Genomic DNA, 114,683 nt, shown 5'->3' with positions numbered 1-114,683 from the left:
TGGAGCGTTCATGAACCGGCTTTCCCGGTTCCTTCGGGCGTCACCGATGAGGCCACGGTGTTGAGGTCCGAAATTTCCGGCTGCTCATCTGCAGCAAGGTGCTGCAGGGCGGTGACCAGTTCATTCAGGCGGCTTCGGTTAAGGGTATAGATGGACTTGGTTCCCTGTGCCTTCCATTCGATAATTCCCGCCGTCTTCAGCATTTCCAGATGCTGGGAAACGGTCGATTGGGCGATCGGCATGCAGCAGCAGAAATCCCCGGCGCAGCAATAGTCCTGGGTGGAAAGCTTGCGGATGATCTCGATCCGTGAGGGATGGGAAAGAGCCTTGAATCCCTCCGCCATCACATGTTGCGGGTCTGCCCGCCGGCAATTTTTGGGGCGCGCCATGCCATCATCGAATGTTGTTGCGATTGACCTCTTTTAATCGGTTTTTACCGATATAGTCAAACGATATCTGCCAGCAGCGCCGGTGCAGCCGTGACGCCGGTGCAGCCGTGACGGCTGTCTATCCCGAGCTGGAACTGCCGGTTCCGGCGGTTTCCTCATTGCCTGGAACCTCAAACACCTGCCCGGGAAAAATCAGGTCAGGATTGCGGATCTGGTCGCTGTTGGCTTCGAAAATGAGCGTATAGCGCTTGCCTTCACCCAGCATCCGCCGGGAAATGTGCCACAGATTGTCGCCGCGGCGAATGATGACCGATCGCCCGGTGGTAATGACCGGTTGCGCTTCTGCCTGCGCCACTTCAGCCTGTTCTGCTTCAACGGCGGTTTCGGTTTCCGGGGCGGTATCCGCCTGAGTGATCGCTTCCGTTTCCTGTACCCCATCAGAAGCTGCGGCCTCTGCAGCAGCGGTCGATGGCGTCTCTGCCTGTGGGATATCGCTTTCAGCTGCCTGCGGCTCTTGCACGGGCACCTCGGCGACCTGCCGGGGCTCTTCCGGCTCATGATCGACGAAAACCTGGGCTCGGGAGGCGACGTCTTTTCCACCCCTTCCGATCATGTCGGCGCGAAGCTGGTGCCTGCCCGGCTCGAGGCTTTGTGCCAGTTCAATCAAAAAGGCCCCCTGGGGCGCCACCTTGGCCTCACCCTTGAATTCATCATCCAGATAGATGCGCACCGTCGCGCCGGGTTCTCCCCTGCCGGCGACGAACAGACGATCCTTTTCAACATCGACCGCCTGAACCATGACCGGCACGGAGGGTTCAGCGGCAGCAACCGCCGGTTCGATTTCTTCTTCGGCAGGAGCCTCGGCCACTTCTTCTTCAACCGGCGCTTCCGGCTCAGCGGCGGCTTCAGCCACCGGCTCTGCCGGCTGACTGCTGCCAGGGCCCTGGAGAATGCGGGATGCGGCCCCGTCGCGGGAGACCATGGCAAGCACCTGGCCAGCCTCATCGCCCTGCTCGGGTATGGATACGATGCCGGTTTCTGCTGAAAGCACCGGCTCACCTTCCTTGGGAACGGCGCGGATTACCAGTTCGTGGTCGCCCGGCGGCAGCGGATCATCGAACACAATGGCAAAGTCGCCGGAAGCCCCGGCCTTGCCTTTGCCCACCACATCGCTGCCGGAGAGAATTTCAACTGCACTGTCTGCAATCGCAGAACCCGCAACCACCACGGAACCGTCGGGTTCGACCCGCAGAATGTCAAAACGCGGCGTGCCCGGCGGGTCCTCGGCCACCACTGTTTCCTCAGCCTGCCCACCATCCTCGGGCAGGGCCGCCAGTTGTTGCGGCTCGCTTTGGCCTGTGGCCGGTGCCTTTGATGATTCGCCACTTTCGGGTACGGCTTCCGATTCGACGGCGGGCGGAGAAGACAAAAGAGAAGAGATCAACGGTTCGCCGGCATCATTCTTGATCAGCGTACCGGCACCGACTGCTGCGCCCGCACTTACCGTAAGCGCTGCGGCAATGCCCGATTTTCCCGTGGTCAAGAGCGATGCAAGACCCGATTTTCCGAATAATGTGAACGCCATTGCCTACCCTGCCTCCTGCAGCGGGACGCATCCCGCCCTGCGGTAATTCCGGTTCATCACCCTGATATATCTGATTGGCGGAACAAAATCACCATTCACCTAAGGTCAGGCGTTTCAATTCTGCGCCAGCAGGGCTACAGCAGGATTGCAACCAACGGATCGCACCATGGCCGAAATCTCCTCCATTTGTGTTTATTGCGGCTCCCAGCCAGGCAATCATCCCGCCTTTCGGGAAGCAGCGCGAATTCTCGGCAGAACCATGGCGGAGCGGGATATCTGCCTTGTCTATGGCGGTGGCGGAATGGGCATCATGGGTGAAATCTCCCGCTCGGTGATCGAGCATGGCGGGAAGGTAACCGGTGTCATCCCCGAATTCCTGATCTCCAAGGAACGCGGCACCATGGGATGTGATGATGACGATGGCGAACTGGGCGAAGTGGTTGTTACCCGCGACATGCACGAGCGCAAAACCAGGATGTTCGAACTGTCGCAGGCCTTTGTGGCACTGCCGGGCGGGATCGGAACGCTGGAGGAAGTGGTCGAGATGCTGACGTGGGCGCAGCTTGGCAGGCACGACTATCCGGTGGTCTTTGCCAATATCGAGGGGTTCTGGGATCCGCTGATCGACCTCCTGTCGCACATGGCCGAAGCTGGCTTCATTCACACCAGCCAGCGGCTGAAGCCGATGGTGGTGCGCGATCCGGCAAACATCGTTGAGGAAATTCTCAACGCGTGAGGCAACTTATCTAAGCCGGCTTGCGAAAGGCCGACCAGGTGTAAATCGCCAGCGCCGCCCAGATCATGACAAAGGCTACGGCCTGCCAGAAGGAGAACGGTTCGCGGAAGACAAACAGTCCGATGAGGAAGATCATCGTCGGCGCGATATATTGCATCAAGCCGATGGTTGAAAGCCGCAGGCCCTTGGCACCGAACGCATAGAGAATGAGCGGAATGGCGGTTACCGGCCCGCAACCGATCAGCAGAGCGGTATAGTCCGTGCCTTCGAAAAACGCCCCCTGTCCTGAAACCTCGCGCCAGGCGATAAAGGCGAAGGCAAAGGGCGCCAGCAACATGACCTCGACCAGAAAGCCCTGGGTCGGGCCGACATCAACGGTCTTGCGCAGAAAGCCATAGGTGGCGAACGTGAAAGCAAGCACCAGGCTGATCCACGGAAAGACACCGCCGCGCAGGGTAAGTAGAACGACGGCAAGGGTTGCAATTGCCAGCGCAAGACGCTGTGCCCGGGTGAACCGCTCACCCAGGAAAACCGCTCCCATGGCAACCGTGATGAGCGGATTGATGTAATAGCCAAGCGCGGTTTCTAGCGTCCGCTCAACCGAAATCGCCCATACATAGATGGTCCAGTTGGTTGAAATGATCGTTGCGGTAAGGAAAAGGATGCCGAGCCGCTTTGGACTTTTCAGGGTTGGCAGGATGTCGCCGGTACGCCCCATCCACCAAAGAATCGCGCCTGCCACTGGCAGGGACCAGAGCGCGCGGTGTGCCATCACCTGGAAGGCATCGATATCCTCCAGCAGCTTCATGTAAAGCGGCAGGAACCCCCACAGCAGATAGGCTGTCAGCGCATAGAAAAAACCGGCCCTGGTGTCGCCGGACACAGGCTTGACGGTCTTGGGTTCGGCTTCCGCCACACGCATGGAAGGACTTTCGGAACTGGGGTCAGGAGGCCGATTTCATCAGCTTGTAATTGATCGAATCGGTCAGCGCCTGGAATGAGGCGTCGATGATGTTATCGGAAACGCCGATGGTCGACCAGCGCTCGCCGCTGTCGTCGGTCGATTCGATCAGCACCCGGGTGACGGCTTCCGTGCCGCCATTGAGGATGCGCACCTTGTAGTCCACCAGTTCAAGGTCCTCGATCTGGCTTTGATATTTTCCAAGGTCCTTGCGCAAAGCCTGGTCGAGGGCGTTGACGGGGCCATGGCCCTCGGCGACCGAGAGGAACATTTTTCCATCCACTTCGACCTTCACCACGGCCTCGGAAACCGTGACCACATCGCCCCGCGCATTGAAGCGGCGCTCAACCTGGGTGCGGAAGGACTCGACCCGGAAAAACTGCGGCACCGTTCCCAGATGGCGGCGCGCCAGCAGTTCAAAGCTGGCTTCGGCCGCCTCGTAGGCAAATCCCTTCGCCTCGCGCTCCTTGACGATGGAAATCAGCGAATCCAGCGCCGGGTTGTCTTTTTCGACCTCGATGTCCTTGCGCTGCAACTCTGCAATGAAATTCGACTTGCCACCCTGATCGGAGACCATCAGGCGGCGGCGGTTGCCGACGCTTTCAGGGCCGACATGTTCATAGGTGTCGGGCGCCTTGAGGATGGCGGAGGCGTGAATGCCGGCCTTGGTGGCAAAGGCCGACGAGCCGACATAAGGCGCCTGATGATAGGGCGCCTGATTGATGAGTTCGTCGAACTTGTGGGAAATCCTCGTCAGCTGTTCAAGCTGGCGGGGGCCGATGGCCGTTTCGAACCGATCGGCATAAACGGGCTTGAGCGCCAGCGTCGGGATGATGGTGGTCAGGTTGGCATTGCCGCAGCGCTCGCCGACCCCGTTCAGCGTTCCCTGGATCTGGCGGACACCAGCTTCGACCGCGGCGAGTGAATTTGCCACCGCCTGGCCGGTATCGTCATGGGCATGAATGCCGAGATTGTCCCCAGGGATGCCAGCCTCGATCACCTGTTCGACAATTTGCGTCACTTCCGCCGGCTGGGCGCCGCCATTGGTATCGCACAGCACGATCCATCTTGCGCCCGCGTCATAAGCGGCCCTTGCACAGGAGAGCGCGTAAGCGGGATTGGCCTTGTAGCCGTCGAAGAAGTGCTCACAGTCGATCATCGCCTCACGACCGGCAGCCACGGCCGCCTCTACCGAGCCGGAAATCGTCTCGAGGTTTTCTTCATTGCTGCAACCAAGGGCGACCTTGACGTGATAGTCCCAGCTTTTTGCAACGAAGCAGATGGCGTCGCAATCGGCGGCAAGAAGACCGGCAAGACCGGGATCGTTGGAGACTGATACGCCATGGCGTTTGGTCATGCCGAACCCGACAAAGGCCGCATTCCTTGTACGCTTTTTTGAAAAGAACTCCGTGTCGGTCGGATTGGCACCGGGATAACCGCCCTCAACGTAGTCAAGGCCCAGTTCGTCCAGCATTGCGGCGATGTCGATCTTGTCGGCGACGGAGAAATCAAGGCCCGGCGTCTGCTGGCCGTCGCGCAAGGTGGTGTCGAAAAGATAAAGGCGTTGGCGGGTCATGCAATGCTGTTAGCCGAAAATGCCGGCATACCAAAGCACAATCACCACAATGAGGACGATGGCGGCCAGTTTTCCGATGATGCCGTAAAGCAGCCATTTCGGCATTTGTGTGGGAGAATTTCTCTCACTCATCCTCCGGCTCCGGCCAGGAGTTGGTGTCGTGATCGGGGTGTTGATGGCTGTCGATATCGTCGAGGAAAGGCGCAGTATCGATGTCGTCCATCGTATGACGCGCCGGGAGCGTATCGAGGTCGTCAAGCCATTCGATCTTCGATTCCACGCCATACTGTATGATCGGTGTCAGCAATTCGGGATGATCGAAGGCACCGATGGCGACCGCCAACCCGTCTTCGGCCTCATAGGTAAGCGGCGTTCCGCATTTTTCGCAAAAACCGCGCAGCACATGGTTGGAGGACCGCCAGCGCCTGGGTTCACCGCGCGTCCACTCAAACTTCACCCCGCGCGTGTTGACGAGCGGCGCATAGAAATTGCCGAACGCCTTCTGGCACATGCGGCAATGGCATATCGAGCGGTCGTCGGATTTTCCCTCCATGCGAAACCGGATGGCGCCGCATTGGCAGCCGCCGGTATAAACACCGCTATTGTCCGGATCTTCGTCGCTGTCGTCTTCCTGAAGCAGCGGGGCGTGGTTTTCGTACATGCTGATATCATCCCGGAATGGAAACGTGCCGCCCCCGCCAACACCAAGCCTTACCTTACGTAAGCATTCTTCAGCAGGCAAGCCCGCAGAATTCATGCTTGCTGGCGCTACCCACTAGCGCTTTACTTCCCACGACGTAACGCGTTCGCCGGTGTCAGGATCCTTGCCATCCTTGAGTTGAACCCCCTGGGCCAGCAACTCGTCGCGGATGCGGTCCGCCTGCGCCCAATTCTTCTCGCGGATAAAGGCGAGACGCTGCTCACACGCCGCAGCGATCTCCGCCTCACTCAACACAGCTTCCACCGGCTGCGGAAGAATACCCAGCAATTGCGCTGACGCGGCGAAATCCTCGTCATCCTTCAATGCATGCAGGGCGCGTATCGCCCCTGGCGTATTCAGATCTTCAAGAAGTTGCCCGATGACCTTGCCGCTCACCTTGCCGGCTTGCGGATCGCCGTGCCGCCATTTGGCGAGAATGCTCTCCGCTTCCTCCAGCCGCTTGATGCTGAAATCGATAGGCTCCCGATAATGTGTCATCAACATGGCAAGGCGGAGAACTTCCCCAGGCCATTTGCGTCCGCCGAATTTTTCCGTGTTCAGAAGATCGTCAATGGTGACGAAATTGCCTTCCGACTTCGACATCTTGCGCCCTTCGACCTGAAGGTAGCCATTGTGCATCCACAGGTTTGCCATTCGCTCCGTGCCGTGGGCGCAGCACGATTGGGCAATCTCGTTCTCATGATGGGGAAAGATGAGATCGAGCCCGCCGCCATGGATATCGAACACTTCGCCAAGATGGGTTTTCGACATCACCGAGCACTCGATGTGCCAGCCCGGGCGGCCGTGAATTACGCACGCTTTGCCGTCAATCGAAAAGCGCCCTTCCCAGCCGGGCTGTTCAGCCGAAGACTCCTTCCACAGCACGAAATCGCCTGGGTTCTTCTTGTGATCCTTCACATCGATGCGCGCGCCGGCCTGCTGCTCGTCCAGTTTGCGATTGGACAGGGCACCATAGGCCGGCATGGAAACGATATCGAACAGGATTTCCGCCCCTTCCGGCCCCTGCACCAGATAGGCGTTGCCCTTGTCGATGAGGGTCTGGATCATCGCCACCATGCCGCCGATGTGTTCGGTGGCGCGCGGTTCATGGGTAGGCAGAAGGCAGCCAAGCGCCTCTGCATCCGCATGAAACTGTCCCGCCGTCTTTTCCGTGACGTTACGGATCGCCTCGTTGAGCGACATCTTGCCGGCGGAAATCCCGTCGCCGAAATCGCGCAGGGCACGGGCGTTGATCTTGTCGTCGACGTCGGTGATGTTGCGCACATAGGTAACATGCGCTTCGCCGTACAGATGCTGAAGCAGGCGAAACAGAACGTCGAACACGATGACCGGCCGCGCATTGCCGATATGGGCGAAATCATAGACCGTCGGCCCGCAGACATACATGCGTACATTGTCCGCATCGATCGGGCTGAAAGCCTCCTTGCGGCGCGTCAGCGTATTGTAAAGGGTAAGGGTCGGCTTGCCGGACATGGCAGGTTCTGCCTGGCTGGGGGCGGATTGAGCGTTTCCATTTAGCAGAGCCAGCAGGCACTTCAAGGGGTGAATTCTGGCACCAGGTCGGTATGCTGCGGGGCGCGGCATCATGATTTTCCCCGCAAGGCGAGATTTCGGTTGAAAAAACCCGGACAAAGACAGCTCTGACACAATTTGATCACAAACCGGCGCCATGGCAGCGCGAAATCTCACAACTGGCGTAATCTACCATGTCTTTTCAATCGAAACGCAACCTGTCCACGCTTGCCAGCCTCTATCGCCCGGTCGCCATCCCTGCCGTTGCTGCAGCGCTGGCGCTTGTCCCGGCCGGTAAACCGCGTTCTGCCAAAGCGGTCTAAGTTTCCTTTCTTCCATGTTCGTGCGGAAGCGCGGGAAAGGCCCGCCGTATTCGTACGCGCATTCAGAAGACCTGCCTGAGCAGGCTTGCTGCCAGCACGGCCATGATGACGGCGATCGCAATGTCGAGGGCCTGCCATGCGGCGCGCCGGGAAAACACCGGCGCAAGCAGTTGTGCGCCATAACCGAGAGCAAAAAACCACACAAAGGACGCCAGTACAGCGCCGGCACCATAGGCCATGCGCTCCACCGGCGCATATTGTGCCGCATAGGCACCGATCAGCATTACCGTGTCGAGATAGACATGGGGATTGAGCCAGGTGAAGGCCGCACAGGTTGAAAGTGCCTTCAGGAGGGACGGCTTGCTGCCGTTTTCAAGCTGCATGGCAGCGGGGTTCAGCGCCCGCTTGAAGGCAAGGGCGGCATAGGAAAACAGGAACAGGGCTCCGCCAAGCGCGAAGATGTTCAACGTGCCGGGATTTGCCTCCACCAGTGCACCAAGCCCGGCCACGCCGAGGATGATCAACACCGCATCGGACACTGCACAAAACAGGCAGAGCCAGAACACATGGTGCTGCGCCAACCCCATGCGCAGGATGTAGGCGTTTTGGGCGCCGATCGCGATGATCAGCGAACCGCTCAGGACAAACCCCGAAAGGGCCGGCAGGATCATGCTACCTGCCATGGTCAAAACAGCGAATACTGGCTGTTGCCGCCACTGCCGGAGGGGTCTGCTTTTTCGACCTGCTTTGAACCGGCACTGTTGTGACCGATGCCCGGCTCGACCGGCTGCTGGATATCGGGGCCGGCATTGGCAACCTTGTTGACCTTGTCGGATATGGGTACCGCCTCGAAAAATCCGTTCGCGGCAGGCTGCAGCAGATCGGCGACATGGCGCGGCTCCTGGCTGGCGCAGTCCAGCCACCTGCTGAAATCCTTCGGTTCGATGACGACCGGCATGCGGTGATGAATATTGCCGATCTGGTCGTTGGACTGAACCGTCAGAATGCAGCCCGTGTCGATTTCGCTTCCATTTGCTCCGGTCCAGGTTTCCATCAGGCCGGCAAAGCAGACCAAACCGGTGCCATCGATGCCGCCATCGGCGGGCTTGATCCAGTATGCCTGCCTTGGAGCTTTTTTGTCCGCCGGGCGGTGCCATTCGTAGAAACCCGACGCGGGCACCAATACCCTGCGGTGACGCATGGCGTTGCGGAAAGACGGCTTTTCGGCTGCCGTTTCGCTGCGCGCATTGACAAGCAGGGTGAAATCGCCGGGATCCTTCACCCATGCAGGAACGAGCCCCCAGCGTACCAGACGTGCTTCCCGCCTGCCGGCAGGACCATTGAAAACCGTCAGCACCGGCTGGGTTGGCGCAATGTTGTATCGCGGCGGAAAATCCTCGATATCATCAAGGTCGAAAATTTCGGCGACCGCATCCGGGGCCGCCGTCAGTGAAAATCGTCCGCACATGGGCTGTCCTGTCCTGGGTGGACTTGATGCCAAAAGGAATGCAGCGCTGCAAGACAATTGTCCCCCATCCCCCCACCCAAGACCAGGCACTTCCATCGCTGTCGTCAAGAACGGCAAAGTGCTGCTGGTAAAGCGCGGCAAGGAGCCGTTCAAGGGATACTGGGCATTTCCCGGTGGCGGACAGGCGTTGGGCGAAAGGCTGGAAGAAACCGCCCGCCGGGAACTTGCCGAGGAAACGGCGCTGACTGCCCGGCACCTCGAGTTTCTCGGATTTGCCGACCGCATCGCACACGGTGAGGACGGCATCGTCACCCATCATCATGTCCTGGCGCGGTTCCTGTGCACGGCATTTGATGGGGAGCCGCGTGCCGGCGGCGACGCGCACGAGCTGCGCTGGGTAAGCCTTGCAGAAGCAGCCACCCTTGATACCGTTCCGCACCTGCTGGAGCTGATCGGCGGCGCCCTGGAAAGGGCACGCGCTGGCCGACAGGCTTTCACCAAAAGGTGAAAAAACGTCGTTTAAGCTGCGGCACTCCGCATGGCATTATCCGGCAAACGAACAAACGAAGGTGTGAAGGTGTCATGTTGCCAGCTGCCAAACTGCGCCTGCAGGCGGCCATTCTTGCAATTACTGCTGCCTTGCTTGTGATGGTGCCGGCGATTGCCGGCGCCGACCCAAATCCGAAGAGCTGGGAGAACTGGAAGACGGATTTTTCCAAATCGAACATCCCGCTTTCGGAGGTGGTATCCGGCGGCCCGCCCAAGGACGGTATTCCTGCAATCGACGATCCGAAATTCGTTGCTGCCGGTGAAGCGGAGCTCGACGACCGCGAGCCGGTCATCGTTTTTACCCATAATGAAGAAACCAAAGCCTATCCGCTGTCGGTTCTCATGTGGCATGAAATCGCCAACGACAGGGTTGGCGGGCACCCGTTTGCGGTCACCTATTGCCCCCTGTGCAATGCTGCGATTGTCTTCGATGCCCAACTTGACGGAAAGCGCTACGACTTCGGCACTACGGGCCGGCTGAGAAATTCCGACCTGCTGATGTATGACCGCCAGACCGAAAGCTGGTGGCAGCAGTTTTCCGGCAAAGCGGTCATCGGCGCCCTCACCGGCCGCAAGCTCAAGATGATGCCGTCACGGCTGGAAGCTTTCGGCAGGTTTCGCGAGCGCCATGGCGATGCCAAGGTGCTGGTGCCCAACAACCCCTCTCTGCGCGACTATGGACGCAATCCGTATGTTGCCTATGACGGCCGCGACGCGCCCTACCCGCTGTATACCGGAACCCTGCCGCAGGACATCAACCCGATGGCCCGGGTGGTGATCGTGCGGCAGGAGGGGAAGCAGCCCTGGCCGTGACACTCGACAAGGTTCGCAAGGAAGGGACGCTGAAGCGGGGTTCATTCGTTCTGGAATGGCAGCCGGGGCGTGCTTCGGCGCTGGACAGCAGCCGCATCGCGGAAGGCCGCGACATTGGCAACCTCATTGTTCAGGAGACTGACGGCGGCAACCGCAGGGACGCCGTGCACGACATTACCTTCGCCTTTGTGGCCCATGCCTTTCATCCCGACCTGAAAATCGAGCAATAGTCGGTGATCCGCGTTTGGCTTGCGAAGCTGAATGCGATAAAGGCAGTTCAGGTCATGCGTGCCGCAAGTCAGGTCATGCGTACCGCAAGGTCTGCCAGAGCGATTGCCGATGAAAACCCTGTCCTTCTACAGCTTGTTTGCCGTGCTTTTTCTGATGGGTGGACCCCTGGGTCATCCGGTTCCTGCCGGTGCCCAGGAGCAGTCCGGCGGTGCTGCGGAAGAAACGCAGGACAATGAAGCCGGCCCTGCTCAGCCGGCAATCAAGACCCTTCCGCCTGCCTATGAAGAGCAGTTGATGCGGCTGTCAGAAATTCTCGGCGCCCTGCACTACCTTCGCAATCTGTGCGGAACGGGAGAAGGACAGACCTGGCGGGAGGAAATGCAGAAGCTGATTGCAGCTGAAAAGCCCAGCGAGCAGAGCCAGGCACAGATGATTGCCGCCTTTAACCGGGGGTTTCGCGGCTATGCGGAAATCCACCGCGAGTGCAATGATCCGGCCATTGAGGCGGCAAACCAGTTTCTGGCGCAAGGAACCAGAATAGCGGCTGAAATTCCAAACCGTTACGGCCGCTGACCAGCGTTAACCACAAAAATTATTATGTGCCCATTTTGCGGCCGGATATGCGATTGTCGCCCCGCCTTGAACCAGAAGGTGGCCGGAATGGAACAATTGAGCGACCTCACCCTTGAAGAAAAAATCCTGCGCGAAAAGCAGCTGGTGGCCGAAACCCATCTGCTGGAAGCCTGGGAAGCGGGACTGGAAGACGGCATCGAGCCGGAAATCCTGGCGCGAACGATTGTCGTCAAGACCCTCGACCAGTTGTCTCGCAGCCGCGGCCACGAAGCGGCGGGCGCCCTTGTGAGCGAGATTTCAGAGTTGGAATCAGAGGGCCATTTCGTTCAGCGCAAAACACTGCAATAGGCGGTTCCACGGCGCCGGCCTTTGCAGCACCATCGTGTTTTGCCGGCATTTCTTCACGCAATGATGAGAGCATGCGGTTTTGACATTCACCGCAATCCGCGTAGCATGCCTTTGCATACAGGTGGTCTAGGCAATGCCGGAACAGATCGCCGGCGGGAACGGGTTGGCGTCAATGACACGAAAAGGCTCAGTGGACCGGGCGAGGTTTGTTCCGCGCTTTGCGGGGTTGTCCTTGCTGGCATTGGCATGGACCGCAGCTTTTCCAGGCAATGACGTTTCATGGGCCAGCGGCCTGGCAGATGCAGAGCCGCGCTCTTTGAGCGATGCCAGCCAAGGGCCGGGCTCCTTACTCCTTCTCGCTCAGGACACCACGAACGAAGCTTCAGAAGACGGGGCGCAGGAAAGCGCGCCGGAGGCAGGAACCGAAGAAACACCTGAACCCCAAACAGATAATGCCGGGGAGAGCGCCGGAGAAGACGATCTGGAACGCCCATTGCCGCAGATCATTACCGATCTTGAGGAAATCCCCTTTCCTGCCCGCAAGATGCGGCAATTGATTCTGGAAGCTGCCCGCAGCGGCGACGTTGAAAAACTGCGTCCCTATCTGGGGTATGGCGACGATGTGACCATGCTGTCCCTGGGCGGTCATGAGGAAGACCCGATAGAATTTCTCAAATCGCTTTCCGGCGACCACAAAGGCCATGAAATACTCGCCATCATGACGGAGATTTTGGAGGCACCGCCGGTCAAGACCGAGACGGTTCCCGGCGATGTTGTGTATGTGTGGCCCTATTTCTACGCTTATCCCTTCGACAAGCTGACGCCCGAACAGCGGGTCGACATGTACCGCATCATCACCCATGGCGACTATGAAGAGATGATCCAGTTCGGCAGTTACATCTTCTACCGGCTGGGGATTACGCCGGAAGGACGCTGGCGGTTTTTCGTCGCCGGGGACTGATCACCGAAGAAAAGGCAGCAGACCGCACACTGCAGAGGGGCCCGTTTGGCGGCGGAATTTTCGCACCAAATGGGGCCACGCCATATCCTGTTCGAAAACAGTTGATCGGTGCGCCGGAGTTGCTATGGCGTAGCAGCGGAGGAAATCCCAATCCCGTTTCGAAGGAAACGCGGATTGATCCAAGAGGCCACGATGTCCGAATTGTTGTGTACCGAGCTTGCAGGACGGAAACTTCTGCGCATTTCCGGTGAAGACGCCCCCCGATTTCTCCACGGCCTTGTCACCTGCGATGTGGAGCATCTGGAGCCGGGCGGAATTGCCTTTGGTGCGCTGCTTTCCCCGCAAGGCAAAATCCTGTTTGATTTCTTCATCATCCGCTCGGTGAACGGATTCATCCTGGATACCGATGCTTCCATGGCGGACGACCTTGCCAAACGGCTGACCTTCTACAAGCTGCGGGCCAAGGTCCAGATCGAGCCCATGGATGAACGCGCCCATGTCTTTGCCATATGGGGAAGCGAGGGGGCGGACGGGATTGTTGCCGACGGCGTTGTGGCATTCGATCCCCGGCTGAAGGAAATGGGAGCGCGTGCCTATATAAGGCGGGCACCGCCTGATACCCGCGCAGAACCGCTGCAGGCATGGCACAGCCACCGCATCGCTCTCGGCATGCCCGAGGGCGGGCTCGATTTCGTTTTTGGCAGCACCTTTCCCCATGAAGCGCTGATGGATCAGTTCAAGGGGGTGGATTTTCAAAAGGGCTGTTATGTCGGCCAGGAAGTCGTCTCCCGCGTGCAGCATCGCGGCACCGCCCGCAAACGACTGATCAAGGTTGAGGGTGATACTGGGTTGCCGGAAAGCGGTACGGAAGTCCTTGTTGACGGGACAGCGTGCGGGACAATGGCCAGCATCAGCGGCAGGAACGGCCTGGCCATGATACGGCTCGACCGCGCCGCAAGCCATGCCACCGGCGCGCCAGCCCATGCCGGCACAACCGAAATCCGGCTTTCGATACAGTCCTGGGCCCGCTTTGGCTGGCCGGAGGCGGAATAAAAGTCCAAGCCTGATTACGCATCTTCAGGGCTTTGCAGCAAAATTCGCCACGGCAAGCTTGAAGCATACCTGCCCTGTCGCATAGGTTTTCACGGGCTGAAACGGGAATTGGCAGTGCATGGCAAAACCATCCGGCAGTAAAACCAACGAGAGCGCCGATGGCGGTCTTGCACCGCCGGTACGGGCCTGGCAGCGCATGCTTTCCGGGCGGCGGCTGGATTTGCTCGAGCCTTCGCCGCTGGATGTGGAGATTGAGGACATTGCTCAAGGCCTTTCCCGCGTTGCCCGCTGGAACGGCCAAACCCGGGGCGATCACGCATTTTCCGTGGCCCAGCACTCCCTGCTGGTGCTTGATGTTCACTTGCGGCTCAACCCCCGGCTGGCACCTGCCGAACAGATGGTGACGCTGCTGCACGATGCACCGGAATATGTGGTGGGCGACATGATCTCCCCCTTCAAGGCGGTGGTGGGGGGCGATTACAAGGCTGTGGAGCACCGGCTCCTGGAAGCCATTCACATGCGCTTTTCCCTGCCGGCCAAAACGGCTGCCGGCCTCGGCAAGTCAATCAAGAAGGCCGATACCATCGCCGCCTATTTTGAAGCGACGCTGCTTGCCGGGTTCGGTGAAAGGGAAGCCCGGCGCTTTTTCGGAAGGCCGCAGGGCATTTCTCCCGACGGATTGCCGCTGATGCCCTGGCCGGCCAAGCGGGCGCAAGCCAACTTTCTCAAGCGGTTCCGCCTGATCGAGGAAGCAGGCCTGCAACGGAGCGGGAGAAACGCCAAATGAGCGCGACAAGGGCAGTTGAGATCGGTCTTAATGCGGCGATTATCGCGATTGTGGAAAACATGCCCGCCATCCTGCGAATTCCTGATGGCGAGAGCGGTCTTGACGGACTGCCCTTCGGCCCGTTCAATCCCGTTCGCCACCGCACGATGGAACTGGGATTGCGGCAGTGGGTGCAGGAACAAACCGGCCTGAAGCTTGGCTATGTTGAGCAGCTCTACACTTTCGGGGATCGCGGGCGGCACCGTCAGGAGGGCGATGACCAGCCCCATGTGGTGTCGGTGGGCTATCTGGCGCTGACGCGCCTGATCGACGATCACGAGGCCAGGCTGAAGCACTCCGGCGCGAGCTGGAAGGACTGTTATCATTACCTGCCCTGGGAGGACTGGCGGAAGGGGCGGCCGGCGATCATCGACGATTTTATTCTGCCGAACCTAAAGGCATGGATTGTCGAGCGCGACACGAAGGATTTTGCCGGTTTGAAGGCGGTGGATCAGCGCGGCTACAACCGGGTGCGGATTGCTTTCGGGCTGGATGGCGTGCCGTGGGATGAGGAGCGGGTGCTGGACCGCTATGAACTGATCTACTCGGCGGGCATGGCACAGGAGGCGGTAACCGATGGCCGCATCAAACAGGTGCGCGGGGAACCGCTCCCGGCAATGCCATGATGCATGACCACCGCCGCATCCTGGCGACCGCCCTTTCAAGGCTTCGGGCAAAGCTCAAATACCGCCCGGTGATTTTCGAGCTGATGGCAAGCGAATTTACCCTGCTCGAATTGCAGCAGACAGCCGAAAGCATTCTGGGCCGCAAGGTGCACAAGCAGAATTTCAGGCGGCTGGTGGAAAGCAACCAATTGGTCGAGCCGACAGGCAAGACCTCAACCTCCACTGGCGGACGGCCGGCGGCACTGTTCAGGTTTCGCCGTGAGGTGATGGCCGAGCGGCCGGCGCCGGGGCTTCGGCTCGGACGGGGCTGAAACTGCTGTGTGCCCGGCATATCAACTTTCAAAAAGATACCGAATGCCGGTCAGTTGCGGGAGGAGAGATGCCAATCCAAGGGCAATGGCAATCCGGATCGCCAGGGTTGCAAAATACCCGTAGATTTCCTGCATGACCTGGGCGAACACACGAGCGGCATGTTCGTTTTGTGGCCGGTGGCGATCTTCCAGCAAAAGCCAGGTTTCGGTCTTTTCCGGTGCGCGCGAAGGCGCTGTCTGGGCAAACCAGAGCAATACGACTGCCATGAGGAGTGTGAGAATTGCTCCGGTACGGAAGAACAGCACCAGATCGAACATGCTGCCGAGCATGACCATGGAAATGGCCAGATAGCCGAAGAATACGGCTCTGCCCACGCACAGCATTGCCTGATCGCGCACTTTCTCCATTGGTACCCTGCCCATTCGACACCAGCATCACTGCCAAAGCGGTGCAGGGCAAATCACATTTGCGCAATTTGGGGACTGCACTGGCGGCTTTTTGTGCCGCGCAAAAAGACGGGAACCTTTGTGGCAGTTCTTCGTTGGCCCATGGGGTTTGCACATCCATTGCATCCTGCGATGCCTAAATCAGCGATGCACCGTTCTGAAATCTTTTCTTTCAGACGCCCCAAACCGCAACTGCCTGATATCAAGACAGACAGGAGACGCATATTGCCTGACGAAGCCACCAACGAAACCTTGTTTGAACGCGCAGCAGAACTGCTGGTTGTCTACTCATTTTCCGTTGCCGGCGCGCTTCTTACCATCGTGCTTGGCTTTGCCGTGGCGGGCCTTGCCAAGCGCTGGACCAGCCGCGCGCTTTCCAGGCTCAACCATGATGACCGGACGCTGAACAACTTTCTTTCCAATCTCGCCAAATATGCGGTGCTGACGGTTTTCGCCGTCGCCGTGCTGGCGCAGTTCGGCGTTCAGACCGCTTCCATTCTGGCCGCGCTGGGTGCTGCGGGCCTTGCCATAGGCCTGGCGCTTCAGGGAACGCTAAAGAACATTGCCGCTGGCGTGATGTTGCTGATCTTGCGGCCCCTGCGCGTCGGCGAATACATCGATGCCGACGGAGTGGACGGAACGGTAGAGGAAATCGGCCTGTTTGCCACACGCATGAAAACCCTGGACGGCTTGTATCGCATGGTACCCAATTCGGAATTGTGGAACGTGCCGATCACCAACTATTCGCGTTATGATGTGCGCCGCAACGATCTGGTGATCGGTATCGGCTATGACGATGACATTTCGCTGGCCGAAAAAACGCTCAAGGCACTGGCCGGCAAGGATGACCGGGTGCTTGAAGACCCGGAACCGGCGACCTTTGTTTCAGAACTTGGCGACAGCGCGGTATCGGTGACGCTGCGCTACTGGACAAAGACGGCCGACTGGTTTGCAACGGCCAGCCACCTTCGCGGCGAAGCCAAGCGAACCTTTGACAAAAAAGGCATCTCGATCCCCTATCCCCAACAGGATCTGCATCTGGTCAGCCAGCCGGCGGAATAAAAATCAACCGGAACCGCAAACACAGGCACCACAATCCCCGCCGCTAGAGGGTGTCCGGCTTAAATGGAATCGTTTGAGCGCCGGGCGTTTGGTCTTCGGCAAGGAGGAAAATGCGGCGCAGTGCAGACACTGTCAGCGTTTTGCAACGCGGTCCGAAGGCCCGGGAACCAGGTTCAGGCGATTGCAGAAAACTCGATACATTCATGATGTTAAGTGCCCGGCTGTGGTGTCTTTTGCGTTCTGGCTTCGCCGAAATCCTCGCGAGGTGGCAAGGCACCGCGCTGCAGTGTTCTGCTTGCCAGAGGCGAAAAATCCATCCATGCAAACTGCTTCCAGCTAATCAAGACACGCTCTAGGAGAGGCGGCAGGGCCGGTGTCAGTCAATCCCGATATCGAGCCCGAGGTCGAGGGTTGGCGCGGCCATGGTGATCTTGGAGGTGGAAATGTAGTCGACACCAGTTTCGGCGATTGCCTTGACCGTGTCGATGTTCACATTGCCGGAAGCCTCCAGCTTCACCGCGCCGCCATTGTCTGCCCGGTTCGTTTCCACCGCCTTTGAAAGTTGCGCCGTGGTCATGTTGTCAAGCAGCACCACATCCGGTCCGGCTTTCAACGCCTCGGCAAATTGCTTGAGCGTGTCGACTTCCACCTCCACTTTCACCAGATGGCCGGCATAGGCGCGGGCACGCTCAATGGCGAGCGCCACGCCGCCGGCAACGGCGATGTGGTTGTCCTTGATCAAAATGGCGTCGTCGAGGCCGAAGCGGTGGTTGGAGCCGCCGCCGCATTTGACGGCATACTTGTCGAAAGCACGGTGGCCGGGAATGGTCTTGCGGGTGCAGCAGATTTTGGCTTGGGTGTGGGCAATGCGCTGCTGAAAGGCGGCGGTGCAGGTGGCGATTCCGGACATGCGCATGAGATAGTTGAGCGCCACACGCTCGGCGGCCAGGATGGCGCGGGCATTGCCTTCGATGCGGGCAACTTTCTGGCCTGCCTTGAGGCGGTCGCCATCGTGCCTTGCCGCCTTGAACTTTACCGCCGGATCGATGGCGCGAAAGGCAGCTTCCGCAAGTTCCATGCCCGACAGGATGCCATCTTCACGGCTGGCAAGGACCGCCCTGGCCCCGGCATCTGCCGGAATGGTGGCATTGGAGGTAATGTCGCCTGCCCGGCCAAGGTCTTCCAAAAGAGCTGCCCGCACTGCTTCCTCAATCAGGATCGGGGAAAGATGAGGCGGCAATGCTTCGATCGCCTTTTTGCCGGAAGCCAAAACATTTCTCCTTTACGCGGTCGCCGCGACAGGTTCACGGCCGGTCACTTCGGCGGTCACCTGACTGGCGTCCTCCAGCGAAATGAACGTTCTGTGCTGCCAGGCTTCCCTTTCATCGGGAAAATCGGTGCGGAAATGCCCGCCGCGGCTCTCTTCTCGGGTAAGGGCTGCTGCCGCCATCAGTTTGGCCGTTGCCAGCGTGTTGGCAAAGCGGCAGGCCTGGTTGGCACGCTCCATGGCATCGATCTGCGTTATCGCCTCGCGCAGGCCGTCACCGTCGCGGATTACGCCCACCTTTGCGCTCATCAGTTTGCGCAGCCGCTTCATCGCCTCATCATCGTCGATCACCTCGACATCGGGGTTGAGGGTCGATTTATCCTTCCACGGGTTGACCCGCGCTTCCGGCATCATGCCGCCGATGTCCCCGGCTATGCGGGCGGCAAAGACCACCGCTTCCAGCAGGGAGTTGGAAGCCAGGCGGTTGGCGCCATGGGCACCGGTTGACGTGACCTCGCCACAGGCCCAAAGCCCGTCGAGCGAGGAGCGGCCCTCCGCATCGGTCAAAATGCCGCCCATGAAGTAATGCGCAGCAGGAATGACCGGGATCATTTCCGTTGCCGGATCGATCCCCGCATCGATGCAATAGCCGTATACGGTTGGAAACTCGTCCTTGAAATGCGCACCCACCGCTTTGCGGCAATCGAGAAACGCGCCCCTGCCGGCCATGACCTCGGCAAAAATGCCGCGGGCCACGATGTCGCGCGGCGCCAGTTCGCCGGCCGGATCGATGTCGAGCATGAAGCGGTGGCCCTCGCCATTGTGAAGGGTGCAGCCCTCGCCCCGCAGGGCTTCGGTGGCCAGCGGTGCAGGATCCTTGCCGACATTGATGGCGGTGGGGTGGAACTGGACGAATTCTGGATCGGCAATGACGGCGCCTGCACGGGCCGCCATGCCGACACCGCCGCCGCGCGCCTCGGCTGGATTGGTGGTGATTTCGTAGAGGTGGCCAATGCCGCCTGCCGCCATGACGACGGCTCGGGCAGGAAACAAAATGCGCTTGTGGGAGCGCCCGCCTTCCGGGCGGGCAATCAGGCCGCTTACAAAGCGACCCTCCGTGATGAGTTCTTCGGCGACATAGCCTTCCATCAGGCGGATCGACGGGGTGTTGCGCACCGCGGTCACCAGCGCTTCCATGATGGCGCGGCCGGCCATGTCGCCCTTTACGCGCACCACACGGTGCTCTGAATGGGCTGCCTCGCGGGACGTCTGCAGGCGGCCTTCAAGGTCCCGGTCGAAGGGAACGCCGAATTGAAGCAGGTCGTGGATGCGGTCGGAGGCTTCCGACACCATCAGGCGGGCGATCTTTTCATCGACCGTGCCGGCACCGGCGGCAATCGTATCCGCCAGGTGCTTTTCGATCGTGTCGCCGGGGGAAACGGCGGCGGCAATGCCTGCCTGCGCCCAGGCGGATGAGGCCCCCTTGCCGATGGGGGCCGCGGCAATGACGGTTACCGGACGCGGGCTGAGTTTCAGGGCGCAGAACAGCCCGGCAAGCCCGCCGCCGACGATCACCACATCGTCAACACCGGTCCAGGATACGGGGGGAAAGAGATCAGCCTGTTTGTCCATCTTCCAGCCATCCTCGGGCTTGACCCTAGGATCCAGCCCTAAACCGTCTTTTCCTGGATCCTCGGATCAAGCCCGAGGATGACTAAATCCGCTTTTCCCCTCCCGCAAGCGGGAGGCATCAACAGCATCAATTCGGCTTCAAATTCACCATGCGCTCCACGGCCCGGCGCGCGGGTTTCATCAAATGCGGCTCAATGGTCACCTCTTCCTTCATGTAGACGAGGCTTTCGAGAATCTTCGGCAGGGTGATGCGCTTCATGTGCGGGCACAAATTGCACGGCTTGATGAATTCAACACCCTTTGCGCGTTCCTCGATGTTGGAGGCCATGGAGCACTCGGTTACCAGCAGCACCTTCGAACCCGGCTTCTGACTGGTGGCGTATTCGATCATGCCGGAAGTGGAGCCGGCATAGTCGGCGACCTTGACCACGGAAGGGTGGCATTCGGGATGGGCGATGATCTGGATTGCCGGATCGGCCTTTTTGTATTCCAGCAGTTCGTCTGCGGTGAAACGCTCATGAACCTCGCAATGGCCTTTCCAGGTGAGAATTTTCTTTTTCGTCTGCTTGGCAACGTTCTGGGCGAGGTATTCGTCAGGAATGCAGAACACGGTATCTGAATCGAAACTTTCGACCACCCGTACCGCATTGGACGAGGTGCAGCAGATGTCGGTTTCGGCCTTCACATCGGCGGAGGTGTTTACATAGGTAACAATCGGCACGCCGGGATTGGCCTCGCGCAGCAGGCGTACATCGGCACCGGTAATCGATTCAGACAGCGAGCAGCCGGCCTTCATGTCGGGAATCAGCACGGTCTTTTCGGGATTCAGCAGCTTGGAAGTTTCGGCCATGAAGTGGACGCCGCACTGGATGATGATTTCCTCGTCGACCAGGGTCGCCTCACGGGCCAGTTGCAGGGAATCGCCGGAAATATCGGCAACGCAGTGGAAAATTTCGGGCGTTTGATAATTGTGCGCCAAAATGACGGCGTTGCGCTCTTTCTTGAGCTTGTTGATCCAGTAGACATAGGGCGCATGCACCGGCCACTCGATCTGGGGATATGGTGCTTGACCTTTTCGTAAAGTGGCGCGGTCGCCTTGGCGATTGCCTTTGTATAGGCAAGATCCGGCATGTCGATGGCACCAAAGCGCTCCAGCGCGGTCTTCGCCTTGGCAGCGCTTCCCTTGGAAACGCCTCCCTTGGAAGCAGGGGCGCGGCCGGCGGTTTCAGCTTGTGGTGCAAGAGCCATGACGGACCTCCTGTCTTGGCCGGTTGATCGTCTTCCTCAACGGGCCGTTCCGGCTAGGGCGCCGGCATTCGTTAAACAACTTATACTCAAAGTGAGTATAAATATGGCGAAAAAACATGCCTGCGAACAGGCTGGTATTTATGTAGGAAATATTCGCCAGCCCTTCAAGAGAAAAGCTGGCGCCACAACATGCAGCTCTCAGGAACCCGGATCGCCAGTAGCTTCAATCGGTTTGAACACAGCTTTCATCTTTGTTCGCTTGACCCGAAGGCTGGCAAAACCCGAGTATGGCGACTTTGTTGAAGGCGAATCCATAATGGCTCCACCGGCTCAGCCTCCCCGCTCCGAAGGCTCCTCCCAAGGTCTCTCACAAGGTCTCTCACAAGGCCTCGCCAAGGCGCCCGTCCTGCCCTGGTTGCTCATTGTCTGCGGCTGCCTGATTGCCATGACGACCTTCGGGCCGCGTTCGGCGATGGGCTTCTTCCAACTGCCGATGATCGAGCTTCATGGCTGGGACCGCACGACCTTCGGTCTGGCTATCGCCATCCAGAACCTGTTCTGGGGTGCGGGCCAGCCGTTCTTCGGCGCCATATCCGACAAATACGGTACCTGGCGGGTGCTGGCCACAGGAGCGGTCTGTTATGCGCTTGGGCTTTACCTGATGTCGGTCGCCGATGCGCCGTGGCTGCTGCACCTGTCGGCCGGCGTGCTGGTGGGGCTGGGGATTGCGGCAGGCTCCTTCTCCATCGTGATGGCAGCTTTTGCCCGCAACGTTGCGGCGGAAAACCGGACCTTTGTATTCGGCCTTGGAACGGCAGCAGGTTCTGCCGGCATGGCCTTCTTTTCCCCGCTTACCGTGGCACTGATTGCCGAATATGGCTGGCAGGACACGCTGGTGTGGCTTGCTGGCCTCATGATGATCATCCCTCTGCTCGCCATTCCGCTTGCCGGCAATGCCAAAACCAGCGGCACATCGGCAATGGAAATGGAGCAGACCATTGGCGAAGCGCTGCGCGAGGCCGTTGGCCATCAAAGCTATTTGCTGCTGGTTGCCGGGTTTTTTGTCTGCGGTTTTCAGGTTGCCTTTATCACCGCTCATTTTCCCGCCTACCTTATGGATATCGGCATTGATGCCTATTGGGCAGGCATTGCACTGATGCTGATCGGGTTGCTCAATATTGTCGGGTCACTGGGTTCGGGAATTGTTTCCAAAAAGCGCCACATGCCCCATCTTCTGGCCTTGATCTATATCGGCCGGTCCATCGCCGTCACGGCCTTTCTGCTGGTACCGCAAACCCCTGTAACGGTGGTCCTCTTCTCCTGTGTGATGGGGGTTCTCTGGCTTTCCACCGTACCGCCGACCAATGCCCTGGTGGCGGTCATGTTCGGCACGCGTTACCTCGGCATGCTTGGCGGCATCGTCTTCTTCTCCCATCAGATCGGCTCGTTTCTCGGCGTCTGGCTGGGCGGCTATCTGTACGATGTTTACGGCAGTTTCGATCCGGTATGGTGGCTTGGCGTGGCACTCGGCATTTTCGCTGCGGCCGTCCACTGGCCGATCAGGCAGGCGCCGGTGGAGCGCATGACGGCAGGCCAAACCCATATTGCCTAATCCATCCGGTGGAAGTCGAACCGCAACGGGCTGATTGATATTCGGGTTTCAGGCCCGATCAGGCGTATTGGTGCTCGTGACAGATCTGTCCGGTTTCCTCGTCTTCCAGCGGTTGATCGAGGAGCGTGCAGTGAGCGCCCGCCCCATCGCTCTTGTGATGGCGGCAGGTATGGCAGATGCCGAAAGGCCGGTTGCCGCGCCGCGCCAGCATGTCGCGCAAGGTGTTTTCCAGCGCCGCTTCCAGTTCTTCACTTTCCTGCCGCCCAAGGCCGGAAAGTGCTTCTTCAAGCACCGTTGCCCGCGCTGAAAGCGCCTCGCCCTGCGGTGTCAGCCAAAAGGATATGGAGCGGCGGTCTGCCCGTGAAGGCTGCTCGCTGACCAATCCCTTGCGCAGCAACGCCTTGAGCGTTTGTGACGCCGTGCCGCGGGTGGTGGCCATGTAATCTGCCACATGGGAGGGCGCGCGTGAAAACCGGTTTGCCCGGGCCAGGTAAAACAGCACGGCCCGCTGCACCGGGTTGAGTTCGTCAGCCCAGTCTGCAGCGCCACCAATACGGGCGATGCGGTCGATCAGTTCCTTCAAGCGGCCTGGTTCGGACATGGCAAAATAATAGCGAGTCAAAATTAACATTGCAATTATAGCGACTCGCTACTAATACTGCAGCAGATGCGGACGTCACTTGAAAGGAACAGATCATGAAATCCCTCCCCGCTGCTCTTCTCGCTCTCACGACGAGCGCTGCCACTGCCCTGGCCGGCGGCAATCATGCCGCCGACATGAAGGATGCCGTCGTTTCAAAGGCTGATCCTGCAAAGATTGCCGCCTTCGACATTCTCGCCGCCCATGTTCACCGTGACGGGCGCACGGTGACGTTTCACATGACGACCAATGGCAAGGCGGGGGAAGAACGCCCCGACCCGGCGGACCAGTTGGCCGGTGCGCCGGTTTATTCCTATGTCTGGCCAACCTCCCTTGATCCCTCAACCGTCGGCTTTGAGGGAAAGACGGGCATTCTGGCGCTGGCGGCAACCAGTCATCCGGATTTTGACGATACCCCGCTTTACGATGAGGACGGCGACGGCGATCTCAACAATGACGGCAGAAAATGGCACAGCCACTGGGTTGTGTTGACACCGACGGAAGCGTGCGGCCCCGGCGCGCTTGGGGTTCGCGATATTGGCGAAGGCGAAACACCTGCCATGCCGGCCACCTGGCCCGGTCTTCCGATCTTTATCGACAGCCCCGGTTTCAGCCCGGTGTTCGACGGTCCGGAGGTGGCGATCAATGTTGCTTTCAAGGATGCGCAATCGATATCGGGCGCAAATTATGACGGCGTTACCGCAGCCCTGAAGGTCAATGCCAATGTCCATGCGCCGCTGCTATGCGTCAGCGATGTGTTCGATGTCGCCTCCGGCGATCTCAGCCTTCCCGGCAAGATGGACTGACCGGCAATCGGCCGGGCATCGGCGGATATCTGATTTCGCCAATGCCCGGTTTTCAACGAGAGATCAGAAAACGCCCATGGAAAGACCGGCAGCAAGCGCCCCACCAATGTCCCGGCATTTGGCGAGGTCTTCTTCGGGTATGGTCTTTTCCGCCAGGATTTCCTCCGGCGTCTGGGCATGAGTGCAAACGATCAGTGGCGGCTGAACTTCCTTCAACCGCCATCCCGTTGCAATACGCGCAATCTGGCGCACCGCGTTCTCGCCATCGGAGCCCGCGCACACCATCTGGGCGTAGGGACGCCCCTCGATGCGGCCGAGCACCGGATAATAGCAACGGTCGAAGAAATCCTTCATGACCCCGGAAATGGCGGCGAGATTTTCCGGCGCGGCAAACAGGTATCCGCCTGCTGCAAGCAAATCCTCCGGCCCCGCCTCGCCAGCGGTTTTGACAGTGAGCGTTGCATGCTCCCGCGCGGCATCAGCAGCGGCTTCGGCCATCTGACGGCTGCCACCGGTGCGCGAATGATAGACAATCAGAAGGGAGGACACAGCGGCCTATCCCTTGCTGCCGAGAGGAAATATTGCACAGGTTTCCACGCCATGGGCGATAAGCTTGCCTTCGCCGTTCTTCAGCGTTGCCTGGGAGGTGGCGATGGTTCGGCCCATGTGAATGACGCTTCCTTCGCAAACAACCTCTCCCGTGGTCTCAAACAAGGGACGCACCAGGTTCACCTTGAACTCCACCGTGGTGTAGGCCATGCCCCTGGGAAGAAGCGTGTGCACCGCGCAGCCAAGGGCCGAATCGAGGATCGCCGCAGGCCAGCCGCCATGTACCGAGCCGAGCGGATTATAGTGTTCTGATAGCGGAACGCCGCGAAAGACCGCCCTTCCCTCTTCCACCTCGGTCAGTTTGAAGTTGAGCGTTCCGGCAATGGGCGGCGGCGGCAACTCGCCTGCAAGCATCATCTGGAACAGTTCGATGCCGGCATGTTTTTCAACAATTTCCAGGGGAATGGTGCCGGTCTTTCCGCCGGGCTCCGGCATTCGGTTGTCGTCACTCACGGTCGGTTCTTCCGTCAATTTGGGTCAGAGCCTAGAGCGTGTCCGGCGTAAATGGAATCGTTTGAGCGCCGGGAGTTTGGTCTTCGGCAAGGAGGAAAATGCGGCGCAGTGCAGGCACTGTCAGTATTTTCCGGCGCTGCCCGAAGGGCAAGGAACCAAGTTCAAACGATTGCAGAAAACCCGATACATTGATGATGTTAAGTGCCCGGCTGTGGTGTCTTTTGCGTTCTGGCTTCGTCGAAATCCTCGCAAGGTGGCAAGGCACCGCGCTGCGGTATTCTCCTTGCCAGAAACGAAAAATCCATCCATGCAAACTGCTCTAATTTAAACCGGACACGCTCTAGCGTCAAAACTTAATGCCCGCGGGCATGCATGATGAAGCCGAGGAAATTCAGCAATATCTGCGCGGCGAGAAAGGCGGTCGATCCGGTGTGGTCGTAATCAGGCGCCACTTCGACCAGGTCGATGCCTGCAACCTCCCCGCGGCGGGCGACAAGCTGCAGCAGTTCCAGCACTTCGTAATAGGTGAAGCCGCCATGGGAGGGCGTGCCCGTTCCCGGCGCGATGGACGGGTCAAAGCCGTCGATGTCGATGGTCACGTAATAACGCTTTCCTGCCGGAATGCGCTCGGCCACGGCCTCAACTCCCAGCTTGCGGAACTGGCGCACGGACAGAATGTCCGAACCCATGTTTCGCGCATCGTCATAGCCCTCCTTTGCGGTGGAGGAGACGTTGCGGATGCCGATCTGGCTAAGGCCCGTGACATGGTCCTGTTCTGCGGCCCGTCGCATGGGATTGCCGTGGCCATGGCGCACGCCGTGGCGGACATCCACGAAATCAAGATGCGCGTCGATCTGGATGATATGGATGGGTTCCTGATCGTCAAAGGCGCGAATGCAGGGAATGTTCACCGAGTGATCGCCACCCAGCACGACAGGCAGGCTACCTGCCGCCAGCGCCTTTCGCACGCCCAGCTCAATGCCGGCATGGCTTTTTTCCGTGTCGGTATGAACGATGTCGGCATCGCCCATGTCGGCGATCTTCACACTGCCGGGCAGATAGACCGCTTCGTCCTCATGGTCATAGGCGCCGGCATGCCCAAAGGAAAACAGGGTCGACGCCTCGCGGATCGCCCGGGGGCCGAACCGGGCGCCGGCGCGGTATTGCGTGCCGAAATCGAAGGGGGCGCCAAGAATGGCGATATCGGCATCAAGCTTGTCCCAGTCCTCTGCAATCGGCCGCTTGGCAAAGGTGCAGAAACCGACGAAGGGCAGATTGAGCCTGCCGCCTTCATAGCCGTGATCTGTCATGCGCTTTCTCCCTGCTAACCTGCCTGCTGCGCCGCGGCGCTGATCCTGCGTATCAGCCCGGCACGCTCGTCCGGCGGGCGAATACCCCGCGGACCATAGACGTTGCGGTCGAGGAAATAAAAGGAAAGATTGAAGCCATCGGCAAGCAGGCTGGCCATGGTTTTCGCACTGCCCTCACCATCTGCAGCGGCGATCAAGGCGCGGCTTTCTTCGTCCAGCAGAAAGGGTGGCAGCGGCAGCAATTGCTCTTTCCAGGGAAGGCCCGCCTCGCGGCCAACTGCCCGCCCGCTTTTTGGCGAAACCCATATGAGGCCGGATTTCGAACCGCTCGCAGCGCACTGGCTGAGATCAAGGCCGAAGCCCAACTCCTCCAGGATCGCCAGTTCGAAACGGATCATCAGCCGCGCCGCGCGTTCAGGATCATCGAGATGTTCAAGCACCACAAGGGCTGCTTCATAAAGGCCCTGATGGGGATCGCGCTCGGGCAACAGCCGCAGATGGGCTGCCAGGGTCTGCAGGCCGTAAATGCCGAGCGGCAGTTCCATCAATCGGGCGGCGCGCAGGTCCTGCCCTTCCACGGTGAACGTGCCGAGATGTTCTTCCAGGCGGGCGCGCCATTCAAGCAGCACGGAATTGCCCGGCTGCAGCACGGGGCGGTGACGGGAGGAACGCCCGCCGCGCACCAGGCCCATGTGCCGGCCATGGGCTGGTGTCATCACCTCGATGATTGCGCTGGTTTCGCCATGCTTGCGCACGCCGAGAATCAGGCCTTCGTCTTTCCACTCCATCGGGCAAGAAGAGGGCGTTTAGCGCGGAAACTCAAGTCCCATTTCCCGATAGCGCTCGGGATCGTTTACCCAGTTCTCGCGCACCTTGACGAACAAGAACAGATGCACAGGCTTTTCCAGGATTTCGGTCAGCTCCTTGCGCGCTGCCGTGGAGATTGCCTTGATCGTTGCCCCGCCCTTGCCAATGACAATCTTTTTCTGGCTGCCGCGCTCCACATAGATGGCCTGGTCGATGCGCACGCCCTTTTCGGTTTCCTTCCAGCTTTCCGTCTCCACATGGGAAGCATAGGGCAATTCCTGGTGCAGGCGCAGGTAGAGCTTTTCGCGGGTAATCTCGGCGGCGAGCTGGCGCAGCGGCAGGTCGGAAACATCCTCTTCAGGATAAAGGAACGGCCCCTCGGGCATTGCTGCGGCAAGATACGCCATCAGGTCCTCACAACCGTCCCCTTTCAGGGCGGACACCATGAAGGTGTGCTCGAAACGGGCTGCCTCATTGGCCTTTGCCGAAAGCTCCAGCAGCTTTTCGCGCGGCACCGTATCGATCTTGTTGAGGATCAGGATTTTCGGCTGCCGCACGTCGTCAAGCCCGCCCAGAACCGCTGCCACCTCATCGGTAATGCCGCGCTCGGCGTCGATCAGCAGGGCCACGATGTCGGCATCCTTCGCCCCGCCCCAGGCCGTAACCACCATGGCCTCGTCAAGCTTGCGGCGCGGTTTGAAAATACCCGGCGTATCGACGAAAACGATCTGCGCGTTGGCGTGTATTGTAATGCCGCGAATGATGGCGCGGGTTGTCTGTACCTTGTGGGTGACAATCGACACCTTGGTGCCCACAAGCCGGTTCATCAGGGTGGATTTTCCGGCATTGGGGGTGCCGATCAGCGCGACAAAGCCCGCACGTTTGGGCTGACCGCCATCAGACGTCTCATCCTGCGGCGGGGTTGCGCCAGCTTCCTGCGATCCGGCGCTCATCGTGCGAGCTCGTCTTTTTCCCAGATGCCCTCACGAATCAGCATGGCCCTGGCGGCGCTCTGTTCGGCAGCACGTTTGGAGCGGCCGGTACCCGACATCTCCTCCTTGCCGTTAACCTGAACGACCACGGTAAACAGCGGGTCGTGATCGGGACCGATGCGTTTCTGCTCCTTGTAACGGGGGGTGCCGAAACGGTTGGAATGCGCCCATTCCTGCAGCGACGTTTTGGAATCGCGCTTCGCCTCGTCGGCCATATGCAGGCGCTCTTTCCAGAATCGCTTGATAAAGTCGACCGCCGCCTGCAATCCGCCGTCAAGATAGATCGAGGCAATCAGGGCTTCCAGCACATCGGCGCGCACGCTCTGCATGCGCTTGCCCGTCAGTTCCTTCAAGTCACCGCCGGTGCGGATGAATTCGTGCAGGCCCAGCTCGTCGGAAATCTCGGCAAGGGTGCGGCCCTTGACCAGCGCGTTGAGGCGCAAAGACAGTTCGCCCTCGTTGGAATCTGGATATTTTTCAAACAGCAGTTCAGCTACCGCCAGGCCCAGCACCCGGTCGCCGAGGAACTCCAGGCGCTGATAGTGAAAATTGTTGTCGGATTTTTTTCGCACGCTTGCATGGGTCAGCGCGCGTTCCAGATCTTCGTAATTGGAGAAAGCATATCCCAGGCGTTTTTCCAGCACGCCGAAGCGTTTGGAACCGCGGGATTTGCTTGTCGTGCTCATGCGCTCACAATCCCCTGAACAACCGATCCGTACGCATGTCGGCCGGCCAGCGCCAAACCGCCAGCGGATGCGATCCGTTTGCCACGGAGAAGAAAATGGAGCGGGCCGGTCCGATGAAGTTTTCCAGTGGCACAAAGCCGACATCAAACCGGCTGTCGAGAGAGTTGTCCCGGTTGTCACCCATCATGAAAAAATGGCCCGGCGGCACTTCAAAGACCCGGGTATTGTCTCCCGATCCGCGCAGATTGGTCTCTATCACATTATAGGAAACACCGTTGGGAAGCGTTTCGGTGAACATCGGGATTTCCGGTCCGCCATCGGGATGGCGGTACATGCCCGCCGGCGTGCGCTCTACCGGTTCGTCGTTGATGTACAATATGGCCTCGCGCACCTGAATGCGGTCTCCAGGCAGACCCACAACACGCTTGATATAGTCAATTGACGGATTGCTTGGCAGACGGAAGACGGCAATCTGTCCGCGCTCGGGTTCCCCTTCCCAGATGCGGCCGTCAAAGACGTCTGGCGACAGGGGAAAGGAGTATTTCGAATAGCCGTAGGAATATTTCGAGACGAAAAGATAATCGCCGACCAGAAGGGTGGGAATCATCGATCCGGAGGGAATCGTGAAGGGCTGAAACAGGAAGGTACGCACGAACAGGGCGAGAATGAGCGCCTGAACGATGATCTTGACGGTTTCTGCAAACCCGCCTTCCTTCTGGGAACCGGCTTTTTCGCTCACGATATCTTCCTGTCTGATGGGATTCATTTCGACCCTGTTTATGTGTCCATGACCTGACTGGCAGGCTCCGCGTTTTCATCCGCCGCAATTGCCTCGATGATAACAAAGGCCTGCGCCAGGGGCTTGTCGTCGGTAATCGTCAAATGAATTCTGGCTACGTACCCCTGCGGAATGAGTTCTTCAAGCCTTTTCGCAGCGCCATTGGTCAATTTCATGGTGGGCTTGCCACCCGGCAGGTTGACCACACCCATGTCGCGCCAGAAGACATTGCGGCTGATGCCGGTGCCAAGGGCCTTGGAGCACGCTTCCTTGGCAGCAAACCGCTTGGCATAGGAAGCGGCGCGCTCACGCCGCTTGTCCGATTTTGCCTGTTCGATATCGGTGAAAATGCGCTGGATGAAGCGGTCGCCAAACCGTTCCATGCTTTGCTCCACGCGGCGGATATCGATGATGTCGCTGCCCATGCCGATGATCATGGGCGTTGTTTAGTCTGTTTTGGTCATTTTGAAAACGGTCCCGGCACCGGCAGGGCGAGGATTTCAGGAAGGGGAAGCCGTGCTGCCGTCTTGTCCCGACCCGGCACCTGACATGGCTCTTTCCTTCAGCTTGCGCGCCTTTTCGGCCAGCATTTTGCGGCGGGACAGCTGAAACGCCACCGCCGACCAGCGGGTGATCACATAGGCGAACAGCGCGGCGGTTATGCCAATCGGTATCGCCCCCACACTCATGGGTTTTAGCACCGGTTCCCATATGGAGGCGGCAAGATCGACAATCCCGTGCAGGCCGGCGTCCCATATGCTCATGTCGGTGAGCCCCTGCAGCGCTTCCTCCGGCTTTTGGCCATTGGTCTCGCCTTTCAAAATGAAGTTGCCGGTGGAATAGGTGGCAGCCCAGATAAAGGGGAAGGTGACAGGATTGCCCAGAAACGTCCCGGTTGCGGCGGCGATCATGTTGCCGGCGATGATATAGGCAATGATGAAGGCGATGATGAAATGCAGGCCCATGAAGGGGGTGAAAGAAGCAAACACGCCAGCAGCGATCCCTGCGGCAATGGCGTGGGGCGAGGCAGTCAGACGGAGAACCCGCTTGGCAAGGTATTTCAGGGAACGGGTCCAGGAGCGGCGCGGCCATACCGCAACCCGCAGTTTTTCGCGCCAATCAGGTGGTGACCTGCGCTGAAAAAGCATTACCCGTTCCCTCGGTTCCGGCAGGCATTCCTGTCCGCGGCTGTAAAACGCTTTAGTTCATGACCTAAGGTCCGACGATAGCATCCCCTTTGAGAATCTACCGATATCACAATTGGTTTAACATCCTCTTGTCACCACGGTCCGGCTGCATCTTCCATGCCGGCATCATGGCGAAACATGTCAAATGGAAATCAAATCTGGCGGAAAGCGGGCGATGCGCGCCAAAGCCGGGGTTCAAAACGGAATATCATGGCCTGCCGGCGGGACCATCAACCAGTGAGCCGCTCGACGCTGGTGATGGAGGGCTTTGCGGAAAGCTGGCGGATGATCTTGTTGAGATGGGTGAGGTCCCAGACTTCAAGGTCGAACATCATGTCCATGAAATTGTCGGCTGATCGGGTCATCGACAGGTTCTGAATGTTGGCATCGTTGTTGGCAATCACTTCGGTGATGACGGCAAGCACGCCCGGCTCGTTCACCGCGACGGCGCGAATGCGGGCCGGAAAGCGGCTGGTGCTGCCTTCCTCAATGTCCCAGCGCACATCCAGCCAGCGCTCCTTGTCCTCGAACTCGGCAAGCGCCGGAGAATCGATCGGGTAGATGGTAACCCCTACCCCCGGCTCCAGAATGCCGACAATCCGGTCGCCGGGTACCGCGCCGCCTTCCGGCGCAAAGCGAACCGGCAACTCGTTTCCGGCTCCGCGAATGGGAATTGCGCTGGCCTTCTTCTGTCTGGCGAATTCGCGCAATTTCGCACGGTTGTTTTCCCTGCCGGGCAGGCGGAAAAGCATGTTGGCGCCGGCCTTCAGGTTGAACCAGCCCTCGCCGCGCTTCGGCTTTTCGGTGGTGCGTTCCTCGCGATAGTCCGGATACACCGCCTTGATGACATCAAGCGAGGAAAGTTCGCCGCGGCCCACATCGGTCAGCACGTCGTCCAGGCGCTCGCGGGCGAGCCGCGGCAGGGCAACTTCCAGCTCGCTGCGGGAGTAGGTTTTGCCGATACGGGCAAATGCCCGCTCAAGAATGCGCGTGCCAAGACCGGAGTACTGTTTGCGAATGGCCTCTCGCGTCGCCTTGCGAATGGCGGCGCGCGCCTTGCCGGTCACCACCATCGATTCCCAGGCAGCGGGCGGTGCCTGGGACGTGGAGCGGATGATTTCCACCTCGTCGCCATTCTGCAACTCGGTGATGACCGGCATCATCTTTCCGTTGATCTTGCAGCCAACGCAGGAATTGCCGACATCGGTATGCACCGCATAGGCAAAATCGATGGGAGTTGCCCCCTTGGGAAGGGCAATGATGCGGCCCTTGGGGGTAAAACAGAAGACCTGGTCGAGGAAAAGCTCCAGCTTGGTGTGTTCGAGGAATTCCTCGGCATTGTTGCCCTCGGCGAGTTGCTCAATGGTGCGCCGCAACGAGGCGTAAACCTCGCTTTCGTTGTGGTCTGTGTTTTCCCTGTCCTTGTAAAACGTATGGGCGGCAACGCCATATTCGTTGACGCTGTGCATTTCCCAGGTCCTGATCTGCAGTTCGACACGCTGCTGACCGGGGCCCACCACCGTGGTGTGGATGGAGCGGTAGTCATTCTGCTTGGGGGTGGAAATGAAGTCCTTGAAACGGCCAGGCACCATCGACCAGGTCTGGTGAACAATGCCCAGCGCCTGATAGCATTCCTCGACGGTCTTGACGATGATGCGGAACCCGAAAATGTCTGAAAGCTGTTCGAACCCCACCGCCTTGGATTCCATCTTGCGGAAGACCGACCAGGCTTTCTTCTGGCGGCTGCGCACGGTTGCGTCGATGCCTTCAGCTTCCAGCTTGGCGGTCAGTTCCTTGATGATGCGGCGGATGTTCGGCCGGTTGCGGCCGGCAAGATCGGCCAGGTGCTGGGTGACCGTCTCATAGGCCTTGGGGTTCATGTATTTGAAAGACAGCTCCTCCAATTCGTCACGCAAGTCCTGCATGCCGATTCGCCCTGCCAGGGGAGCGTAAATCTCCATGGTTTCCTGGGCGATGCGGGTGCGCTTTTCCGGCTTCATGTGATGCAGCGTGCGCATGTTGTGCAGCCGGTCTGCGAGCTTGACGAGAAGCACGCGGATGTCGTCGGAAATCGCCAGCAGCAGGCGGCGCAGGTTTTCCGCCTGCTCGGCCTTTTTCGACACCAGATCGATGCGTTTGAGCTTGGTCAGTCCCTCGACCAGGCTGCCGATCCGGTCACCGAACATCTCGTCGATCTCGGCGCGCGTGGCGTCGGTGTCCTCGATCGTGTCATGCAACAGCGCAACGGCAATCGTTTCCTCGTCGAGATGCAGATCGGTGAGGATGGCTGCAACTTCCAGCGGATGCGAAAAATACGGATCGCCACTGGCACGGCGCTGCTCGCCGTGTTTTTTCATGGCATAGACATAGGCCTTGTTGAGCAGGGCCTCATTTGCGTCAGGCTTGTAGCTGGTAACCCGCTCTACGAGTTCGTACTGGCGCATCAATGGTGGTTCTGAGCCCCCGAAAGACTATTTTCCGCATGGGGCACCGCCAATTGTGCAGGCCCGGCCGAACTATATGCACAGGCAGGGTCCAGTTCAAAGCAAAGCTTTGGATTTCTGTAGCGAAAAGAAAAGCCCGGACACGAGGCCCGGGCTTGCAAATGTCTGAATTCGCAGACGGAAATTAGAAATCGTCGCTTTTTTCCGGCGGCACGAGGCCTTCGATGCCAGCCAGCAGTTCTTCTTCCGACATCTGGTCGAACGTGACGGCGTCTTCCGGCTTGTCCTCTGTATCGGAAAAGACGGGGGCTTCCGGCGTAGCCTCGATCCTCGGCTCTTCGGCAATCTGGCGGCCATCCGGCTGGTCGTTCTCAGGCTCGTCAACCTCCACCTGGTGCTGGTGGGAATGGATCAGATCCTCAAACAGGTCTGCCGGAGACAGGGTCTCATCGGCGATTTCACGCAGGGCGACCACGGGGTTCTTGTCGTTGTCGCGTTCAATGGTGATCTCGCTGCCGCCGGAAACCTGGCGGGCGCGATGGCTGGCAAGCAGCACCAGTTCGAAGCGGTTTTCAACCTTGTCGATGCAATCCTCGACGGTAACACGTGCCATGGAAGGCTCCTGACGGCTGGCAATTTCGGGAATTTGGCGCGTGCCTAGCCCGAAAAGGAGGAAATTTCAAGGCAAATCAACCCGATTGCTTCCAATTCGAAGCGATGATATGCCTCGCCGCCCGCAAGGGGCCTCGGATCGAGGCTTGAAGCCGGGCGCCTCAACTCCGGCGTATTGACCGGCTAGACCACATATATTGACCCGGACCGTTTTCGGCCTATTTCAGCGATGGCCGGTCCGCTTTTTCGATATTGCTTGTATTTGGAGAAAATCATGTTCGACCAACGGGAAAAAATCGTCCTGCTCATCGATGGCGCAAATCTTTACGCCACATCGCGTTCGCTCGGTTTTGACATCGATTACAAGCGCATGCTGAACTATTTCGAGAAAAAGGCCTATTTGCTGCGTGCCTGTTATTACACGGCGCTGATCGAGGACCAGGAGTACTCTTCCATCCGCCCGCTGATCGACTGGCTGGACTATAACGGCTACCGGGTGATCACCAAGCCTACCAAGGAATTTACCGACGCTTCAGGCCGCCGCAAGGTCAAGGGCAACATGGACCTTGAACTGGCGATCGACGCGCTGGAACTGGCCGATACGGTCGACCACTTTGTGCTGTTTTCTGGTGATGGCGACTTCAGGTATCTGGTGGAAGTGCTGCAGCGCAAGGGCCGCAAGGTCTCGGTTGCCTCGACCGTTTCCACCCAGCCGCCGATGATCGCCGACGATTTGCGCCGCCAGGCCGATCATTTCATCGATCTTGCACAGCTTGAAAACCAGATTGGCCGTGATCCGGCCGAGCGACCCGCACCGGCATCGCGTTATGACGACGATGAGGATGAAGACGACGATTATTGATCGCTGGGTTTTTCGCGTCTCCAGGTCCTTCCCGGCCCGCCAGGTGCAAAGGTCTGTTGAAGACATCTCCCTGCAATTGCGCCGGAGGCACCAGGCTGGTTTGGTGGCCTCATGACCAACACTCCCGCCAAAGCCGATGTGTGTGACCCGCCCCGTGACTGCCCGCTATGTCCGCGGCTGGCCGAATTTCGCAATCACTGGCGATTGAAAGAGCCGGACTGGCACAATGCTCCGGTCGATACCTGGGCTGCGCCAAGGGATGAAGACGTTGAGCTGCTGATCATCGGACTTGCGCCGGGGCTTCGCGGGGCAAACCGCACCGCGCGGCCGTTTACCGGCGACTATGCCGGTGACCTTCTCTATGCGACGCTGCTGGAATACGGCTTTGCCGAAGGCGCCTACCGTGCCAAACCTGATGACGGCATGCAGTTGAAGGCCTGCGCCATCACCAATGCAGTGCGCTGCGTGCCGCCGGAAAACAAGCCGGTGGGCGCAGAGATCAATCAATGCCGGCCGTTTTTGCTGGCCACGCTTGAAAGATTTGAAAACCTGAAAGCGCTGGTAACCCTCGGCAAGATTGCTCATGACAGCACCACGCGGGCGCTTGGCGGGCGGGTCGCCGCCCATCCCTTCGGCCATGCAGGCACAACGCAGCTTGCCGGTTACCGGATTTTTTCCAGCTACCATTGCTCGCGCTACAACACCAATACCGGCAGGCTTACCCCGCAGATGTTTTCGGCCGTCTTTGCCGATGTGGCGGACTTCGTCAGGCGCTGATCTGTTTTGAAATTATCACCGATGCGATCGCGGCGATGATCGCTCCACCGCCAACGGCAGCGAAGAAATGGACGGGCTCCGACATGTTCATGGTGAGCAGCGCGATAACGATTGCGCCGGTGACGGTGGTAAATGCCATAATGAAGATCATCACGGTGAGACGATTCATAATTGCCTCCTGTTGTTACGCAGGCAAATATTCACCGAATGTGATGTGTTTCCTTGATCGGGATCAAATCGCGGCAGCTTTGTGCCGAAGGATATATCAGCGATTTTTCAGGCCGCGCCTTCGCTATCCCCTGCCCCGCGCATCAGACTGACCAGCGCTTCCATTTCACTGCCGATTTCAACCGATGGATCGATGCCGGCAAGCCCGTCGGCTGCGCCCAGGCACGCTGCTTCCGGCTTGTTCTGGGAGAGTTTCCAGGTGCCGTCGATCTGCGTGATGTCCATGGCAATCGGTACGATCTGGCGCAGCATGCGCTGGTAGATATCCTGATCCATCTTGGTGATGGTCCAGGGTTTTTTTGGCGCCAGCCGGGCTTCGAAATTCTCCGACAGACGCTCGAGGATGGGATGGAGTTCCTCATCGGGCAAACGTTTCAGCGTGCCGCGCAGGTGGACCGCGACATAGTTCCAGGTGGGGACCTGGTCATCGACGCCATACCAGTCGGGTGAGATATAGGCATCGCTGCCGGCCACGGCGATCACCGCCGGCTGCGCTTGGCCCAGCAGGCGCAGGATCGGATTGGAGCGCACCAGATGGGCTTCAAGCCAGGCTCCGTCTTCAGACAGAGCAAAGGGGATATGGCTCAGCAGCGGACCGCCGTCACCATTAACCGCCAGCACGCCGAAACTGCGAGAGCGGGCAAAAGAAATGTTCGCCGCCTGTGCCTGTTTCCTGAAAACCGGATTTGGGTGCATGGCGTTGTTGTCCTCAATATTCGGTGGCGCCCTTGCCGGCGAGAATGCGGTCGCGGAATTTTGAAATCCGGGCGATCCGTGTTTCCGGCTTTTTGGCCGACGCCAGATTGATCACATAACTTCGCTGCCTGCCGGGCGTCAGATTGCAGAAAGCCCCGGCGAGTTCGGGATCGCCATCGAGCGCATCAACGAGTTCTGCAGGCAGTTCCAGCGTCTTGTCTTCGCGTTCGGGCAAAATTCCCGCCTCAGCATAACCAATCGCTTCCTTCAGACAGGATTCAATCGCCGCCTCGCACTGCAATACCTGCTTTGCGCCGGTCAACCTGATCATGTTGGGGTGCGCGGTGTTTTCTCCCTGTCTTTCAAGAATGCCTTCTGGATCCTTCATCAGGGCGGCATTGAAGAAAGTCAGGCGAAAGTCGCCCCGAAACGCGCCGATAAGGGCGATGTTGCGGCCGGCGGCCATGTAACAGGGATGGCCCCACTTCACGGTCTCCACAAGGCCAACCGAACGGCAAATCCGGCGCAACTCCTTCAATCCATCAGCCCATATGCGGGCTGAACAGTCCGGCGTTGCAAAGCGCTTGCAGCGCCCGCAGCCCTTGTCAAAAAAATCTTCTACCTCGGTAATCAAGGCCGGATATTATCCTTTTTCCCTGAGCAGTCTGCCCTGTTCGCGTTTCCAGTCGCGGTCCTTGGAAACCTGGCGCTTGTCATGAACCTTGCGGCCCTTGGCGAGCGCGATTTGCAGCTTGGCCCGCCCGCGCTCGTTGAAATAGAGCCTGTTGGGGACGATCGTCATGCCATCGCGGGCTACCGCCTGGGACAGCCTGGCCATTTCACGCTTGTTGAGCAGCAGTTTTCGCTTGCGGCGCGGCTCGTGATTGTGCCGGTTGCCCTCCAGATATTCGGGAATGTAGGAATTGATCAGCCAGATTTCGCCGCCCTCTTCGGTGGCATAGCTTTCGGCGATGTTGGCCTTGCCATTGCGCAGGGACTTGACCTCTGTGCCGGTCAGCACCAGGCCAGCCTCCAGCGTCTCCACGAACTCGTAGTTGTGGCGCGCCTTGCGATTGTCGGCAATCAGCTTGCCGTTCGCGCTGTCTTTCTTCTTTTTGGCCATGGCATTGATATAGGCGCAACGGGATCAGGATGCACCCCGTTTTACTCGCTGGACTATACGAAATGGGGCATCCGACATGGATCGTGCGGTCAGTTCAGCAGGCCGGCATGGGCCATGGCCGCGTCGATGGCCTTTTCCGTGGAGGCTTCGACCGTGGTCAGCGGTGAACGCACGATGTTCGCAATCCTGCCAAGCTTGGACAGCGCATATTTGGCGCCCGCAAGTCCGGGCTCGATAAACAGCGCCTTGTGCAGCGGCATCAGCCGGTCCTGATATTCAAGGGCGGTTGCATAGTCTCCGGCAAGCGTTGCCTGCTGGAATTCGGCGCACATGCGCGGCGCAACATTGGCCGTCACCGAGATGGCGCCGACACCGCCCTGTGCGTTAAAGCCAAGCGCGGTCGCATCTTCACCCGAAAGCTGGATGAAATCCTTGCCGCAGGTCATGCGCTGTTCGCTGACCCGGTCAAGCTTCGCGGTGGCATCCTTGACGCCGGCAATGTTGGGAAAATCCTTCGCCAGTCTTCCCATCGTCTCCGGCGTCATGTCGATCACCGAGCGCGGCGGAATGTTGTAGATGATCACCGGTAGGCTGACCGCCTCGGCAACGGTCTTGAAGTGTTCGTAAAGCCCGCGCTGGGTCGGCTTGTTGTAATAGGGGGTAACCACCAGTACGCCGTCGGCACCGGCATTTTCGGCATGTCTGGCAAGACGCACCGATTCAGCAGTGTTGTTGGAACCGGCACCTGCAATGACCGGAACACGCTTTGCGGCCGCCTCGACGCAGATTGCGACCGCACGATCATGCTCCTCGTGGCTGAGCGTCGGCGACTCACCGGTTGTTCCCACCGGCACAAGGCCGTTGCTGCCCTCGGCAATCTGCCAGTCGATCAGTTCGCGGAATGCCTTTTCATCCACCTCACCCTTGCTGTCGAACGGCGTAACGAGCGCGGTAAACGATCCCCTGAACATGATTTTGGCTCCATAAGATGCAGAACAGATAGTGCGGGTTCAAAGGCCCCTGCAAAAACCGCGCGACCATACCCATGCACCCGGCAAACGGCAAGCGCCAGCTGCAAACAGGGTGAATTCCGTGACGTTTTGGTTTTACGTCCAAACGATGCCGGGATCAGCCTTTATCGCGCCGGCTTGGAAAAGCGCTGGCACGCCTGTATGGATCATTGCAACCTGCCGCGCAGTGGCAAGACAAGATCAACCGGTACAGGACGCGATGGAACACTGGCAGGAATTTACCTATTCGGCATTTGATGGCCTGAAGCTCTCAGGGCGGCGGTATGGCTGGCACCACACAGACAGGCTCCCAGTCGTCTGTCTTAGCGGGCTGTCGCGCAACTCACGCGATTTTCACGAACTCGCCGTTCACCTGTCCGGCAAGGCAGACACGCCGCGGCGCGTGCTGACGCTCGATTATCGCGGACGCGGGCGTTCGCAATACGATGCGGACTGGCAAAACTACAATCCGGCGACCGAAGCCGATGACGTGATTCACGGCATGGTGGCCGCCGGGCTTCAGCACGCCCACGTCATCGGCACCTCGCGCGGCGGACTAATCTGCATGCTGCTTGCGGCCATGCGGCCTGGCATCATGCAATCTGTGGTGCTGAACGATATCGGGCCGGAGATTGCCGGCGCCGGGCTGGTGCGCATCAAGAAGACCCTGGAAGGCGACCAAACGGCAAGAGACTGGGCAGATGCGGCCGAGCGGCTGAAACTGGCCGGTGAGCGCGATTTTCCCAAGCGCAGCCTTGCCGACTGGGAGCGCCATGCACGAATGATCTTCCGCGTAAAGGAAGACGGATCGCGGGGGCTGGTACGCGACTTCGATCCAAACCTGAACAAGACACTTGCCGAAATCGACCTCGATTCGCCTCTGCCCACCATGTGGCCACAGTTTGCCGGACTGGCAAACCATCCGCTGATGCTGATCCGGGGCAAAAACTCCGATTTGCTGGAGGAAGCGACCGCCAGGAAGATGGCGGAAGTCCATCCACGCATGGAGTGGGTAGAGGTTGGCGATGCTGGCCATGTGCCCGATCTGGGAGAACCGGCACTGGCCGAACGCATCGCCGCATTTTTCGACAGGAATGAAGGCCACTGACCGCGCAGCGAAAACGGCATTGCAGCAAAAAGACCATCCGGGATTTCCGGATGGCCTGCATGTTCAGGGGCTTGACCCCAGGCAAAGTGGTTACAGCTTACTTCTTGCGCTTGATGCCGGTACGGCGGCTTGTGCCGACCTTGCCCTCCTCGACCCGTTTGGCATGTTCCGTCATGCCGCCGGATGCGAGGATTTTGGCTTCCTTTACCCAGTTTTCGCGCTGCGGGCGGCCCGGAAATCCGAGTTCGTTGCCAATCCAGGTTTCATGGGCCTGCGTCCAATTCGCGATCTGGTCAAAGTGGTAGATGCCAAGGGCAAACAGCTTCTTCTCGATGGCGGTCCCAACACCGTCGATAAGAGTGAGGTTGTCGCCCTTGCCGCCGCGCGGTTTTGCAATGGTTGGCGGCTTGCTGCCGGTATCGCTGCTTGCCGCCTTGCCGGTGGAAGACAGGACCTCGCCCTTGGCAACCCGCTTGGAAAAGGCGGTCTCTCCGCCTTTGGCCAACAAGGCAGCCTGCTTTACCCACTCTTCGCGCTCGATGCGCCCGGGAAAGGCAAGGCGCTCGCCAATCTCGGCCTGCTCCTTTTTGCTCCATTTGGCGATCTGGGCGAAGGTGAACACGCCGATCGCGTTGAGGCGGGCTTCATTTTGACGCCCGATCCCCTTGATGCGCTTCAGATCGTCTTTTGCCGCAGGCGCCTTGGCGGCCGGTTTCGGTTTGGCCTTTGGCTTGGCGGTGCGCTTTCTTGCCGGCGCAGTTTTCGGCGCTGCGGCCACCGGCATGGGTGAGGGAGGCGGCGGAGGCGCGGGAGGCGAAACCCTGGCAGCGACAGGAATGACAACCGGCGCTGCAGCTGGCGCTGACGCATCAACGGCCTTTGGCGCGGCGCCAAACCACTGGTGCAGCAGGCAGCCCAATATGCAGCCCAGCACATAGGCAATGGCCATCAGAAGCAGTGTCTGAAGGATGAGCATTGTCATGATATTTCTCCTATCAGTTCAGACACTTAAACGGGCTTCTTGCCGGATGTTACCCACCCGACGATAAGCCCGACGATGAATGCGATCAGAAGAAACAGGAAAAGCTGTTCGATGAGGTACCACATGGCGTTTCCTTCCTATCGGATGACGGTGAATTCGATACGGCGGTTTTGGGCCTTGCCCTCATCGGTTGCGTTGTCGGCCACCGGGCTGGATTCTCCATAGCCCTTGGCCTGCAGCCGGCCGATGAATACGCCGTTGCGCACCAGATAAGAGCGCACAGAGTTGGCGCGATTTTCGCTGAGGGCCAGGTTTGCTTCCTGCGAACCATCGGCATCGGTATGGCCGCCGATCTCGACCGTCGCCGTGGGACAGCGCTTCAACGCAAAGGACAGGCGATCCAGAAGACCGAATGAAATGCTCTGAATGTTTGCCTTGCCGGATTCAAAACGGATCGAGTTCGTCTTCAGGAAGCTGCTGAGCAATGCCTGGCATTCTTCGGCCCCAAGTGTGGCCATGCCTGCCGTATCGCGCAAGGCGATTTCATGATTGCCGGTGAAGCCCTCCGGCAGGCCCGTGTCCAGCATCGCCCGAACCTGCTCGGCCGCAGGCAGGGAATAGGCTTCACCGGAAACGGTTACTTCGGTTCCCGTTATCTGTGCACTGGCATTGTGAAGCCTGCTTGCTGCGCGGATCGCAACTGCTGCCGCATCTGCAAACCCCGCCGGCGCACCCTGGCCCACGGCAAGGTTGTTGACAACCGGCTGTGCTGTGCCAAGCGCCGTGGTGACCATCTCCAAATTGGCAGCCCCAAATCCCTCATCCGGCTGGTAACCGGACAGAACCGGGGCGGACCCTTCCATGTTTTCGAAACGCCACTCATAGGGATCGATCAGCGGCAGTTCGATATTGCTGGATCCAACCGATACGCCTGCAGGCAGTGCTCCAGCCAGATCTCCCTCAATTGCGCCCCTGGCTCCGGCATCCCTTGCCATGCCGTCAATCGAGAAAACCGTATCGCTGAACGCCGCGGTTCCCTTCAGCAGGCGGCTGGCGGCGGAAATCGCGAAGTTGCCGGCATCGGCCCAGGAAATTCCGTCCGGCACACCGCTGGCAAGTTCGAGATTGTCGGTAACCTGGTCCGAAACAGCCTGTGCGGCCTGTACAAGCGCTGCACGGCTTGCCGCATCGGGTACATAACCGCTGAGCACCATGCCCTCAGGCGAGGTTTCAACGGCAAGCCTATAGGGGGAAACGGCCGGGGCGACGACACTGCTTGCGGCCAGCTTGCCACCGCCGGGAAGCGTGCCTGAAAGCGCGCTGGTGATTGCAGCGTAATCATCTGCTGTTGCCGCCACGCCTTCAACCGACAGATCGGAATTGACCAGCGACGCCTTGCCCGTAACGAAGCCGCCAAGCTGGGAAATGCCAAAAGAGGCAAGATCGGAAAAGCCGTCGGATGCGCCGCGGTTGAGTACGAGTTGATCGTCAACCTCTCCGGAACCTGCAGCCTTGGCTGCTTCCACAATGGCGCTGCGGATTTGTTCACTCGGCACGCTGCCGGAGAGCGCTATGTTTCCGCCCTCCCCCTTGGTTGCCGAAAGCGTGAACGGATCGGCGACCGGCAACAGCGTGGTCTGTGAGGTTGCAACCCTCACATCGTATGCATCTTCGGCGATCTTCAGCGCCTGGCTGGCTGCTTCCTCAGATGGAGCAACGCCCAGCAGGGTCAGATCACGCCCGTCAAGCGCCACCTGCGCCCAATCATGATCGGCAGAAAGTCTCTCCAGGGCCTTTGCCTGCAAATCCTGCTCGATTGCGCCCGAGCGCATCAACATGGCGAGCGCTGTCAACAGCACCGTCGCCAGAATGCCGGGCCAAATCCATTTCTTCCAGTTGCACATGGAAACACCTCACCCATTGCATCAGGTCATGGCCTGTGCCGTTTCGCGTTCTGCATGAAACGCGGCAACGCCATAACCACGCCTGTTCATGCATTTCAGGAAGAAAGCCGTGGCACCCAACCAGGCAGCACACGTAAAGCCTCTGCCGGAAACCGCCACCCGCACATTGTTTCAAAAGGGCGATGGCAAATTGGCGATGCAGAACAACGCAAATCCAAATACTGCCTGCCCAAACAAAAGGTGCGGAGTGTCTTCCTTCCCCACAGCACTGTCATCGGACACGATTCAACTGCAAATATCAAGGGTTATTACGTAACGTAATCCACATTCCTGCTTTGAAAAAATGTGCCAGGGCTCGTTGTCATGCCCTGTTTGGTGTCATCATGGATTTCGCTGTTGTCTTGCAACGGTAACACCGAAACGGTTCCAAATGGACATCCGATGATCTAGTCTGTAATGACCCCTTGAAAATACCAAACCGGCCAATACGGAATTTGTTCGATGTTGAATGTCGATCCGGCAAAACTGTCCACGCCACAACGGCTGCAATTGATGCGCCAGATGGAAGGCGTGTTGAAACACGACCCCAAAAACGCGGAGCTGTGGTGCAATATCGGCGTGCTTCATGCGGCCGATGAACGCTGGGAAGAAGCCCAGAAACACTACAAAAAGGCGCTCAGTTTCCGCAAGAACGACCCGGAAATTCTCAAGCGTACAGTGGAAGCCTTTTCCAAGCCGCTGGAACTTGTGCAGGCGAGAAAATATGCGCGCAAATTGCTGGATGTCGCACCCAGAGACCCCGATGCATTCATGATCTATTCCGATGTGCTGCTGAAAATGGGGGCGGCCGACAAATCCGTCGATGTGCTGGAACGGGCGCTGAAGTTCATGCCCGGCCATCTGACGATTCTCAATCAGCTCGCCGAAAGCTACAAGAGCGCCGGCAAGATGGCGCTGGCCGATGAAACCTATGAACGCATCATGGAAATCGACCCATATGATGCGGAGGCGCTGTACCGGCGGTGCAACAATCACAAATTCACAAGGGAGGAAGCCGAGGCGCTGGAGCCGCAACTGATGACGTCGCTGGAGCGCCAGACCCTGCCCAACCACAAGGCTTCCGTTTTGTATGGCGCAGGCAAGGTTTTCCAGGATTGCGGGGAATATGAAAAAGCGTTCGAGTTTTTCCAGCAGGCGAACGAATTGCGCATGGCCAAGAACAGCAGCCGTGCCTTCAGTGAAATCGCCAATGCCAGGGCCGGTTTTACCCGTGAATTTTTTTCCAGCCGGCACGGGGCGGGCTTTGGCCTTGAAACCGATCGACCGGTTTTCATTCTGGGATTGCCCCGCTCGGGCACCACGCTGACGGAGAGCATTTGCGGTGCGCATTCGAAAATAACCGCCGGCGATGAACAATCCTATATGGGCGGAATTGCCAAACCGCTCGGCATTCAGACCGCTGACCAGGCATTGTTTGTGCGCCGCCTGGAAGAAATCACCCCCGCCAAAAGCCGGGAACTGGCCGAACATTATCTGGAGATGACCAAGATCGTGGCCGGCTCCACACCGCATTTTACCGACAAGATGCCGCATAATTTCGTTCGCATCGGCCTGATCAAGCTGCTGTTTCCCAACGCCAAGATCATTCATTGCATGCGCAACCCGCTCGACAATGCCGTATCGCTCTATTCCAACTCGATGCGCCCCTTCCACCATCAGTACAAGGCGGATTTGAAAACCCTGGGCCTTTACTACATCCAGTATCGCAATTTGATGCGGCACTGGCATGAGCTGTTCCCGGGCGCCATTTTCGACGTTTATTACGAAGACCTTGTCGTCAACACGGAGTTCGTTGCACGCAAGATGATCGGCTATCTGGGGCTTGAATGGGAAGATGGCGTGATGGAGCGGGAAGGCTCCCAGCGCTCGGTCAAGACGCTTTCGGCCTGGCAGGTGCGCCAGCCGGTCTACACCTCCTCCAGCGGCCGCTGGCGGCACTATGAAAGACAATTGCAGCCGCTGATCGACGTTATCGGCGACCAGGTGGCCGAGTACGACACGTCGCTTAAAGCCCTGGCGGAGGAAAGCGGGGAATGATCAGCCCGCCGCAAGCTGCCAGCATGAACCCCATGCAGCGCATGTCCGCTATGGGACAGATACAGGCCGCGCTCAAACGCGACCGGAAAAATCTCGATGCGCTGTTGAGTGCTGCTTCCATTCACCAGGCAAACCGGGAGTGGCCGCAGGCCATCGGCTACCTGCAGAAAGTCCTGCCGCATCGCAAGGGCGACGCGAACCTGCTGATCTGGCTTGCCAAGCTGAACGCTGAGATGCGGGATTTCAAGCAGGCCAAATTGTATTCGGGCAAGGCGGTGGAATTGCAGCCGGCCAATGCGCCCGGCTGGCAGTTGCGCGGACAGATCCTGGAAAACAGCGGCGATGCGGAAGGCGCGATAAAGGCTTTTGAGCGGGCGCTTGAAATCACGCCGAACGATGCGGAACTGGTGTTTCAGATCGGCAATTGCCACACCTATATGGGCAATCACGACACGGCGCTCGCATGTTACCGCAAGACGCTCGAAATGCGGCCGACGCATCCCCTGGCGATTTACGGAATTTCAAACATTCACCGGTTCGAGCCTGAGGAAGTCCCCGCCTATCTGGCGCAGGTGGACGCAGCGATCGCCGCCGAAACCAAGGCTCCCCCCTATCAGATCGCGGCGCTCTATTTCGGGGCGGCCAAGGCGCTGGAAGATGCAGGCGAACACGACAGGGCGTTCGAGCGCTACCTAGCGGCCAATGAAATCGGAAAACCGGCAAACCCGATCCCCATCGAGCGCAACTTCGAGAACAACCGCAGGACATTCACCAGGGCGTTTCTGGAGCCGCGGGCAAAATGGGGCGATTCCCAGGCAAGGCCGATCTTCATCGTCGGCATGCCACGCTCCGGCACCACCCTGGTCGAAAGCCTGGTCGCGGCCCATTCCTCCGTGGCACCGGGCGGCGAGATGCCGATGATGGATGACATTTCCGGCCGGCTTGGCGCCCTGCACCTGCCGGCAACGGAATACATGAACAAGGTGATGGCGCTGACGCGGGCAGATGTCACAAAGATGGCCATCGGCTATCTGTCCGGTGCGCGCCAGATAGCCGGCGCGGCCCGGCGGTTTACCGACAAACTGCCACATAATTTCATGAATATCGGGCTTATCCTGCTGCTTTTTCCCAATGCGAAGATCATTCACTGCAGGCGGCATCCCGCCGATACCTGCATGTCGATCTTCACCAACGGCATGACGCCGGCCCACAACCATTACAAGACGGATCTTGAAGTGCTGGGGCGCTACTACCGGCATTATCTGGAATTGATGGCTTACTGGGACGGCCTGTTTGCGGACAAGATCCACCATGTCTACTACGAGGACGTGGTGAGCAATACCGAACTGTGCGCCCGCGGCATGATCGAATATGCCGGCCTTGACTGGGAAGACGGGGTGCTGGCGCGCGAGGAATCGCAAAAATCGGTCAAAACGCTGTCTGCATGGCAGGTACGCCAGCCCGTCTACAGTTCGGCCATGGGAAAGTGGCGGCGGTTCGAACGCCAGGCCGGCCCGCTGATTCAAGCCCTTGGCGACAGCATCCCGCGATATGAAGAAGCGCTGAAGGGGCTGGAGAGCGGTGAATGAAGCGGTTCACCGGACCATGCCTCGCCGCACTGCTGGCAATGCTTTGGGCGCTGGTGGCGGCCATACTGCCCGCCGGCGCCACGGGCGACCGCCAGACGGCAGTGACCGGCTATGCCTATGAGAATGAAAATCCGGCCTATGCTGCCCAGTCCGGCCCAAGGATCGTCATTCACCGCCATGTCAGCCCCTATCTGCAGCGCGGCTCCTTCGAGCCGTTCAAGGCGCTGGCTGAAACCGATGGCTTTCAGGTTCGCTGGCTCGATGCACCGCTGACGGCGGAAATCCTGGCTGAAACGGATATCCTGGCCATCGTCAATGCCTATGCCCGGTCGGGGGCAGGCGATTACCGGCGCTTTTCGACGATGGACGTTCCTTCCATCTACAGCGAGGGGGAACTGGATCTGATCGTTTCCTGGGTGGAAAAAGGGGGATCGCTGTTGCTGCTGGCCGACCATTCCCCCTTTGCCGGCGGCACCATTGAACTGGCAAGCCGTTTCGGCGCCATCTACATGACCGGCCATGCGCTGCGCAAGGATTCCATCAGCGCGGACTTGCATGTCCATATCGACTTTCACCGCTCGCCGGATGGGTACGGACAAGGAAAGCTGAACCGCCATCCAATTGTCGATGGCGCGCTGGGATCGGCCCTATCGAGCATTTTTACGCCTTCGGCGGCCAGGCCATCATCCCCCCGAAGGCGCGGTCAACCTGTTGCAGATTCCCCGGGAATTCGAGGCCATCCTGACCTTTCGCCTGACCGATGAGTTCTATTCAGCGCCCCGTATCGATGCCGGGGGGCTGTCCCAGGGCATGGCGATGGTGTTCGGCAAGGGCCGGGTTGCCATATTCGGCGAAGCGGGCGGTTTTACCGCCCAGCGCATTGATGACGGCGAACCGTTCGGGCTTGCCCACCCGGACGCCGGCCAGAACGCCCAATTCGCGCTCTCAACCCTGCGCTGGCTGGCTGGGTACACACCGTAGCATCGGCATTAACGGCAAAACCAACTGTGCTGCAGCGCTTTCACTACGCGTTTGCGGATCTGCAGCCACGGGTTTGACCGGCTGGCTGGTCCAATCCCTCCACCGGTCAGTTCGCCTTGCCCCATCGCGGCCTCCACCAATGCGCCAGCTGCCTGCTCCGGTCCGTAATCTGACTGGAGGTCAGAACAATGAAAATCAAGAGCCTACTTCTTGGTTCTGCAGCTGCCATGGTAGCTGTTACCGGCGCCAAGGCAGCCGACGCAATCGTCGTCGAGCCTGAGCCGGTAGAATATGTCCGCGTCTGCGACATGTATGGCGCCGGCTATTTCTACATCCCGGGCGACGCCAACGAAACCTGCATCCGCTTTGGCGGCTATGTGCAGGCTGAATACTGGGTCAACCACGATCACGACGATGATGACGTTTCCGATCACAGTGGTCGTGTCCGCACCCGTTTCCAGGTGGAAGCCAAGAACGAAACCCAGTACGGTACGCTTTCTTCGCGCATCTGGTTCATCAACAATGTGAGCGACTCGGATGACCCGCACGATGACTTCTCCACTTCGGAAGGTTTCAGCGCGGCCGACTCGCAGTGGTGGCGTGCAACGTTCAGCCTGGCCGGTTTCCGCGTTGGTTATGATGCTACGGACGGCACGATCTGGAACACCTATGGCGGCTACGGCTTCTATACGGCTGTGAACTCTGGTGCCTACGGCTTCCAGACCGCCATGTTCATCGAATACAATGGCTCGTTCGGCGACAACTTCAACTACGGTATCGGTGTAGTTGATGCTGGCGCTTCCGGTGCTCCGGGTCAGCCTGACCTGATGGCCGGTATGTCCACTTCCATGGGCAGCCTGTCTCTTGGTGCAGCGGTTGTCTATGACTCTTCCGAGAGCGCCTGGGCTTACCGCGTCCGTGGTGACGTGGATCTGTCGAGCTTCGTTCCCGGCGGCGGCTTTGGTGCCTGGTGGCGTGCAGACGACAACGACACCGACTATGTGAAGGGTCACCAGTGGGGTGTTACCGCCAAGATGAACCTGGTGGACAACCTGCAGCTCTTCGCCGGTTACTCCAGCTATCAGTCTGAAATTAATGAAGATGGCGCAATTTGGACTGCCGGTGTCAAATGGGACATCGCACCCGGCCTGTGGGCAATCGTGGAACACACGAAGAGCCTTCCGGAAGTCTCCGAAGCCTCTGGCACCACATGGGTTCGCATGCGCCGCTCGTTCTAATCCTCTGATTGGACAAGCGTAAAAATCAGGGCCCGGTCTTCGGATCGGGCCCTTTTTGTGTCTTTCAGCATCTGTTCTTCCTACGGTGGCTTTATGGCGCCGCTTCGGTTGCTGCCGCTGTGTAGCGGCCTTTGGCCTTGCCATTATCCTCAGCCAGATGCTGTTCGTTTATTTCATCCAGGGTTTGGGCACAGACCTGAAGGTGCTTTGGCGCCAGATGGGCATAGCGCATGGTCATGGCAAGCGTGCGGTGCCCCAGAAACTCCTGTATCCGCTTGATGTCGACGCCGTTTTGCGCCAGCCGTGAAGCGCAGGTGTGGCGCAGGATATGCGGCACGATCTGCGGATCCTGTTGAAGTCCTGCCCTCTTTTTTGCCTTCAGCCAGTTGGCCCTGAAATTCGGGTATCGAATATCGGCAAAGGGGCCAATCGGCCGTTTTCCTCTTTCGGCGACGAGCACGGCAATGGCGGCCCGTGTGAGCGGAACGGTTCTGGGGGTGTTGGCTTTCGTCTCCCAGAACGTGGCGTTGTGCGCGTCCACATCGCTCCATTTGAGCCCCAGTGCCTCACCAACCCGTGCACCGGTATTGACGAGGAAGCGGGCAAGATTGCCATGGTGGGGATCGAAGAAGTCGAGACAGTCGAACAGGGCCCTCTCTTCCTGAGAGGAGAGAAACCGGATACGCCCATTGCGCTCGGGATATTTGCTCAAATCGGGCAGCCGGTCGAGATGGCCATCGCGATGATGCTTGCGCAGCAGCTTGCCCAGACAGGCAAGCTTCCGGTTGATCGTACTGTTCTTGTTGCCGCGCTTGCGGCATGCCGCCCGCAGGGCATCGATCAGGCTGTTGTCAAAGTGTTCGATGCCATACCGGTCGGCAATGGCCTGTATTTCATAAACATAAGCGCGATTGGTTTCCTTGTGCTTTCCCGGTTCCCAAAGCAGATCGCCATACCGGTTCCACAGGGAAACAATGGATACGGCCCGACGCGGCGCGCACCCATCCCCTTGCGGGAATATACTGTTCATACCCACACCCCAAAAAGATCATGCGAGTAAATCTTAGTATAAAAAAACACTGTTTGTCTTGCGTTATTTTGAAAATGAATAATCAGTATTCGGAGAATGAAAGGAAGAACGCCTATAAGCAGATATTTGTGAGAGTAAAAAAGTAAGAAAAATGACAGCTGCTTTGGACGTGATCGCGCTCTTCTAACTGGAGTTGAGAGAGATGCAAGGTTCTCAATAGTGGGAGCATTGTCAGAGTTGCAAGCAGCAAAGCAGTCAACCGGTTCTCTTGGGTGTAGGCGAAGGCTCTGCCTGTCGTGGCACAGCACAGAAACCTGTGAATGGTGCCAAAGAAAGCAGGTACGAGAAGACGGCTTGGGTGCGTGTTGCAACTAGGTGTGCCTTTCAAGGGATCGCAGGAAACAGCGTTCACCCGCACCCTTCAGCACACCTGCAGGCGAGAAGAGAATATTATCAAGACAGAAAAAGGCAAGTAACAAATTATTTATTAATAATTATCAACCGCAAGATGCAAAAATATCAATCAAATATTGCAGTATATCGCGATTAAAAACAAAAAGAGGCACCCGGCAATAAAGACGGGCACCTCCTGCATGATCCATTCGGGCGAATGGAAGCTTGGTTTTCAGGCCGGGCTAAGGATTATTACTAAGCCCGGACTGAAGATGTTCCAATCAGCCGATCAGAACGAACGGCGCATGCGGATCCAAGTAACACCTGAAGCACCGCCGGTTTGGCTGGTTACGCCCCCAGTGTTTTCGAGGGCACCGGTGGTGGGATTTATCGCGAAGTTGTTAGCCGACGTGGTAGTGCCTTTTTCCGTCAGCGTCTTGGCATGCTCGACGATGACCCACAGGCCAGGTGCGATATCCCACTTCAGGCCAGCGGTCCAGCGAGCAACATCAGCATTGGTTTCAGACTGATAGTCTGAATAACCGGCGAAAAGCTGAACATTGTCCACCAGGTTCATCTTGGCAGTTACGCCCCACTGGTGACCCTTCACATAGTCGGTGTCGCCATGGTCTGCACGCCACCAGCCGCCAAGGCTGCCGCCCGGCATGAAGCTGGACAGGTCCAGATCGCCGCGGACACGGTAGGCCCAGGCGCTCTCTGAGGAGTCATAGACAACCGCTGCACCAACAGAAAGCGTGCCCATGGAAGTGGACATACCGGCCATCAGGTCAGGCTGACCCGGAGCACCGGATGCAGCAGCATCGACAACACCGATACCGTAGTTGAAGTTGTCGCCGAACGAGCCATTGTATTCGACGAACATGCCGGTCTGGAAGCCGTAGGAACCGGAGTTCACAGCCGTATAGAAGCCGTAGCCGCCATAGGTGTTCCAGATCGTGCCGTCCGTAGCGTCATAACCAACGCGGAAACCGGCCAGGCTGAACGTTGCACGCCACCACTGGGTGTCGGTCGCGCCGAAACCTTCCGAAGTGGAGAAGTCATCGTGCGGATCGTCTTCGTCCACTTTCTGGTTGATGAACCAGATGCGCGAGGAAAGCGTGCCGTACTGGGTTTCGTTCTTGGCTTCCACCTGGAAACGGGTGCGGACACGACCATTGTGATCGGAGATTTCATCTTCGTCGTGGTCGTGGTTGACCCAGTATTCAGCCTGTACATAGCCGCCAAAGCGGATGCAGGTTTCGTTGGCGTCGCCCGGGATGTAGAAATAGCCGGCGCCATACATGTCGCAGACGCGGACATATTCTACCGGCTCAGGCTCGACGACGATTGCGTCGGCTGCCTTGGCGCCGGTAACAGCTACCATGGCAGCTGCAGAACCAAGAAGTAGGCTCTTGATTTTCATTGTTCTGACCTCCAGTCAAAAACTTCATTAAACGAGCTGATTGTCACATCACTAGTGAAATGGGATAACCAGCCCCTGAACCAAAGGATTGGGCTTTGCGCCTTTTCCGAGTTTGGAAAATAACGACACTGGCCGAACACGCAATCGGGAATTGACGGAATCGGGCCTGCGCATACTGCTTTAGGGAGCGCTGTTGCAGAAATGACACGAAACAGGGGAGCGCCGGCCCAATTTGCGGGCAAAACACGGTTAAGAAACCGGAAAACCCCGCATTTCATCGCTTCCAGGTGAGAATCAACGGCAGTGGCGCTGATTCAAAATGGGCGGTCTATTGCTGCCCGGGCGGTGTTTCAGTCCCATCTGCGGACCATTCAGCCGACGCAAGCCGGTGTTTTGGCGCCTGATTCTGCCCGTTTTCAATTTGTCTGTATCCCTCACCGCAGGCAGGACTACCGCGTCACGATTTCCGGGCCCATCAGGCTGTAGGGCAGCCAGGTCGACAGCACTTCCACATAGGTAACGAGGATCAGGAAGGCGAACAGCACCGCCACAAAGGGCAGTGCCGCCTTGACGACGCGAACCAGACTCATCCCCGTTATGCCCGAGGTGACGAACAGGTTTAGCCCGATCGGCGGGGTGATCATGCCGATTTCCATGTTGACCACCATGATGATGCCCAGATGGACGGGATCAACGCCCAGTTCCATGGCGATGGGAAAGACCACCGGCGCCACGATCAGCAGCAGGCCCGAAGGTTCCATGAACTGGCCGCCGATCAACAGCAGGATGTTGACGGCGATCAGGAAGGTGAACCAGGTAAAGCCGTAATCCAGCATGACGGCGGTGATTGCCTGGGGAATGCGTTCGGACGTCAGCACATGGGCGAAAATCAGCGCGTTGACGATGATGAACATCAGCATGATCGTCGTTTTGGAAGCATCGACCATGACCTTGCGGGTGTCCTCGTTGAACATCGCGGGAAAGAAATTGCGGGTCATCAGGGCGAAATTCCGCCCGAACACCGGCAGGCTGGCTGCCCACATCGCCGGAATGCGCCCGGCGGCACCGCCGCGCCAGATCGCATAGGCGATGCCGGAAGCAAGGGCGATCGCGCCGCCCCACAGCGCCCTGCCCGCGAACGTCACACCTTCCCACTCCGAGGTTACGAAGAAGGAGAGCACCATCCACACGAAGAAGAAGGAAATCATGTAGACAACCGACTTGAAGCCGATGCGCGCTTCTTCCCGGTCGCTGTCGGAAACCCATGCATGTTCCTTCATGGGGCCCATGTCACGATAGATGAACAAGGCAATGAAGAAGGCATAGACGGCGGCGACGGCGGCCGCCTCGGTCGGTGTGAACACGCCCCCATAGATGCCGCCCAGGATGATAATGATCAAGAACAGGCCCCAGCCGGCCTCCTTGCCCCCTTGCAGGATCTCGCCAAAGCCGCGCCATGGCTCGGCGGGCAGGTTTTTTATCCGTGCCACCACGTAAATCGCGATCATGAGCATCAGGCCGGCAACAATGCCCGGCACGACACCGGCCAGAAACATGCGCCCAACGGAAACATCGGTCGCGGCCGAATAGACCACCATGACGATGGAAGGGGGGATGAGAATGCCGAGCGTGCCGGCATTGGCGATGAGGCCGGCGGCAAATTCCTTGGAATAGCCGACCTGGCGCATGCCGGCGATGGCAATCGTGCCGATGGCGACCACCGTTGCAGGCGAAGAACCGGAAAGGGCTGCAAACAGCATGCAGGCCAGCACCGAGGCCATGGCAAGACCGCCGCGGAAATGACCGACCGTGGCGATGGCAAAGCGGATGATGCGCTTGGCAACGCCGCCGGTCGACATGAAGGCGGAGGCCAGAATGAAGAAGGGAATGGCCAGCAGCGTATAGTTCTGGGAGGCGGTAAAGAGCTGCAAGGCCACTGACGACATGGAGTCGGAGGAGAAAAACGCGATGACGATGATCGAGGAAAGCCCCAGTGATATCGCCACCGGCACGCCGAGAAAGAGCAGGCCCAGGACGAGTGCAAAGAGAATTCCGGTTTCCATGGCCTGCCCCTCAGTCCTTCAGCACGTCTTTGTTTTCAGCCACGAGTTCTTCTGCCTCGTGCCCGGCAATGACCAGTTCGCGCTCTCCGCGCCATATTTCCCCCATGGCCTGCAGCGCCCTGAAGCCGAACAGGGCCAAACCCACCGGAAGAATGAGATAGGCAATCCAGCGCTGCACACGCTCCTGAACCCCGAGCGCGTTCTGCACCCATTCGGGATAGCGCAGATCATCAAGGCCGATGCCGAGCTTGAACATCTTTGACCAGTAATCGACAGCGCCGCCCTTTGAGGAAGCGCCGAAAAACTCAAGCCAGGTGGCGGAAATGAGCATGGCTGCATAGAGCACCGCGCACAGAGCGCCGAATATCGCCACGGCGCGAAACAGCGGCTTGGGCAGCAGCCGGATGAAGGCATCGACGCCCAGATGGGAGCCGATCTTGACGGCATAGCTCATGCCGAAAAGGATCATCCAGGCAAACAGAATGCGGGTGAATTCGAGCGCGCCGCCCCAGCCGGTGTTAAAACCGTAGCGGGCGATAACCTGCACAAAGGATACAAGGGTGATGAGCGCCAGCAGGACGGCAATGGCGTTTTCCTCAAAGCGGTTCACCATATCGGGGCTGCGCCGTTCCCACAGCCACAGCAAACCAATGATGATCGCCATTCCTAGATAAGGCCAATACTGGCTCATGATCCCCTCCCCGATTCTGGTCGATTCTGGCCGATTCTGGCCGCATTTGGCCGCGCCTTTACCCCTACAGCGCCGCTCTTTCCTCCTCCAGGCAAGCAGCGCGCCGTTTTTCAGTCCAGGTCATGGGCTCATGAACACGGACTCATAAACAGAACAATCGTGATTATAGCAAAGCTCCGCCGCCGTTTACAGCGCGATGACAAACCATCGCGGCACGGGGCATGCCCTCTTAAAGGATGCGAAGCAGAAAGGGAGCGGGCAAAGAGCGCCCGCTCCCGGTATTTGGGTCAGTTGGAAGCGTTGGCCGCAACCGCTGCCTCGATGACGTCCTTGCCGATGTCGTCTTCGAATTTCGCCCAGACCGGTTTCATGACATCAACCCATGCCTGGCGCTGCTCGGCCGTCAGTTCGCGGATCACACCGCCGGCTGCAAGAATGCCCTGCTTGGCCTCCTCATTGACCGCCGTCGCATTTGCGTTGGCCTTGTTCACTTCTTCAGTGAAGATGGTCATGAACTGGGTGCGCACGTCCTCATCCAGGCTGTCGAGCCACTCTTTGGAAGTGACCGCCAGATAGGTCAGCAACTGGTGATTGGTTTCCGTCACACCGTCCTGAACCTCGAAGAACTTCTGCTTGTAGATGTTGGACCAGGTGTTTTCCTGACCGTCCACAACGCCGGTCTGAAGCGCGCCATAGACCTCCTTGAAGGCCAGTTTCTGGGCAGAAGCGCCCAATGCCTCGATCATGGCGACGGCGACATCGGAGGTCTGAACACGGAATTTCAGCCCCGCAGCGTCGGTCGGCAGGATAAGCGGCTTTTTCGCCGAGAAGTGCTTGAGGCCGTTATAGATGTAGCCAAGGCCCACATACCCCTTGTCGGAAATGGCGTTGAGCAGTTCCTGGCCTTTTTCACCCTGGGTAAAGGCGTCGACGGCCTTCATCGAGGAAAACAGGAAGGGAAGGTCGAAAAGACGGTACTTCTTGGTATAGGCCTCGAACTTGGACAGCGAGGGCGCAGCAATCTGAACATCGCCGAGAAGCAGCGCTTCCATCACCTTGTCGTCATCATAAAGCGTGGAGGTCGGGAAAACCTCCATGCAGGCCTTGCCGTTCATCTCGGAGTTGATGCGCTCGGCAATGGCAGTGGCAGCATTGCCTTTCGGGTGGCCGGTAGCGGCAACCACGTGGCTGAACTTGATGACCATTTCGCCATCATCGCAATCGGCTGCAGCGCCAAAGGCGGTTGTGGTCAGCAGACCGGCAGCGACAGCAAAGGTTTTGAGGAACTTCATGGATATACCTCCCGTTAAAAGAATGTCCTCCAGGCCCCGATGGCCCAGGTTGGCGGCAAAGAGCCCAAGCCCCTGCCGCCCGTCAAGAACGGTTAGACCGCAAATGTGACCAATCGGGGTGCACACCGGCAAAATGGGTAGAATCGGTAACATCACCCGTTCTGCATGTGTGGTTTCCCACCCGTTGGGCCTGGGAAGCCGCTAAAGACGGATGGTAAAAGGGCGTTGCGGCCCTCACCGGGAGGGGTGGTTTTTTGACTGCCTGTCGAGAAAGTCCTCCCGCGACAGGCCATGGCGCTGCATCTTTTCGTAGAGCGATTTGCGGGAGATGCCGAGCGCCTCGTAAACGGGCTTGAGGCTGCCGCCATGGGCGGCAAGGCTGGAGGCGATCAGCCTGCGCTCGTGGCTGGCCATTTGTTCTGACAGCGTGCTGCCGGACGATTCTTCGGCGGGTGCTGTTCCTTCGCCAAAAAGATCCAAACCAAGCGCAAACCGCTCGGCTGCATTCTTCAATTCGCGCACATTGCCGGGCCAGGCCCTGGCCGACAGTTCTGCAAGCAGGGTTGGCGGAACGGGGCGCGTCTCCAGCCGGTGACGGCTTGCTGCCTGGTACACAAGGTCTGAAAACAGCAGCGGAATGTCGCCAGGGCGCAATGCCAGCTCCGGCAGGCGGATGGTCATCGTGTTGAGGCGGAACAGCAGGTCCTGGCGAAAACGGCCGGCGGCAACTTCCTGCTCCAGATCAACCTTGGAGGCGGCGATAAAGCGGACATCGAGGCCGATCGTCTCATTGCTGCCCAGCCGGCTGATGGAGCGGTCCTGAAGAACTTGCAGAAACTTGATCTGCAGACCGAAAGGCATGCTCTCGACCTCATCGAGAAAGATGGTCCCGCCCCGGCCATGTTCCAGCCGGCCGTAACGGGCGCGCAGGGCGCCGGGAAAAGCGCCCACTTCATGGCCAAACAACTCACTTTCGAAGTGACCGGAGGGAATCGCGCCGCAATTGATGGAGACAAAGGGTTTTTCGGCCCGTTCGCTCAAGCCGTGGATGGCACGGGCGGTAATGTCCTTGCCGGTGCCGGTCTCCCCAACGATCAGCAGGTCCATGCCGGCCTGGGCTGCTGCGCGGATCTGCTTGCGGGTTTCCCGCATGACCTCGGAGCGGCCGGGCAAGGTGGCTTCAAGCTCATCAATCCCCTGCGCCCCGGAGCGAAGCCGGCGAACTTCCAGTGTCAAGGCGCGTTTTTCCAGCGCCTTTCTGGCCACTTCTATCAGATGGGCGGCGGTAAACGGCTTTTCGATGAAGTCATAGGCGCCGCGGCGCATTGCCTCCACCGCAAGCTGGATGTCGCCATGACCGGTGACCAGAATGACCGGCAGGTCGGGATCGATCTCCTGAACCTTGCCAAGCAGTGAAATCCCGTCCATGCCCGGCATGCGAATGTCGGTGATCACGACGCCGGAAAACCCGGCCGATATCTCGGCCAGCATGTTTTCGGCATGGTCGAAACACTCCAGGTCGAGACCATCGAGATCGAAGGCCTGACGGGTCGAGATGCGGATATCCTCTTCATCATCGAGGAACAGAAAACGGCCTTCCGCAGTTGAGCGGAGTGTCTTTGCTCCAGCTTCACCGGATTTCCCGGAAATGACGGTTGCTGTGGTCATTGGGCCGCTACCGTATCCTGCCCGCCGGAGCGGACGTTATCGCGTGGCTCCAATGGCGTTTCCTCTTCCCGCCAGGGTTCCAGTTCGATGATAAATTCCGCACCGCCCGCGGGATGATTCCTTGCCATCAGCTTGCCAGCAAAATCCCGGATGATGTTGTAGGAAATTGAAAGGCCGAGGCCGAGACCCTCATTGACGCCCTTTGTCGTATAGAAGGGATCGAACATCTTTTCGGCAACATCCTTGCTGAAGCCGGGGCCGCAATCGCGTATCTTCAATATCACCTTGTTGCGCTGGCTCGATGCGGTGATTTTCAAATCCGGCGCGGTTCGCCTGGCGTGGCTTGGCTTCCTTGTCTGGTCCTGCGCCGGTTTGCCCGCAGATTGCGCCATGGCATCAAGTGCGTTGGTCAACAGGTTGATCACCACCTGCTGCAGGCGGTTCACGCCCGCGCGCACCAGCAAGGGCTGGCCGGGAAGTTCCGTTTTTACCGTCACCCCGCTTTCAGCCACCCGGCCGGCAACCAGTTCCAGCGCCCCGTCAACAACCTCGCGAAGATCAACGGCACTGGTCCGCTCCTGGGGGCGGCGGGCAAAATTCTGCAGGTCCTTGCTGATGGCGGCCATGCGGGCGGTCAGCGCGGCAATGCGGGTTATGTTGTCTTCCGCCTCCCCGGTGCGCCCGCGCTGCAGATATTGCGCGGCATTGTCCGCATAGGACCTTATTGCGGCCAGCGGCTGGTTGAATTCGTGGCTCAGGGCTGCCGACATCTGGCCAAGACCGGCCAGTTTGCCGGCCTGGACGAGTTCCCGCTGAGTCTGGCGGAGGCGTTCGTTTGCCCGTGAGAGTTCCCGGGTACGCTCTCGCACCGTGCGCTCAAGGCGGATTGCATTGGCCCGCTCCATCCGGGCCTGACGGCTGCGGGTGAGCCAGCGGTTTGCCAGCCACATGGAGGCGACAACCAGCAGTGCAGATCCCAGCAGGCTGATCAGTGCCGCCTGGTTCCAGGCTTCGCCGATGGGGCGCAGGTTTTCCAGCACATGCAACCGCCAGCCGACGGGATTGATGGGCCGTGTGAAGAGTGCATAGCGCTCGCCTGCCCGCTCGATGCGACCCGCAAGGCTTGCCGGCGCCAGCAAGGTCATCAATTCATCGTCGGAAGCAAGCTGGCTGGCCTGCAAATCGCGCGCTACCACTTCCAGACGGTTGTCGGTGGCAAAAACCGGTTTGCCAGAAAGTGTCCAGGACCGCTCGATGGCCTCCACGGGGGCCAGCACGATCACCGAACCGGCATGGCGGTTTGCAATGCGTATGGAGGATGAAAAGCCATAGGCGCGTTTACCGTTGGCCAGTTTGACCGAGGAACGGCCCAGCCGGCCCTGGGCGGACGGGATGCGCAATCCGCGCAAATCGGCAATTGTCTCCGTCACCAGTCCCGTTACCCCGGCGAGAATGCGGCCGTCGGGAGAAGCAACCGCAATGTCCAGGCTGCCGGAAAGCCAGGTCGTGTCTTCCAATACGGATTTCAGGCCGGGATCCTGCGGAAGCGCGGGGTTGAGAGAGGCCAGGCTGATGATTTCCCGGCGTTTTGCCAGTACTGCCGGCACGAAACGATGTTTGTCGAGCTGGCTGACAATGGCTTCGGCCTGAAGGCGAAGGGTGTCTTCGGCGCTGTTGCGGATACCGGTTTCAGCAAGCCGTGTGGCACGGGATGTGGCAAGCCAGAACGCTGCCGCCGACAGCGCCAGCAACAGGCAAAACAACACGCCCTGTACCAGTACAGGTCTGCGCAACAGGCGCTGAAGTCTCTTCACGCCGCCTCCCTTGTCCTGCGCCAGCGCTTCCCCCCGGACGGCGCTTTGATGGCAGGCGGTGAGTATAGAAAGGGAAGCTGGCAGGGTCCATGGCTTCTTCGCCTGCCAGCCCCTGTTCGAACACACTTCTTGCAGCGCTGCGATCTCCTGCCGCGCTGCAATCGGGGGCATCAGCCTGTATCGGCCCAATATCAGCCCTGCAACGAGCCTAAATGGGCATCGGATGTTCGCGATGGGCTGCCTGGATATCCGCCATCACCGCATCTGATAGGGTGATATCCTTGGCGGCAATGTTTGTCCTGAGCTGATCCATGGAGGTTGCGCCAATGATGACGGAGGTCATGAAAGGGCGGGTCAGACAGAAGGCAAGTGCCATCTGCGCCAGGGGCAAGCCGTTCTTTTCAGCCACTTCGGCGTAGCGGGCAATGGCGGTTTCGCTGCGATCGGTATAGCGCCCGTTGAGGTTTGGCTGGATGGAACGGCGCGAGCCCGGCGGGATGCCGCCATCCAGATACTTGCCGGAAAGAGCCCCGGCGGCCAGCGGTGAAAAAGCCAGCAAACCCACGTCATCGCGAACCGCCACTTCGGCAAGATCGAGATCGAAAAGCCGGCAGATCAGGGAATACTCGTTCTGGATCGAGACGACACGGGGAAGATCAAAGCGCTCGGAAGCCTCAACCCATTTGCGGGTTCCCCAGGCGCTCTCGTTGGACAGGCCGAAGTGTTTCAGCTTGCCTTCCGCCTGCAGCTTTGCCACCTCGCCCAGAATGTCGGCGATCTCACCTTCAATGTCGCCGCGGTCCTGCCCGGACGGATCATAATTCCAGTTCTTGCGGAAGTGGTAGGAGCCGCGATTGGGCCAGTGCAGCTGGTAAAGATCGATGTGACCGGTTCTGAGCCTGACAAGGCTGGCTTCAAGCGCTTCACGCACAATGGCGCCGGTAACGCGCGCACCGCCGCGGATGTCCCGGTTTCCTTCCCCTGTCACCTTGGTCGCCACCACCAGCTTGTCTCGGTCGGTCCGGCGCTGCAGCCAGGTGCCAATGATCTCCTCCGTCAGGCCCGTGGTTTCGGCCCGGCGCGGGGTGGTGGGATACATTTCTGCCGTGTCGAGGAAATTCACCCCCTCGCCGACGGCATAATCAAGCTGTTCATGGGCCTCGGCCTCGCTGTTTTGCGAACCCCAGGTCATGGTGCCCAGGCATAGCCGGGAAACCAGCGTGTCGGTGTTCCCAAGCGGGCGGTATTGCATGGGCATTCTCCGGTATGTGTGGAAAGAATCAGCGTGCGGCAGCCATTATTGTGACCGGCCCGCCCCGCTTTGCAAACGGCCTTCGGTTTCAAGCCAGCGGATAAACTCATCCAGCAATTCCTGCACCGCAGAAAACCGGTCCCGGGAAAAGACCGTCAGCATCGCGCTGGTAAAGCCGGAAAGCCCGATCATGGCATCGCGGTGAAGCGCCCTGCCCCTGGCGGTGACCATGATGCGTTTTGAGCGCCGGTCACGGGGCGCTGCGCGGGTGACCGCCAGCTTGCGCGCAACAAGCTGGTTGAGCAGGCTGGTGAGCGACCCCCTTGTCAGGCCGAGTTTCCGGGCCGCTTCCGCCGGCGCAAGCCCTTCTGAATCCTGTTCATCTTCTTCAGGTGGATGGGAATGGCTGACCAGCAGATCCAGCAATTCGAACTGCGCAAGACTCAGCCCGTCCGGCAACAGCCTGTCGGCAGACAGCCGCATCAAGCGGGCCGCCTGATCAGCAGATCGGTAGAAACGATACAGGGCTTCGGCTTCGCTGGTGCGCATGAAACACCTCGTCCGGCAGGAACAGCCAGCACTATACCAGGATTTAGTTTGATATCAAATTATAAATCTGAAAGGCGTGTCAAATTTAGTTTGATATCAAACTTTATGTAGAAAACCACGGCGAATCAATTAACTGCACAATCGGTCTTCAATCGTCCGCCAGCGCCGTGGTGGTCAAATCCAGCCGGCCGAAGCCGGGCAGCTTGACCGCCGGGCGGCGGATGTCCACGCCGGCAACCAGGCCAAGGAAGTGGACTTCCAGGCCGCTGCGCAGGCCGACGGATACACCGGCGAACCCCGCCAGGCTGAGTTTGGCGTCCTGGCCATCGCCATCCACATGCCAGAAACGGCCCCAGCGGCTGCCATCGGCAAGGTAATCGCGCCCGACCGCCGTCGATGGCAGCGTGACGTCCAGTTTGGGCACCTGGCGCAGAACATGGGCAACAAAGGAATTGGAATTGGGGCCCGGCCAGATGCGGTATCCCCCACGGGCCGAATGCGGATACGCAGCAATCGCTGCTTCGACGCGCGGGATAAGCCGTGCCGCCCTTTCACCGCGTATGGTTTTGACGATGAAGGGCGTGTTGGAATACCAGCGTGCATCGGCTGCATAGGCGTTGCGCCGGACGGGATTGCCCCAGCCAACCTTGTCATAGCGGTCATAGGATGCTGCGCCGGCCCGTTTGGTGACAATCCAGCTATGGGTCGAAAGGGCTCCCTTCAGCCCGCCGGTACGCGCTGCCATGACATGGATGACGGCTTGCGGTGTATTGGCAGCCGGTGGGAGCATGCCGGCAGACGACCAGTCCGCCTGGCGCCAGGAAGCCGGCCGCTCGAGCGAAAGCCACCAGCCCGCAGACAACAGCGCGGGAAGCGCAAACAGAACGGCGAGCACAAACAGCAGTCTTTTCATCCACCGCACGGCACCCTGCATAAGGGTTTTCCTTTCAAGATGGCGCCCCACCTGGCGGAAGCCATGGCGGGCGCAGCTTCATTGGAACAAGCCTTCAAGCACTGCAAAAAGGCAGCATCTTGTCCGTTGGCCTGCAATTTCTGGCGCGGCAAAAGGCAGATCCGGCAGAAATCAGAAACCCGCAGAAACAGTGCAAATTTGCAACGCAGAACCGTGCAGTTAACCATCCCCGGCGCCTTTGATTGACTTAGCAAGGCGTATCGGCTTGGTTAACGGTTGGTTAACCGTTGCGGGGATTGGGCAGTGGTGCGTGGAGGGATACGCATTTTACCTGGCATGAGAAACGGCGCACTTGGGCGCGGCGGCGAAACCGTTTGGGCAAAAACAGCCGGGCGTGTGCGGCTCGCGGCATTGCTTGCGGCATTGTTCGTGCTGCTACAGCCGGCCGGCGCGGCAATCGCGGGCGAGCCCTTCCAGCGTACCGGGCGCCTGACGACCCAGCCGATCGGCCACTACGAATACTGCCAGCAAAACCGGCATGATTGCTCCATTCAAAGCTGGTCATCGAAACCGATGAAACTGAACCGCGAACGCTGGCGGCAGATGCGATTGGCAAACACCGTCTCCAATCAGGCAATCGAACCGCGCAGCGATCAGGAAATCTACGGCATTGAGGAATATTGGCATCTGCCGGATCAATCGACCTATTACGGCGATTGCGAGGACTATGTGCTGATGAAACGCAAAACCCTGATGGATCAGGGATGGCCAGCTTCCGCGCTGCTGGCAACCGTGGTGCTGCAGCCCAATGGCGAAGGCCATGCCGTGCTCACCGTGCGCACTGACCGCGGTGATTTCGTGCTCGACAATCTGTCGGATGAAATCCGCCGCTGGGACAAGACAGGCTACAAATTCATCAAGCGCGTGGCAGCACGCCATTCAGGCCGCTGGGAAGATATCCTCGACAGCCGTTCGGTGGTCGCCAGTATCAAGCGTATTCAATAGGACAGCTGGAAAGCTAGAGCGTGTCCGGTTTAAATTAAAGCAGTTTGCATGGATGGATTTTTCGCCTCTGGCAAGGAGAATACCGCAGCGCGGTGCCTTGCCACCTCGCGAGGATGTTCTCCGCGCTCAAGGCCTCGATCAATATCTCTCGACCTTTCGGCGTCAAACGGGCATTCTTGTGGATGTTCATTCGGTCCCTCTCCTGATCACTGATGGTTTGCAACTTCAGCTTTTCAGAATGGGATCGAGTGAACAACCTGGTGAGAACTCACATCTAGAGGTCCCCGGCAAGCGCTTCGGGAAAGGCCTGTTCCTTGCCGCAAAGGCCGCATTCGAGAAACTTCTTGCGCTTCTTTTCCCATTCCGCACGCTGACCGGCACCAATGGTCTTGCCGGTAATCACGGGATCCACCTCGCCTGCGTGAGGGTGCGGCACATCGCTTGCCTTGCTGTCGGCGACGAACACCACGTAAGGGGCGGCCAAAGGCGTGGAAAGCGGCATTGCAACGGCAATCATCATGGCGGCAGCCACGGTATAGTGGCGCGCGGAAGGACGCTTGCGGGCAAATTCGGAGATTCGTTTCATGGTTCGGTTCCTGCCAGTAACCGTTCGGGGCAGGAAAACCCTGCGCCATAAAGGTTAATTGCGCGTTAAGACTGTTAAAATCCTGACTGGCTGCAAGGTTCCGCTGCCGCCGGGTTTAAACGGCAATGTGTATCACGAATTCACCCCGCGGCTGCACATATCGCCGATGCAACCAGTACAGCCAGTGCGGCAGGAAACACGCCACGCGCCCAACCAACGGGGCGCGGAAGCCAAATGGCGGTGAACGGTACTCCCGCCACTTTCAATTTCCCTCCGAATCGCTACATTCCGGCAAATGCCCAGACCCACCGAACCCGCCCACCAGATCGCGCCTGCAAGAAGTGCAGCCGATGCCGCCTCCGGCGGCCCGCCATCGGACATTGCAGCGCGTGCGCTTGCCTCGCGCCAGGCGAAAGCGGCAAGCTATCTGGAAGGGCTCAATCCCGAACAGCGCGAGGCGGTGGAAACGCTTGAAGGTCCGCTGCTGGTGCTGGCTGGTGCCGGTACCGGCAAGACGCGGGTGCTGACGACTCGCATTGCGCATATCCTGGCCACCGGACAGGCATGGCCATCTCAAATTCTCGCCGTCACCTTCACCAACAAGGCGGCGCGCGAGATGAAGGAACGCATTGGCCGCTATGTCGGCGAACAGGTGGAGGGGATGCCATGGCTTGGCACCTTCCATTCGATTGCCGCCAAGATATTGCGCCGGCATGCAGAACTTGTCGGCCTGAAGTCCTCTTTCAGCATTCTGGATACGGACGACCAGATACGCCTGCTCAAGCAGCTCATCCGGGCCGAAGGCATTGATGACAAACGCTGGCCGCCGCGCCTGTTTGCCGGTCTTGTGGACCAGTGGAAAAACAAGGGCCTTTCGCCGGAGCAGATATCCGAAGGCGATGCGCGCTCCTTTGCCGATGGCAGGGGGCGTGAACTTTACCGCCAGTATCAGGATCGCCTGAAGGTGCTCAATGCCGTCGATTTCGGCGATCTGCTGGTCGAGAACATTCGCCTGTTCCGGGAGAACCCCGATGTGCTGGCCGAATACCAGAACCGGTTCCGCTTCATGCTGGTGGACGAGTATCAGGATACAAACGTCGCACAGTATCTGTGGCTAAGACTGCTGGCGCAGCGCAGCGGCATCGCCGAAGGCGATCTGGAGCGAAAAACCAATACGCCTCCCAACATTTGCTGCGTTGGCGACGACGACCAGTCGATCTATGGCTGGCGCGGAGCGGAGGTCGACAACATTCTGCGCTTTGAAAAGGACTTTCCCGGCGCAAAGGTCATCCGGCTGGAACGCAATTACCGCTCCACCGCCCATATCCTCGGCGCCGCGTCCCATCTGATCAGCCACAATGAGGGGCGGCTCGGCAAGACGCTGTTTACCGATGCAGCCGATGCCGGCGATGTGAAGGTGATGATCGCCGCCTGCTGGGATTCAGAAGAGGAAGCCCGGCAGGTGGGCGAGGAAATCGAACAGTTGCAGCGCCAGGACCATGCCCTGAACGACATGGCGATTTTGGTGCGGGCCTCCTTTCAGATGCGTGAGTTCGAGGACCGGTTCGTTACCCTCGGCCTCAATTACCGGGTAATCGGCGGCCCGCGCTTTTATGAGCGTTTGGAAATCCGTGACGCCATGGCCTATTTCCGCGTGGTCTGCCAGCCGGCGGACGATCTGGCCTTCGAGCGGATCGTCAACACGCCCAAACGCGGGATTGGCGAGGCAACGCTGCGTATCATCCACGATCATGCCCGCAAGCAGGGCATTCCCCTTTCCTCTGCCGTGCGTGAACTGGTCGAAACCGAAGAGTTCAAGCCAAAGGTGCGGGCAACCCTTGCCAGCCTGATGGACGATTTCTCGCGCTGGGCAGATCAGCTGGATGCGACCTCCCACACCGAACTTGCAGAAACGATCCTGGAGGAGTCCGGCTATACCGAGATGTGGCAGAACGACCGGGCACCGGAAGCGCCGGGCCGTCTCGACAATCTGAAAGAGCTCATCCGCTCCATGGAAGAATTCGAGAACATGCGCGGCTTTCTCGAGCATGTTTCGCTGGTCATGGATACCGAGCAGAACGAGGATCTCGACGCCGTGTCACTGATGACGCTGCATTCTGCCAAGGGCCTGGAGTTCGATACGGTCTTTCTGCCCGGTTGGGAGGAAGGACTGTTTCCCCATCAGCGCTCGCTGGATGAAGGGGGGCGGTCGGGGCTCGAAGAAGAACGCCGGCTGGCCTATGTCGGCATCACGCGCGCGCGGGAGCGCTGCACGATCTATTTTACCTCCAACCGGCGCGTGCACGGGCTGTGGCAAAATTCCATCCCCTCGCGCTTTATCGACGAATTGCCGGAAGCCCATGTGGAGGTGCTGGAACCCTCCAGCAGCTATGGCGGTTACGGGTCCAACCGGGTTGGCGGCGGCTATGGCGCCTCCCGTTTTGACACATCCGATCCCTTCACCTCCTCCTATTCCTCACCGGGCTGGCAGCGCGCCCAGCGCGGCAATGCAAGACGTGCAGCCAGTGCACAGGGCGACCCGGTGAAAAGCAATTGGGGTTCGCGGTCCGGTGCACAGGTGGCAGAGGATGGCGGCCGTAATCGCAGAGGGGGCGGCAGGGTGATTGATGGCGAATTGGTGGCTGCCTCGATCAATCAGCCTTCCTCCGGCTTTTCGGTCGGAGACCGGGTGTTCCACCTGAAGTTTGGCAATGGCAACATCGCCGCCATTGACGGCAACAAGCTGACCATCGATTTCGACAAGGCCGGCCAGAAGAAAGTACTCGACAGTTTCGTCGAGGGCGTTTGACGCCCAACACATTGGCCGTCGTGTCCGGGGCGATCTTATCCGGTGGTCACCAGATAAACCCCGCCAACCACCATCGCCGCCCCACCGATTTTTGCGAAAGTCAGGGGACTTGCGGCCATGCCGAACAGGCCTAACTGTCCGAAGACCATTCCCGCCAGAACTTGGCCGGCCACCAGCAGCACGAAAAACGGTCCGATGCCGATACGCGGAATAATGTAGGATGAGCCGATAATCAGCCCGGCGCTCATGATGCCAGCCGTCAGCAACCAGGGCGGAATTTCAGGAACTTTCTTCAAATCACCCAGGCGGTTTCCGGTTGCCAATGCAATTGCGATAGAGGCTGCGAATGCGATGCCAAAAAAGGGCACGTTGGCAAGCGGTCCCGAACCGAGAATCTTGGCGGATTGGGCAATCATCGGAAAATAGATCGATATGATCGCACCCAGGCCAAGCGCGAGAAAAATGTTTGGAATGGTCATGTGTCCCCCTTGTTGTTTCACCAGGCTACCACCCAATGCATTCAAAACAAATGCATCCTGCCACAATGGCGACAGGCAACTTGCACGCAACGGCGCTTTGTGAAACGCTGCAGCAATTCGTTTCTTCGCAACCGGTGAAAGCAGGCAAAGATACAATGAACCGGATTACCCCCAGCAAGGGCGTGGTGGTGCGCGCAAGGCGCGTGGTGCGGTAAAGCCGTACCATACCGGTTAGTGCGCCCCCGATCGTTATCGGGGGCTTTTTTTATTTCCATATAGATGAAGTTCGACATGCGCCCTGCACCCTCAGCCCCGCATCTTATCACCCTGATCCTGCTGACGGCCTTTGCCACCCTGTCCCTCAACATGTTCCTGCCATCGCTGGGCAACATTGCCGAGGCATTTAAGGCAGATTACGGCCTCGTCTCCCTCGCTGTGGGCGGCTATCTGGCGGTAACGGCTGTCATTCAGCTGATTGTCGGCCCACTGTCGGACAGGGTGGGGCGACGGCCGGTTCTTCTGGCGGCGATCGGCGTTTTTACCGCTGCCTCGGTGGGGTGCGCTGCCGCCCAGGATGTGTGGACATTCCTTTTCTTCCGCATGCTGCAGGGAGGCATGGTTGCCGGCTATGTTCTGTCGCTGGCAATTGTCCGCGATACACGGAGCGAACAGAAAGCTGCCGGTCTGATCGGCTATATCAGCATGGCCATGGCACTGGCGCCCATGCTGGGTCCGATGATTGGCGGACTGCTTGATACGGCATTCGGCTGGCGCGCGAATTTCGTTGTTTATGCTGCCGGCGGGGTGCTGCTTCTCGTCCTGTGCTGGTTCGACCTGGGAGAAACTCTGGAACGCGAACAGCAGGGCAAAGACGGCGTGAAAACAGGCGCCACCACCTTGCTGCGCGAACCGCGTTTCTGGGATTTTGCCCTGTGTACGGCGTTTTCCACCGGCGCGTTCTACATTTTTCTTGCCGGAGCACCGCTGGTGGCGATGACCGTCTTCGGCGTCTCAAGCGCCGAACTGGGCGTTTACATCGGTAGCATAACCGCAGGCTTCATGGCAGGCAGTTTCCTCTCGGCCAGGCTTGCAGAAACCCTTCCAATGGCAAGCCTGATGCTGGCGGGCCGTCTGGTTGCGTGCTGCGGACTGACAGGCGGACTTGTTCTGCTCTTTGCCGGCTATCTGACGCCGCTTACTTATTTCGGGGCAACGGTCTTTGTCGGTATCGGCAACGGCATCACCATGCCGGCCAGCAATGCCGGCGCCATGTCGGTGTTTCCGAAGCTGGCAGGAAGCGCGGCCGGTCTCAGCGGCGCCATGACGGTTGCCGTGGGCGCTGTGCTGACAACGCTGACCGGTGTGATGTTGACCGAAACAAACGCCGCGCCAATGTTGATCGCCATCATGCTGGCTGCATCGTTTGTTGGGCTGTTGGCAGCACTCCGGGCACAGATTTCGGCCAATCGCCGAACCCGCCGGGTCTAAAACACTTTTGAAAAAGCGGTTTCCAACTTGTCGGTCAACTCGCCGATCTGCTCATCGGTGATGATGAAGGGCGGTGCCAGCAACACATGATCACCCTGCCTGCCATCGATGGTTCCCGACATGGGATAACAGATCAGCCCGGCTTCAAAAGCAGCCTTTTTGAGCTTTTTCGCTATTGCCTTTGCGGGGTCGAACGGCGCTTTTGTCTCGCGGCTGGAAACAAGTTCAATACCGCGGAAAAGTCCCCTGCCCCTTATGTCGCCCACATGGGGATGCTGGCCGAAACGTGCGCGCAAGGCGCCGTCAAGCGCTTCGCCTGCCTGCTGCACCCTGGGCAGCAGGCCGCGGTCCATGATTGCGGTGAGCACTGCCACGCCGCCTGCCGTTGCGGCGGGATGGCCCATATAGGTGTGACCATGCTGGAAAAAGCCGCTGCCTGCGTCGATGGCATCATAAATTTTTGCTGAACACAGCATCGCGCCAATTGGCATGTAGCCGGCGCCCAGCCCCTTTGCGATGGTCACGATGTCCGGGGCGATGCCATCCTGTTCGCAGGCAAACAATGTGCCGGTGCGCCCCATGCCGCACATCACCTCGTCCAGGATCAGCAGCACGCCATAGTGGTCACATATCTCGCGGATGCGCTGAAAGTAACCGGGAGCAGGCGGAACCGCGCCTGCGGTGGCGCCGACAACCGGCTCCGCAATGAAGGCCATGACGGTGTCAGGCCCCAGCCGGTTGATCTCCGCTTCCAGTTCGTTTGCGGCGCGAAGGCCGTATTCCTCCGGCGTCTCATCGGCCCCGCGCAGCCGGTATTCGTAGCAGGGGGTGATATGGCTCGTTTCCACCAGCAGCGGGGCAAACTGTGCCCGCCGCCATTCATTGCCGCCGGCAGCCAATGCGCCCAGGGTATTGCCGTGATAGCTCTGGCGCCGGGCGATGACACGATGGCGTGTTGCTTCGCCCTTTTCGAGGTAATATTGGCGGGCAAGCTTGATGGCCGCTTCCACTGCCTCCGAACCACCTGAAACAAGATAGGCGCGATCGATGCCCCGCGGTGCCGCCTCGCACAACAGGGTGGCCAGTTGTTCTGCAGGTTCTGAAGTGAAGAAACCGGTATGGGCGAAGGCGACCTTGTCAAGCTGCGCCTTGATTGCCCCGATCACCTCACGGTCGCCATGGCCAAGACAGGACACTGCCGCGCCGCCCGAGCCATCGAGATAGCGTTTGCCGTCTGCATCGATCAGGTAACAGCCCTCCCCGTCCGCCACCAGGGGCGGATGATGGCGGGTCGAGCGGCCGAAAACATGGTTTTTACCGTGCCGGCGAAGCGCTGTTGGCAAAGCGCTCATTGCCGGTCAGCCTTCGTCGCGAACCACGAAGACAGACTGGCGGGCATGGCGCACCACGCGGGCAGCATTGGGGCCGAGCAGATAGTCTTTCAGTTGGGGGCTGTGGGATGCCATGATGATGGCATCGCATCCCAGCTTGTCGGCTGCCGCCATGATCTGCTCGTAAATCTTGCCGTGCACCACATGGGGGCGGACGTTCAGGCCCTCCTCGAAATGCTCGTTGACAAATTTGGTCAACTGTTTGCCAGCCTCCTGCGCCGCCTTTTCCTCGTAACCCTTGGGGAAATAGGAACCGACAATGGAAAGGCCGAAATCCGGCAATACCGACAGAACATGAATTTCCGCTCCGCTTGATTTGGCAAGATGCGCCGCCACCCCGGCCGCCTTCGACCAGGTGTGTTCGTCATCGACATCGACCGGGATGAGGATTTTCTTGAACATGATCGTTTCCTTTTTAGAAGGCCGGTTGGGTCTGGCGGCGGCGTTGCAGGACGATCACCAGAGCAAGCAGCAGAAGCGCCGGGATGTAGAAAATCTCTTTCGGCATCCGTTCGGCTGCCTTCGCCGCCTGAACGATCTCAACCGGATCATCGGCATAAAAGTCGAAGGTTCCCAGTTTTTCCGAGAAGGTCGTGCCGACGAACGGCTCTTCCAGTTTTGCCTTGTTGTCCTCCATCAGAACGGTCAGTCCGGCATCGGCCAGCCTCGATTCACCATCGCCCTCGCCTTCAACCGGCAGGACCAGGGTCAGCTCCTTCATCTCGCCCGTGTCGAAGTCGGGCCCGGTGACGGTCAGCCGGATGTCGCTGCCCGGTTTTGCGGCATCGACCGCGCTTACGATTTCAGCCGGGCCGACCGTCTCGTACGGTGCCTGGACGTAATCGAGCCAGAAGCCTGGCCTGAACAGGGTGAAGGCAACCAGCAGCAGGGCGATCGATTCATAGATTTTCGAGCGGGCGAAGAAATAGCCCTGCGTTGCGGCGGCAAACAGCAGCATTGCAAAGGTCGCCACGATGAAGACCAGCACACCCTTCTGCCAGGTGACATCATACAGGATGAGATCGGTGTTGAAGATGAACAGGAACGGCAGGGCCACGGTACGCAGGCTGTAGAAGAAGGCGGTAAATCCCGTGCGCAACGGGTCGCCTCCGGAGACTGCGGCGGCAGCGAAACTCGCCAGCCCCACCGGCGGTGTCACATCGGCCATGATGCCGAAATAGAACACAAACAGGTGGGCTGCGATTAGCGGCACGATCAGGCCGTTTTCCGCACCCAGGCTGACAATGACACCGGCCATGAGCGAGGAGACCACGATGTAGTTGGCGGTGGTCGGAAGCCCCATGCCCAAAATGAGCGAGAGAATGCCGACCCATACCAGCATCAGCGGCAGGCTGCCGAAGGACAGGAACTCCACCAGATCGGCCATGACCTGGCCAATGCCGGTAAGCGTCACGGTGCCGACAATGATGCCGGCCGTCGCCGTGGCAACACCGATGCCGATCATGTTCCGCGCGCCGGTGATCAGGCCGTCGATGAGATCGTCAAATCCCTCTCGGAACCTGGCGCCGATCATGTCGGCCTGGCCGCGGAAGAATGCCTTCAGCGGTTTTTGGGTAAGCAGCATGACGATCAACAGAACGGCGGCCCAGAAGGCAGAGAGCTTCGGTGATTTCTGCTCGACCATCAGGAACCAGACCAGCAGAATGATCGGCAGGAAATAGTAAAGGCCGGTGCGGACCACCTCGCCGAAGACCGGCAGTTTGACCACTTCTGCATTGGGGTCATCGGCTTCCAGATCGGGCTCGCCGGCGGCGATCCGAAGCAGGAAGACATAGGCCAGTCCGATCAGCGCCACGATGACGAGAGTCGAAAGGTCAATGCCGGTACCCGCCCCGCCGAACACGTCCTGCAGAAAGCGGATAAAGAAGTAGAAGCTGATGAAGAAGGTGGCAAGCATGCCGATGGCAAGCGAACCGGTCGAAATCAGCCAGCCCAATGGCCCGTTCGCCGGTACGCCGCGCGACCACATGGTTGCAAGGAGCAGCAAAGCGGTGCCAGCAGCCATGACAATGAGGCTGATGAAGTTGCCGCCGCCAAGGGCAGGCGCAACATAGGCTCCCAGCACATAGGCAAGACCCAGCGAGCCGCCAAGCGAAACAAGGCCTGAAACCAGCATCTGGGCAAAGGAGATATCAGAGCCCTCGCCCAGGGTCTTGGTATTGTTCTTCAGTGCTTCCAGGTGAACGATGTAAACCAGCGCGATGTAGGAAATCAGCGCCGGCAGGATCGCATACTGCATCACCTTCAGATACGGCGTGTTGGTGTATTCCACCATCAGGAAGGCCGCAGCCCCCATCACCGGCGGCATCAACTGGCCGTTGACCGAGGATGCAACCTCGACCGAGCCGGCCTGTTCGTTGGTAAAGCCAACGCGCTTCATCAATGGAATGGTGAAGGTTCCGGTTGTTACCACATTGGCAATCGAGGAACCGGAGATCAGGCCGGTCATGGCCGAGCCAACCACGGCCGCCTTGGCCGGACCGCCGCGCAAATGCCCGAGCAGGGCAAAGGCGAGCTTGATGAGGTAGTTGCCAGCGCCCGCCTTGTCGAGGAGCGAGCCGAACAGCACGAACAGGAAGACGAAGCTGGTGGAAACGCCAAGGGCAATGCCGAAGACGCCTTCGGTGGTCAGCCACATATGGCTCATTGTCTTGGTGAAACTCGCGCCCTTCCAGCGGATCACGTCGGGGACGACGTCACTGGAGCCAAAAAAGACATAAGCCAGGAATACCATAGCGACGATCGCAAGCGCCGGGCCAAGCGAGCGGCGGGCTGCTTCCAGCAGCAGGATCAGCCCGGCCGCGGCGATGTAAAGCTGCAGCTGGGTGGGATCGCCCTGGGCACCGGTTTCGGCCAGCGTCGCATAAAACAGATAGCCATAGCCGGCACAGAACGCACCGGCGAGGGCAAAAATCCAGTCCAGGACCGGGATACGGTCGCGGGGGCTTCTGGCGAAGGCCGGATAGGCCATGAAGGCCAGAAAGACCGCAAAGGCCAGATGGATGGAGCGTGCCTCGGTGGAATTGAAGGTTATACCGGCGATGAACTGAAGCGGGCCGCCGATCCAGAGCTGAAACAGCGACCAAAGGAGGGCGATGCCTGCCAATGCCCTGCCGATCGGCCCGATCGGGTTGCGCGCTCCTGAATCGGTCGAAGCGACCAGATCCTGAAGTTCTTCATCGGTGAAACTACGATCCCCGGATTTTTCCGCAGCCATGTGACGCTCCTCCCCAAGCCCCAAAATGCATGTGTGTATTGCACAAAGCGTGCAAGGCGCGTGAACCGGCCGGCGGGTTGATCATGCCGGCCGGTTCCGCATTTTGACGGTATCCTATTTCAGGATGCCAGCTTCCTTGAAGTATTTTTCCGCACCGGGATGCAGTGGTGCGGAAAGACCATCCTGGGCCATTTCTTCAGGCTTCAGGTTGGCGAAAGCCGGATGCAGCTTCTTGAAGGCATCAAAGTTCTCGAACACAGCCTTGACGACTTCATAGACCACTTCTTCCGGCACATCGGCGGATGTCACGAAGGTTGCGCCGACACCAAAGGTTGTCGTGTCTTCGTCATTGCCGCGATACATGCCGCCTGGAATGGTAGCCGTGCGGTAGTAGGCATTGTCGGCAATCAGCTTGTCGATGGCTTCGCCCGTAACGTTCACCAGAACCGAGTCACAGGCCGTCGTTGCTTCCTGGATGGAGCCGGAAGGATGGCCGACGGTGTAGATCATCGCATCGATGTTGTTGTCGCAAAGCGCCTGGGACTGTTCGGCAGCCTTCAACTCCGAAGCAGCGGCAAAATCACCAGTGGTCCAGCCGAGGGCCTCAAGCACCACATCCATCGTGCCGCGCTGGCCGGAGCCGGGGTTGCCGATGTTGACGCGCTTGCCTTTCAGGTCCTCAAAGTTCTTGATGCCGGAATCGGCGCGGGCAACAACCGTAAACGGCTCGGGATGCACGGAGAAGACGGCGCGCAGTTTTTCGAATGCGCCTTTTTCCTCGAACTTCGATGTGCCGTGATAGGCATGGTGCTGCCAGTCGGACTGGGCGACACCGAATTCAAGCTCTCCGGCACGAATGGTGTTGATGTTGTAGACCGAACCGCCGGTCGATTCCACCGAACAGCGAATGCCGTGTTCCTTGCGGTTTTTGTTGACGAGCCGGCAGATCGCGCCACCCGTGGGGTAATAAACACCAGTCACTCCGCCCGTGCCGATGGAAATGAATTGCTGTTCAGCGGCTACTGCCGCTCCTGCGCCGAGTGTGGCAGCGGCACAGAGGGAAAGCGCCAGAAATAGTTTCTTCATAAGGTCCTCCTTGCTGAATTGTCGCGAGGCAATACACGCCCGCACAACGGGTTTCCGGAACAGGGCTGACAGCTCCGTTCCGGCACCAAACTTCAGTATGGTCCGATGCCTTACACCTAATCCAATGCAAATTATGGATGATAACGCCAAATTCTGCTATATCAGGCGTAGCTGGATGACGTATCCTGCATTATGTGTTGCAAATTTTGCATGATACGAATGACGGAACGGAAAACCGGACGGGCGGAAAATGGACACAGCATGGCTGGAGGATTTCGTCACCCTGGCGGAAACCGGCAACTTCACAAGGGCTGCTGCAAGGCGCAATGTTTCGCAGGCAGCTTTCAGCCGCCGGATCCGTCAATTGGAAGACTGGCTGGGCACCAGGCTGGTCGACCGTGGCGTGGTTCCTGTTGCGCTGACGGCGGAAGGGCAGCTTTTTCAGCGCGAAGCCAGCGAGACGCTTTCCAGGCTATCGGAAACGCGCAACCGGCTTGGCGGACCGTTTCCGGGAAGGGATACGAAGGTTACCATTGCCCTGCCCCACGCACTGGCGGCCGCACGGTTTACCGGCTGGTGGGCCGGCTGGTCTCGTGAAACCGGCGTTTCTGCGGCAACGCGGATTGCAAATGTCAACGAGGTGATATCCCGCTTCATATCGGGCTCCGTCGATTTTCTGATCTGTCACCGCGCCGAACAACTGCCGGTGCTGCTCGATCCGCAATTGTTTGTTTCCCACACCATCGAGCAGGACCGCCTCATACCCTGTGTTGCACGCGGATATGCGGGAGGACGCGAGAACCCCACCGGCACGCCGGATGACCCCGTGCCGCTGCTGATGTATTCGAAGGACGCCTATTTTGGCCGTCTGGTTGAAGCGATCATCGAACAGGCGCCGTTTCGCGTCTACGGCGTGCGCCGGATCGAAAGCGAGATGGCACAGGTTATCCGCAGCGGTATCGCCGCCGGGCTCGGCATGGGCTGGATCCCCCAGTGTATCCTGAAAGGCCGATGGAATGAACGGGTGCGCCCGGTCACCATCGAAGGCCTTTCGATGGACCTTTCCATCGTTGCCTTCGCCCACCGCAAGCGCAAGGCAGCCGCAGATGTCATCTGGCAACGCATCTGCGCGGAAAACGGTGCCGGCACACCAAGCGCGGCGCGCTAGATGTGGAGTCTCATAAGGTTGTTCACGTCGAGCCCTGATCGGCTGATTGGCGTATTTCTATTTATGCCGGCATGCGGGCGGTGCCAATTGCCGGGTTTACTGAGACGTCCAGCCGCCATCGACGGGAATGGCGGCGCCGGTGATGTTGTGCGCGGTCTTGTGGCACAGCCAGGCTGCCAGATCGCCGATCTCGGAAGGATCGGACATGCGCAGGCTTGGCTGCTTTTCCGACAGGAGTGCGCGCACGCCTTCGGCACGGCCGCCGCCAGCCTGCTGGGCGCGGGCCTCGATCTGCGGCTCGATCAATGCGGTTTCCGTCCAGCCGGGGCAAATGCAGTTGATCGTCACGCCGCCGGTTTCGCGGGAGCCCACGGAAGCATATTCAAGCGCCGCAACACGGCTCATTCCCACGAGACCGAATTTCGAGGCGACATAGGGCGCCTTTTCTTTAGACGCCACCAGACCATGCACCGACGCAATGTTGACGACGCGGCCAAATTCGCGCCTTGCCATGTTCGGAAGGGCGTAATGCATGGTGTGGAAGGCAGCCGACAGGTTTACGGCGATGATGGCATCCCAGGTCGCTGCATCCGCATCGGCGATGGAGACCGTCTTCTGAACGCCGGCATTGTTGACCAGCACGTCGAGCGGTCCCCAATCCTCCACGGCCTTGACGAGCTTGCCGATGGCGGCGGCATCGCGCAGATCGCCCTCGAAAAACTTCGCTTCGGTCGCACCGGCGGCGCGAACTTCATCTTCTGCTGCTGCTGCTTCAGCCTCGCTGGCCAATCCGTGCACCGCAATGCGCGCACCAGCACCCGCCAGGCTCTTTGCCACGGCAAGCCCGATCCCCTGTACCGATCCGGTTACCAGCGCGGTTTTGCCCGCAAGATGTCCGCTCATGGATTTTCTCCTGTTTGTTCGGCGATTTTTCGCAATTCGGTTTTCAGCACCTTGCCATAGTTGTTCTTGGGGAGGCTGTCGACAAACCGGTATGACTTCGGCCGTTTGAAACGGGCAATGTGTTCCGTGCAGTGACGGCCGAGCGCGGCTGCATCGGCTTTCTCACCGCTGGCCAGCACCACGAAGGCACAAACGCTTTCTCCCCATTCGACATCGGGCACGCCGATGACCGAAACCTCGTGGACCGCCGGATGCACGAGCAGAACCTCTTCCACTTCGCGGGGATAGATGTTGGTGCCGCCCGATATGATGACATCCTTTGAGCGATCCTTCAGCGTCAGATAGCCGTCCTCATCGAGAACGCCCATGTCGCCGGTCCACAGCCAGCCATCGCGGATCGTCTCAGCCGTTGCCTTTTCATTGTTCCAGTAACCGGCCATCACCGGTGCACCACGCACGATGATCTCGCCGCTTTGTCCGGCAGGCAGCAAGGCGCCGTCTTCTGCGGCAATGGCAACCTCCACACAGGATTGTGCCCTGCCGACGGAAGCCAGCCGCTCCTTCCAGCGCGGGTGATCCCGGTCGCAGACCGCTTCGCGTGAAAGCGCCGTGATGCACATGGGGCTTTCGCCCTGACCGTAAATCTGCACGAAACGCGGACCCAGCACATCAACTGCCTCGATGATGTCGGCAAGATACATCGGTCCGCCGCCATAAACGATGGTCCGGATGCCCTCGCCGGTTTCCCCCGAGGCCCTGGCATGATCGACCAGACGGCGGATCATGGTGGGGGCGGCAAACATGTGCAGGCTGCCGGTGGCGCGGCCATGTTCGAAAATCTCCGCCGGATCAAACCCGCCGGAAGCAGGCACCACATGGCGCGCCGCCTTGAGCACATGCATGACGTTGTAGAGGCCGGCGCCGTGGCTCATGGGCGCGGCATAAAAAGCGGCGTCGGTCTCGTAGACCTGGTCGACATCGACGAAATAGGCAAAGGCCATGGCGTGGATGTTGCCATGGGTCATCATCACGCCCTTGGGACGCCCTGTCGTGCCGGAGGTGTAAAACAGCCAGGCCATGTCGGATTGCAGCCGGGAAACCGGTGCTGGAAGGGGCGTATGAGCGCAAAGCGTTTCGAACTCAGGCGATTGAAGATCGATGAGATGCCCGCAGCTTTCCGGCAGCATGCCGGCAAGGGCAGCGCCCGGCTTGTCGGTGATCAATGCCAGGACAGCCTGTGAATCCTCGATGATCCAGCCAGCTTCCCGCGGATGAAGCTTGGCATTGACCGGCACAATGACAGCACCGGCAAACCATGCGCCATACATCGCCACCAGATATTGCACCGTGTTGGCAGCAAAGATCGCGATGCGGTCGCCGGGAGCAACGTTGAAGCAATCACGCAGCGCACCGGCAAAGCCCGCCGCCTTGGCAGCAAATTCGCCATAGGTGGCGATTTGTTCGTTTCCTGAGATCAGCGCCGGGGCATCGGGAGCGTTTCTTGCCGAGCGCACCAGCCATTCCGCCAGGTTCATGGATTCCCCCGCAAGGCTTCAAAGAGAGGATGTATTAGCAAACCGGCGGCTATCCGCCAGCCCCCTCTTTGCCGCACCGCACAATGCAGGATATGCGAAAAGGCGTGCTTTCTTGCTACTGCACTGATTGCAATGCTGTTGCCGCTGCCGCGATCGCCTCCCCGGTCTGCTGCAGATCCTCTTGGGTCAATGCCAGTGAGGGGTAAAGCTTGCCCGGCGATTTGAAGATGCCGTGCTCGCGCAGCACCTTGTTGAAGACAGCGTTTTTCACGCCATCCGCCGACAGCACGTCACGATAATCGCGCACCTGCTTTTCGGTAAACAGCACATCGAACAGGGTAGGATCGCCAACGATCCTGTGGGCGATGCCCGCTTCGCCGAGGTGTTTTTCCAGCATGGCCATGATCGCAGTGCCGTTTTCCCTGAGCTTTTCATAGGTGCCGGGACGGCGAAGGATTTCCAGGGTCTTCAGCCCTGCCACCGCAGCAACCGGATTACCGGACAAGGTGCCCATCTGCATCAGCCATTTGTCGGCGCCCACCTTGTCCTTGTCGAAATGGGCCATGATGTCAGCCTTGCCGGTGATCGCTGCAAGGGGAAACCCGCCGCCGATCACCTTGCCGAGCGTGCAGACATCGGGTGTGACGCCATACAGTTCCTGGGCGCCGCCATAGGCAAACCGGAAGCCGGTGACGATCTCATCGAAGATCAGCACGATCCCGTAGCGCTCGCACGCTTCGCGCAGGGCTTCAAGAAACCCCGGCCCGGGAGGAACCGTGCGCTGCAGCGGTTCGACGATCACACCGGCAATCTGGCCGCCATGCTCGCTCATGAAGGAGCGCAGAAACTCGATGTCGTTGAAGGGCGCTGCCCAGACCTCGTTGCGAACCGCTTCGGGGATGCCGGCTGAATCCGGCACGGCCTGCGGGAAATTGACCAGGCGCGAGGGCGCAAGGCTCATCTGCGCTTCCGCGCTCATGCCGTGATAGCCGCCTTCGAATTTCAGGATCTTGTCACGGCCCGTATATGCCCGGGCGAGCCGCATGGCATACATGTCGGCTTCTCCGCCGGTGGACACGTAGCGCAGCTGTTCACCACAGGGAACGGCGCGGCAGATTTCCTCTGCAAGCTCGATACCGGCTGCATTGTTGGCAAAAAACGTCATGCCCCGGGGAATTTGCTCGAAGACGGCTTCCTGGACCTCCTCATTGCCATGGCCAAGCAACATCGGGCCGGAACCGATCAGATAGTCGATATATTCATTGCCGTCCTCATCCCACACGCGAGAACCCTTGCCGTCGCGGATGATGATGCCCGGATCGAAATTGCCGAAGCCGCCTGCAGGCAGCACGGCCCTGGCGCGGTCGATCCAGTCAGCCTGGGTGTGGATACGGTTCATGTTTGCTTCCTATGCCATGACTTCAAGAGGCGCGCCCAGCACCTGCAGGTCCGGCGCAACGCCGAGACCCGGCCCCTGGGGCGGGGCAATCCGGCCCTTGTTGCGGGCCGGTGCAGACGGGTCCAGGCGGGGTTTCACGTAACCGGAAAGATCGCACACATTCATCAGGTGCTTGTGCCCGGCTGAAGCCCCCAAATGCAGCAGCGCAGCGGTTGTGATGTCCGAACCCCAGGTATCTTCAATGCACATCTTGGCGCCCAGGTGCTCGCACAGATCGCGGGCAGCGCGGGATTTGGTGATGCCGCCGAATTTCGAAAGCTTGATGGCGACTGCGTCCATGCAGCCTGCCTGCCAGGCTTTCAGCAGGCTTGCCGTGTCATGGGCGCTTTCGTCGAGCTTCAGAGGCAATCCGGTCGCCTGGCGCACCTGCGCACATTCCTCGATTGTGGCGCAGGGCTGTTCCAGCATGATATCGAGATGGGCGACCGCACGCCCGACGCGAATGGCGTCCAGACGGTTTGCGCCGCAGTTCCAGTCGCCATAGACCAGCGGGCCGTCGCCCACCGCCTCGCGCACCTGTTTCAGGCGCTCCACATCCGCCTGCCAGTCGTTGTCCGCGCCGAGTTTTACCTGAAACTGGCGAATGCCTTTTGCATGAGTTTCGCCCGCAATGCGTGCCATCTCGCCGGGTGCCACGCAGGTGATGGAGTGGTACAGGGGCAGGGTTTCCTGCCGCCTGCCGCCCAGCAGCGCGTAAAGCGGCAAGCCGGCGGTCTTTGCCGTGATGTCCCACAGGGCCATGTCGATTGGGGATTTCGCATAAGGATGGCCCTGAAGATGGGCATCCAGCCTTGCCATCAGTGCCTCCGGGCCCACCGGATCTGCGCCTATTAGAACAGCTGCCATGTCGCGGATTGCCGGCAGAACGCCGTTTGCATAGGCGGGCAGATAATGCGGGATGGGACAGACCTCGCCCCAGCCGGAAATCTCACTGTCCGTATCAAGGCGCACCACGATGGTGTCCACCGTATCGCAGGCCTTGCCCTCCGCCATGTAGTAGGCGGTATGGCTGGTCAGCGGCACTTGCCAAATGCTGATGCGGGTAATCTTCATGGCATCACACCTGATACACCGCCACGGGTACCCCAAGGGCATCCTCATCCGGTTCGACACCAAGGCCCGGGCTTTGTGGAAGATGCAGATGCCCATTCTGGTTCCGGGGCCCGCGACCGGCGGCGATGTCGACCGTCAGCATGTCCTGGCAGGCCCAAACCGCAAGGCAGTTTGCATCGGGAACGGTTGCGGCCAGGTGAAGGGCCTCGGCATCGGCGAGCACCGACCCGCCGGTTGCCATGACGAACATGTCGATACCGTGGGCAAGCGCGATGTCGCGCATGCGGGCCGCCTTGGTCAGACCGCCGACGCGGTTCAGCTTGATGCCGAATATCTCGGCCAAGCCGTCCCGGGCAACCCGTGCGGCATCCTGCAGGGTAACAAGGCACTCGTCGACGGAAACGGGCGCGGCGTGCTTTGCGCGGATCGCCGCAATGTCATCCAGTGTTTCGCCCGGCTGTTCAAACATCACGTTCAGGTCCTCCGTTGCGCTCATGACGCGCAAGGCCTGCTGGCGGGTCCAGCCGCGATTAACGTCGTACAAGACGGTCTCACCGGGATTGCGGATTGCCTCCACATCGCGGATGCGGGCAATGTCGCGTTCGACATCGCCGCCGATTTTCACCGAGTGGGCCACATAGCCGCGCTTGCGGTACCGCTCGATGACCTTGCGGGTTTCCCCGGCGGTCTTGGCACCCACAGAAGAGGCAATCGGCCGGGGCGTGCGTGAGCCACCGCCCATCAAATCGGCAATGGGCATGTCCGCCGCCTTGCCGGCAATATCCCAGCAGGCCATGTCGACAGGCGCCTTGGCATAAAGATGGCCGGGAAGGGCATGATCCATTGCCCGCTCCACATCAAGCACATTGCGCGGATCGAGACCAAGGATGAATGGCGCCATGGTCTTAATGCCGGCACGGATGCCCGGCCCGTGTGCGGGCACATAGGTATGCCCCCAGGGCGTGCCTTCGCCCCAGCCGGGGATACCGGCATCGGTTTCCAGTTTTATGAAGGTTGCGTCCAGCACCTCGAATTTCAGCCTTCCGCCGGAAAGCCAGTAGGGATGCTCCAGGGGAAGATCGGCATGGTAGACGCTGATGCGGGTGATTTTCACGGGATCATTCCATGGTCACGACGATGTTGCCCGTGTGCTTTTTCTCGATGAAGGCCTGCTGCGCCTCATGCAGGCTTTCCAGCCGGTAGCTTGCCGCCAGCATGGGCCTGATTTCCCCGGCCTCGATGTACTTTACAAGGGAAGGAAACACCTTGGGCTCGAAGATGGTATTGCCGAAGAAGGTCAGGTCGTGAAGGTAGAAGGTGCGCAGATCAAGTTCGACGATCGGGCCGGCGATCGCCCCTGAACAGGTATACCGGCCGCCCCGCTCCAGAACATCGATAAAGGCAGGAAACTGCGGCCCGCCGACCACATCGGCCACCACGCTGACGGTGTCCCTGCCGATGGTGTCCCGCAGCGCTTGTTTCAGGTCCTCGGGCTGACGGGGAAGGATTGCTGCAGGATCAAGCTTTGACAGTTCCCCATGTTTGGAGGGGGATGCAAGGGCAACCGTCCTGGCGCCCCGCCGGCCGGCCAGTTGCAGCAGGGCAGACCCCACGCCGCCGGAAGCGCCGGGAACAAGCACCACATCGTCTTTCCCGACCGAAGCGCGGTTGAGCATGTTTTCGGCGGTCGAATAGGATATCGCCACCGTCGCCAGCTCCGCATCGCTCCAGTTACACTCGACGGGGCATATGTTGCGCTGATCGACAACCATGTAGTCGGCATATCCGCCATCAACGGCGGAGCCCAGATAGGTTGTCTTTTCCAGGTTTTGCGGATCGTCCCAGTCGCGCAGGATCGTGTCGACGATGCAGCGCTTGCCGATCAGTTCGCGGTCTGCCCCCTCGCCCACTTCTGCGACCACACCTGCCACATCCCCGCCCTGTATTCTGGGGAATTCAATGCCGCCATCCCAGCCGCCATCGTCCTCAAGATCACCTTCATAGGTGCCGCCGGTGGTTCCCTTGGTAACCGCCTTGGAATACCAGCCGGTGCGGGTATTGATGTCGGTATTGTTCAACCCGCAGGCCTTGACGCGGACAAGCGCCTCTCCCGGCCCTGGCCTTGGTACCGGCCAGTCATGGTGAAACCGCAACAGCTCAAACCCGCCATGGCCGTGCAGCACAAAAGCCCGCATCGTTTCGGGAATTGCGGTCATTCGGCAGCCTCCTGTTTGATATCGGTTCGCGGCAGCAGGCTTTGTGGATCATAAACGGGTTCGGCAAGGATGCGTGCCGTGCGCCACGCCCCGTTCATGTTTACCTCCATCTGCGTGCCGGGACGGGCAGCATGGGGCCTGATATAGGCAAATGCCAGTATTTTTGCTGCTGTGTGGCTGTAGGCAACCGACGCTGTCGATCCGATGATCTCGCCGCCCAGGCGGACCGCCTCGCCGCCATTGCCGTCCCATTCCCCGTCCGGCTCGATTTCCAGATAGGCGCAGACCCACGGCATTGTTCCGTTTTCCGCTGCGTTCATGCTTTCAAGGGTTGCCTTGCGGCCAAGAAAGTCGCCCTTGTCGGCTTTCACGAACCGCATGACGTTTGCTTCCGGCAGGGTGACTTCGTTTGTCAGTTCGCCAGCACCGGGAAATGCCTTTTCCATGCGCAGGGCGTTCATGGCGAACGAACCGTAATCGGCGATGTTATGGGCTTTGCCGGCAGCCCACAGGGCATCATAGACATTCAGAGCACCATCCCGTGGTACATGCAGCTCCCAGCCAAGTTCACCGGCATAGGACATGCGAAAGGCCCAGAGACTGACACCGGCAACCTCGATTTCCCGGGCGCTCATCCAGCGGAACCCCGCATTGGAAAGATCGGTATCGGTGCAGGCAGCAAGAATGTCCCTTGACCGGGGACCGTTGAGGCTCAGGGCTGCCCATTGGCCGGAACGGTTGATGATCTGCGCGTCTTCATTGTCACGGTTGAAGGTCAGATGATCGATCAGCCGTTGCTCGAAGAATGCCGCACAGACGAGATAAAACCGGTCTTCGGCCAAGCGCACGACGGTGGTTTCCAGTTCGATGCGACCACGGCGGTTCAACATGTGGGTAAGGGCAATGCCGCCGGCGCGTGGCGGCAACCGGTTTGCGGTCAGACGGTCCAGCAGCACTTCAGCGCCCGGCCCTGAAACCTCCACCTTGGTGAAGGCGGAAATGTCCATGATGCCGGCACGCTGGCGTACGGCGGCGCATTCGAAGGCCACAGCCTCCTGCCATGGCGCCCTTGCGAAGGAATAGTAATCGCGCTGCTCAAGCGCGCCGCGGGCAAACCAGCGGGGGCGCTCATGTCCGAAGACCTCTTCGAAGACGGCTCCCTTGTCCTTCAGACGCTCATATAGCGGTGACGGCTTGACCGGCCGGCCGGCCAGGCGGTTGAAATGAGGAAAGGGAATTTCATGGCGCAGGCAATAATCCTCCTTTGCCTTGACCACCTGCCATTCCCTGGTGGCATACGGCCCGAAACGGCGGGGATCGAACTCCCGCATGCTGATGTCTGCCGACCCATGGACGATCCAGCGGGCCAGTTCGCGCGTCAGCCCCGGTCCCCAGCCGATGCCGATCTGGGTTCCGCAGCAGCACCAGTAGTTTTTCGCACCGGCCACCGGGCCAATCAGCGGATTGCCGTCCGGGGGGTGCGAGATCGCGCCATGGACCTCACGCTTGATGCCGAGTTCGGCAAAAACCGGCATGCGCTCCATGGCGTTTTCGAGCCAGGGAAGGATGCGGTCATAATCGGCATCGAACAATTCATTTTCGGCCTCCCAGGGGCACTCGTCGATCCACACCGCATTGGGATTGGCCTTTTCGTAGATGCCGATCAGGCCCGATTTCTGTTCCATGCGGATATAGCCGGACACTTTCTTGTCGTCGCGGATGACCGGCAATTCACGATCGAGTTCCGCAAACTCGGGAACCGTGTCGGTGACCAGATAATGATGCGTCATCGAGGTGCAGGGCACCAGAACGCCGGACCACTCGCCGATCTGGCGGGCATAGGTGCCGGCGGCATTGACCACATGCTCGCAAACAATGCTGCCCTTTTCGGTGGTGACCTTCCACTCCCCCGTTGGCAGTTGCTCGATGTTCGTTGCCCGGCAGCGCCGGATGATCCTGGCGCCCAGTTGACGAGCCCCGATGGCCATTGCCTGGGTCGGGCCGGAAGGGTCCACATGGCCGTCATCGGGCGTGTGCAGGGCGCCGATCACGCCATCGAGATTGTAGAAGGGATGCAGTTCGCCAATGCGGTCCGGGCCGACCAGTTCGATGTTGAAGCCGAGCGCACGGCCAACCGACAAGGTCTGGCGCAGCCAGTCCATCTCGTCTTCGCCATAGGCAAGGCGAAACGATCCACAGCCGTGCCAGGTGCAGGACTGCCCGGTTTCAGCTTCCAGCTTTCCTGAGTAAAGTCCGATGTTGTAATCGACGCATTTGCCCAGGCCGTAGCTCGATGTTGAATGGGTAATCTGGCCGGCCGCGTGCCAGGTCGAGCCGGATGTCAGTTCCGCCTTTTCCAGCAGCACGATATCGCTCCAGCCTTCATGGGCGAGGTGATAGGCAAGGCCGCAGCCCATGATTCCCCCTCCTACGATGACCACCCTGGCATGGGAGGGAAAATCACTGGACATTTGCATCTTCCGGTTTTCGTTTTCGTTGGACAAGCAAATCAAACAAATGTACGTTAGTCAATCATGAATGATACGTCTGTACCATTGATCGCCAATGCGGCGCCCGACCTTCCGCCCCAGGCGGTGTTGGAGAACCTTGCCGGGCAGCTGACGGGAATGACGCCGGAGCTGCGCAAGGCGGCTGCCTATGTGCTTGAAAACCCCAATGATGTGGGCATTTCCTCGATCCGGGAGATTGCCGAGGCTGCGAAGGTCAAGCCCAACACCTTCGTGCGCATGGCCCGCAGCGCCGGGTTCGATGGCTATGAGGATTTTCGCGAACCGTTCCGCCAGGAAATCCGGCAGGGCGGAGCAAGTTTCCCCGACCGTGCCCGCTGGCTGCAATCGCTCAAGAAGGGCGGCAAGCTCGATTCGCTGTATGCGGACATGGTGCATTCGGCGATTGCCAATATCGAGGAGACCTTCGCTTCCATCACTACAGATGCGCTGAAAGCAGCGGCCGAGGCAATTTGGGCCTCGCGGACCGTCTACACGCTGGGGGTCGGCGTCAACCATTCCAACGCCGCCAACTTCACCTATCTGGCCGGCACGGGAATGGTGAATTTCCTTGCCATTCCAAGGCCCGGAAGCGTGCCTTCCGACGACATTGCCTGGGCCGATGAGCGCGACGTGCTGATCGCAATCACCTGCAAGCCCTACCGGGCGGAGGTGGTGGAAACCGCAGAAATCGCAAAGCAGCAGGGCGTGCAGATTGTGGCGTTGTCGGACAGCCCTGCCTCACCACTGATTTTGAACGCCGATCACGGCTTTGTTCTGTCAGCCGACACACCACAGTTTTTTCCGTCTTCGGTTTCGACGATTGCCTTGCTTGAGACCCTGCTGTCATTCGTCATCGCTTCGGCCACACCGGAAATCGTTGAACGGGTCGAGAAGTTTCACCGCCGCCGTCACGAACTGGGCATCTATCACGGGCCGCCCCGTGAATGAAGGAAAGTGGATGAAGGAAGACGGATTGACGGGCAGCAACCAAACAGCGGAGAATTGCCATGAACGAACACGCCGCCGCCCAGGCTCCGGTCCGTTCGCTTGATGCGCGTTACTATACCGATCCGGCCATCTTCGAAGCCGAACGCAAGGGGCTTCTAGCCCGCACCTGGCAGTTTGCCGGTCACGCTTCGCAGGTTGAAAAGCCGGGCGACTATTTCACCTTCGAGATTGCCGGTGAGAGCCTGTTCTGCATTCACGGCAAGGACGGCGAAATCCGCGCCTTCTACAATGTGTGCCAGCACCGGGCACACCAGCTGGTACAGGGGGAAGGCAACGCCAAGCTGCTGGTCTGCCCCTATCATTCCTGGAGCTATGAGCTGACCGGCGCCTTGCGTTCGGGGCCGAATGTCACATCGGTGCCGGGGTTCGACCGCTCCTCCATCTGCCTGACGCCAGTGCGCATCGAGAATTTCCACGGTTTTCTGTTTGCCAATCTGGATCCCGATGCGGAGCCCATGGATACATGGTTTCCGGGCGCACGCGCCGAACTGGCCGACTTCGTGCCGCAGATCGATGCCCTCAAACCGCTGGAATGGGTCGAGGTGCCGGAGCGGTGCAACTGGAAGGTCTCCATCGAGAATTATTCCGAATGCTATCACTGCCCGATCAATCATCCCACGTTCGCAACCGGCGTCATCAAGCCGGAGACCTACGATATCCAGCCCCAGGGCCATTGCCTGCGGCACACCACCGAATGTGCCAATCTCGACCGCATGAGCTACCCGATTGACCTTTCGGCGAATGCGCATGCCGGTGACTATTCCTCATGGTTCTTGTGGCCGATGTTTTCCTTCCAGGTTTATCCCGGCAACATTCTCAACACCTATCACTGGCGTGCGGTGGACGCGGACAATGTGGTGGTCTGGCGGGGTTGGTATACGGTGGGCGGCGCAGATTCAGAGATCGTGCGGCGGCTTGCCATCCAGGACCGCGGCACAACGGTGGAGGAGGACATTCATCTGGTCGAATCCGTCCATCGCGGCTTGAAGAGTCGCGGCTACAGGCCGGGTCCGCTGGTGCTCGATCCCAAATGCGGCGTCAACTCCGAGCACTCCATCCTGTCGCTGCAGAGATGGATGCGCGAGGCGGTGGATGGCTGAATACCGCAAGCATGACCCAATCGGCAGCAGGAGAACAATCGATTCACATTTTGCGGCGCGATGCCTTTAAGAACGGTTTTGCAAACAACGCGCCCTGTTCAACAATGCCGGCACACCTGACTGGAGAAATGCAGATGGACGATAACCTGTTTGAAAAGGGCCTTGAAAAACGCAAGGCAACACTGGGCGCTGAATATGTGGAGCGCAACCTTGCGGCAGCCGATGAATTCACCCAGCCCTTTCAGGAGGCGATGACCGCCTGGTGCTGGGGTTTCGGCTGGGGCGATGAGACGATTGACGCCAAGACACGGTCCATGATGAACCTTGCCATGATCGGCGCCCTGGGCAAGATGAACGAGTGGGAACTGCACTGCCGGGGCGCACTCAACAATGGCGTTTCGAAAGAGGAAATCCGTGCCATCATCCACGTCATCGCCATTTACTGCGGGGTTCCCCAGTCGCTCGAGTGTTTTCGTGCCGCGCGCAAGGTATTGGAAGAACGCGGAATGCTGTGAGGCGGCCTTAACTGCGGTAATGCCGGTAAAACCTGACACGCTCTAGGAAGCGCGCAGCAGAGGTCCGTTTGCGGCAGCAGTTTGCAAAGCCCAGGCCTCGACCGCATCTGCTTGCGGCGGAAGCAGGCAATACTCACCATTGGTGAACGCCATCCACGCCTCCAGATAGGTTTTTCGAACGGCGGTCAGAACGGGAATGCCCCGCAGGAAGGCGTGCTCAATGGCGGACCTGAAACCGGCACCAAGGGATTCGCCTTTTCCGAAGCGGTTGATGATCAGCAAATCGCACCCGACATCCAGGCGGGTGATCAGCGGCCCGCACAGGGCGGCCAGTGCCGCCGGATCGAGACGGCATCCCCTGGAATGCCTGCCGAGGTTTTGCGAGATGGTTCCGATGGTTTGCCCATCCATCGACTCAAGATGCATGGTGGCGCAGCACCCCCCTTCCCCGGCGGTCTCGCGCTGAAGAAATCCGTCTACCCTGCTGCCACGGTCCTGCATTCGCCGCGCCACGTCCTCCAGGATATCGTCGATGGCGTCTTCATCGCCAAAACGGATTGCTGCAATCGGATGGATCGTGGCCGTCATTGAAATGCTCCTTCCTCAAACGGCAGGAAGTCGATTGCCGCTCCTGCATCCACATCACCGCCATCTGCTGCAATTATCGCAATGCCATCGCCCTGGCATGCCGCATAGAGCGAAGCCGAACCGCCATTACCGATGCGGTGCAGCACTATCTGCGAACCGGAGAATTCGGCGCGAACCGGGACATATTCCTCGCGCCCCCTCTTGTGAGCGATAAGGTTTCCGGCAACGGCTTTCAGCGTGGTTCTTTGCGGGCATTTTCCGCCGGACAACCGCCCGGTAATCGGCCGGCCGACGAGGTGCATACCGATCCAGGCAGCATAGGGATTTCCCGGAAGGCCAAGAAACACCGTACGCCCGATCCGGCCTGTCATCACCGGTTTTCCCGGCTTTACGGCAACGCGCCAGTTGTCAATCGTTCCACCAGCGGAAAGAAACGCTGATTTCAGAAAATCACGGGCGCCCACCGACACCGACCCTGAGGAGACAAGCAGGTCGAACCTGTCTGACTGTTCAATCAGGAACCTGCGCGTGGCGTCCGCACTGTCTTCAATGCTGCCGAGATCGACCGTCTCGCATCCGGCCGCTTCAAGCGCCATCAGCAGCATGGGGCGGTTGCAATCGAACAGTTTACCGGGCTGCCGCAGACTGCCGGGCTCCAGCAATTCATCACCGGTGGAAAAGACGCCGACACGGGGTCTGCGCACGACGTTGACCGCAGAATATCCATTGGCTGCCAGCAGTCCGGCATGTCGAACATTCAATCTTGTGCCGGAAGACACCAGAACCGCATTTCGGGGAATGTCGCCTCCCGCCCGGCGGATGTTTGAACCCTTTGCGGGAATGCTGTGGAACTCAACCGATCCTGAATGCGCGCGCACCTGTTCCAGCGGCACCACGGCATCGGTTCCGCCCGGGACCGCAGCGCCGGTAAAAATCCGCCGGCAGGTGCCCGGCTCAAGGTCTGCTGCGCCGCTGCCGCCGGCAGCTGTTTCGCCGTCAATTGGCAAAACCGTGCTGCCATCAGCGGAAAAATCGGCCAGCCGCACGGCAAAACCGTCCATTGCCGAATTGTCGAAGAACGGCATTGCCGCCGATGCATGAACGGTTCTGGCCAGCACGCGTCCGTGCACATGCTGCAAACCAACCAGTTCGGTTTCCTTTACAGGCTCAGCCAGGTTCCAGGCGCGTTGGATCGCTTCATCAACGGCAAGCATGCTGCCACCGGCCACTTCGTCGCAAGCGCACCCTGCCGGATGGCTTTCACCGCTTTCAAGCATCTTTAAAACCATCACCCGGCCTCCGGATAAGCTGTACCGCGGCGCAATGCCATCTGGCGCCCCAGGCTTTCAAGATCGGCATTTGTCAGGCGCGCCTTTGCAAAGGGCAGGACGATGGCGTTTTCGACAATGAGATGATGGCGTTCATTGGCCGCAAACCGCCGCATCAATTCACCACCCTTACCGCCGGCGCATTCGGCTTGCGACACCAGTTTGCATATCGCTTCACAATCCTGCCTGTCGGCTTCATGTTCTGCCGTCAGTTGGGTCAGTACCTCGCCGATCTCGTCATCAGCCTCCGCACGCTGCCTCAGCAACGGAAAAAGGTCCTCCTCCTCATCCAGCACGTGAATGCCGAAGTCCTTTTTCATGAAGGCCAGCACGTGGCCGGCAATTTCGCGGTCAAACCGTTTCTGTTCGGCCATCTCGTCCAGCGCTCCGCAGAGAACGCGCTGGCGGAAGTGATCGGCAAAAATGTATTCGAGGGGTTCGGCAAGCAGCGCATCGGGCGGCCGCTTGCTGAGAGCGGATATTGCCAGTTGCCGTTTTTCAGACTGCTTGTCCATACGCTGCCTATTGCACCAGCGGGTTCTCGCTGCCTTCGAAGTCGATGCCGGTGATCTTCGCCCTTCCCGCCAGGATCGAGACATATTGCGCGGAAGCGCGGCTCCATGCCTGGGCTTCCAGCCAGACCGAAATCCTGTCCTGAACGGCTTCGAAAGGAAGTTTTTTCGGTTCGATGGAACGCTCCAGGGCAATGATGTGGTAGCCGTAGCGGCTTGCGACCGGGGCACGGCTGATCGTTCCCGGCACCATTTCGTTCAAGGCGCTTTCGAATTCTGCAACGGTACCGCCAGGAGCAAGCTGACCGAGATTGCCGCCGTTTTTTGCCGATGGGCATGCCGAATGCGTTTTGGCCAGTTCCGTAAAACGGCCGGGATCGGCCTGCAGGAGATCGCAAATGTTCTGCGCCAAGGCGTGGGCCTTTTCCCGCTTTTGCGGATCGTCCTCGGATGCTGCGATCAGAATGTGGCGCGCCTCATGGAGTGCAGGAGAGATGAAGCGCGACGGATTGTTTTCGTAATACCGCCGGCATTCGTCCTCGGTTGCCGCAGGAACGTTGAGCTCGCCGTCCAGCAGGGTCTGGATGGCGGCCTCTTCCGGCGCCTCCTGCCGCCCGTCTTCGGTGGCCGGCGCATCATCGCTGTAACCAAGACGTGCTGCCTCGTTGATCAGCAACTGGCGCACGACCAGCGCCTGGGCGGCTGCCCGCAGCGCTTCCCCCGGATTTTCTGCAGGATGATGCTGTGCTTCCTGCAATATTTCCGATTCCGCAATGGCGGTGCCGTCCACGGAAATGGCATCCATGACCGGCAGAGGCTTCGGCGGGACCCGGGTGTCCGGCTCCTTGTAGCTTGTATAGCCCGTACCGTCGGCGGCCGGACCTACCGGCTGGGGACTGTTTGCATCGTTGCGATAAACCGTGACCATGTCCGTTTACTCCCCAGCCGGCAGCCGGGTCTGCTGTGCCCGGCGGTTGCGCTCGCGCACGACCTGATAGCCGGGACGCCAGACATAGCGTATTGGCGCAGAGAACATGTGCACCAGCCGCGAGAACGGGAAGATCAGGAATATCGTCAAGCCAAGCAGGATATGTGCCTGATAGGGCCATGCCTGCGCTGCAACCAGTTCGGCAGTGCCCTCAATCCGCAGGGTCAGAATACGCTGGGCCCATTCAGACAGCGCCAGCATGACATTGGCATCCTCATGCTGCAGCGAATAGGGCACGGTGATCAGGCCGAGCGCCAGCTGCACCCATAAAATGACCAGAATGGCATTGTCGGCGAAGGTTGACGTAACCCGGATACGCGGATCGAAAAACCGGCGGTGAATCAGCATGGTCAAACCAATGAAGCACAGGACCCCGGCAATCGAGCCTGCAACAATGGCCAGCAATTGTTTTGCCTCGGCTGTGATGAAATGCTCGTAAACCGAATGCGGCGTGAGCAGGCCGACGGAATGCCCCAGAAACAGGAACAAAATGCCGATATGAAACAGCACCGATCCCCACATCAACTGCTTGCGGCGCAACAGCTGGGACGAGCCCGAACGCCAGGTATAGGGCTCGCGGTCGTAGCGCAGGATCGATCCGATGATCATGATGGCCAGCGCGACATAGGGATAGACGGTGAAAAGAAGAGTGTTGAGATAGTCTGACATGATGTCCTCCGTTCAACCGTTCTGTACCATTGCGCCGTCTTCGGGCTTGCGCTGGTGGGCGCGCATCTGGCGCTGCAGGCGGTCCGGCCCGCATTCGGCCTCTCCGGCGTTTCCGCCAAAGGTGACGGCTTCCTCTTCCCAAATGCTGTCCAGCGCATCGAGATCGGAAGGATCATCCTCCGGCATCTCCAGAAGCTCGCGGACCAGTGCCGCGTCGGGCTTTCCCGATGCCAGCCCCTCAAGCACGGCAAATGCGTTGGCGTAAACGGATTTGCGCTTTTTCAGGCGGCCGCGCATGGCCACCACGATATGGGATATCTGTCCCAGCAAATCGGCCGCTTCAGGGCCATCCTTCGTCGACAGGAATTCAAGAAACAGCGGCAGATAATCCGGCAGTTCCTTCGCCCCGACCTCAAGGCCATCGGCTTCGTACATCGCCATCAGATCGACCATGGCCTGACCCCGGTCGCGGCTTTCCCCATGCACGTGCTCGAACAGGTGAAGCGACAGCGAGCGCGTACGGTCGAACAGCAGCACGTAGCGCTCCTGCGCATCGTAGAGATCGAGCGCGCCGATGTTTTCTGCCAGCTTGTCGAGCAGTTTTCGATGGGTATCGCTAATGCCGGGAGCCTTGCCGATTGCGGTCCGCAATTCCCCGATGGCACCATGCAACTCCTGATCTGGATAGGTCAGCAGCAGTGATATAACTTTCAAGACCTGTTGCATCACACATCCTCCCTGAGTTTTTCAATGGGCGTCTGTACCGTCCGGGTTCGTTTGCCGCCGAACAGGTCAGCGCCGCCTTCCGCGCCGGTGCAGCCATTGCCGAAGGTAAAGCCGCAGGACCCGCGCACGTCATAGGCGTCTTCGCTGACCTCGCGATGGGTGGTGGGAATGACGAAGCGGTCTTCATAATTGGCGATCGCCATTATCTGGTACATCTCCTCGATCATAAGTCCGGTCATGCCGACCTTTTTGGCGATCTTTTCGTCGATGACGCCATCGATCGTCTTGGCGCGCATATAGGCCCGCATGGCCATCATGCGCTCCAGCGCGGAGACAACCGGTGCTTCCTTGCCGCCGGTCAGCAGATTGGCCAGATAGCGGACGGGGATCCGGAGAGACCGGACGTCGGGCATGTTGCCGTCTGTACCGATCTTTCCGGCTTCCGCCGCGGCTTGGACTGGAGAAAGCGGCGGAATATACCAGACCATGGGAAGCGTGCGGTATTCAGGATGCAGCGGAAAGGCCACCTTCCATTCCATGGCCATCTTCCAGACCGGGGAATGGCGTGCTGCTTCCAGCCAGGCATCGGGAATGCCATCCTTCTTCGCCTGGGCGATTACTTCCGGATCGTTGGGATCGAGGAATACCTTGAGCTGTTCTTCATAAAGATCCTGTTCATTGGCTGTGCCGGCAGCTTCCGATATCCGGTCCGCATCATAGAGCACGACCCCCAGATAGCGGATACGCCCGACACAGGTTTCCGAACAGACGGTGGGCTGACCGGCCTCGATGCGCGGATAGCAGAACACGCATTTTTCCGATTTGCCTGAAGACCAGTTGTAATAGATCTTCTTGTAGGGGCAGCCGGAGACACACATGCGCCAGCCGCGGCATTTTTCCTGATCGATCAGGACAATTCCGTCATCCTCGCGCTTGTAGATCGCGCCCGAAGGACAGGCCGCGACACAGGCCGGGTTAAGACAATGCTCGCACAGGCGCGGCAGATACATCATGAAGGTGTTTTCGAATTCGCCGTAGATTTCCTTCTGGACGCCTTCGAAATTGTAGTCGGCAGACCGCTTGGAGAACTCACCGCCCAGGATTTCCTCCCAGTTGGGGCCCCATTCGATCTTCTCCATGCGCTCGCCGGTAATCTGCGAACGCGGCCTGGCGGTTGGCGAGGCCTGAGACTCCCGTGCTGTCTGCAGATGGCCGTAGTCGAAATCGAACGGCTCGTAGTAGTCGTCGATCTCGGGCAGATCAGGATTGGCGAAGATCTTTGCCAGGATGCGCCATTTGGAACCCATCTTCGGCTGTATCTTGCCGTTGGCCTTGCGTTCCCAGCCGCCATTCCAGCGCTTCTGGTTTTCCCAGTCCTTGGGATAGCCGATGCCGGGCTTGGTCTCCACATTGTTGAACCAGGCGTATTCCACCCCCTCGCGGTTGGTCCATACATTCTTGCAGGTGACCGAGCAGGTGTGGCAGCCGATGCATTTGTCGAGGTTCAGCACCATGCCGATTTGTGCACGTATTTTCATTCTGCCGCCTCCTTGCTAGCGACCTTGTCGCGATAGGGACCTTCCATCCAGTCGACCTTTTCCAGCTTGTGGACCACGACGAACTCGTCGCGGTTCGATCCGACGGTTCCGTAGTAGTTGAAGCCGTAGGACTGCTGGGCGTAGCCGCCGATCATGTGGGTCGGCTTGGTGATTGCGCGGGTTACGGAGTTGTGAATACCGCCGCGCTGGCCGGTCAGTTCCGATCCCGGCGTGTTCACGATCTTCTCCTGGGCATGATACATGTAGATCGTGCCTTCCTTCATGCGCTGGGAAACCACCACCCGGGCGACGATCGCGCCGTTCGAGTTGAAGACCTCGACCCAGTCATTGTCGGTCAGATCCGCCTTCCTCGCATCAACCTCCGATATCCAGACCACCGGGCCGCCGCGGTTGAGCGTCAGCATCATCAGGTTGTCGGAATAGGTCGAGTGAATGCCCCATTTCTGGTGTGGCGTGATGAAGTTGAGAACGACCTGCGGCTTGCCGTTGGACTTCGCCTCGATCACCGGATTGATCGATTTGGTGTCGATGGGTGGCCGGTACAGGCAGAACGCTTCGCCAAAGGCGCGCATCCACAGATGATCCTGATAAAGCTGCTGGCGGCCGGAGAGCGTGCGCCAGGGGATCAGTTCATGGACGTTGGTATAGCCGGCGTTGTAGCAGACCGTCTCCGACTCAAGGCCCGACCAGGTCGGTGAGGAGATGATCTTGCGCGGCTGTGCCACCACATCGCGAAAGCGGATCTTCTCGTCTTCCTTGGGAAGTGCCAGATGGGTGTGGTCGCGTCCTGTATTCTTCGACAGGGCTTCCCATGCCTTGACCGCGACCTCGCCATTGGTCTCCGGCGCCAGCATCAAAATGACTTCCGTTGCGTCAACGTCGCTCTCGATCTTCGGCATTCCCTTGGTGGGGCCATCCTCGGTGACAACGCCGTTGAGGCTGGCCAGATTGTCCACCTCGTGCTCGGTGTTCCAGCTGATACCCTTGCCGCCATTGCCGAGCTTGTTCATCAACGGGCCGAGGGCGGTAAAGCGCTTGTAGAGGTTGGGATAGTCGCGCTCGACCACGGCAACCGCCGGCATGGTTTTACCGGGGAGCGGATCGGCTTCGCCCTTCTTCCAGTCCTTCACATCAAGCGGCTGCGCCAGTTCGCCGGGCGTGTCGTGCAGGATGGGCACGAGGACGACATCCTTCTCGACGCCGAGCACTTCGGGCGCAACTTCGGAGAAGCTCTTCGCGATCCCCTTGAAGATTTCCCAATCGCTTTTTGCCTCCCATGCCGGATCGGCCGCGCTGGTAAGCGGATGGATGAAGGGATGCATGTCGGAGGTATTGAGATCGTTTTTCTCATACCAGGTGGCGGTGGGAAGCACGATGTCGGAATAGACACAGGTCGTCGACATGCGGAAGTCGATCGTCACCAGAAGGTCGAGTTTTCCCTCGGGCGCCACATCATGCCAAACGGCTTCCTTGGCGCGCTGGCGGCCTTCCTCGCCCAGATCCTTGCCCATGACGCCGTTGGAGGTGCCCAGCAGGTGCTTGAGGAAGTATTCATGCCCCTTGCCGGAGGAGCCCAGCAGGTTGGAACGCCAAACGAACATGTTTCGCGGCCAGTTGGCCGGATCATCCGGGTCGTCACAAGACATTTCAAGCTTGCCGGCCTTCAACTGGGCCGCGACATAGTCCTTCGGCTCCTTCTTGGCCCTGGCCGCCGCCTTGGCGATGTCGAGCGGATTGGTTTTGAGCTGTGGTGCCGATGGCAGCCAGCCCATCCGCTCGGCGCGGATGTTGTAGTCGATCAGCGTGCCGTCCCATGGCCCTTCCGGCGCCGTCGGCGAGAGGATTTCGCCGACTTCCAGGGTTTCGTAGCGCCACTGGTCGGTGTGAGCGTAGAAGAAGGAAGTCGAATTCATCTGACGCGGCGGGCGGCCCCAATCGAGGCCGAAGGCAAGCGGCAGCCAGCCGGTCTGCGGGCGCAGCTTTTCCTGTCCCACATAATGGCTCCACCCGCCGCCGGACTGGCCGATACAACCGCACATGACCAGAAGATTGATGATCCCCCGGTAGTTCATGTCCATGTGGTACCAGTGGTTCAGCCCTGCACCGAGAATGACCATGGAGCGGCCATTGGTCTTTTCGGCATTGAGTGCGAATTCGCGGGCGACCGTGATGATCTGCTCGCGCGGCACGCCGGTGATTTTCTCCGCCCATGCCGGGGTGTATGGCGTGTTGTCGTCATAGGACTTGGCGGTGGTGCCGTCTTTCAGGCCGCGATCGAGACCATAATTGGCGACGAACAGGTCGAAGACAGTGGCAACCAGCGTGTCCCTGCCGCCGAGCTTCAGCTTCCTGGCGGGAATGTTGCGCAGCAGGACGCTGTCGTGGTCGGTGCCCTCGAAATGGTCGTGTTCACGATTGCCGAAATAAGGGAAGGCAACCGGGGCGATCTGGTCGTGTTCCTCTTCAAGGATAAGGCTCATGGCCAGGTCGATGTCGTTGCCCTTGCCATCCTTCTGTTCAAGGTTCCACTTGCCCTGTTCGCCCCAGCGATGGCCGATCGAGCCGTTGGGCACCACCGGTTTGCCGCTCTTGGCGTCCAGCGCAACGGTCTTCCATTCTTCGTTGTTCTTTTCACCGAGCCCGCCCTTGAAGTCGGAAGCGCGCACCAGCCGGTCCGGCACGTAGTGGCCGTCCTTCCTGACCAGTTTGACCAGCATCGGCATGTCGGTGTAGCGGCGGCAATAGTCCTCGAAATACTCGGCCTGCCGGTCGAGGTGGAACTCGCGCAGAATGACATGACCCATGGCCATGGCAAGTGCGGCGTCGGTTCCCTGCTTGGGATGCAGCCAGATGTCGGAGAATTTCGCCGCTTCCGAATAGTCTGGCGAGACGACGACGGATTTGGCGCCCTTGTAGCGCACTTCGGTATAGAAATGGGCGTCAGGCGTGCGGGTCTGCGGTACGTTGGAACCCCACAGGATGAGGAAGCCCGAATTGTACCAGTCGGCCGATTCCGGCACGTCGGTCTGCTCACCCCAGGTCATCGGGGACGCGGGCGGCAGGTCGCAATACCAGTCGTAGAAGGACATGCAGGTGCCGCCCATCAGCGACAGGTAGCGTGAGCCCGCAGCATAGGAGACCATGGACATGGCCGGGATCGGCGAAAATCCGATCACCCGGTCGGGACCGTATTTCCTGGCGGTATAGGCGTTGGCAGCAGCGATGATCTCGTTGACCTCGTCCCACTTTGCCCGAACGAAGCCGCCCAGGCCGCGCACTTTGAGATAGTCCCCGCGTTTTTTCGGATCTTCCTGAATGGCAGCCCAAGCGCCCACAGGCGTTTTGACCGTTCTTTCCTTGCGCCACAGTTTGAGCAGGCGTGAACGCACCAGCGGGTATTTCACCCGGTTGGCCGAATACATGTACCAGGAGTAGCTTGCGCCGCGTGAACAGCCGCGCGGTTCGTGGTTCGGCAGGTCGGGCCGGGTGCGGGGATAATCGGTCTGCTGGGTTTCCCAGGTGACGATCCCGCCCTTGACGTAAATTTTCCACGAACACGAGCCGGTACAGTTGGCGCCGTGGGTGGAGCGCACGATCTTGTCGTGCTGCCAGCGTTTGCGGTAGGCGTCCTCCCAGTCGCGGCTCTCATTGGTGGTGACACCGTGGCCGCCGGAGAATGTCCCTGTGTTCTTGGGCGACAGGAAGTTCAGTCGGTTGAGAAGGTTGGACATCGTATTTCCCTTTCTGCCGGTCTTATTGAGCCGGCACGGTGCTGCTGCCCGTACCTGCCTGGCGTTCCACCCCGTGAAGCAAACCACCACGACGCGTGTAAAAGATGAAGGTCAGCACCAGGCAGACCACGTAAAAGACGAGGAAGCCCCACAGCGCCAGTTCAGGTCCACCTGTCATGCTGATCGAGGTGCCGTAGGCCTTGGGAATGAAGAAGGCGCCATAGGCGGCAATGGCCGAGGTGAAGGCGATGATGGCCGCCGACTCGCGCTCGGCCTGTCTGACGCGCGCTTCTCCTTCAAGCTGCGGCATCAGGCGCGGGACTTCCAGCCGCATGATCGAGGGGATCATCTGGAATGTGGACGCGTTGCCGACACCGGTCAGGAAGAACAGCGCCATGAAGCAGGCGAAAAAGCCCCAGAAACTGCCACCCTGCCCGCCGTCGGGAAGGAATTGCAATACACCCCACACGGCTATGATCATGCACAGGAAGGTCCAGAAGGTGACACGCCCGCCCCCAAACCTGTCGGCCATCCACCCGGTGCCGGCACGGCTGAGCGCACCGACCAGTGGTCCCAGAAAGGCATAGGACAGCACGTTCACATCCGGGAATTGAGTCTTCATCAATAGCGGGAATCCTGCCGAATAGCCGATGAAGGAGCCGAAGGTGCCGGTATAGAGAATACACATGATCCAGTTGTGAAAGCGGGAGAAGATGACCGACTGTTCGGCAAAGGATGCCCGCGCAGAGGCGATATCGTTCATGCCCCACCAGGCTGCGATTGTCGAAACGATTAGGAACGGTACCCAGATGAAGCCGGCATTCTGCAGCCACAGCATCGACCCGTCGCTGGCCATCTGGCCCTCCCCGACCGCAAAGGCGAATGCACCGGTGCTAATCACAATGGGCACCAGGAACTGCATGACCGACACCCCGAGGTTTCCAAGGCCGGCGTTCAGCGCCAGGGCATTCCCCTTTTCCGATTTGGGGAAGAAGTAGGCGATGTTGGCCATGGAGGAGGCGAAGTTGCCCCCACCCAGGCCGCACAGGAGAGCAAGCACCAGGAAGATAAGATAGGGGGTTTCGGGATTCTGTACTGCATATCCGATCCCGAATGCCGGGATCAGCAGGGATGCCGTTGAAATCGTCGTCCACAACCTGCCACCGAAGATCGGCACCATGAAGGAATAGAAAATGCGAAGTGTAGCCCCCGACAGCCCAGGCAAGGCAGCCAGCCAGAAGAGTTGATCGGTTGTGTAATCAAAGCCAATCGAAGGCAGTTTGGCGACCACGACCGACCAGACCATCCAAACCGAAAAGGCAAGAAGCAGGGCCGGAATGGATATCCACAGGTTGCGCTGAGCAATTTTCCTGCCCTTTTCCTGCCAGAAGGCTTCGTCGTCAGGGTGCCAGTCCTCTATCACGCCGGCAAGACTTGCGTGTTTTTCCTTTTCGTGAATCGGCTGCATCTCGGGCAATTCAGGCAAATCGCCCAGTTCTTTGGCCAGCGCAGCTTTTTCCATTTGCCGGACCGAAAAATGCATCCAGGCAAGAGAGACGCCTACAACACCGAAGAGCAGCATGAAGCAACTGGTCCATACGCCGGTCAGATCGAGCAGCGCGCCAAACGCGATCGGCAGCACAAAGCCGCCCAGGCCACCAATCATGCCGACAAGTCCGCCAACGGCCCCGACATGATCGGGATAGTATACCGGGATATGTTTGTAGACGGCCGCTTTGCCCAGCGACATGACAAAGCCGAGGACGAAGATCAGGATAACGAAGGGTGCAAGGCCCAGGCTGGTGGAAAACGTAATCGGGCCTTTGATGCCATGAATGACGTAGTCGGTATCCGGGTAGGAGAGCATGAACGTGGCCAGCAGCGATATGCCGAAGGTCCAGTACATGATCGCACGCGCACCGTATTTGTCGGACAGGTGTCCGCCATATGCCCGGAAGATGGAAGCGGGAATGGAGTAAAGCGCAGCGATCATGCCGGCGCTTTTGATGTCGAGTTCGTAAACGCCGACCAGATAGCGGGGCAGCCAGAGCGCAAGGGCAACAAACGCGCCGAAGACAAAGAAGTAGTAGATCGAAAAACGCCAGACCTGCAGATTCTTCAATGGTTCAAGCTGCAGAAAGGCGCTTTTTGCCTTGGCACCCTGTTTTCGTCTTTCCCTTAAATCCGGATCGTCTTCGGTCGTAAACCAGAACAGCAATGCAATCACGACCAGCACAGCAGCCCACACCTGGGCAACCATGGTCCAGCCGAAGGCTACCATGACAAAGGGGGCGACGAACTTGGTTACCGCTGCTCCGACATTGCCGGCGCCGAAGATACCAAGCGCGGTTCCCTGCTTTTCCTTCGGATACCACTTCGAAACGTAAGCAACACCAACGGCAAACGAACCGCCTGCCAGGCCAACACCCAGGGCCGCAAGCAACATCATTTCATAGGAAGTCGCATAGGAAAGTGCGAAGGTCGCCGCGGCGGCAGCCAGCATGGTCAGCACATAAACGATACGGCCGCCATACTGATCGGTCCATATGCCAAGAAAGATACGCGACAGGGAGCCCGTCAGGATCGGTGTACCGGCCAACAGGCCGAATTGGGTGTCACTGAGGCCGAGGTCGCTCTTGATCTTGACGCCAATGATGGAAAAAATGGTCCACACCGCAAAACATGCGGTGAAGGCCAGCGTACTCATGCCGAGGATCTTGTTTTGCTCTGTTTGGGTAACGCCTTGAAGCGAATGCATGGCAGACTCCGCCTTTCTCGTGGCCGCCATGTGACGGCAAAGTAAATCTCGCCGTCACCACAGCCCCATTGCAGCGCTGACAGGTTGATCTGGATCAAGTAAGAGCGGGTTGAAGGGAAAAGTAAGCTTCAAGGGAACATGCTTCTTTTCCCCTGTTCGCACAGATCAAGATTGACGGCGAAATGGAATTTGTGCCAACATGAGAAATATCAATTGATTTATTGACATTCATCAAGACTTTCTCCATGCGCACTGCCGATATTCCCGAAATCCGTTCCCTGCAGCTTTTCGAATCGATGACGGAAGAGGCATTCGAGTGCCTGACCCGCGGGTCCTATCTGCAGACGTTTCCCGCACAGCTGGAACTGATCCGGGAGGGAGAGCCGGCCGACTTTCTTTATGTGGTAACCGAAGGCTGTGTGGAACTGTTTGCCCGTGCCAACGGGCGCGAGACCACGATGGCGATGATACGTCCCGTCAGCACGTTCATTCTGGCGGCTGTGCTGAAAGATGCCGTCTATCTGATGTCTGCCCGTACCGCCCAGAAATCCAAGATTCTGCTCATTCCCTCGGAAAATGTCCGGGAGGCTTTTGCGGCAGACGACGCCTTTGCAAGGGCGATCGTGGTTGAACTTGCCTCCTGCTATCGCGGCGTCGTCAAGGAGCACAAGGATTTGAAGCTGCGAACCTCGGTAGAGCGGCTGGCCAACCGGCTGCTGCGTTATCATCGCGACCAGGGCAAGGGGGCATGCATCGAACTGCCCCACGACAAGCGCGCGCTGGCCTCGCTGCTCGGCATGACGCCGGAAAACCTGTCGCGCGCTTTCAACACGCTCAAGCCCTATGGCGTGAATGTCGACGGCGCGTCTGTCGAATTGAGCGATCTGAAAAGCCTGGAAACCCTGGCCAAGCCGAACCCGCTGATCGACGACCGCGGCAGTTAGAGCATGTCAGGCCAGATTGCAGGCCAGATGCTCAGGACATCGGGCCCCTTCAAAGACGCGAAGCGTGTCCGCTGGGCTGCGAAGCACAATCAACAAATTTAGGGTTCCAGTCAGGACTTTGCTAACCCTGACTTCCGAACCGCGGCCCTGTTAACGGCGGTGAAGCCCCCTGCAACTATACTTACCGGTAGCAGGGGTCAAAAAATGGGCATTCGTAACGTATTCGTCATTATACTGCTTTTTTCCACCATCGTGCCTTCCGCACTGTTTGGTGCCTGGGCGTATCGCGATGGCGTAAGTTCGGAGTTCGAAGAGGTTTCGGACAGGCATCTACTGATCGCCAAGAACCTTGGCAGTGCCTTGAACCGCTACAGCCGCGATATCGAAGCCCTGATGGATTCCGTTGGCACCGCATTGTCCAAATGGGGCAGCTATCCCCGGGTCAACAACGCCCTGTCTGCACTCAATGTCGACATTGTAGGCATTATCGACCTTGATACGCGCGCAGTAAAAGCCAGCATCTCCCGGGACCAGGTGAGCATTGCCGATGCTTCCCGGCATATCTTGAGCCCTGAAGTTTTCGGCTTGATGGACAAACCAACCAGACAGATTGCCTTCACCACTGTCATGGCATCGCCATCCAGCGAGGATGAAAACGTCATCTATGCCTACAAGGCGATGGACAACCTGCTGCTTTTTGCGCGGGTGAACACCGGGTATTTCGTGGAGCTGGGCAACGAAATTTCCTTCGGCGTGAAGGGACATGCCGCGATCGTTGACCAGGCGGGAAACGTTCTCGCACATCCCCTGAAGGGCTGGACAAAACAACGCAAAAACATCTCCGCTGTTTCATCCGTCCAGCGGATGATGGGCGGGGAAACCGGGGTCGAAGTGTTCTACTCCCCTGCCCTGAAAGGCGACATGATTGCCGGTTTCACCTCAGTACCCCGAACTGGCTGGGGGGTGATGATCCCGCAGCCGGTGGAAGAGCTGTATGACAAGGTTGCCGAAAACAACAGCGGAATAATGTTGGCGCTGCTGGCCTCCGCATCCATCATCTGTGTGTCGATGCTGGTGGTCATGAAGGTATTTGGACAGCCGATTTCAACGTTCACGAAACAGCTTCGCCAGAATGCAAAAACCGGCAAGCTGTCTCCCATTTCGCTTCCTGAAAAGCGCTTTGTTCTGACGGAGTTCAAGGAATTCGGGAACGCCTACAATGCGCTGATACACACCGTCGAGAGCGCCCATACCGAAATCCATGAGCTGGCATTCACCGATAGCGTCACCAAGCTGCCCAACAGGGCACAGTTTCAAAAGAAAGTAGAGGAAGTCCTCAACAGTCCTGCAGAGTGCTCAAAAGGCGGCAGCCTGCTGTTTGTTGACATTGACGACTTCAAGATGGTCAACGATCTGTTCGGCCATGAACTGGGGGATCATGTCCTGAAACTGATTTCCCAGAAGCTGGTCAGTTCGGTTGATCCGGCCCAGTCTGCCGGCATCGCTGGCCTGGATGCCAATACCCGAAACGCCTGTGTTTCGAGAATCGGCGGCGATGAGTTCGCCATCTTCCTCCCGGGTGTTGTTGATGAGCGTGACCTTTCCGATTTCCTCGGCAAACTTGTCGACGACATTTTTCAGTTGAACAACGAACTGATGATCGAGGTGAACTGCAGTGCAAGCATTGGCGCGGCGCGGTTTCCGATGGACGGCACCGACGTTACTTCGCTGATGCGGTCCGCAGACATCGCCATGTATCGCGCAAAAAGCTCCGGCAAAAACCAGTCCGTGATTTTCTCCAGCAAGCTGGGAACGATGACCGAAAATGAAATCTGCGCAGATTTCTCGAATGCGATCCGGGAAGGCCAGCTGGTTCTGGAATATCAGCCGAAGGTATGCACCAGGCGGCAGGCCGTTGCGGGCGCGGAAGCGCTGGTGCGGTGGAACCATCCGAAACTGGGGCGTCTTTCTCCGGGGGTCTGGATGTCCGCGATCGCCTCAAAACAGCAGGCCATCGATCTGGGCGAATGGGTAATCGAACAGGCGATGCGTGACCTGAGCATCTGGAACAAGCGCAAGTCCGGACTCAAGATGGCCATCAATGTAAGCCCGATCCAGTTGCGCAACTCCGACATCGTTGAGCATTTGAAAGAGGCTTTGGACAGATACGGCATCGATCCGGAAATGTTCGAGCTCGAAATTACCGAGGATGCACTGTTCGAGCATTCAGATTCGGCCCAGTCGCTTCTTAACGAAATCTCGCAGCTGGGGATCAAGATTTCCATTGATGACTTTGGAACGGGATACTCAAACCTGTCCAGGCTGACCGGGCTGCCCATTGATTTCATCAAGATCGACCAATCGCTGACGCGAAAGGCGCTGGTGGACAAAAAGGTCGAGTCGGTCATGGAAGCGACCATTACCCTGGCAAAGAACCTGGACTGCTTCGTTGTGGCCGAGGGCGTTGAAACCCTTGAAATCGCAGAATTTGCCACCGCAAAAGGGGCGAACCTGTTGCAGGGCTTCCTGTTCTCCAAGGCCCTGCCATCGGAAGACTTCCTGAATTGGATAGACGAAGCCGGCTGTGACCAGCTGGTCAGATATTCCAGGCGCATGGATCGGGACGCAGCGTAAGCTGCCCTGCAAGATCCGATCAGGCTTCTACACAGCGCAGGTCCTGCAAGGGCACCGAAATACCGGCCCTCCCACTGAAATCGGCCATCTGCTGCCTCGGCCAGTGCGGTGGAACACCGCCGGCGTGCCGTTCAACAGTCTGCAGCCTGCATTCCAGCCAGCCACCGGTTTACCATCGATTCACTCTCCCGTTTCCCTGCCTTGCTTGTCAGATATTTTACAGTGATACTGGCCCCATCAAGCTGTTGGGGTATCGAATGTATCGAGGTACGGCGTGTTGCCTGCAGACTTCAAACTATCCATCGATCTGCTGATTGTCTGCGCTGCGCTGGCCGCTGCGTTTTTCTGGTCGCGTTCTGCATCCCTCAGGCCACCGGATTTGCACCGCATCACAACTTTCACAAACCCCGATGATTCCGGACGCCTGCCCATCGGCGTTTGGACCAAACGGATTGCCGGCAACAACAAGAAGGCTGCCGCTTTCGCAGCCCTAGCCGCACTGCTTGGGGCAGGCCGGTTATCGCTCGATGTTTGGGATGTTGAGGGAGCGGTAACGGCTCTGATGACAAAACCGCCCGAAATGGTCGCCACAACCGCAATACCGGTTCGCCCGATCACCAGGACCGACGAAAAGGATCCCCGCAGCAGGATTTACATGCCGAAAGTGGCAGGCGCCAGCGCTGTGACACTTTCCAAGCCGCCTGTTCGCGAATTCAACCGTATCGTGACGGCCAATCGCCTTAATGTTCGCAGCGGTCCAGGCGCAAATCACCAACTGCTTGCCACCTTGAACCGCGGAGAGAAGGTTCTTGTCGATCGCACAGAGGGCAACTGGTCTTACCTGAGCAGCGATGGGCTAAAGGGATGGGCATACTCAAAATACCTGTCTCCCGGCAGCTAGAGCGTGCAATCTGGAAGGCTGATGGCGAAAGCAGCTTGAGAAATGGGAAACGAAATGCCTGCCGATATGGACAGTCTGACGGGTTTGGCGGCAATTGCCAGTGCGCTGACCGCCGCATTTTTCTGGGGCAGATCGTTTTTTCTAAAACCCCCGAACTTTGACCGCGTCACTACCTTTATTCAGCCGGACGATTGTGACGAATTACCTTTCGGCCTGTGGGAAAAGCGTATTGCCAACTACAACAAATGGGCATCGCTGTTCGTATTGGTTGCTGTAATCCTGGTTATCGTGCGTGGCTGGTGATCTGTGATACCCGGTTACCGGGTGTTGTCACACAAACGCGAACCAGTCTCCGCCTTCCCAAGATAGGGGCGGGTCGAGCAGATGGCTATCGAAGCATTATCATTAATGTCCCTGGCAGAATTTCAGTCCTCCTGCCAAGCAGGGAAGCTTCACGATGGTTGCAGCGCAGACCATCGCACCCGGCCGGAGTTTTTGGCCCGGAGCCCTACCCCCGCATGTCATTGAGCGCCGTCAAAAGCTGGGCTATCTCATGCTCGGTGTTGTAATGACACAGGGAAATGCGCACGCAGTCCGGCAGACCGAGCGGGTCCAGAACGTTGCCGCTATAGTGATCGGCCTTGCGCGTATGGGTCCTAATGCCAAGTTCGTTGAGTTTTTCCACCACCTGTGGCGAGCGCATGCCGGCAACCACAACCGACACCAGCCCCTCGCGGGCGGGATTGTCCTCACCGCCCAGAATGGTGACGTGCTCCATGTCGGCCAGGCCCGGCAGGTTGCCGGTTCCGTGGATCATCGCATTGGTCAGATGCTGCTCGTAGGCATGGATGGCGCGGCCGGCTGCCCTGATGCGGGCCCGCCGGTCTGTCTCTTCGCAAACCTCGCCTCCCAGCCATTCAAAATAGTCAATGACGTCGGAGAGCGTGGCATAGGCGCCCGTATCACGCGTGCCGAATTCCCAACCTTCCGCCGGCGCATCAATCAGCATGTCATGGGGCAATGCCGTCAAACGGCCGGAAATCCAGGCGATCCCGTATCCATGCCGGGAGAACATTTTGTAGGGGGAGATGGCATAGCCATCGACATTGTAGCTTTCGATATCGACCTGCCCGTGAGCGGCATGCTGAATGCCGTCAACGATGATGAGGCAATCAGGCGACACGTCGCGGATTGCCTTTGAGATGGCAGCGACATCCATGCCCATTCCGGTTACCGGAGACGCGTGGAGTATGGTGGCAACGGTTGTATCCGGTGTGACATGGCGGGTGTAATCCTCGGCGTAAACCATGCCCGTGTCATCGTCATGGGGTACGTTGACATAGTGCAGTCCGGCGATTTCTGCCCAGCGGCGCGCGGCGCTGCGGCTGGCCGGATGCTCGATGGAACTGCCCAGAACCCTGGAGCCTTTCGGCGCGTTCACGCAGGCCGTTCGGATCATTCGAAACAGGAGTTCGGTGCCGCTTTCCCCGGCGAAGAACTGCCCTGATGGCGCATTCATGAACGCTGCCAGATCCGATTTTGCCTTTTTGATGGTGTCCACCAGTGCATGCGAGGCAATATTGTCACGGCCCTGATTGTCCGGAATGGCAGCGTATTTCGCCGATGTTTCAACCACCGACTTCAAGGTCAGGGCACCGCCGGCATTCTCGAAGAAGATGCGGGGCCCCTGAAAAGGACAGTGATCGACATGGGCAAACCGGTCTCGTACAGCCTCGATGAGGCCCTTCCTGGTGTGGAGCATTGCGGTAAATCCAGTTTCCAGTTCACGAATTCAAAGCACCCGCCACGATGGCGCGGCAAAGTTCGGCAATGGCAAGGTGGCTGTCCCTGGCAAAACCGCCGACTTTGTATCAATGATGCCATGGGTTGAATTGATCAAGCCATTTGAGGCCATTGTATCCAGCAACAGCGCCTCACAAAAAGACCGAATGGATTCCAGCAACTCCCGGCCCATGGTAAACGGCCAAGGCGAAACAGGATAATCCATTCTGTTTCGCGTCACAGTATGGCTGCTGCCTTGCTGTATTCAGCATCGTCAGGCAAGCTGGACAGTAAAACCCTTGCCTGTGCTTTGCGAGGTGTATGCTTCCATGGTTGCCTCAATGCCTTTGGTGGCAAGGGAGCAATGCCAGTCGGCAAAGGCATCTGAAAAGACCGTATTATCAGCAAGATCGCCATAATACTGGCGCTGATCCAGCCAAAGCGCCGGGTTTTTGCGTGCGGCAACTGCAGCGCTGTTCAAGTCGGGCCAATTCGGATCGTTGGGTTCGATTGCCGAGCCGTCGGCACGCAACCCTTCGCAATATTTGCACCAAAGAGCGGTTGCCAATGCAAGGCCGCCGATGGGTGTCCCCTGTTTCAGGCCGTCGCGAATGGAGGCAAATAGAAAGCCCGGCTGCCGGGATGAGCCGTCAAACGCCACCCGCCGCGTGGTGTCCTTGACTTGAGGATTGGAGAAACGCCGATGAACCAAGTCCAGATAGTCGAGCGGTTTCATTCCAGGCACCGGCGCCACATGAGGGGCAATTTCCTCCCTGACCACCTTGTCGAAAAACAGCGGGATCAGCGGATGCGCCATGGTTTGCGCAATCGTCTCCATGCCCAGAAGTTCTCCGGGCATGGCGATGATCTGATGCCCGCCATTGAGAATGCGCAGTTTCATGCTCTCAAAAGCATGAACGTCATCAGAAAGCGTTACGCCCACCTTGTCCCAATCGGGCCTGCCGGCGCAAAAATCATCTTCCATCACCCATTGACGAAAATTCTCATGGGTGACCGGCGATGCATCCTCAATTCCAAACCGCTTTGCCAGGGAAAGTTCACCGGGGCCGGTGGATGGCACGATACAATCCACCATCGAGTTCGGAAAACTTCCATTGCAGTCGATCCAGTCTGCCAGTCCCGGATTGGACATCCTTGCCAGGGATACCAGGGTGCGCCGCAATATCGCGCCATTGCCCTGAAGGTTGTCACAGCTCAGGCCGGAAAACGCGATATGGCCCTTTTCCCGGCGCAGCCTGAGGGCTTCCACCATCGCGCCAAATGCCGTGCGCGGAAACCGCGGATTGGCAGCATCATGCAGAATGTCGGGATGGTTTGCATCAAAACCGCCATTGGACGGATCGATATAATAGCCGCCTTCGGTGACCGTCAGGGAAACGATACGGATATCGGGATCTGCCATTTTGGCAATCAGCGAAGGGTTCCCCGCTTCAACCGGCACATAGTCGATCATCGAGCCGATCACTTCGGCCGATTTGCCGGAGGGGTCCAACTCAATCAGCGTCGTAAGCCAGTCCTGGGCGGCGAGCTTTTCGCGCTGGACACCATCGGGCGCCCGCACGCCGGCCCCCACAATGGCCCAATCCTGGCACAGGCCCTGATCGAAAAGACGGTGAAGATACCAGGCCTGATGGGCGCGATGAAAATTGCCGAGCCCGATATGCACAATGCCGGCTTTCAGGTCCCTGCGATCATAATGCGGAACCCGAACGCCTTTCGGCAGGCATGGCAGATTTTCAAGACTAAGCGGGATCAGCTCATCCATTGCCCGCCATCCACATTGTAGGTTTGGGCAACGACATAATCAGCTTCACTGCTTGCAAGAAACACCGCCATGCCGGTCAGGTCTTCTGCAACACCCATCCGGCCGAAGGGCACGCCTTCGCCAACTTCCTTCTTTTTCTGGCCCGGAGCCTTGCCCTCATGTTTGGCAAATAGGGCGTCCACACCATCCCAGTGTTCGCCATCCACAACCCCCGGCGAGATCGCATTTACATTGATTCCATATTTGATCAGATCAAGGCCTGCCGACTGGGTCAGCGAGATGACGGCCGCCTTGGTGGCGCAATAAACCGCCACCAGTGCCTCGCCGCGGCGCCCCGCCTGGCTCGCCATGTTGATGATCTTGCCGCCATTACCGCCTTCGATCATGTATCGCGCCACAGCCTGCATCGTAAAAAGCGTGCCTGCCACGTTGACACTGAAGACCTTTTCGTAATCTGCCCGGTCGATCTCGATGATTGGAGCGGCGGTGAACAAGGCTGCATTGTTGATCAGAATGTCGATCCGCCCGAGAGCTTCAACCGTCTGCGCCACCGCCGTTTCGATACTGTCCTGACGGGTAACGTCGATCCCAACGGCAAGCGCGCGATCACCAAGTTCGCCGGCTGCCTTTCGTGCAGCATCAACATTGATATCGGCGATGGCCACATGCGCGCCCTCGCGAAGATAGGCCTCGGCAAAAGCCTTGCCGATCCCGCGCGCGCCACCGGTAATCAGTGCCGTTTTCCCGTCCAGCCGCTTCATCAGAGGCGCAATCCGCCGGCATCAAACCTGTGGATCTGATTTATCTGCGGCGTCAGGTAAACGGCATCGCCGTGCTTGACCGAAACATCGCCCCCTGCGCGAACGGTCATGGGATCACAGCCTTCAATGCCATGAATATGGATGAATGTGTCGGACCCCAGATGTTCGGCAACACCGACGGTTCCCTTCCAGGCACCCTTTGCCCGTTTGGTGGACACGGCTATGTGCTCGGGGCGAATTCCGATGCAGTGAGCCTTGTGCTTTTTTGCATCCGCGCCTTCGATGAAATTCATTCTCGGTGAGCCAATGAACCCGGCAACAAACCGGTTTTGCGGCTCGCGGTAAAGTTCAAGCGGGCTGCCCACCTGTTCAACGATCCCGGCACGCAGCACCACGATCTTGTCAGCCATTGTCATCGCCTCAACCTGATCGTGAGTCACATAGATCATGGTGGTGTCGAGCTTCTTGTGCAGTTCGGAAATCTCCATCCGCATTCCAACCCGCAATGCGGCATCCAGATTGGAAAGCGGCTCATCAAACAGAAAGGCGGAGGGTTCGCGAACAATCGCACGTCCGATGGCAACACGCTGGCGCTGCCCGCCGGAAAGCTGTCCGGGACGGCGATCGAGGTAGTCGGTGAGGTTGAGGGCCTTTGCTGCTGCCGTAATGCGCTTCTCCTGCTCATCGGCGGGCACATTGGCCATCTTCATGGGAAAAGCGATGTTTTTGCGTACCGACATATGCGGATATAGCGCGTAGCTCTGGAACACCATTGCAAGGCCGCGCTTGGCCGGTGGAACGGCCGTTGCATCGTTGCCGTCGATGGAAATCATGCCGCCGGAAACGTCTTCTAAACCGGCGATCAAACGAAGGAGCGTCGACTTCCCGCAACCGGACGGACCGACAAAGACAACAAACTCGCCGTCGTCAATGTCAAGGTCCAGGGGCGGGATGACCAATGTGCTGCCAAAACTCTTGGTCACCTGATTGAGTGAAATACGTGCCATGGATTTCTTCCCTATTTCACCGCGCCAAAGGTCAGACCGCGAACCAGCTGCTTCTGGCTGAACCAGCCGAGGATCAGGATCGGCAGGATTGCCATTGTCGATGCCGCAGACAGCTTGGCAAAGAATAAACCCTCAGGGCTGGAATAGCTGGCGATGAAAGCGGTAAGCGGTGCAGCCTTTGCTGCCGTCAGGTTCAACGTCCAGAATGCCTCGTTCCAGGCGAGAATGAAGTTGAGAAGAATGGTCGAGGCGATGCCCGGTATGGCCATCGGCGTGAGGACATAGAGGATTTCGGATTTGAGCGAGGCACCATCCATCCGCGCTGCTTCAAGGATTTCTCCCGGAATTTCGCGGAAATAGGTGTAGAGCATCCAAACGATGATCGGCAGATTGATCAACATCAGGACGACTACAAGCCCGGTACGCGTGTCGAGAAGTCCAAGCTGAATGAACAGCAGATAAATCGGGTAAAGCACGCCCACCGCCGGCAGCATTTTTGTCGAGAGCATCCACAGCAGGATGTCCTTGGTTCGCTTGGATGGCACAAACGCCATGGACCATGCCGCCGGAACGGCAACAAGGATGCCCAAAAGCGTGGACCCGCCGGCGATGATGATGGAATTCCACAGGAACCGGCCGTAGTTCGAACGCTCCTGCACCACAGAGTAGTTCTCCAATGTCCAGTCGAAGAACAGGAATTTCGGCGGATAGGCAATCGCGGTGGCTTCCGTCTTGAAGCTCGTCAGGATCGTCCAGAGGATCGGGAAGAATATCAGCAGACCAATCGCCCATGCGGCGATGGTGTTGATGGTCTTGCGTTTGTTGGTAACTGCTCGCGCCATGACCAAATCCTCCTCAGGCGTCCAGATTCTTGCCGACGATGCGCATCAGGAAAATCGCAACGATGTTGGCGAGAATGACGGCGTAAATGCCCCCTGCCGAACCCAGCCCCACATTCTGGCTTTCCAGCACACGCTGGAAAATCAGGTAGGTAAGCGTACGGGTGCCGAAGGCGCCGCCGGTTGTGACAAAGATCTCGGCGAAAATTGAAAGAAGAAAGATCGTCTGGATCAGCACGACAATGGTGATGGCGCGCGACAGGTGCGGCAGGATGATATAGCCGAAGCGCTGCAGCGGATTGGCACCATCCATTTCGGAGGCTTCCAGCTGTTCACCATCAAGGGATTGTACTGCAGTCAGCAAAATGAGCGTTGCAAACGGCAGCCACTGCCAGCTTACGATGAGGATCAGCGAGGGAAGCGAGGCCTGGGAAAGCCACTCCACCGGCGCTGCACCAAAAGCGCGCCATAAATGGGCGAAGAGCCCGTTCGAAGAATCCATGAACATGTTCTTCCACACCAGCGCCGAAACGGTTGGCATGACGAAGAATGGTGCGATGACGAGGATTCGGACCATGCCCTGCCCCCACATGGGCTGGTCCAGCAGGAGTGCCAGCAGGACACCGAACACGATGGTTATGGCGAGTACGCCGCCAACAATGACCAGTGTGGTTTGCACGCTCGGCCAGAACGAGCTTGAACTGACAAACCGGACATAGTTGTCGAAACCGACCCAACCCAGATCGCCACCACGAAGCGGCAGGTATTTTCTGAAGGAAAACCACAAGGTCATCGTCAGAGGCACGAGCATCCAGCCGAGAAGCAGGACCACTGCCGGTGCCATCATGAGGCGCGCAGCACTTCTGGAATGTTGGGTTGCCATGTCCTGCTCCTGGAGCCGATACCTCAATCCTGTGTTTTTTACCTTGAGTGGATTGTGGTCTGAATTTTCCGAACGGATACCGTTTCTGCAAGTCTTATACCTGCAGAGCCCATGATATCACTTCTGGAAAAAAGAGCGGACCGGCATTTCACCGGCCCGCCTGGGAGAAACCGGCTTACTTGTAGCCCGCAGCTTCCATTGCGTCGTTGGTCAATGCCTGGGCCTTGGCCAACGCCTCTTCCACGGTCTGCTGGCCTGCATAGGCAGCTGAAAATTCCTGGCTCACTTCTGTGGCGATGCCGGCAAATTCAGGAATGGCGACAAACTGGATGCCGACATATGGCACCGGCTTTTCCGTCGGATTTTGCGGATCAGCTGCCTTGATCGACTTCAGTGTCATGCCGGCGAACGGGATGTCCTTGTAGTTGTCGTTCTCATAGAGCGAGGTGCGGGCACCTGGAGGAACGTTTGCCCAACCTTCCTTGGCGGCAACAAGTTCGATGTATTCCCGGGACGTTGCCCACTCGATGAATTCCTTGGCTGCATCGACTTTCTGCGAACCGGCAGGAACTGCCAGAGCCCATGCCCACAGCCAGTTGGCTTTTTTCGATACGCCCTCCTTGTTGGGTGCCAGCGCAAAACCGACCTTGTCGGCAACGGTTGAATCCTCCGGATTGGTCACAAAGGAAGCTGCGACGGTGGCATCAATCCACATGCCGCATTTGCCCTGCTGGAACAAAGAGAGGTTTTCATTAAAGCCGTTAGTGGCATAACCGGCAGGGCCGGATTCGTTCATCATGCCGACGAAGAAGGTTAGTGCTTCTTTCCATTCTGGCTGATCGAACTGGGGGTTCCAGTCTTCGTCAAACCAGCGTGCGCCAAAGGAATTGCCGGTAACGGTAATGAACGCACCGCCCTCGCCCCAGCCGGCCTTGCCGCGCAGGCAGATGCCATTGATGTCATTGTCACGGTCGGTCATGGCAGCCGCGGCCTTGCGGATGAACTCCCACGTTGGCTCCTCGGGCATTTCAAGACCGGCTTTTTCCATCAGGTCCGTGCGGTACATGATCATGGAAGATTCACCGTAGAACGGTGCGGCGTAAAGCGTTCCGTCGTGGGACAGACCAGCACGCATGGCCGGCAGAAGGTCATCGACATCATACTGCTCGGACAAATCGTTCAGCGGGACCAGCCAGCCGTTTTTGCCCCAGATCGGTGTTTCGTACATTCCGATCGTCATGATATCGAAGGCACCGCCCTTGGTGGTAATATCGGTGGTGACGCGCTGGCGAAGGACGTTTTCTTCCAGGGTAACCCATTCCACTTCATGGCCTGTTTTGGCCGTAAAGTCGTCCGTCAGTCCCTGCATGCGGATCATGTCGCCATTGTTGACCGTGGCAATCGTCAGGGTTTCGGCAAACGCGCCGGAAGCGGCGGCGAGGGTCAATGCGGTCGTCAGACCAAGTATTTTTCTGGAAAGCATCCTAATTCCTCCCTGGGTAATGGATATCGGAGGATAGTAGTCAAATATTATACGCGTGGTCAATAGATTTTTTACGCGCGCAAAGTTTTATCACGCTGATGCGCGCATCAGCAGTTTGCCTTCAAACAGTTTTTCCGTTCTTTTTGAAACACTTCCACCATTCTCGATCATGTGGAAAAGCGTTTCCACACTGCGCTCGGAAATTGCTTCATAGTCATGGGACACAGTCGTCAAGGGCGGGCTGGTGAAACTGGAGAAGGGATGGCCGTCCAATCCGGCAACCCGCAAATCGCATCCCTCTGTGATGCCCACGCGCAGGTTCAAATGATAACAGGCAGACAGCAGGCCGATCGCCAGACGGTCATTGCTGCAGAGGATTGATCCTGTTTTGAAGCGGCGGGTTTCAAGGAGCCTGATCCCCTCCCGCCTGCCGATTTCCTCAAGCGCCCAACCTTCGCCTTCAGCCTCGAGAATGGTCGGTGCGTGGCCCTGTTTTTCCATGGCAGCCAGATAACCCGAACGCCGTTTGCGTGCATTCGGGTTGGGGGGAGTCTTCATTTCAAAAAAGGCCGGTGGCTCGCCGGTTCGGCAAAGATACTCCACCATGAGCGAGGTAAACTGTGGATTGTCCGAGCCCACGAAAACATCGCCCACACCTTCGATGTTGCTGTCGAAGAGGACGGTTGGGACATCCCTGCAAAAGCGTTCCACAACCTTGCGGTCGGAGGACCGGCCCAGCGGTGCCAGCAGCACGCCGGCAGGTTTCATTGATCTTAACGTGTCCAGAATCCCGTTTTCCAGATCCTGCCGGCCATGCGAACTGAACAGGTATGGCGAGAAACCGGCATCGATGCACCGTGTTTCGATCGTTCGCGCAATCTCCGCAAAAAACGGGTCTGCAAGATAGGGAACGACGATACCAATGTTCTTCGTAAGCCGGCGGTTCTGGTTGATCGCATACATGTTGGGGCGGTAGTCGAAGCGCTCCAATGCTGCTTCGATGCGGCTGCGGGTTGTTGCCCGCACACTGGCCGGGTCGTTGAAATACTTGGAAAGGGTGGGACGGGAAACGCCGCTGAGTTCAGCGAATTCCTCCATATTCCTTATCTTGGCGCTGCCCAACGATGCCTCCCCGACTTGGTGCTGTCGACGCGACAGCCGGCGTCAAGATTTTCCAAAGACGCAAGTTCCAATCTTCACGCGCGTAAAATTCATGATAAGAACTAATAGGAATCGAACTTCATGCTGTCAAATCGGAAACCGGAAAATCAGGCGTTGTGAGCTATCTGGGATTGGACATAGGAACCTCCGCGGTCAAGGCACTGGTCGTCGATGATGCCGGCTCGCAGCTTGCCAGCGCAACCGCCCCCCTTGAAAGCAGCCACCCGCATCCGGGATGGAGCGAACAAAATCCTGAC

108 protein-coding genes and 2 pseudogenes (2 of these 110 only partly in view) are annotated in these 114,683 nt (G+C 58.9%); 36 read left to right on the top strand and 74 right to left on the bottom strand.

What is annotated here, in order from left to right:
* The 3 genes from BVL55_RS04925 to BVL55_RS16705 all read right to left on the bottom strand — a co-directional run.
* Positions 1–12: the 5' portion of an ATP-binding cassette domain-containing protein gene (locus BVL55_RS04925; protein WP_083649366.1), read on the bottom strand. The gene continues 1,938 nt to the left of window position 1, outside the view; only the first 12 of its 1,950 coding nucleotides appear in the window; its start codon is at positions 10–12; its stop codon lies beyond the left edge, outside the window.
* Positions 9–344, bottom strand: coding sequence for an ArsR/SmtB family transcription factor (locus BVL55_RS04920; RefSeq protein WP_156892418.1), 336 nt, complete (start codon positions 342–344; stop codon positions 9–11). The genes BVL55_RS04925 and BVL55_RS04920 overlap by 4 nt, the downstream gene beginning before the upstream one ends.
* A gap of 163 nt (positions 345–507) precedes the next feature.
* Positions 508–1,974 carry a LysM peptidoglycan-binding domain-containing protein gene (locus BVL55_RS16705; protein ID WP_162841452.1) on the bottom strand — a complete coding sequence of 489 codons (1,467 nt, stop codon included), beginning with the start codon at positions 1,972–1,974 and terminating at the stop codon, positions 508–510.
* Between the two features lie 166 nt (positions 1,975–2,140).
* Between BVL55_RS16705 and BVL55_RS04910 the strand changes: the two genes are divergently transcribed.
* The gene (locus BVL55_RS04910; protein WP_075995978.1) at positions 2,141–2,710 is read left to right on the top strand and encodes an LOG family protein; all 570 of its coding nucleotides are present in this window, start codon (positions 2,141–2,143) and stop codon (positions 2,708–2,710) included.
* A gap of 10 nt (positions 2,711–2,720) precedes the next feature.
* Here BVL55_RS04910 and rarD read toward each other — a convergent pair whose 3' ends face one another.
* The 5 genes from rarD to cysS form a co-directional block, all read right to left on the bottom strand.
* On the bottom strand, positions 2,721–3,632 hold the full coding sequence (rarD, locus tag BVL55_RS04905) for an EamA family transporter RarD (protein ID WP_075995977.1): 912 nt from the start codon (positions 3,630–3,632) through the stop codon (positions 2,721–2,723).
* Positions 3,633–3,654: 22 nt separating this feature from the next.
* Positions 3,655–5,247: a citramalate synthase gene (cimA, locus tag BVL55_RS04900; RefSeq protein WP_075995976.1), complete on the bottom strand. Its 1,593-nt coding sequence runs from the start codon at positions 5,245–5,247 to the stop codon at positions 3,655–3,657.
* Between the two features lie 9 nt (positions 5,248–5,256).
* Positions 5,257–5,379: a hypothetical protein gene (locus tag BVL55_RS17170; protein ID WP_280161800.1), complete on the bottom strand. Its 123-nt coding sequence runs from the start codon at positions 5,377–5,379 to the stop codon at positions 5,257–5,259.
* Positions 5,372–5,908 carry a GFA family protein gene (locus BVL55_RS04895; protein WP_075997905.1) on the bottom strand — a complete coding sequence of 179 codons (537 nt, stop codon included), beginning with the start codon at positions 5,906–5,908 and terminating at the stop codon, positions 5,372–5,374. Before BVL55_RS04895 ends, BVL55_RS17170 begins: the two co-directional genes overlap by 8 nt.
* A gap of 114 nt (positions 5,909–6,022) precedes the next feature.
* On the bottom strand, positions 6,023–7,441 hold the full coding sequence (gene cysS / locus BVL55_RS04890) for a cysteine--tRNA ligase (RefSeq protein WP_075995975.1): 1,419 nt from the start codon (positions 7,439–7,441) through the stop codon (positions 6,023–6,025).
* Between the two features lie 233 nt (positions 7,442–7,674).
* On the opposite strand from cysS, the gene BVL55_RS17165 reads away from it, so the two are divergent.
* Entirely contained in the window at positions 7,675–7,803 is a 129-nt protein-coding gene (locus tag BVL55_RS17165; protein WP_280161798.1) for a hypothetical protein, read from the top strand.
* A 62-nt stretch (positions 7,804–7,865) separates the two neighbouring features.
* Here BVL55_RS17165 and BVL55_RS04885 read toward each other — a convergent pair whose 3' ends face one another.
* Both BVL55_RS04885 and BVL55_RS04880 read right to left on the bottom strand, forming a co-directional pair.
* On the bottom strand, positions 7,866–8,474 hold the full coding sequence (locus BVL55_RS04885) for a LysE/ArgO family amino acid transporter (protein WP_075997904.1): 609 nt from the start codon (positions 8,472–8,474) through the stop codon (positions 7,866–7,868).
* 14 nt (positions 8,475–8,488) lie between these two features.
* Positions 8,489–9,271 carry an SOS response-associated peptidase gene (locus BVL55_RS04880; RefSeq protein WP_075995974.1) on the bottom strand — a complete coding sequence of 261 codons (783 nt, stop codon included), beginning with the start codon at positions 9,269–9,271 and terminating at the stop codon, positions 8,489–8,491.
* On the opposite strand from BVL55_RS04880, the gene BVL55_RS04875 reads away from it, so the two are divergent.
* The 9 genes and pseudogenes from BVL55_RS04875 to BVL55_RS04840 all read left to right on the top strand — a co-directional run bounded on the left by BVL55_RS04875 (position 9,270) and on the right by BVL55_RS04840 (position 15,562).
* Positions 9,270–9,779 (top strand): NUDIX hydrolase, encoded by a 510-nt coding sequence (locus BVL55_RS04875; RefSeq protein ID WP_162841451.1) that lies wholly within the window; start codon positions 9,270–9,272, stop codon positions 9,777–9,779. The genes BVL55_RS04880 and BVL55_RS04875 overlap by 2 nt on opposite strands.
* Positions 9,780–9,853: 74 nt before the next feature.
* Positions 9,854–10,633 carry a DUF3179 domain-containing protein gene (locus BVL55_RS04870; RefSeq protein WP_205410844.1) on the top strand — a complete coding sequence of 260 codons (780 nt, stop codon included), beginning with the start codon at positions 9,854–9,856 and terminating at the stop codon, positions 10,631–10,633.
* Positions 10,630–10,863: a hypothetical protein gene (locus tag BVL55_RS16800; RefSeq protein ID WP_205410843.1), complete on the top strand. Its 234-nt coding sequence runs from the start codon at positions 10,630–10,632 to the stop codon at positions 10,861–10,863. Before BVL55_RS04870 ends, BVL55_RS16800 begins: the two co-directional genes overlap by 4 nt.
* Before the next feature lie 109 nt (positions 10,864–10,972).
* Positions 10,973–11,437, top strand: a complete 465-nt coding sequence (locus BVL55_RS04865) for a TIGR02301 family protein (protein ID WP_075995973.1) — start codon at positions 10,973–10,975, stop codon at positions 11,435–11,437.
* Between the two features lie 87 nt (positions 11,438–11,524).
* Positions 11,525–11,785 (top strand): hypothetical protein, encoded by a 261-nt coding sequence (locus tag BVL55_RS04860; RefSeq protein ID WP_075997902.1) that lies wholly within the window; start codon positions 11,525–11,527, stop codon positions 11,783–11,785.
* Between the two features lie 172 nt (positions 11,786–11,957).
* A complete protein-coding gene (locus tag BVL55_RS04855; RefSeq protein WP_075997901.1) occupies positions 11,958–12,746 on the top strand; it encodes a hypothetical protein in 789 nt (262 codons plus the stop codon).
* Between the two features lie 192 nt (positions 12,747–12,938).
* Positions 12,939–13,799, top strand: a complete 861-nt coding sequence (gene ygfZ / locus BVL55_RS04850; RefSeq protein WP_075995972.1) for a CAF17-like 4Fe-4S cluster assembly/insertion protein YgfZ — start codon at positions 12,939–12,941, stop codon at positions 13,797–13,799.
* Between the two features lie 196 nt (positions 13,800–13,995).
* Complete coding sequence (locus BVL55_RS04845) at positions 13,996–14,586, top strand: HD domain-containing protein (RefSeq protein ID WP_075997900.1); 591 nt, start codon at positions 13,996–13,998, stop codon at positions 14,584–14,586.
* A pseudogene (locus BVL55_RS04840) lies at positions 14,583–15,562 on the top strand (NUDIX hydrolase). Before BVL55_RS04845 ends, BVL55_RS04840 begins: the two are co-directional and overlap by 4 nt.
* A 21-nt stretch (positions 15,563–15,583) precedes the next feature.
* On the opposite strand, the gene BVL55_RS04835 reads toward BVL55_RS04840, so the two are convergent.
* Positions 15,584–15,985 carry a hypothetical protein gene (locus BVL55_RS04835; protein ID WP_156892417.1) on the bottom strand — a complete coding sequence of 134 codons (402 nt, stop codon included), beginning with the start codon at positions 15,983–15,985 and terminating at the stop codon, positions 15,584–15,586.
* Positions 15,986–16,234: 249 nt separating this feature from the next.
* Here BVL55_RS04835 and BVL55_RS04830 point away from each other — a divergent pair, with 249 nt between their 5' ends.
* Positions 16,235–17,071 carry a mechanosensitive ion channel family protein gene (locus tag BVL55_RS04830; RefSeq protein WP_244530592.1) on the top strand — a complete coding sequence of 279 codons (837 nt, stop codon included), beginning with the start codon at positions 16,235–16,237 and terminating at the stop codon, positions 17,069–17,071.
* Between the two features lie 376 nt (positions 17,072–17,447).
* Here BVL55_RS04830 and nadC read toward each other — a convergent pair whose 3' ends face one another.
* The 3 genes and pseudogenes from nadC to nadA all read right to left on the bottom strand — a co-directional run bounded on the left by nadC (position 17,448) and on the right by nadA (position 21,125).
* Positions 17,448–18,320, bottom strand: a complete 873-nt coding sequence (gene nadC / locus BVL55_RS04825) for a carboxylating nicotinate-nucleotide diphosphorylase (protein ID WP_075997898.1) — start codon at positions 18,318–18,320, stop codon at positions 17,448–17,450.
* Positions 18,321–18,353: 33 nt separating this feature from the next.
* A complete protein-coding gene (locus BVL55_RS04820) occupies positions 18,354–19,970 on the bottom strand; it encodes an L-aspartate oxidase (RefSeq protein WP_075995970.1) in 1,617 nt (538 codons plus the stop codon).
* Between the two features lie 127 nt (positions 19,971–20,097).
* Positions 20,098–21,125: pseudogene (gene nadA / locus BVL55_RS04815) on the bottom strand (quinolinate synthase NadA).
* 409 nt (positions 21,126–21,534) lie between these two features.
* On the opposite strand from nadA, the gene BVL55_RS04810 reads away from it, so the two are divergent.
* Positions 21,535–22,830, top strand: coding sequence for an MFS transporter (locus tag BVL55_RS04810; protein WP_075997897.1), 1,296 nt, complete (start codon positions 21,535–21,537; stop codon positions 22,828–22,830).
* 58 nt (positions 22,831–22,888) lie between these two features.
* Here BVL55_RS04810 and BVL55_RS04805 read toward each other — a convergent pair whose 3' ends face one another.
* Positions 22,889–23,431: a MarR family winged helix-turn-helix transcriptional regulator gene (locus BVL55_RS04805; RefSeq protein WP_075995969.1), complete on the bottom strand. Its 543-nt coding sequence runs from the start codon at positions 23,429–23,431 to the stop codon at positions 22,889–22,891.
* Positions 23,432–23,526: 95 nt separating this feature from the next.
* Between BVL55_RS04805 and BVL55_RS04800 the strand changes: the two genes are divergently transcribed.
* On the top strand, positions 23,527–24,276 hold the full coding sequence (locus BVL55_RS04800; protein WP_075995968.1) for a hypothetical protein: 750 nt from the start codon (positions 23,527–23,529) through the stop codon (positions 24,274–24,276).
* A 63-nt stretch (positions 24,277–24,339) separates the two neighbouring features.
* On the opposite strand, the gene BVL55_RS04795 is transcribed toward BVL55_RS04800, so the two are convergent.
* The 11 genes from BVL55_RS04795 to rpoZ all read right to left on the bottom strand — a co-directional run bounded on the left by BVL55_RS04795 (position 24,340) and on the right by rpoZ (position 34,155).
* Positions 24,340–24,825: a flavodoxin family protein gene (locus BVL55_RS04795; protein WP_075995967.1), complete on the bottom strand. Its 486-nt coding sequence runs from the start codon at positions 24,823–24,825 to the stop codon at positions 24,340–24,342.
* 6 nt (positions 24,826–24,831) lie between these two features.
* A complete protein-coding gene (locus BVL55_RS04790; RefSeq protein WP_075995966.1) occupies positions 24,832–25,320 on the bottom strand; it encodes a PaaI family thioesterase in 489 nt (162 codons plus the stop codon).
* A 371-nt stretch (positions 25,321–25,691) separates the two neighbouring features.
* Positions 25,692–26,648, bottom strand: a complete 957-nt coding sequence (gene speB / locus BVL55_RS04785; RefSeq protein WP_075995965.1) for an agmatinase — start codon at positions 26,646–26,648, stop codon at positions 25,692–25,694.
* A 14-nt stretch (positions 26,649–26,662) separates the two neighbouring features.
* On the bottom strand, positions 26,663–27,436 hold the full coding sequence (gene recO / locus BVL55_RS04780) for a DNA repair protein RecO (protein ID WP_075995964.1): 774 nt from the start codon (positions 27,434–27,436) through the stop codon (positions 26,663–26,665).
* A gap of 18 nt (positions 27,437–27,454) precedes the next feature.
* Complete coding sequence (gene era, locus BVL55_RS04775) at positions 27,455–28,408, bottom strand: GTPase Era (protein WP_075995963.1); 954 nt, start codon at positions 28,406–28,408, stop codon at positions 27,455–27,457.
* Entirely contained in the window at positions 28,405–29,133 is a 729-nt protein-coding gene (rnc, locus tag BVL55_RS04770; protein ID WP_075995962.1) for a ribonuclease III, read from the bottom strand. Before rnc ends, era begins: the two co-directional genes overlap by 4 nt.
* Positions 29,134–29,137: 4 nt before the next feature.
* On the bottom strand, positions 29,138–29,899 hold the full coding sequence (lepB, locus tag BVL55_RS04765; protein WP_075995961.1) for a signal peptidase I: 762 nt from the start codon (positions 29,897–29,899) through the stop codon (positions 29,138–29,140).
* Between the two features lie 11 nt (positions 29,900–29,910).
* Complete coding sequence (gene acpS / locus BVL55_RS04760; protein WP_075995960.1) at positions 29,911–30,348, bottom strand: holo-ACP synthase; 438 nt, start codon at positions 30,346–30,348, stop codon at positions 29,911–29,913.
* A gap of 63 nt (positions 30,349–30,411) precedes the next feature.
* Entirely contained in the window at positions 30,412–31,059 is a 648-nt protein-coding gene (locus BVL55_RS04755) for a DUF2062 domain-containing protein (protein ID WP_075995959.1), read from the bottom strand.
* A gap of 269 nt (positions 31,060–31,328) precedes the next feature.
* Positions 31,329–33,545, bottom strand: coding sequence for a RelA/SpoT family protein (locus tag BVL55_RS04750; protein ID WP_075995958.1), 2,217 nt, complete (start codon positions 33,543–33,545; stop codon positions 31,329–31,331).
* A gap of 181 nt (positions 33,546–33,726) precedes the next feature.
* The gene (gene rpoZ / locus BVL55_RS04745) at positions 33,727–34,155 is read right to left on the bottom strand and encodes a DNA-directed RNA polymerase subunit omega (RefSeq protein WP_075995957.1); all 429 of its coding nucleotides are present in this window, start codon (positions 34,153–34,155) and stop codon (positions 33,727–33,729) included.
* 273 nt (positions 34,156–34,428) lie between these two features.
* Here rpoZ and BVL55_RS04740 point away from each other — a divergent pair, with 273 nt between their 5' ends.
* Together BVL55_RS04740 and BVL55_RS04735 are read left to right on the top strand one after the other, a co-directional pair.
* Positions 34,429–35,016: a LabA-like NYN domain-containing protein gene (locus BVL55_RS04740; RefSeq protein ID WP_075995956.1), complete on the top strand. Its 588-nt coding sequence runs from the start codon at positions 34,429–34,431 to the stop codon at positions 35,014–35,016.
* A 111-nt stretch (positions 35,017–35,127) separates the two neighbouring features.
* Positions 35,128–35,793 (top strand): uracil-DNA glycosylase, encoded by a 666-nt coding sequence (locus tag BVL55_RS04735; protein ID WP_075995955.1) that lies wholly within the window; start codon positions 35,128–35,130, stop codon positions 35,791–35,793.
* On the opposite strand, the gene BVL55_RS16385 is transcribed toward BVL55_RS04735, so the two are convergent.
* From BVL55_RS16385 to dapA, 5 genes are all read right to left on the bottom strand, one after another.
* A complete protein-coding gene (locus tag BVL55_RS16385) occupies positions 35,783–35,962 on the bottom strand; it encodes a hypothetical protein (protein ID WP_156892416.1) in 180 nt (59 codons plus the stop codon). The genes BVL55_RS04735 and BVL55_RS16385 overlap by 11 nt on opposite strands.
* A 107-nt stretch (positions 35,963–36,069) precedes the next feature.
* On the bottom strand, positions 36,070–36,717 hold the full coding sequence (locus BVL55_RS04730) for an FMN-binding negative transcriptional regulator (RefSeq protein ID WP_075995954.1): 648 nt from the start codon (positions 36,715–36,717) through the stop codon (positions 36,070–36,072).
* A 13-nt stretch (positions 36,718–36,730) separates the two neighbouring features.
* Positions 36,731–37,351: a YdeI/OmpD-associated family protein gene (locus BVL55_RS04725; protein ID WP_075995953.1), complete on the bottom strand. Its 621-nt coding sequence runs from the start codon at positions 37,349–37,351 to the stop codon at positions 36,731–36,733.
* A 9-nt stretch (positions 37,352–37,360) separates the two neighbouring features.
* Positions 37,361–37,840: an SsrA-binding protein SmpB gene (smpB, locus tag BVL55_RS04720; protein WP_075995952.1), complete on the bottom strand. Its 480-nt coding sequence runs from the start codon at positions 37,838–37,840 to the stop codon at positions 37,361–37,363.
* Between the two features lie 89 nt (positions 37,841–37,929).
* Complete coding sequence (gene dapA / locus BVL55_RS04715) at positions 37,930–38,811, bottom strand: 4-hydroxy-tetrahydrodipicolinate synthase (RefSeq protein WP_075995951.1); 882 nt, start codon at positions 38,809–38,811, stop codon at positions 37,930–37,932.
* A gap of 259 nt (positions 38,812–39,070) precedes the next feature.
* On the opposite strand from dapA, the gene BVL55_RS04710 reads away from it, so the two are divergent.
* A complete protein-coding gene (locus BVL55_RS04710; protein WP_075997896.1) occupies positions 39,071–39,958 on the top strand; it encodes an alpha/beta fold hydrolase in 888 nt (295 codons plus the stop codon).
* Between the two features lie 97 nt (positions 39,959–40,055).
* On the opposite strand, the gene BVL55_RS17160 is transcribed toward BVL55_RS04710, so the two are convergent.
* Together BVL55_RS17160 and BVL55_RS04700 are read right to left on the bottom strand one after the other, a co-directional pair.
* Positions 40,056–40,940: a hypothetical protein gene (locus BVL55_RS17160; protein ID WP_075995950.1), complete on the bottom strand. Its 885-nt coding sequence runs from the start codon at positions 40,938–40,940 to the stop codon at positions 40,056–40,058.
* 137 nt (positions 40,941–41,077) lie between these two features.
* Positions 41,078–42,844 (bottom strand): OmpA family protein, encoded by a 1,767-nt coding sequence (locus tag BVL55_RS04700; protein ID WP_075995949.1) that lies wholly within the window; start codon positions 42,842–42,844, stop codon positions 41,078–41,080.
* Positions 42,845–42,898: 54 nt separating this feature from the next.
* Here BVL55_RS04700 and BVL55_RS16380 point away from each other — a divergent pair, with 54 nt between their 5' ends.
* From BVL55_RS16380 to BVL55_RS04675, 6 genes are all read left to right on the top strand, one after another.
* Entirely contained in the window at positions 42,899–43,165 is a 267-nt protein-coding gene (locus BVL55_RS16380) for a hypothetical protein (protein ID WP_156892414.1), read from the top strand.
* A 180-nt stretch (positions 43,166–43,345) separates the two neighbouring features.
* Complete coding sequence (locus tag BVL55_RS04695; RefSeq protein ID WP_075995948.1) at positions 43,346–44,941, top strand: tetratricopeptide repeat-containing sulfotransferase family protein; 1,596 nt, start codon at positions 43,346–43,348, stop codon at positions 44,939–44,941.
* Positions 44,938–46,530, top strand: a complete 1,593-nt coding sequence (locus BVL55_RS04690) for a tetratricopeptide repeat-containing sulfotransferase family protein (RefSeq protein WP_075995947.1) — start codon at positions 44,938–44,940, stop codon at positions 46,528–46,530. Before BVL55_RS04695 ends, BVL55_RS04690 begins: the two co-directional genes overlap by 4 nt.
* The gene (locus tag BVL55_RS04685) at positions 46,527–47,294 is read left to right on the top strand and encodes a motility-associated ABC transporter substrate-binding family protein (protein WP_075995946.1); all 768 of its coding nucleotides are present in this window, start codon (positions 46,527–46,529) and stop codon (positions 47,292–47,294) included. The genes BVL55_RS04690 and BVL55_RS04685 overlap by 4 nt, the downstream gene beginning before the upstream one ends.
* Positions 47,242–47,511 (top strand): hypothetical protein, encoded by a 270-nt coding sequence (locus tag BVL55_RS04680; RefSeq protein WP_075995945.1) that lies wholly within the window; start codon positions 47,242–47,244, stop codon positions 47,509–47,511. Before BVL55_RS04685 ends, BVL55_RS04680 begins: the two co-directional genes overlap by 53 nt.
* Positions 47,512–47,699: 188 nt before the next feature.
* The gene (locus tag BVL55_RS04675; protein ID WP_075995944.1) at positions 47,700–48,749 is read left to right on the top strand and encodes a porin; all 1,050 of its coding nucleotides are present in this window, start codon (positions 47,700–47,702) and stop codon (positions 48,747–48,749) included.
* Positions 48,750–48,840: 91 nt separating this feature from the next.
* On the opposite strand, the gene BVL55_RS04670 is transcribed toward BVL55_RS04675, so the two are convergent.
* The 10 genes from BVL55_RS04670 to BVL55_RS04625 all read right to left on the bottom strand — a co-directional run bounded on the left by BVL55_RS04670 (position 48,841) and on the right by BVL55_RS04625 (position 61,858).
* On the bottom strand, positions 48,841–49,779 hold the full coding sequence (locus BVL55_RS04670) for a tyrosine-type recombinase/integrase (RefSeq protein WP_075995943.1): 939 nt from the start codon (positions 49,777–49,779) through the stop codon (positions 48,841–48,843).
* 682 nt (positions 49,780–50,461) lie between these two features.
* A complete protein-coding gene (locus BVL55_RS04665) occupies positions 50,462–51,595 on the bottom strand; it encodes a porin (RefSeq protein ID WP_075995942.1) in 1,134 nt (377 codons plus the stop codon).
* A 449-nt stretch (positions 51,596–52,044) separates the two neighbouring features.
* Complete coding sequence (locus BVL55_RS04660) at positions 52,045–53,658, bottom strand: TRAP transporter large permease (protein WP_075995941.1); 1,614 nt, start codon at positions 53,656–53,658, stop codon at positions 52,045–52,047.
* 10 nt (positions 53,659–53,668) lie between these two features.
* Entirely contained in the window at positions 53,669–54,349 is a 681-nt protein-coding gene (locus tag BVL55_RS04655; protein ID WP_083649362.1) for a TRAP transporter small permease, read from the bottom strand.
* Between the two features lie 287 nt (positions 54,350–54,636).
* Positions 54,637–55,641, bottom strand: coding sequence for a DctP family TRAP transporter solute-binding subunit (locus tag BVL55_RS04650; protein ID WP_075995939.1), 1,005 nt, complete (start codon positions 55,639–55,641; stop codon positions 54,637–54,639).
* Positions 55,642–55,875: 234 nt separating this feature from the next.
* Positions 55,876–57,309 carry a sigma-54-dependent transcriptional regulator gene (locus BVL55_RS04645; RefSeq protein WP_083649361.1) on the bottom strand — a complete coding sequence of 478 codons (1,434 nt, stop codon included), beginning with the start codon at positions 57,307–57,309 and terminating at the stop codon, positions 55,876–55,878.
* Entirely contained in the window at positions 57,306–59,123 is a 1,818-nt protein-coding gene (locus BVL55_RS04640; protein WP_162841450.1) for a sensor histidine kinase, read from the bottom strand. The genes BVL55_RS04645 and BVL55_RS04640 overlap by 4 nt, the downstream gene beginning before the upstream one ends.
* A gap of 208 nt (positions 59,124–59,331) precedes the next feature.
* Positions 59,332–60,375: an aldo/keto reductase gene (locus tag BVL55_RS04635; protein WP_075995937.1), complete on the bottom strand. Its 1,044-nt coding sequence runs from the start codon at positions 60,373–60,375 to the stop codon at positions 59,332–59,334.
* 45 nt (positions 60,376–60,420) lie between these two features.
* Positions 60,421–60,924: a MarR family winged helix-turn-helix transcriptional regulator gene (locus BVL55_RS04630; RefSeq protein ID WP_075995936.1), complete on the bottom strand. Its 504-nt coding sequence runs from the start codon at positions 60,922–60,924 to the stop codon at positions 60,421–60,423.
* A gap of 148 nt (positions 60,925–61,072) precedes the next feature.
* Complete coding sequence (locus BVL55_RS04625; protein WP_428977273.1) at positions 61,073–61,858, bottom strand: DUF3750 domain-containing protein; 786 nt, start codon at positions 61,856–61,858, stop codon at positions 61,073–61,075.
* Positions 61,859–61,900: 42 nt separating this feature from the next.
* Here BVL55_RS04625 and BVL55_RS04620 point away from each other — a divergent pair, with 42 nt between their 5' ends.
* Entirely contained in the window at positions 61,901–62,083 is a 183-nt protein-coding gene (locus BVL55_RS04620) for a hypothetical protein (RefSeq protein WP_205410842.1), read from the top strand.
* 90 nt (positions 62,084–62,173) lie between these two features.
* The gene (locus BVL55_RS04615; protein ID WP_075995934.1) at positions 62,174–62,842 is read left to right on the top strand and encodes a transglutaminase-like cysteine peptidase; all 669 of its coding nucleotides are present in this window, start codon (positions 62,174–62,176) and stop codon (positions 62,840–62,842) included.
* Positions 62,843–63,116: 274 nt separating this feature from the next.
* Here the strand turns inward: BVL55_RS04615 and BVL55_RS04605 are convergent, their stop codons facing one another.
* Entirely contained in the window at positions 63,117–63,428 is a 312-nt protein-coding gene (locus tag BVL55_RS04605) for a hypothetical protein (protein ID WP_075995932.1), read from the bottom strand.
* A gap of 295 nt (positions 63,429–63,723) precedes the next feature.
* On the opposite strand from BVL55_RS04605, the gene BVL55_RS04600 reads away from it, so the two are divergent.
* Positions 63,724–66,237, top strand: a complete 2,514-nt coding sequence (locus BVL55_RS04600; RefSeq protein WP_075995931.1) for an ATP-dependent helicase — start codon at positions 63,724–63,726, stop codon at positions 66,235–66,237.
* A 35-nt stretch (positions 66,238–66,272) separates the two neighbouring features.
* Here BVL55_RS04600 and BVL55_RS04595 read toward each other — a convergent pair whose 3' ends face one another.
* Positions 66,273–66,716, bottom strand: a complete 444-nt coding sequence (locus BVL55_RS04595) for a DMT family transporter (protein ID WP_075995930.1) — start codon at positions 66,714–66,716, stop codon at positions 66,273–66,275.
* Between the two features lie 291 nt (positions 66,717–67,007).
* Here BVL55_RS04595 and BVL55_RS04590 point away from each other — a divergent pair, with 291 nt between their 5' ends.
* Positions 67,008–68,204 (top strand): multidrug effflux MFS transporter, encoded by a 1,197-nt coding sequence (locus BVL55_RS04590; RefSeq protein WP_075997893.1) that lies wholly within the window; start codon positions 67,008–67,010, stop codon positions 68,202–68,204.
* Here BVL55_RS04590 and BVL55_RS04585 read toward each other — a convergent pair.
* The 4 genes from BVL55_RS04585 to BVL55_RS04570 form a co-directional block, all read right to left on the bottom strand.
* Entirely contained in the window at positions 68,201–69,556 is a 1,356-nt protein-coding gene (locus BVL55_RS04585) for an aspartate aminotransferase family protein (RefSeq protein ID WP_075995929.1), read from the bottom strand. The two genes, BVL55_RS04590 and BVL55_RS04585, sit on opposite strands and share 4 nt — an antisense overlap.
* Before the next feature lie 6 nt (positions 69,557–69,562).
* Positions 69,563–69,997: a universal stress protein gene (locus BVL55_RS04580; RefSeq protein WP_075995928.1), complete on the bottom strand. Its 435-nt coding sequence runs from the start codon at positions 69,995–69,997 to the stop codon at positions 69,563–69,565.
* A 13-nt stretch (positions 69,998–70,010) separates the two neighbouring features.
* On the bottom strand, positions 70,011–72,833 hold the full coding sequence (locus tag BVL55_RS04575) for a TRAP transporter permease (protein WP_075995927.1): 2,823 nt from the start codon (positions 72,831–72,833) through the stop codon (positions 70,011–70,013).
* A 114-nt stretch (positions 72,834–72,947) separates the two neighbouring features.
* A complete protein-coding gene (locus BVL55_RS04570; RefSeq protein WP_075995926.1) occupies positions 72,948–73,919 on the bottom strand; it encodes a TAXI family TRAP transporter solute-binding subunit in 972 nt (323 codons plus the stop codon).
* Positions 73,920–74,169: 250 nt separating this feature from the next.
* Between BVL55_RS04570 and BVL55_RS04565 the strand changes: the two genes are divergently transcribed.
* Positions 74,170–75,087, top strand: coding sequence for a LysR family transcriptional regulator (locus BVL55_RS04565; RefSeq protein ID WP_075995925.1), 918 nt, complete (start codon positions 74,170–74,172; stop codon positions 75,085–75,087).
* 96 nt (positions 75,088–75,183) lie between these two features.
* Here BVL55_RS04565 and BVL55_RS04560 read toward each other — a convergent pair whose 3' ends face one another.
* From BVL55_RS04560 to BVL55_RS04530, 7 genes are all read right to left on the bottom strand, one after another.
* Entirely contained in the window at positions 75,184–75,990 is an 807-nt protein-coding gene (locus BVL55_RS04560) for an SDR family NAD(P)-dependent oxidoreductase (protein ID WP_075995924.1), read from the bottom strand.
* Positions 75,987–77,525, bottom strand: coding sequence for a class I adenylate-forming enzyme family protein (locus BVL55_RS04555; protein ID WP_075995923.1), 1,539 nt, complete (start codon positions 77,523–77,525; stop codon positions 75,987–75,989). The genes BVL55_RS04560 and BVL55_RS04555 overlap by 4 nt, the downstream gene beginning before the upstream one ends.
* Before the next feature lie 115 nt (positions 77,526–77,640).
* Positions 77,641–78,924 carry an aspartate aminotransferase family protein gene (locus tag BVL55_RS04550; protein ID WP_075995922.1) on the bottom strand — a complete coding sequence of 428 codons (1,284 nt, stop codon included), beginning with the start codon at positions 78,922–78,924 and terminating at the stop codon, positions 77,641–77,643.
* A 9-nt stretch (positions 78,925–78,933) separates the two neighbouring features.
* The gene (locus BVL55_RS17155) at positions 78,934–80,037 is read right to left on the bottom strand and encodes a mandelate racemase/muconate lactonizing enzyme family protein (RefSeq protein ID WP_075995921.1); all 1,104 of its coding nucleotides are present in this window, start codon (positions 80,035–80,037) and stop codon (positions 78,934–78,936) included.
* A gap of 4 nt (positions 80,038–80,041) precedes the next feature.
* Positions 80,042–81,151, bottom strand: a complete 1,110-nt coding sequence (locus BVL55_RS04540; RefSeq protein WP_075995920.1) for a mandelate racemase/muconate lactonizing enzyme family protein — start codon at positions 81,149–81,151, stop codon at positions 80,042–80,044.
* 4 nt (positions 81,152–81,155) lie between these two features.
* Positions 81,156–82,253 carry an alcohol dehydrogenase catalytic domain-containing protein gene (locus BVL55_RS04535; protein ID WP_205410841.1) on the bottom strand — a complete coding sequence of 366 codons (1,098 nt, stop codon included), beginning with the start codon at positions 82,251–82,253 and terminating at the stop codon, positions 81,156–81,158.
* A complete protein-coding gene (locus BVL55_RS04530; RefSeq protein WP_075995919.1) occupies positions 82,250–84,724 on the bottom strand; it encodes an FAD-dependent oxidoreductase in 2,475 nt (824 codons plus the stop codon). Before BVL55_RS04530 ends, BVL55_RS04535 begins: the two co-directional genes overlap by 4 nt.
* A 63-nt stretch (positions 84,725–84,787) precedes the next feature.
* On the opposite strand from BVL55_RS04530, the gene BVL55_RS04525 reads away from it, so the two are divergent.
* From BVL55_RS04525 to BVL55_RS04515, 3 genes are all read left to right on the top strand, one after another.
* On the top strand, positions 84,788–85,711 hold the full coding sequence (locus BVL55_RS04525) for a MurR/RpiR family transcriptional regulator (protein ID WP_075995918.1): 924 nt from the start codon (positions 84,788–84,790) through the stop codon (positions 85,709–85,711).
* 59 nt (positions 85,712–85,770) lie between these two features.
* Entirely contained in the window at positions 85,771–86,871 is a 1,101-nt protein-coding gene (locus BVL55_RS04520) for an aromatic ring-hydroxylating oxygenase subunit alpha (protein ID WP_075995917.1), read from the top strand.
* Positions 86,872–87,005: 134 nt separating this feature from the next.
* Positions 87,006–87,386 carry a carboxymuconolactone decarboxylase family protein gene (locus BVL55_RS04515; protein WP_075997891.1) on the top strand — a complete coding sequence of 127 codons (381 nt, stop codon included), beginning with the start codon at positions 87,006–87,008 and terminating at the stop codon, positions 87,384–87,386.
* A 42-nt stretch (positions 87,387–87,428) separates the two neighbouring features.
* On the opposite strand, the gene BVL55_RS04510 is transcribed toward BVL55_RS04515, so the two are convergent.
* Genes BVL55_RS04510 through BVL55_RS04470 form a run of 9 tightly spaced genes read right to left on the bottom strand, consistent with a single transcriptional unit; the run spans position 87,429 to position 100,245 of the window.
* The gene (locus tag BVL55_RS04510) at positions 87,429–87,974 is read right to left on the bottom strand and encodes a DUF2478 domain-containing protein (protein ID WP_075995916.1); all 546 of its coding nucleotides are present in this window, start codon (positions 87,972–87,974) and stop codon (positions 87,429–87,431) included.
* Complete coding sequence (locus BVL55_RS04505; protein ID WP_083649360.1) at positions 87,971–89,263, bottom strand: molybdopterin molybdotransferase MoeA; 1,293 nt, start codon at positions 89,261–89,263, stop codon at positions 87,971–87,973. The genes BVL55_RS04510 and BVL55_RS04505 overlap by 4 nt, the downstream gene beginning before the upstream one ends.
* A complete protein-coding gene (locus BVL55_RS04500; protein ID WP_162841449.1) occupies positions 89,263–89,817 on the bottom strand; it encodes a hemerythrin domain-containing protein in 555 nt (184 codons plus the stop codon). The genes BVL55_RS04505 and BVL55_RS04500 overlap by 1 nt, the downstream gene beginning before the upstream one ends.
* A gap of 7 nt (positions 89,818–89,824) precedes the next feature.
* Entirely contained in the window at positions 89,825–90,742 is a 918-nt protein-coding gene (locus tag BVL55_RS04495) for a peptidylprolyl isomerase (protein ID WP_075995915.1), read from the bottom strand.
* A 6-nt stretch (positions 90,743–90,748) separates the two neighbouring features.
* Positions 90,749–91,471 (bottom strand): respiratory nitrate reductase subunit gamma, encoded by a 723-nt coding sequence (gene narI, locus BVL55_RS04490; RefSeq protein ID WP_075995914.1) that lies wholly within the window; start codon positions 91,469–91,471, stop codon positions 90,749–90,751.
* A gap of 12 nt (positions 91,472–91,483) precedes the next feature.
* On the bottom strand, positions 91,484–92,197 hold the full coding sequence (narJ, locus tag BVL55_RS04485) for a nitrate reductase molybdenum cofactor assembly chaperone (protein WP_075995913.1): 714 nt from the start codon (positions 92,195–92,197) through the stop codon (positions 91,484–91,486).
* Positions 92,197–93,735, bottom strand: a complete 1,539-nt coding sequence (gene narH / locus BVL55_RS04480) for a nitrate reductase subunit beta (protein ID WP_075995912.1) — start codon at positions 93,733–93,735, stop codon at positions 92,197–92,199. The genes narJ and narH overlap by 1 nt, the downstream gene beginning before the upstream one ends.
* Entirely contained in the window at positions 93,732–97,487 is a 3,756-nt protein-coding gene (locus BVL55_RS04475; RefSeq protein ID WP_075995911.1) for a nitrate reductase subunit alpha, read from the bottom strand. The genes narH and BVL55_RS04475 overlap by 4 nt, the downstream gene beginning before the upstream one ends.
* Before the next feature lie 22 nt (positions 97,488–97,509).
* Positions 97,510–100,245, bottom strand: a complete 2,736-nt coding sequence (locus BVL55_RS04470) for a nitrate/nitrite transporter (protein WP_075995910.1) — start codon at positions 100,243–100,245, stop codon at positions 97,510–97,512.
* Positions 100,246–100,466: 221 nt separating this feature from the next.
* On the opposite strand from BVL55_RS04470, the gene BVL55_RS04465 reads away from it, so the two are divergent.
* The 4 genes from BVL55_RS04465 (at position 100,467) to BVL55_RS04450 (ending at position 105,027) form a co-directional block, all read left to right on the top strand.
* Positions 100,467–101,189 (top strand): cyclic nucleotide-binding domain-containing protein, encoded by a 723-nt coding sequence (locus tag BVL55_RS04465; RefSeq protein WP_244530589.1) that lies wholly within the window; start codon positions 100,467–100,469, stop codon positions 101,187–101,189.
* A 204-nt stretch (positions 101,190–101,393) separates the two neighbouring features.
* Positions 101,394–103,823, top strand: coding sequence for a bifunctional diguanylate cyclase/phosphodiesterase (locus tag BVL55_RS04460; RefSeq protein WP_075995909.1), 2,430 nt, complete (start codon positions 101,394–101,396; stop codon positions 103,821–103,823).
* A gap of 274 nt (positions 103,824–104,097) precedes the next feature.
* Positions 104,098–104,724, top strand: a complete 627-nt coding sequence (locus BVL55_RS04455) for an SH3 domain-containing protein (RefSeq protein WP_075995908.1) — start codon at positions 104,098–104,100, stop codon at positions 104,722–104,724.
* Positions 104,725–104,766: 42 nt separating this feature from the next.
* On the top strand, positions 104,767–105,027 hold the full coding sequence (locus tag BVL55_RS04450; protein WP_075995907.1) for a hypothetical protein: 261 nt from the start codon (positions 104,767–104,769) through the stop codon (positions 105,025–105,027).
* Between the two features lie 205 nt (positions 105,028–105,232).
* On the opposite strand, the gene BVL55_RS04445 is transcribed toward BVL55_RS04450, so the two are convergent.
* The 9 genes from BVL55_RS04445 to BVL55_RS04405 form a co-directional block, all read right to left on the bottom strand.
* Entirely contained in the window at positions 105,233–106,486 is a 1,254-nt protein-coding gene (locus tag BVL55_RS04445) for an aminotransferase class V-fold PLP-dependent enzyme (RefSeq protein WP_075995906.1), read from the bottom strand.
* A gap of 30 nt (positions 106,487–106,516) precedes the next feature.
* Positions 106,517–106,732, bottom strand: coding sequence for a hypothetical protein (locus tag BVL55_RS04440; protein ID WP_075995905.1), 216 nt, complete (start codon positions 106,730–106,732; stop codon positions 106,517–106,519).
* Between the two features lie 48 nt (positions 106,733–106,780).
* Positions 106,781–108,292: a mannitol dehydrogenase family protein gene (locus tag BVL55_RS04435; protein WP_075995904.1), complete on the bottom strand. Its 1,512-nt coding sequence runs from the start codon at positions 108,290–108,292 to the stop codon at positions 106,781–106,783.
* Positions 108,280–109,053, bottom strand: coding sequence for an L-iditol 2-dehydrogenase (locus BVL55_RS04430; RefSeq protein ID WP_075995903.1), 774 nt, complete (start codon positions 109,051–109,053; stop codon positions 108,280–108,282). Before BVL55_RS04430 ends, BVL55_RS04435 begins: the two co-directional genes overlap by 13 nt.
* Complete coding sequence (locus BVL55_RS04425; RefSeq protein ID WP_075995902.1) at positions 109,053–110,060, bottom strand: ABC transporter ATP-binding protein; 1,008 nt, start codon at positions 110,058–110,060, stop codon at positions 109,053–109,055. The genes BVL55_RS04430 and BVL55_RS04425 overlap by 1 nt, the downstream gene beginning before the upstream one ends.
* An 11-nt stretch (positions 110,061–110,071) precedes the next feature.
* Positions 110,072–110,902 carry a carbohydrate ABC transporter permease gene (locus tag BVL55_RS04420; protein WP_075995901.1) on the bottom strand — a complete coding sequence of 277 codons (831 nt, stop codon included), beginning with the start codon at positions 110,900–110,902 and terminating at the stop codon, positions 110,072–110,074.
* A 13-nt stretch (positions 110,903–110,915) separates the two neighbouring features.
* Positions 110,916–111,782 (bottom strand): carbohydrate ABC transporter permease, encoded by an 867-nt coding sequence (locus BVL55_RS04415; RefSeq protein WP_075995900.1) that lies wholly within the window; start codon positions 111,780–111,782, stop codon positions 110,916–110,918.
* 175 nt (positions 111,783–111,957) lie between these two features.
* Positions 111,958–113,265 (bottom strand): ABC transporter substrate-binding protein, encoded by a 1,308-nt coding sequence (locus tag BVL55_RS04410; RefSeq protein ID WP_075995899.1) that lies wholly within the window; start codon positions 113,263–113,265, stop codon positions 111,958–111,960.
* A gap of 90 nt (positions 113,266–113,355) precedes the next feature.
* On the bottom strand, positions 113,356–114,387 hold the full coding sequence (locus BVL55_RS04405; RefSeq protein ID WP_205410840.1) for a LacI family DNA-binding transcriptional regulator: 1,032 nt from the start codon (positions 114,385–114,387) through the stop codon (positions 113,356–113,358).
* 155 nt (positions 114,388–114,542) lie between these two features.
* On the opposite strand from BVL55_RS04405, the gene xylB reads away from it, so the two are divergent.
* Positions 114,543–114,683 carry the 5' portion of a xylulokinase gene (gene xylB, locus BVL55_RS04400; protein ID WP_083649358.1) on the top strand. 1,314 nt of this gene lie beyond the right edge of the window, so 141 of the gene's 1,455 nt are visible here — the first part of the coding sequence; its start codon is at positions 114,543–114,545; its stop codon lies off the right edge, out of view.

The sequence above is a fragment of the Salaquimonas pukyongi genome, assembly GCF_001953055.1.
In the GTDB taxonomy this organism is placed as follows: Bacteria; Pseudomonadota; Alphaproteobacteria; order Rhizobiales; family Rhizobiaceae; genus Salaquimonas; species Salaquimonas pukyongi.
The sequence above is the reverse complement of the archived record's forward strand: the minus strand, read 5'-3'. Positions and strand labels throughout refer to the sequence as shown.

Coding starts and splice junctions, on each gene's coding strand:
- BVL55_RS04920 (WP_156892418.1), bottom strand. CDS start 344: ATGGCGGAGGGATTCAAGGCTCTTTCCCATCCCTCACGGATCGAGATC.
- BVL55_RS16705 (WP_162841452.1), bottom strand. CDS start 1,974: ATGGCGTTCACATTATTCGGAAAATCGGGTCTTGCATCGCTCTTGACC.
- BVL55_RS04910 (WP_075995978.1), top strand. CDS start 2,141: ATGGCCGAAATCTCCTCCATTTGTGTTTATTGCGGCTCCCAGCCAGGC.
- rarD (WP_075995977.1), bottom strand. CDS start 3,632: ATGCGTGTGGCGGAAGCCGAACCCAAGACCGTCAAGCCTGTGTCCGGC.
- cimA (WP_075995976.1), bottom strand. CDS start 5,247: ATGACCCGCCAACGCCTTTATCTTTTCGACACCACCTTGCGCGACGGC.
- BVL55_RS17170 (WP_280161800.1), bottom strand. CDS start 5,379: ATGAGTGAGAGAAATTCTCCCACACAAATGCCGAAATGGCTGCTTTAC.
- BVL55_RS04895 (WP_075997905.1), bottom strand. CDS start 5,908: ATGTACGAAAACCACGCCCCGCTGCTTCAGGAAGACGACAGCGACGAA.
- cysS (WP_075995975.1), bottom strand. CDS start 7,441: ATGTCCGGCAAGCCGACCCTTACCCTTTACAATACGCTGACGCGCCGC.
- BVL55_RS17165 (WP_280161798.1), top strand. CDS start 7,675: ATGTCTTTTCAATCGAAACGCAACCTGTCCACGCTTGCCAGCCTCTAT.
- BVL55_RS04885 (WP_075997904.1), bottom strand. CDS start 8,474: ATGATCCTGCCGGCCCTTTCGGGGTTTGTCCTGAGCGGTTCGCTGATC.
- BVL55_RS04875 (WP_162841451.1), top strand. CDS start 9,270: ATGGGCTGTCCTGTCCTGGGTGGACTTGATGCCAAAAGGAATGCAGCG.
- BVL55_RS04880 (WP_075995974.1), bottom strand. CDS start 9,271: ATGTGCGGACGATTTTCACTGACGGCGGCCCCGGATGCGGTCGCCGAA.
- BVL55_RS04870 (WP_205410844.1), top strand. CDS start 9,854: ATGTTGCCAGCTGCCAAACTGCGCCTGCAGGCGGCCATTCTTGCAATT.
- BVL55_RS04865 (WP_075995973.1), top strand. CDS start 10,973: ATGAAAACCCTGTCCTTCTACAGCTTGTTTGCCGTGCTTTTTCTGATG.
- BVL55_RS04860 (WP_075997902.1), top strand. CDS start 11,525: ATGGAACAATTGAGCGACCTCACCCTTGAAGAAAAAATCCTGCGCGAA.
- BVL55_RS04855 (WP_075997901.1), top strand. CDS start 11,958: ATGACACGAAAAGGCTCAGTGGACCGGGCGAGGTTTGTTCCGCGCTTT.
- ygfZ (WP_075995972.1), top strand. CDS start 12,939: ATGTCCGAATTGTTGTGTACCGAGCTTGCAGGACGGAAACTTCTGCGC.
- BVL55_RS04845 (WP_075997900.1), top strand. CDS start 13,996: ATGCTTTCCGGGCGGCGGCTGGATTTGCTCGAGCCTTCGCCGCTGGAT.
- BVL55_RS04835 (WP_156892417.1), bottom strand. CDS start 15,985: ATGGGCAGGGTACCAATGGAGAAAGTGCGCGATCAGGCAATGCTGTGC.
- BVL55_RS04820 (WP_075995970.1), bottom strand. CDS start 19,970: ATGGACAAACAGGCTGATCTCTTTCCCCCCGTATCCTGGACCGGTGTT.
- BVL55_RS04810 (WP_075997897.1), top strand. CDS start 21,535: ATGGCTCCACCGGCTCAGCCTCCCCGCTCCGAAGGCTCCTCCCAAGGT.
- BVL55_RS04805 (WP_075995969.1), bottom strand. CDS start 23,431: ATGTCCGAACCAGGCCGCTTGAAGGAACTGATCGACCGCATCGCCCGT.
- BVL55_RS04800 (WP_075995968.1), top strand. CDS start 23,527: ATGAAATCCCTCCCCGCTGCTCTTCTCGCTCTCACGACGAGCGCTGCC.
- BVL55_RS04790 (WP_075995966.1), bottom strand. CDS start 25,320: ATGCCGGAGCCCGGCGGAAAGACCGGCACCATTCCCCTGGAAATTGTT.
- speB (WP_075995965.1), bottom strand. CDS start 26,648: ATGACAGATCACGGCTATGAAGGCGGCAGGCTCAATCTGCCCTTCGTC.
- recO (WP_075995964.1), bottom strand. CDS start 27,436: ATGGAGTGGAAAGACGAAGGCCTGATTCTCGGCGTGCGCAAGCATGGC.
- era (WP_075995963.1), bottom strand. CDS start 28,408: ATGAGCGCCGGATCGCAGGAAGCTGGCGCAACCCCGCCGCAGGATGAG.
- rnc (WP_075995962.1), bottom strand. CDS start 29,133: ATGAGCACGACAAGCAAATCCCGCGGTTCCAAACGCTTCGGCGTGCTG.
- lepB (WP_075995961.1), bottom strand. CDS start 29,899: ATGAATCCCATCAGACAGGAAGATATCGTGAGCGAAAAAGCCGGTTCC.
- acpS (WP_075995960.1), bottom strand. CDS start 30,348: ATGATCATCGGCATGGGCAGCGACATCATCGATATCCGCCGCGTGGAG.
- BVL55_RS04755 (WP_075995959.1), bottom strand. CDS start 31,059: ATGCTTTTTCAGCGCAGGTCACCACCTGATTGGCGCGAAAAACTGCGG.
- rpoZ (WP_075995957.1), bottom strand. CDS start 34,155: ATGGCACGTGTTACCGTCGAGGATTGCATCGACAAGGTTGAAAACCGC.
- BVL55_RS04740 (WP_075995956.1), top strand. CDS start 34,429: ATGTTCGACCAACGGGAAAAAATCGTCCTGCTCATCGATGGCGCAAAT.
- BVL55_RS04735 (WP_075995955.1), top strand. CDS start 35,128: ATGACCAACACTCCCGCCAAAGCCGATGTGTGTGACCCGCCCCGTGAC.
- BVL55_RS16385 (WP_156892416.1), bottom strand. CDS start 35,962: ATGAATCGTCTCACCGTGATGATCTTCATTATGGCATTTACCACCGTC.
- BVL55_RS04730 (WP_075995954.1), bottom strand. CDS start 36,717: ATGCACCCAAATCCGGTTTTCAGGAAACAGGCACAGGCGGCGAACATT.
- smpB (WP_075995952.1), bottom strand. CDS start 37,840: ATGGCCAAAAAGAAGAAAGACAGCGCGAACGGCAAGCTGATTGCCGAC.
- dapA (WP_075995951.1), bottom strand. CDS start 38,811: ATGTTCAGGGGATCGTTTACCGCGCTCGTTACGCCGTTCGACAGCAAG.
- BVL55_RS04710 (WP_075997896.1), top strand. CDS start 39,071: ATGGAACACTGGCAGGAATTTACCTATTCGGCATTTGATGGCCTGAAG.
- BVL55_RS17160 (WP_075995950.1), bottom strand. CDS start 40,940: ATGACAATGCTCATCCTTCAGACACTGCTTCTGATGGCCATTGCCTAT.
- BVL55_RS04700 (WP_075995949.1), bottom strand. CDS start 42,844: ATGTGCAACTGGAAGAAATGGATTTGGCCCGGCATTCTGGCGACGGTG.
- BVL55_RS16380 (WP_156892414.1), top strand. CDS start 42,899: ATGAAACGCGGCAACGCCATAACCACGCCTGTTCATGCATTTCAGGAA.
- BVL55_RS04695 (WP_075995948.1), top strand. CDS start 43,346: ATGTTGAATGTCGATCCGGCAAAACTGTCCACGCCACAACGGCTGCAA.
- BVL55_RS04690 (WP_075995947.1), top strand. CDS start 44,938: ATGATCAGCCCGCCGCAAGCTGCCAGCATGAACCCCATGCAGCGCATG.
- BVL55_RS04685 (WP_075995946.1), top strand. CDS start 46,527: ATGAAGCGGTTCACCGGACCATGCCTCGCCGCACTGCTGGCAATGCTT.
- BVL55_RS04675 (WP_075995944.1), top strand. CDS start 47,700: ATGAAAATCAAGAGCCTACTTCTTGGTTCTGCAGCTGCCATGGTAGCT.
- BVL55_RS04670 (WP_075995943.1), bottom strand. CDS start 49,779: ATGAACAGTATATTCCCGCAAGGGGATGGGTGCGCGCCGCGTCGGGCC.
- BVL55_RS04665 (WP_075995942.1), bottom strand. CDS start 51,595: ATGAAAATCAAGAGCCTACTTCTTGGTTCTGCAGCTGCCATGGTAGCT.
- BVL55_RS04660 (WP_075995941.1), bottom strand. CDS start 53,658: ATGGAAACCGGAATTCTCTTTGCACTCGTCCTGGGCCTGCTCTTTCTC.
- BVL55_RS04655 (WP_083649362.1), bottom strand. CDS start 54,349: ATGAGCCAGTATTGGCCTTATCTAGGAATGGCGATCATCATTGGTTTG.
- BVL55_RS04650 (WP_075995939.1), bottom strand. CDS start 55,641: ATGAAGTTCCTCAAAACCTTTGCTGTCGCTGCCGGTCTGCTGACCACA.
- BVL55_RS04645 (WP_083649361.1), bottom strand. CDS start 57,309: ATGACCACAGCAACCGTCATTTCCGGGAAATCCGGTGAAGCTGGAGCA.
- BVL55_RS04635 (WP_075995937.1), bottom strand. CDS start 60,375: ATGCAATACCGCCCGCTTGGGAACACCGACACGCTGGTTTCCCGGCTA.
- BVL55_RS04630 (WP_075995936.1), bottom strand. CDS start 60,924: ATGCGCACCAGCGAAGCCGAAGCCCTGTATCGTTTCTACCGATCTGCT.
- BVL55_RS04625 (WP_428977273.1), bottom strand. CDS start 61,858: ATGCAGGGTGCCGTGCGGTGGATGAAAAGACTGCTGTTTGTGCTCGCC.
- BVL55_RS04620 (WP_205410842.1), top strand. CDS start 61,901: ATGGCGGGCGCAGCTTCATTGGAACAAGCCTTCAAGCACTGCAAAAAG.
- BVL55_RS04615 (WP_075995934.1), top strand. CDS start 62,174: ATGAGAAACGGCGCACTTGGGCGCGGCGGCGAAACCGTTTGGGCAAAA.
- BVL55_RS04605 (WP_075995932.1), bottom strand. CDS start 63,428: ATGAAACGAATCTCCGAATTTGCCCGCAAGCGTCCTTCCGCGCGCCAC.
- BVL55_RS04600 (WP_075995931.1), top strand. CDS start 63,724: ATGCCCAGACCCACCGAACCCGCCCACCAGATCGCGCCTGCAAGAAGT.
- BVL55_RS04595 (WP_075995930.1), bottom strand. CDS start 66,716: ATGACCATTCCAAACATTTTTCTCGCGCTTGGCCTGGGTGCGATCATA.
- BVL55_RS04590 (WP_075997893.1), top strand. CDS start 67,008: ATGCGCCCTGCACCCTCAGCCCCGCATCTTATCACCCTGATCCTGCTG.
- BVL55_RS04585 (WP_075995929.1), bottom strand. CDS start 69,556: ATGAGCGCTTTGCCAACAGCGCTTCGCCGGCACGGTAAAAACCATGTT.
- BVL55_RS04580 (WP_075995928.1), bottom strand. CDS start 69,997: ATGTTCAAGAAAATCCTCATCCCGGTCGATGTCGATGACGAACACACC.
- BVL55_RS04575 (WP_075995927.1), bottom strand. CDS start 72,833: ATGGCTGCGGAAAAATCCGGGGATCGTAGTTTCACCGATGAAGAACTT.
- BVL55_RS04570 (WP_075995926.1), bottom strand. CDS start 73,919: ATGAAGAAACTATTTCTGGCGCTTTCCCTCTGTGCCGCTGCCACACTC.
- BVL55_RS04565 (WP_075995925.1), top strand. CDS start 74,170: ATGGACACAGCATGGCTGGAGGATTTCGTCACCCTGGCGGAAACCGGC.
- BVL55_RS04560 (WP_075995924.1), bottom strand. CDS start 75,990: ATGAGCGGACATCTTGCGGGCAAAACCGCGCTGGTAACCGGATCGGTA.
- BVL55_RS04555 (WP_075995923.1), bottom strand. CDS start 77,525: ATGAACCTGGCGGAATGGCTGGTGCGCTCGGCAAGAAACGCTCCCGAT.
- BVL55_RS04550 (WP_075995922.1), bottom strand. CDS start 78,924: ATGAACCGTATCCACACCCAGGCTGACTGGATCGACCGCGCCAGGGCC.
- BVL55_RS17155 (WP_075995921.1), bottom strand. CDS start 80,037: ATGAAGATTACCCGCATCAGCATTTGGCAAGTGCCGCTGACCAGCCAT.
- BVL55_RS04535 (WP_205410841.1), bottom strand. CDS start 82,253: ATGACCGCAATTCCCGAAACGATGCGGGCTTTTGTGCTGCACGGCCAT.
- BVL55_RS04530 (WP_075995919.1), bottom strand. CDS start 84,724: ATGTCCAGTGATTTTCCCTCCCATGCCAGGGTGGTCATCGTAGGAGGG.
- BVL55_RS04525 (WP_075995918.1), top strand. CDS start 84,788: ATGAATGATACGTCTGTACCATTGATCGCCAATGCGGCGCCCGACCTT.
- BVL55_RS04520 (WP_075995917.1), top strand. CDS start 85,771: ATGAACGAACACGCCGCCGCCCAGGCTCCGGTCCGTTCGCTTGATGCG.
- BVL55_RS04515 (WP_075997891.1), top strand. CDS start 87,006: ATGGACGATAACCTGTTTGAAAAGGGCCTTGAAAAACGCAAGGCAACA.
- BVL55_RS04510 (WP_075995916.1), bottom strand. CDS start 87,974: ATGACGGCCACGATCCATCCGATTGCAGCAATCCGTTTTGGCGATGAA.
- BVL55_RS04505 (WP_083649360.1), bottom strand. CDS start 89,263: ATGGTTTTAAAGATGCTTGAAAGCGGTGAAAGCCATCCGGCAGGGTGC.
- BVL55_RS04500 (WP_162841449.1), bottom strand. CDS start 89,817: ATGGACAAGCAGTCTGAAAAACGGCAACTGGCAATATCCGCTCTCAGC.
- BVL55_RS04495 (WP_075995915.1), bottom strand. CDS start 90,742: ATGGTCACGGTTTATCGCAACGATGCAAACAGTCCCCAGCCGGTAGGT.
- narI (WP_075995914.1), bottom strand. CDS start 91,471: ATGTCAGACTATCTCAACACTCTTCTTTTCACCGTCTATCCCTATGTC.
- narJ (WP_075995913.1), bottom strand. CDS start 92,197: ATGCAACAGGTCTTGAAAGTTATATCACTGCTGCTGACCTATCCAGAT.
- narH (WP_075995912.1), bottom strand. CDS start 93,735: ATGAAAATACGTGCACAAATCGGCATGGTGCTGAACCTCGACAAATGC.
- BVL55_RS04475 (WP_075995911.1), bottom strand. CDS start 97,487: ATGTCCAACCTTCTCAACCGACTGAACTTCCTGTCGCCCAAGAACACA.
- BVL55_RS04470 (WP_075995910.1), bottom strand. CDS start 100,245: ATGCATTCGCTTCAAGGCGTTACCCAAACAGAGCAAAACAAGATCCTC.
- BVL55_RS04460 (WP_075995909.1), top strand. CDS start 101,394: ATGGGCATTCGTAACGTATTCGTCATTATACTGCTTTTTTCCACCATC.
- BVL55_RS04450 (WP_075995907.1), top strand. CDS start 104,767: ATGGGAAACGAAATGCCTGCCGATATGGACAGTCTGACGGGTTTGGCG.
- BVL55_RS04445 (WP_075995906.1), bottom strand. CDS start 106,486: ATGCTCCACACCAGGAAGGGCCTCATCGAGGCTGTACGAGACCGGTTT.
- BVL55_RS04440 (WP_075995905.1), bottom strand. CDS start 106,732: ATGGATTATCCTGTTTCGCCTTGGCCGTTTACCATGGGCCGGGAGTTG.
- BVL55_RS04435 (WP_075995904.1), bottom strand. CDS start 108,292: ATGGATGAGCTGATCCCGCTTAGTCTTGAAAATCTGCCATGCCTGCCG.
- BVL55_RS04430 (WP_075995903.1), bottom strand. CDS start 109,053: ATGAAGCGGCTGGACGGGAAAACGGCACTGATTACCGGTGGCGCGCGC.
- BVL55_RS04425 (WP_075995902.1), bottom strand. CDS start 110,060: ATGGCACGTATTTCACTCAATCAGGTGACCAAGAGTTTTGGCAGCACA.
- BVL55_RS04420 (WP_075995901.1), bottom strand. CDS start 110,902: ATGGCGCGAGCAGTTACCAACAAACGCAAGACCATCAACACCATCGCC.
- BVL55_RS04415 (WP_075995900.1), bottom strand. CDS start 111,782: ATGGCAACCCAACATTCCAGAAGTGCTGCGCGCCTCATGATGGCACCG.
- BVL55_RS04410 (WP_075995899.1), bottom strand. CDS start 113,265: ATGCTTTCCAGAAAAATACTTGGTCTGACGACCGCATTGACCCTCGCC.